Raw genomic sequence first — 115,343 nt, 5'->3', positions numbered from 1 at the left:
TAAAAATGTTTTTAATCATTCGATTTACTGAAAATTTAAAAATGGTAATAATTTCTTTTTTAGAGAATTGATTCTCTTTAATACTTTCAATAATCATCCTATTAAAATCTGTCCAAGGAATTTCTGCAGATCCTCTAATATTAAAACCGCCATCTTCCTTGTTGTAACGATTTCTTATAGCAAAATCCTTTTCCTCCCAGCCTTTTGACCACGTACCATCTCCCCATTCAATTGAATAATTAGGTAAGTCTTTAAAAAATTTAGAGTGTCTTACTTTCATCGGTATTAGTTTTTTATAGTGCTTATTTAGTTTTCTTTAAAGAAATCACGTCCTTGTTTTAAATAATAAGATTCATACTTTTCATCTTTTGTTTCCTCTTCCCAAAGCTCTCTCACTACAGCGTAGCCGTCATAATAAAACTTCATTCCTTTATTCCAGCTTTTCCATATTTCTTTTGAAATTCTTTCTTTTTCCTTCCAATAAAACTGCTCTGCACACAAATTAAAGTAATCTATTAATACATTATACATAGATTTATTTTCAATTAATGATTCGGTAGCTTTTAGTTCTTCAGTTGAACTTATATTTGACAATAATGTTAAGCTGTCATTCAATTCATCATATCTTTTATTAAATTCAGTGAATAAATCCTTTTCCATTTTTTCACGAGATAGATCAAGATTATTCTTTTGATATTTATTTGCAATATAGGCTGCTATAAGTCCTGCAAAAATAGTCGCTATTGTAGAAGTGAATTTTGAACTAATTTCTAATATTTCCATAGTTTAGTTTTTGTTTATAATCACACCAGCCTCACTCTCCCCGTCAGCAATTCCTGCATCATCCCTTGTTTTACCTTTCTTGCTTTGCCTAGTTGTGCTTCCAAAGCGTCCAGTTCCGCATCCATATCCGATAATATTGTGGCGATGCGGTTTTGCTCAAACAGACTTTTTGGACAAGGAAAATTAAATCCAACAAAATCCTTTTGATAAAGATGTATTATTGTAGAACCAGCAGTAATTCGATTCAAAAATTCATCAAAATGAAATGACATTAGTATATAGTAGAAAAAACGACTTGAAAGATTTGTGTACTTAGGTCTGGCTACAAATACACCACTATTCAATGTAGTTGGCTTCGACATTTTATCAACATACGCTACCTTTCCAATAGTTCCGTCTTTTGTTATTAAAACATCATCTATTTTGATTTGGATATTTCGATCTTGATCAAAACGAATTTTCTCTACAAATACACAGTTGTCCCAATCAATAAATCCATTTTTAAAATCTGTTCCTGTTATTAAATAATAATCTCCAGTAGTTTTATATTCAGATGTAGTTAAACCTTGCCATCCGATTCTTGCTTTTAAAACGAAATTTTCTCCAAGATTCTTAACTTCCCAATCTTCTTTTGGTGTCAACAATTCATGCATTGCGCCTTGTTTGATAAGGCGTTTTTTGTCAATGAGTTGCTCCAGGCTTGCTATCCACGCATCGGCATCACTCAAGGCTTCCGCTATCGCTTCTTGTTCGGGTAAGGGCGGAAGGGGAATTTGAAAACCTTTAATTTCATTAGAATTAATTCCAGGTTGTCCACTTCTCATTGAATTTGAAATAATCCAATTTTTATAATAAGTTGTTTGGGTGTTGTAAAAGATAAATTTTGAGTCAGCCTCTTTAGTATTCACTTTTAAACGTATTAAGAAACCTGCAAAAACTAATTTACCGTCGTTTTCTTTATACAAATAAGTTTTACCTACACTTGCTCCTGTTCTCGCAAATACGATTTCATCTTTACTTAAATAATACTTTTCTGAATTTACATCATTAACTGAAGACAAATTATCTTTTATAAAATTTCCTCCATCATCAATATCTGTAATTCTTAAATAAGTTGGTAATGTATCACTATATTTTACAGCAGATGCATTAATTCCATAATCAGGATTAGACAATAAGATACTGCCTAAATCAACAATTTCCCAATCCTCAGGTAACAATCCAATCTCCGTTTGCACCATTTTATTTTCCTTTACCATACAAATCCCATTTTTTGCAGGTGATACAATACTTTTTGTGATGCTTCCGCTGTTATGGTTTCCAAAGCCAGTAAAGCCTGTTGGTAACGGTCTGCCAGTTCCTTAATGCGTTGCGTCAAGTTTTGGCTCAACTTTTCCTGTTCGCTGTTCAGGGCATTTTGCAATACGGGTGTCCATTTGTGGTAAATCACCATATCTTTTATTTCGGCTTCGGTTAATAAAGGATATTGTGCCACCACTTTCATTTCCAAATTCTCTTCGGCTATTTTGATGAGTTTAGTAATACCACCCAAAGCTTCCTGCGTATCAATATAATTTTTGATGTATTTCAACTCTTCTTTAGAAGCATTTTCGGCTTTACGAATCTTATAAAAGTCTTTTACATTTTTAAGATTTATTTTTTCCAAATCACTGAAAATACCTTCTTCTGTACTGTTTTCTTCTTCTATTTCAGCCAATGCTTCCTGCGTTAAGTTCAATTGGTTTTCTAAATCCTGTAATTTTTCATTTTGTTCCTTGAAGAAATAATTGATGATCATTTCAGGCGTTATCATTCTGCCTTCAATACCCGCCAAACCTGTAATTTCTTTGTCAGCAGCAGTTTTACCATCTTTTCCTTTTTTACCTTTGATGACCAGTCGGGTGTATTCGTTTCCTGCTTTCCAGCCATCCAAAGCAATGCTGTAAAAATCATCCTGCATCACTTCACCCCAATATTGCATCAGATGTTGGTACATCGCATAATGGCTCACCAAAGCATTGTTCTCAAAATGCTGTAATAAGCTTTGTGCCGTCTGGTCAATACTTTCTTTCAAATGAAAACCTTTTTCCAAACCATCCCATTCGCCTTGTCGCTCCTGCAACCATTTGTCAAATGCTTGATGCATTTTGGCGTTAAAAGCTACAAACTCGGGATGATTAAAAATAGTAGATTTAATGTTTTCAGCGCCTACTTTCAATTCAAAATATCCATCCCTTAATTGATTGAACAAATCAGCTTTCAGCGAAGGGAACAAATCCCAATACGCCTGCAAACCATCCACATCTTTCTGCGGAATACCACCTTGCAAATGCCCGCCCAAATCCTGAATATCTTCTGCTTCCTGCGTATCGATATACCGTGGAATGTTGAGGTTGTAATCATTTTTAGGATCGGCAATTTCCGTCATACTCACCATTCGGCTAAACTTCGGCACTTCAGCAAAAGAATCAAAAACATCAGTAATCTTGCGGATGTCCTGTTCCCTCAATCTGTTTTTGTTACCATCTTTTACAAAACCCTTGCTTGCATCAATCATAAACAAACCTTTGCGGTGTTCAGCATTTTCTTTATCCAATACAATAATACAAGCTGGAATACCGGTGCCATAAAACAAATTGGCAGGCAAACCAATAATGGCTTTAATGTAACCTTTCTTTAATATATTCTTACGGATTTCACCCTCAGCATTCCCACGGAACAAAACACCATGAGGCAATACCACCGCTCCTTTTCCATTGGATTTTAAAGATTGTAAAATGTGCAGAAGAAACGCATAATCTCCGTTCTTTTCTGGAGGAACGCCCAAAGCAAAACGGTTGTACTCATCGTTGTCCACATTTATACCATTGCTCCAGCTCTTTAAAGAAAAAGGCGGATTGGCAACCACATAATCAAATTTTTTGAGCGTACCGTTTTCTTCTTTGTAAGATGGACGACTCAAAGTATTATCTGCAATAATGGTGGCAGTTTCAGCACCGTGCAGAATCATATTCATATGCGCTAAGTTGGCTGTAGTGGTTTCTTTTTCTTGTCCATAGAGATCAATATTTTTTCCCGCTTCATTCATTACTTTTAACAACAAAGAGCCCGAACCACAAGTAGGATCGTATGCCATTGTCTGGTGCGAAGAATTATTTTGATTAATCCCAATCACTTTCGCCAACACTCTTGAAACTTCGGCAGGCGTATAAAATTGTCCTTTAGATTTTCCGCTTTCCGTTGCAAAATGGCGCATCAAATACTCATACGCATCACCCAAAATATCGTCGCCTTCAGCAGAATTTCCAGAAAAATCCAAACTTGTATCATTAAAAATACGTATAAGGTTCGAAACCGTATCTACCAAATCTTTTCCTTTGCCTAATTTAGTTTCGTCATTGAAATCAGGAAATTCATTGAGTTTATTAGCTTCCTTGATTGGATTCAGAATCTGCTTATTGACCTTATCGCCAATCTCAGCGTTTCCAATCAAATCCACCATATCATCAAAAGATGCTCCCTCTGGAACAGTGATGGCACCATATGGGTCACCTTTGTATTTATCGGAAATATACTTTACAAATAACATTGTAAGTACATAATCTTTATATTGAGAGGCGTCCATACCTCCTCGTAATTCATCACAACTAGCCCATAATGAACTGTATAGCTCAGATTTCTTTATAGCCATTAATATCTTCTATAATTTAAAATGTTTAAAGATAGCCAAAATTTATAATCAAACGATTCAGCTTCCTAGATAAAGCATTATTCAGGAAAAAATCATGGAAAAATATATTTTTTTGTAATCTTACCAAAAAACCGAAACGAATACAATTAGTAAAAATTACGTTACACACTAAATTAACTTAATGTTAATATCAATATTAGTCCAAATTGCAATTCTAAAAGTATGAACATTAGTTTGGTATGATTGTAAAAAGTGGTTCAATAGAATAGTTAACTAAGAAAAAATTAAAGGAGATATAGGCTTGAGAGATCTGCTATATGTTCAAAATCCATTTTAAACTTCCCTATGAGATGATGGATTTTTTAAGAAAAAAGCTAAAAAATCTCTTGGCGATTTTTTGATCAATCTGAATCTACAAGAATACTACCAAACTTCATAAAACTCCTATAGACCACAAGCAAAATATTTACTAGCCAGTTTCTTCGAGAAGTATCAAGATTAGCATTGTGTGTTTTAACATATGCTAGTATGAGAGGTGAGGAGGATTGGAAAAGTGAGCAACCCAATTAATAGTAACCGCTTGCAGTATTTTATTAGTTAAGAAATAAAAAATTGTTTTTAGAGCAATTTTTCTGGCTTGCTAATCATCAAAGTCAAAGAATTCTTTTAAAGATATCCCCAACAGACCACAGAATTTTGCTATTGTATAAATTGTCAACCCTCTCTTATTGCTTTTACTTTCCCAACGATTTAATATTTGTCTATCAATTTCATATTTTTTAGCAAATTCAGATTGTGACAAACCAGTATTAGCTCTTAGAAACTTAATTCTATCAGCAATTTTATTTTTTAGCAATATATCTTCTTCGTTGAGTCCAGCCATAATGCAATTTTGTAAAAAATCACAACTTTCATGTAATCCATTTGGATTACATGAAAATTTTAGTATATTTGCAATAATATAAATGCAATTATTCCAATAAAATATTGAAGCAATTGCTTAGAATCTCGCATTAGAAAACTGGTAATTTTTATGTGTACGAGAAGATAAGTAAATTAGCTCACGACCGCGGCGTGGGCTCACTTATCGTACACGGGTATACCAGTGCCTCTAATGCAATAAGTTGAGTTCCACGCCTTTTTTTTGGTAAAAATGTAGTGAGTAAATATTTCAATGATGTAGTGAATTTATCTTATTGATCAAAGCAGTTCCTTTTAGTAATAATTCAGCTCAAATAAACTGCTTATGAAAAGAACAAGCTCATTGCCCCGAATGTTGAACGATCATCAGCTATATGAACTGCTGAAAAAAGGCAATCCCACCTCACTAGAACATATTCATTTACGGTATAAGAGACTTCTTTTCTGGATCGGAAAACAAATGCTTGAGGATGATTTTGTCGTGGAAACGCTTGTACAGGATACATTTCTTAAACTCTGGTTACATCGTGGCTCCATTGAAACACCAAATCATATCCTGGGCTTTTTGCGGTTCGTTCTGAAAAGAGATTGCATAACTTATTTCAATACTCCAAAAAATAAATTCGCACGCCTAACGGCTTCACTTGAAAGTTTTGAGAATTATCAGGATTACCTTATCGGTTATGACCCCAGGCAAGATGAAGAATATCTTCTCAGCCAGGAATCCGATCAAAAGAATTTTGATGAAGTTAAAACGGTTTTAAACGTACTTAGTCCCAAAAGAAGACACTTAATTAGACTTTGCCTTGAATATGGCTTTCATTACAAACCCATTGCAGAAGCGATGGGAAGCAATGTAAAAGACATTAGCAATGAAGTAAATAGAGCAATTGTTGATCTAAGAAAAATTCTTAATACAAGTTCTATTGAAGAGCCAAAAAGAAAAAAATCTGATAACATAGAAAAGTCAGAACTCAGCAGTCAACAAATGGAAATTATCACTAGAAGATTTGAACAGAAATCTTCATTTGCAGTCATTGCACGAGAACTCAAACTTTCTGAAAAAGAAGTCCATCAGGAGTTTCTTTGTGCTTATCAATATTTACAGAATCGGAAAAACTCTGAAATACCTATTTGATATGGAAAAATCCACGATGACACTTACCCGAAAAATTCAGTTGTTAATCGATGTTGCATCCGATCAAAAAAATGAAGTATGGGAAAAACTCTATCGGTACCAGAACCGATGTTTCCGAGCGGCAAACTTAATCGCCTCTCATTTGTATGTTCAGGAAATGATCAAAGATTTCTTTTACCTCACCGAAGAAATACAATACAAGTTAGCTGATGAAAAAAAAGATCATATGGGAATGTTTGACCGTTCGAGAACTGGTACTACAGCACGAATGGTCTTTGACCGTTTCAAAGGAGAAATCCCGACAGATATTCTAGGAAGCCTTAACAATACAATTCGATCAACTTTCTCTAAAAACAAAGCCGATTATTGGCAGGGAACAAAATCACTTAGAAATTATAAAAGAGACATTCCAATCCCACTTCCGGTTAAATGCATCAGTAAAATGAGATATGACAAGGAAACGAAAGCCTTTTGTTTCAATATGTTTGCGATACCTGTCAAAACATACTTAGGACAAGACTACACTGATAAGCGAGTGATTATGGAACGCCTGCTAAAAAAAGAGATCAAGCTTTGCAACTCACAGATCCAACTAAAAGACAGGAAGATATTCTGGCTTGCAGTTTTTGAATTTGAAAAGGAAGAACATTTTTTAAAACCCGAAATCATTGCGGAGGCATCCTTGTCTCTGGAACATCCAATAGTTGCAAAAGCTAACAATGTACGAATCAATATTGGCTCAAAAGAAGAGTTTTTGTATCGCAGGCTCGCAATTCAGGCAAGTCAAAAAAGGATTCAAGACGGTATAGTCTATGCCCGTTCGGGAAACGGGGCTAAACGGAAACAGAAGGCGTTGTATAAAACAGAGAATCTGGAAAGCAGATATGTAAGTCATCGGCTTCACCTATACAGCCGGAAACTTATCGATTTCTGTATCAAACAACAGGCTGGCACACTTGTTCTCAAAAATCAAGAGGACAAAATTGGAATTGCAAAGAAACAGGAATTCGTGCTTCGCAACTGGAGTTATTATGAATTGCAAACCAAAATAAAATACAAGGCTGAAAAAGCTGGAATTGAATTGATAATTGGATAGAAAAAAATACGAGGGTGCTTGTACACCCGTAGGGTGAGGTCTTAAAACACTCACTAAATACTTAACTGTATATACAACGGCGTGGGCTTTTTTTTAAGAAAATAAAAATTGAGCTCTTCTTGAAAGAAGCCACTTTAATTTTGAAAGTCTTAGTAATTAAAATTAAATTAAAAAAACTCTACTAAATTGCTTCAAAAAAGGTGATTGTATTTTATTTTACTGGAATTGGGAGTTGTACAATGGCTATCCATCTTTAGCTATAGTTATATTAATTATTTTTATAAAGAGTCATTAATAACCCATCATGTCTAATGTGAATAACATAGTAATCGCCCTTATAATAGTAACTCATACCTCCTTGTCTTTTAAAATCTTTTCCTGGATAATTTTCAAAATGTAAATTAATTTCTTCAATTAAGCTTTCAATAATATCTTTAATAACATCCTTTATGTCTTTCAAATGATATTGAAAAGACGTATTAGTTTTTGTATTAATATTAAATTGAAATTCTGAAACATGTCCTAAAATTATATGTAGATATCTTTCTAAATTCCACCAAATTGGAATTTTTGTAAATGTTAATCTTTCAGGTTTAAAATAAGTTGCTAATTTTGATAAAATAGTAAATAAATCAGTTCTACCATTAAGAAAACTTAGGTTTCCGCCAGATTCATCTTTAAGATTTTGCATTAAAATATCAACACTTTCTTTTATTTTAACTTCAAGTATTTTTCTAAACTCATTATCTTCATCCTCTGTTAATGATTCATATAAATATTTATATTCAAGTACATAGTATCGTACATCATCACAATACTCATTAAGTGCAATTTTAGTTGGTAGAATATAATTATTTGCAATAATCTCGTATGCGATTAATTGTTTTTTTTCAAAAATAGTCAGAAGAAAACCGTCTTTTATAATTGAATTATAAAAACCAATATACATTTTCGGAGCATCGAAATTGCTTGCATCAAATTTTATTTCAATAGGATTAGGTAAAGTCCTTAAATCTTTTTTTGCGTATTCATTTGTTAGATTATATGGTATAGAATAAATTCCTTCAATAGAATTTAGATCTACGCCTTCATAGAATAAGTCATATTTTAATTCAGTACTAATGTCTGAAACGTTGTCATCAATTTTTAGGTGTGTAAATGCTATCGACAAAGGAATATTTTCATCCAAAGATTTTTGAAGTAATTCTCTTTCGTCTTTTTTATATCGAATTACACCCACTAAAGATTTTCCATATTTTTGAAATTCTGGAGAGTTATATCTAAGATAAATTGTTACAACTTGATCATATTGACCAAATTTTTGATATATAAATTCCTGATTATAATCTGACATATATTTATTTTTACAATTACAGCTAACGTTCTGGCATTTGGCGAGGTTTCGAGCTATATAATTATTATTTTCTGCTAAAAATAAAATTTCCTACGAAATGGGAACATCAAATTACTACAAACTCCACAATCTTGCCAAACGCCTGTTAGCAGACGTATTTTAACCGACAATTCTTAATTGAGCATGAACTTTTTCATCAATTAATTGAGGATATTCTTCTTCGAATTTCTCTTTTACCGACTTGTCTTTAATTTCTAATTGCTGGTGTAGATAGCCAAGTTTACGTTTATTTAGTTCTATAATCTCAGCCCAACTCATAACATATACCTCAATATTTCTCTCTGTTTTTTTATCAAACAAATATGGGGTTTCCCTATAAAGTTCTCTTTGAGATTTAACTTTAGATTTGGCATAAGCATTAAGTCTAGAAGATACAAGTATTAGTTTGTACTTAACCTTATCGCTTGGTAGTGCTGAATGCTGTTCTAATGTAAACGCATATCTATCTATCTGATTTAATTCTTTTAGTCCAATAGCACATTTAGGTGATTTTAGTTCTACGATCATTATTTCTTTCTCATCAGAATCAGTTATTTTTTCATTATAAAAGAATAAGTCTGTAATGTCGTCAAGATTATTTTCTTCTATTAGATTTTCATCATCTTTAGTAGGTTCGTAATCTAAAAACTTTGAATGTAATTCATCAAGAATATTTCCAATTTTTTTATCTGACCATAAATGTGGAGTTCCATTATAATTTTCACCAAAAACCCATAACTCGTTTTCAATTATTTTATGTAATTGACTTCTTTCTTTGAGTACATTTGAAATTTCGCCGTAAATAATTTCATGTAAAAAATTTAAAAATTCTAATTTTTCACTTACTTGACTTGCAAAATGTATAACGTCTTCAAGTTCTGTTTTCTGCAAAAGAGAGTTGAATTTTTCAAGATTTTCATCAGATAATTTTAGTATCTTACTAAATATATATTCAATATTACCATTTGAAATTGTTTTATCTAAAAGTGGATATAAAAATGTCCTAATTTTATTGTCAGATTGAATTAAATGATGTTCGTCTTCGAGTAAATAAGCAATTTTTTTGAATACTATTTCTTGTAAATCTGATGCTGGTCTTTCTTCTCTATAAGGATAATATTTGTCAGACTCCAAACTCGTGATAAATTTTTCAAATTTCTTATTTCTGTTTTTGAAAAATTCATTAATCGTATTTTTTACTTCGCTTTTTAAATTTTTTATTTCTTCTTCTCCGAGTGACTCTATATCAAGATTCCTAAATAGGTCAATATCGAAGAAATTAGAATCAACATAAATAAACCATGTACCTAAATCAGGAGTATACCAATCTGATGAATAAGTGTATTCATGTGCAACAGATTTTACACCAGCATTGTCTGTTTGAAAAAAGACTTTAACTTTATTTAGTTGAGATTTTATATTATAAAAGTAAAAGTTGATTTCATGATTTTTACCTCTTTTATCGATGTAAATAACTTGTTTGAAACTAGGAGTTTCAGCAACAAAATCTTCTTTTTTTAAATAGTTGCCATTAATAGTAAAATTTACTTTGCTATTGAAAATTTCATAGGGATAATTTTCAAATAAACTTTGTCCAATATTTTCTAACAGAAAATTGTTTGTTATTCTATTCTTTTTTAATGGTTTATGCTGAATATTATGGTGTAAATTTTCAATCTCAACTTTGTAGTATGAATTTTCATTACTATTTTCAAAAAAATCATAGTCAATCTTCAAGTCAACATTTTCAAGAGCTATATCTTCTAAATCTGTTGTGTCAATTCCAAAAACTGTTTTACTAAATTTTGATTCTTTTTCGTCATAAGCTACGGTATCAATTTTCATAAGTTCACCGATTTGAAAAGAACTAAATCTTCCAATACCTTGACCGTTGTTTTTTACATTTGTGCCTATTTCAAGTATCGTTGTTTTAAAATTACTTTTTGAAACGCCATGACCATCGTCAGTAATGGAAATTTTTTCTATTCCTGATTTGCATGTTATAGTAGGATTGTACGTAATGTCAATTGAAATATTTTTCGCATCAGCTTGAATAGAATTATTTATTAATTCTTTAAATGCTTTAAATGTATCACCATACTTTGTAAAGTGACTTTTGATAACTCTAGTATTCGTCGTAATCCTTTCAGATGTTGTTTTCATGCTGTTATTTTAATAAGTCGGCTAACTTTCAAATTTACGCATTGCGTTAATCTTATTTATATAACTTTCGTAAAGCCATTTCTACTGCTAATATAAAATTAATTTTAATGACTTTATTATCAATTAATTTTAATTTAGATTGGCGGATGTTTTATTTAGAAAATCAATCTCAAATAAATTATGCGTGATTACTCCGAAAGAATTTGAAACTGTGAATTATAGTTCAAATTAAAAGCTTTTGTCAACAACAAAAAAAGATTAATACTGTAAAATCTCATTACTTACAAATAACCTACTTATATCTTCCTTCCTCTTTTTTTCTTTTCAATTGGAATATCTTCATTATTATAATTCAGATTTTGATTTCCAAATCGCAATAAAGATAAAAATCTAACACTATTTTCTGAATCTTTGAAGATTTCAGTAAAAGCTGAAAAAGGAATATTATTTTCTTCACTCAGTTTTTCCGCAATCTTACCCATTTCAGAAATTAAAGTATCTCTGTCATATCTATCGACTATAGGAAATCGATACCGTTTAAATTTGATCTCTCTTTCAAGAATATTACTAACAGAATCTAAATATTTTTTCTTTTCAGAAGCAAAAACAGTTGGGTCGGACAATAGAACAGCATTTTTGTTTTTGAATAGATGTACTTGCTTTTGTAAATAAATAACCTTTGTATTGAGCTCAGTAATTTGTTTTGACTTAGATTCCAATTCAGTTTTATTTTTTTGAATTGTGCTTCTGTAGCTTCGAAATGCTTTTTCATAATTCGCGATTGTTTTGTCAGTCTTAATTTTTTTAAAACCTAGAAAATCATTTTCCTTTACAACCAGTCCCTCCGATTTTGTCAAACTCATTTCAGATTTCATTGTATTGAATCTTTCTTCCAAAACTTTGAGATCTTCTTCTTTTTGTTGAATCTTAAACTCAATCGCTTCCAATCTTCCTCTAGATCCAGAAATCCCTCTCTCCATATTCAGGCACTCTGCTGTCAGATCCTGCATTTTTGAATAATGGAAGGATTGATGTTTGAGTGTTTTTCCAGTTTCCAGATCTTGCCAATCAGCCACCAAATGAGCGTGGTAATTTGGTTTCCATTCTTTCGTGACTTTATCGGTATGACCTTCGTCTTTATGAATAGCAATTTGAAAAACACGGATTTTCAGTTCATCTTCCAGTCTTTTTGCCAAGTTTTGAAGCTCCAACATCGTTGTATTTTCTTTGATAACAACAACTGCTTCCCGAATCGGCATTGCATTTTTCTGTAATTTTCTTCCGGACTTTTCTTTACAATACGCTTCGATCTTTTGGATCCTGTCAGCTATTTTCTGCTCCATCCAATATTCGTTCTTTGGTGTCAGATCTTTACGGATGTAATTAAAAGTTTTCTTTCTAAAATTATGGGTTTCAGAGTCCGATTTGACTGCTTTGAAATTAATTGAAGTCTTCATTAGTCTTCATTTTTTAAGTTTGTGCTATATGTTTCCAATCAAAACTGTTGTATAAAAATTATACAGCAATTAATTTTACCTGTGCATTTTTTACGCACCTTCGTTAATAGAACTGCGTATTTTTTATACAGGTTGTTTCCAGTCAACCTTATGTTATTTTACTCAGGCTAAAGCCTCGCAGAGCGTATTTGAAACTTTGTTGGGAGGAACGACCTTCAAAGTTGCGAATGCGCTCCTAACTTCTGCGGTTAGTTAGTAAAACATACAGCAAGCTTTATCAACGTTTCCTTTTAAAACCATTTAAATTTTTAAGTTCAGGTTCCTGATGTATTACTTGTAATTCGTCCGCTTCAGGAAATTTTTCAGATCGCTTTCCTGATTTATTAGCTAAATCATTTTTTATTCGATGTATCAAAAATTCGTTGAGATCTTTATGGTTGGAATAAATTCCGGAGTAATCTTTTGCTTGCGAAAAAGATTTTATGATCTGAGATTTACATTTAATTCCCGCATTATCGTTATCGAGAAACAGATTGATATCAGAGTAGTTTTTCAAACGTTCTATGGATTTGTTTAAAAGAGCAATGGAATTCATTACAAGAATATCTCCTGCGAAAGATCTCTGCATTTCGACAAAAGACAAGGCATCAATAAAGCCTTCAAAAACTGCTGCACTTTTGATATTTTTAACTTCGACACTTGATATGTCCTGTAAACCACAATTGAGATTAATTATTGAAATATCCTTTTTCAACAATGACCCTTTATAAAAAGAATTACGAAGCTCAAAGCCTCCGGATAAATTTTCAAAGCCAATTGCGTAGAGTTTCTTTTCTCCGACTGTAAACCGCACCTCTTTTATGTAATCATAGATTTTAGGACTCAATCCACGCTCCTGTAAATATTTTTTCAGGTTTGGATTTTCTAAGTTCAGTATTTCAGTAATTCTGTAATTTGGTTCCGACTTTTTAAAATGTCGTTCTTGCTGATGAAAAGAAGAAAAATTTTGTTTTTGCGCCCAGTCTAAAATTTCATTGACCGAGGTGTTCAAATACTTTTTCATAAAATCGGTGTTGTTACCACCTACACCCTCTGAGTGCAGATACCAGGCATTAATTCTTTTATCTAATTTGAAAGAGGCTTGGGATTCGCTGACAAATGGGTTGAGATACCAAGCTTCTTTTTCATTTTGTTTCGTGGGAAGGTGTCCGAGGGAAAGGAGGACTTCTTCCAACGATATGCTGTTGAATTGTTTGCAGTTCATAATGTTAAATTTTGAGTATTTTAGATGAGATATTTTTGTAGAATTGTTGAGTAAATCTTGTAACTTATCGATTAAATACAATTTGCATATTCAACAAAGTCTCAACAATTCAACAAACTAGAGTTCTTGCGCTCAACAAACATTCAACAAAAAGCGAAGTTTTAAAGTTTGTTGAGGATTTTGTTGACTGTTAAGTATTTGATTTTATTTTCATTATCAGTTAATTCAACAGTTCAACATATTTACCAAGGATAAAATCCTTTTTTATCGTGAAAAACCGACCAACTGAATTGTTCTGGTAAAAGATTCCAGCAAAATCAATATCGTATCTGATATAAGTCAAACCATTAGTTTGTGGAACTAATTTCCAAGTTTCTTTGAGTAGATTTCGAATATCATTTCTTGTCCAATACGTTGGTCTGAACATTCGATTCATCATATTTAGCAAATCCTGTGGAACAACATTGATCTGCTCATCATTATTGCTTTCAAAAAACTCATACAGCAACTCAATTATCTTAGATTCCAGTTTATTATTATTCTTAAAAACTAATTTTTGAAGTGCTTTAGTTCTTATTTCATCGGCAGAAAACCACATTCTGGTTTTCTTCTCCGTTGAAAATGATCGATCAATTAAAAACCGAAGAAAATAGGGGATCTCTGCAATGAGATTGCTTAGAAACTCGGTATTTTCAGTTTTAATAGGATTAATTTTTAGAATCCAGAATCGGATTTCATTTTCATCAATCTGAATGAAATTTTCTTCGTTATTGGAACACAAAATAAACTTGGCGAAAAAGTCGATTTCTTCTCTGTCTCTTCCTTTGGCTTCGAGTTTATCTTTATTGGTTGTCGATAGATATTTTAATCGTTCAGTAATTTCTTTTTTATCGAAGAAAACTTCATCAATAGCCACCACTAACATTGCTGCCCAATCGGAATTAAATTGACTTCCAAAAGAATCACCTTTAATGTAGGTCATGTTCAAACCGAAAATCTCTTTCAACCATTTGATGAATGTAGATTTTCCGGTTGATCTTTCTTTAGAAACCAAACATAAAATTGGTAGAATTTGCGTTGGAAATTGTAACAGAATTTTCAAGTAATCCAAACCCATTTCCAGCTGTTCGCCGAAAATATGGTCGACAAATTTTAACGAGAAAGGAATCGAGTTTTTTAAACCTTCCTTTTCACAAGAAGGCGCAAAAGGAATTTCATTATAAATATTATAAAAACCTTTAACGATTTGTTGATAATCTAAATGTTCCGGAATACAGCAAAACCCATCATATTTCGGAATATCCTCAACAAAACTTTTTCCGTGGTCGTTGATAATTGTTTCCCGATTCCAACGAACCAAAACCGAAGTTGTATCACCAGAGATTAAGGGCTTTTCTATGTTTTTATAGTAAGTGGTTCCAACTCTCAAATAAGGGGATTTCTTGCTCATCTTGACAGATTTTGATTAGAACCAATATTTGACTGTCGTGAATTTTTCTTAAAGCTGACTTCAGCTTCTGATTGAATTTCCTGTAGAGTTTTCTTTTTACCTTTAGAAATCCAGTCTAAAAGTTCATCTTCAAAAAAATAAAGTTTCTTCCCATTTTTATAACAGGGAATTTTTCGGGTTCTGACCAATGTGTAGACAGTTGGTTTTGCTTTGCCAATTAATTGGCAAGCTGCATCAATGTCAATCGGAACTCTCTTTTGAGAAATCACAGGAACTTCTTTTCTTTCTACAAGAAACTTAATCTCTGCGATTTCGCTAACTAAATGTGCGACTGCTCTTGGCAAGTTTTCAAATGAAATTTCGTTACTATCCATAACTAATTGTTTTTAATTGTTATGGTGCAAAGAAAAAAAGTGATTCCTCCGTGATAGCCGTAAACACGCAATTACAGAGAAATCACTCTACAAACACTTTGTTTTGTAATTTTTTATAAGTTTTTTAGTACGCCAAATTTTCTTGAATTTTGATTATGCCTTTTTTAGGCTCGTCCTTTAAATGTGATTTGATGGTATCAACATCAATATCATCAAGCGAAACGAACACAGTTTTTAATAATTTCGAAACTCGTTCTTGTTTTATAGGTTTAAAATGATTCCAAATATTCCAGCCAAAATGATAGAGATCAAGATTTGAAAGTTCTTTAGTAACGACTGAAGTGTGAGGTGGGATTTCTTCTTGTTTTGAATAGAGACTTATTGATTTGCAAATTTCAGCAAGACTTTCGTCAGTTACATATAAAGCAAATTGATTACGGGTATAATCAATAGCTATTTGTAATTTTTGATTTTCAATCTGTTGCTTTTCTTGAAGTTGAACTTTTCTTATAGACTCCAAATTTACCAATACAGAAGTTTGAGCTAAATTATTTTCCTGTGAATCTTCGTTGAAATGAATTGATGAATTATCGTTTATTATTGCTTCTTGCTCCTCAATTTTTTCATCTAAAATATTAGCTGGAACTGATTTTATTAAGGTGTTTTTTGAATTCTTACGTTTCTGTATGATTTTTTTTATACCTACTAAAATTACATCCAGAAATAAAATAATAATACCATAAATCAAAACACTAAAAGCGGTAATTGACCAAAAAACAATATTCGCAGTATACTCATCTCCGCCTTTATGAAGAAAAGAAAGTCTTGCCAATGTTCCTGCAACTACACATACGAGCAGAACCGAAAGATAAATAACTATATATTCGAAATATTTCAAATTCATTTTTGTAAGTTCTTTAGATGAATGGCTTGTGAGGCTTTATTTTTCTTTTCATCTACCACTTTTGCGTAAACTTGAGTAGTTTTTACATTTGTATGACCAAGCATTTTACTCACAGTGTAAATATCTGTTCCACTCGAAAGTTGTAGAGTAGCAAAAGTATGTCTAAAATTATGAAAAGTTATTTTTTTGGTAATTCCTGCACTTTCAATCCACTTTTTAAGTGGTCGAGAAATCCAAGCTGGATTAGTTAAATTCCTGAAGATCAAATCAGTCGGAAGCCCTACTTCACCACAAAGCTGTAATGCTTGTTTAGAAATCGGCATATATTCTACACCTTTTGTTTTTTTCTGCGTGAAATTGATTTTTGCTTGCTCATTTTCAATACTTATTTCGTCCCATGTTAGTTTTTGGATATCAGAATGCCGTAGACCGGTTAAAGCTGAAAATAGTGCTGCACGTTTAAGAACATCGAGTTCGCAAGGTGTTTCAACCAAGGTATTAAGTTCTTCCAGAGTTAAATATTCTCGTCTTGACTCTTCGTGTGGAATCGATTTTACTTTAGCAGAAATATCAGACGTAAAGTAACCATCAATAAAAGCTTCTTTTAATGCTGTTTTAAAAACAGAAAAGTATGTGGAAGCGGTATTCTGGGAAATAGTGTTCTCCTTATTACTTCCACTTTTTGCAGTCAAAAGATATGATTTAAATTTTTCACAGAATTTTGTATTTATCTCTGAAAAGGTAATTTTTTCACCTCCAAAATCTTTTAGAAATTTAATGGAGCGATACCAATTTATTTGTATAGATTCGGAACTGTTTTTATGCCTCTTAGTGACTAGCAAATCAAAATATTTGACAAAATCCTCCTGAGATTTTTCTTTTTCTTCCGCCTTTATTGCGTCGAGTTCACTGTAGAGTTCTATATTATCATATTCTCTTTGACGTAATTTGCGAAGAGAATCTGCGTAGATCATTGTTTCTCGGTCATTTTCACTTTTACAAACTATAATTCCGTTATCATCTCTTTTAGGTTTAAATGAAACTGAATCTTGCGTAGTTCTTGCAGGCCTTTTTTTGTCAAAATCTACAGTTGTGACACTTCGGTTCAAATATTCCCGAACTCGTTGTGCTTTCTCTTTACCAGGCAAAATCACAGGATAACTTTCCAAATAAATGAACCATTCTTTTCGGAACTCGGCCTTTCGCAATCTTACTGTAACTTTAGTTTTCAATAATTCTTTCATTTTCCGTCAAAAATTTTATCGATTAAATTTTTAGGCACATACACGAAACTTCCAACTTTTTTTGTAGGAATCTTGTTTCTTTTAATAACATTTGAAACCGTGCTAGGATTAGCATTGAACTTCTCGATGACTTCTGAAATCGTATAGCAATTACCGACTTCAAAATTGGGTTTCTCAATTGCTATTTCTTTTTTCTCAGGTACTTCAACAGCTGAAAACAAAGCTTCCAAATCTGACCGCTTCACACGGGTCAGTCTTGTTCCTAAGTTAGTTCCAGTAATTATTCCTCTTTTTATATACCTGTGAATAGTATCTTTAGAAATTCCAAACATAACTGTAGCTTCAGCAACAGAAATAAATTCCCTTGTTTGTACTTCAGCAATCTTGTTTTTATATTTTAGTAAAAGAATTTCTTTTTCAACTTTTTCTTTTTCAAGTTTCTTCTTTGCCTTTAACGATTTATTATTACAAGAAGTAGAACAAAAACGACTTGTAACTGTCTTTGCTTCAAAAGGCTTTGAGCAATGCTCACAGACCCTCGGTATTTTTAATTTACTAAATCCCATTCTGAAATAACATCCTGCACATTTTCTGTTTTTTGGCTTCTAAAATAAAATAAGACGCATAAGACGCACATATTATCCAAATAACGATCGGTACAAATAAGAGACAAAAATACAATAAAAAATGATTAAAATCAACTATTACCAAAAATTACAAAACAAAAAAAAATCGCTGTAAACATTACATTTACAGCGATTTGCTAATTTATTTCAATCGATATTAATCGATAATAATTGCTACCTATTTGACTTCTTCGAAGTCTGCATCCTGTACATCCTCAGCTCCAGCGTTTCCACCAGCATTCTGAGCTCCAGCACCTGCATCAGCACCTGGCTGTTGACCCGATGCATATAATTCTTCAGAAGCGGCCATCCATGCTGCATCTAATGCTTCAGTTTTAGCTTTAACATCATCAGCGTTTTTAGCTTCGAAAGCTATTTTTAATTCTCCATGAGCTGCTTCGATTGCTGCTTTTTTGTCAGCAGAAAGTTTCTCACCGAATTCTTTCAATTGCTTTTCAGTCTGGAAGATCAATCCGTCAGCTTTGTTGAAGATTTCAACTTCTTCTTTTCTCTTAGCATCTGCTGCAGAGTTTTCCTGAGCTTCTTTCTTCATTCTTTCGATTTCTTCGTCAGAAAGACCTGAAGAAGCCTGAATTTTGATAGACTGTTCTTTACCTGTTCCTTTATCTTTAGCAGATACGCTTAGGATACCGTTAGCATCAATATCGAAAGTTACTTCAATTTGAGGAACTCCTCTTGGTGCTGGCGGAATATCCTGAAGATCGAATCTACCGATTTCCTTGTTATCGTTGAACATTGATCTTTCACCTTGTCCTACTCTGATGCTTACTGCTGGCTGGTTGTCAGATGCAGTAGAGAATACTTCAGATTTCTTAGTTGGAATGGTAGTATTCGCTTCAATTAATTTAGTGAATACAGAACCCATTGTTTCAATACCTAAAGAAAGCGGAGTAACGTCAAGTAGTAATACGTCCTTTACATCACCTGTCAATACACCTCCCTGGATAGCGGCACCAATTGCTACAACCTCATCCGGGTTAACTCCTTTAGATGGTTTTTTACCGAAGAATTTTTCTACTTCTTCCTGGATGATTGGGATTCTTGTAGAACCACCTACCAAGATTACTTCGTCAATATCAGAAGTTGATAAACCAGCATCTTTTAATGCTTTAGCAACAGGCTCCATAGATCTTCTTACAAGATCAGCAGATAATTGCTCGAATTTAGCTTTTGTTAAAGACTTCACTAAGTGCTTAGGGCCAGTAGCAGTAGCTGTGATATAGGGTAAGTTGATTTCAGTCTGAGGAGAAGAAGATAATTCAATTTTAGCTTTTTCTGCAGCTTCTTTCAATCTTTGAAGAGCAATGGCATCAGATTTTAAATCTACACCTTCTTCAGCTTTGAACTCGTCAGCCATCCAGTTGATGATCACATCATCAAAGTCATCACCTCCTAAGTGGGTATCACCGTTTGTAGACAATACTTCGAATACACCGTCTCCTAAATCAAGGATTGAGATATCGAAAGTACCACCTCCAAGGTCATATACTGCGATTTTCTGATCTTTATGGTTTTTATCAAGACCGTAAGCTAATGCTGCAGCTGTAGGCTCGTTGATAATTCTTTCTACTTTAAGACCAGCAATTTCACCAGCTTCTTTAGTAGCTTGTCTCTGTGCATCATTGAAGTATGCAGGAACAGTAATTACCGCTCTTGTTACTTCCTGTCCAAGATAATCTTCAGCAGTTTTCTTCATTTTCTGAAGAGTCATTGCAGAAATTTCCTGTGGAGTATATTCTCTATCGTCGATTTTTACTTTTACTGTATCGTTTGGTCCGGCAACTACTTTATATGGTACTCTTGTGATTTCAGAAGCATCATCTTTAAAATGAGTTCCGATAAATCTTTTAATAGAGTAAACAGTCTTTGTTGGATTCGTTACAGCCTGTCTTTTTGCAGGATCACCTACTTTTCTTTCTCCATCTTCCGTAAAAGCTACGATAGAAGGAGTAGTTCTCTTACCTTCTGCGTTAGGAATAACAACAGGGTCTTTTCCCTCCATTACAGCAACACAAGAGTTGGTTGTTCCTAAGTCAATTCCAATTATTTTACTCATAATATTTTATATTTTTTCTATTTTTAATTTAATTTACACTCTCAATTTCTCAATATCTGTACCATTCGAAGAATTATGACAAAATGACACAATAAAAATAAAAACCCCGATAAATTGAGGTTTTTATATGGTTTAATATGGAAATTTTTTCCTACAAGATTTTATCAGAATGCCATAAATAAGCTTTCCAGGATTTCAATAACTATTTTGAGATTTTTTCTGGTACGTTATAGTACCACAATAAACTGTCATGACTGATCAGAGGTATTCTCTCATTTTTCTTCATAAAAATAAAATTTGATCCATATCAATCCCGTAAAAAAGTATTGATTATCAACATGATTATATCAGTCCAACAAATTAATTCACCAATCTTTAAAAATTAATCAAAGTTTAACCTAAGAAATAAGGTGATAGTCTTTGTGAATTATTATTTTTGATAAAATATACACATTTAGAATGTCAATACACTTTAATCCAAGAGATATTACATGGCTTGCCTTTAACGAAAGAGTTTTGCAGGAGGCTATGGATGAAAAAGTACCCTTACATTTAAGAATACGTTTCCTGGGAATTTTCTCCAACAATTTAGATGAATTTTTCAGAGTACGTGTTGCCGGATTAAAGCGTGCCATGGATTTTAAGGAAAAAGTGATTGCTGAATCTTTCTATCAGCCTCCTACCAAAATCCTTCAGAGAATTAACGAGGTCGTTATGAGACAGCAGCTGAATTTCGATAAAACCTGGAAAAAAATCCAGACTGAAATGGCTGATCATAAAGTTTCTATTAAAAACGCCAAAAACCTGACAGCAAAACAGAAAGAGTTTGTCCGACAATATTTTGACGAAGTGGTAGAATCCAATGTGATCCCGATTCTTCTTCATGAAAATACACCTATGCCCTACATGAGAGATAAAAGTCTTTATCTGGGCGTAGCCATGAGAAAAAAAGACTGGCAGTATTCCAGCAATTATGCAATTATTGAAATTCCTTCCCGTTTTGTGGGGCGATTCGTATTGCTGCCAACGGAAGATCCGGAAGAAAAAAATGTCATGTTACTGGAAGATGTGATTACTTTCAACCTTCCTCACATATTTTCTTATTTCGGATATGATGAGTTTGCTGCCAATGCCTTTAAAGTAACAAAAGATGCGGAACTGGATCTGGATAATGATATCAGAACCAACTTCGCAGAAAAGATAGAAAAAGGACTCAAAAACAGAAGAAAAGGAAAACCTACCCGTTTCGTTTTTGATAAAGATATGGATAAAGCTCTGCTGGAACTTCTTATCAGAAAACTGAATCTGACCAAGAAAGACAGTATCATTCCCGGAGGAAAAATTCATAATTTCAAGCATTTCATGGACTTTCCTGATGTTTTTGAAAAGTATGAAAGACCGGTGGAAAGAACCTCTTTTACCCATCAGGCATTTGAACATGGGGAAAGAGTAACGGATGTTATTTTAAAAGAAGATGTTCTCCTTACTTTCCCTTACCATAAGTATAATCCGGTGATTGACCTTCTTCGCGAAGCCGCCATGGATCCGGATGTGAAATCCATACAGATCACGGCTTACCGTCTGGCCAGCAGCTCAAAAATCATTAATGCATTAATCTATGCGGCACGAAATGGTAAGGAAGTGACAGTGATGCTGGAACTTCAGGCAAGATTTGATGAAGAATCCAATCTGGAATGGAAAGACATGCTGGAACCGGAAGGAATTACCGTTCTTGTTGGTATTCCCAATAAAAAAGTACATGCCAAGCTTTGTGTTATCAAAAAGAGAGCCCACAACAAAACAATTCAATATGGATTTGTAAGTACCGGAAACTTCAATGAAAAAACGGCAAGAATATATGGAGACCACCTGTTGTTAACTGCTGACCGTGGCATCATGGCAGATATCAATAAAGTCTTCAATGTATTGAAAAAACCGAAAGATGATTTTATTTCCATTTTGAAAACTTGTAAAAATTTATTAGTTTGCCCTCAGTTTATGCGTGAAAAAATTGTTCACCATATTGATAAAGAAATTGAAGAAGCTAAAGCAGGACGAAGAGCAGAGATCATTGTAAAAGTAAATTCTCTGAGCGACAGACTGCTGATAGAAAAATTATATGATGCCGCAAAAGCTGGCGTAGTAACCAGACTGATTGTAAGAGGAATCTATTGTGCCGTCAACCAAAAGGATTTTAAAGAAAAAATAAAAGCTATAAGTATTGTAGATGAATATCTGGAACATGCCAGAGTAATGTATTTCTACAATAAAGGATCAGAAGACATGTATATTTCTTCTGCCGACTGGATGACAAGGAATCTTGACTACAGAATTGAAGCAGCCGCTAAAATTACGGACAAGAACCTGAAGAAAGAATTAAAAGACATTCTTGACATTCAGCTTAGGGATAATGTAAAAGCCCGAATTCTGGATAAGAGACTGAGCAATGAATATGTAAGAAATGAAAAACAAGAATGCCGATCACAAATAGAAACCTATAAATATTTAAAAGCTAAAACAAGCAAAAAATGAAGATAGCAGCGATAGACATAGGGAGTAATGCAGCCCGCCTTCTTATCAATGAAGTAAAGATTAATAACAGAAAACCTGAATTCATCAAACTTAACCTTCTCAGAATTCCTCTGAGGCTGGGAATGGATGTTTTCACCATCGGAAAGATAGGCCCGGAAAGAGAAAAAATGGTCATTGACTCCATGAAAATCTTCAGTGACCTGATGAAAATATACAAAGTAGATCATTATAGAGCCTGTGCTACCAGTGCAATGCGTGATGCCACCAATGGTAATGAAATCATCAATCTGGTAAAAGAAACGTCAGGTATTAATATTGAGATCATTTCCGGTGATGAAGAAGCAACGCTCATCTATGAAAATCACGTAGCAGAAGGTCTTGACAAAGAATTTGCCTATCTATATATTGATGTAGGCGGAGGTTCTACAGAACTTACCTTTTACGAAAACGGTAAAATGGTTTACGAAAAATCCTTCAATATCGGAACAATCCGTCTTCTCAACAATCTTGTAACGATGGACAACTGGAAGGAAATGAAAGATGAAATCAAGAAAAATATCATCAGCAAAAAACCAATTGTAGCCATCGGGTCTGGAGGAAATATCAACAAAGTATTCTCCATGAGCAAAACCAAAGACGGAAAACCAATGTCTTTGTCTCATCTGAAAAAGGTTTATAGAGAGTTCAATGAATTGTCTGTAGAAGAAAGAATGAGCAATTACAACCTGAGAGAAGACCGTGCAGACGTATTGGTACATGCTCTGGGAATTTTCAACAACGTAATGTCCTGGTCTGAGATCAACAGGATTTTTGTCCCTAAAATCTCAGTAGCAGACGGATTGATCCATAATATTTACAGTCAGCTGCAACATAAAAAATAACAGCATACAAACAATATTGAAAGCCAGCCATTTTTGTGCTGGCTTTTTCTTTGAGAAGCTGTTTCGCGCATTGTCATTGCGAGGAGCAACGCGACGAAGCAATCTCTATGCTCTCTCATATTATTAAGTTTTGGCTAAAGCCAATAAGAAGATTTACCATTTTTAAAGACGAGCTAAAGTCCACCCCTATTGAATTTTAACACAAACATTTTTTATCTTTTATCTTTTATCTTCTAATAAAAATTTTTCAGAATTTAAAGTAAAACCTCATCTTCATCCGTCATACCTGTATCAATAGCAAAGCAATGAACCCAATCAAAATAATTCTTACAGGAGCTACAGGAATGGTAGGCGAAGGTGTTTTAATGGAATGTCTTGAAAATCCTAATGTTTCTGAAATCCTGAGCATAAGCCGAAAACCCTCCGGAAAAACACATCCCAAACTGAAAGAATATCTTATCCCTGACTTTCTATCCATAGATCTTCATGATGAAAACCTGAAAGGCTATGATGCCTGCTTTTTCTGCGCAGGAATAAGCAGTGTAGGGATGAATGAAGAAGACTACACCAAAATCACTTACGATACAACCCTCCATTTTGCAAAAGCTGTTTTAAACCAAAATCCGGACATGGTTTTCAGCTATGTCTCCGGAGCAAGCACAGACAGTACAGAGAGTGGTAAACTGATGTGGGCACGCGTAAAAGGGAAAACAGAGAATGATCTGAAAAGAATGAATTTCAAAGGAGCTTATAATTTCCGTCCCGGATTTATGAAACCCGTTGATGGTCAATTGAATGTAAAATGGTTTTTTAAACCTTTTATTTGGATTTTTCCTGTTTTTTTCCAATCAAAATCATTAACTTTACACGAAGTGGGTAGAGCAATGATCAAAGTGACACAAAATGGATACCCAACATCTACTTTAGAAATTAGAGATATTAAAAATTTAGCACTATGAGAGACATGTTAAAAAGAATTGTTCTGGTTATTTTTGTACTGTTGCTTGTGACTGCTGTTTCAGGATATTTTTATATGCAGAAACATCCGCTGGAAGGAAATAAATCAGGAACGATTTTAAATTTTTCCGGAAAATCAGGAAAATAATTTCATCTCAACTCTCTTATTCGAACAAAATTCTATCTTTTATCAGAAACAAACCTATTTTTTAAACATTTCTTAAGATTCCATTAAAATAGTTGCGAAACAGAAAGTTCATTTTTGCATATCTAATTGAAGTAAAAATGATCAACAACTACCTATTAAAAGGGTCTGTGATAGCTGCCTTCTTTTTTCAGAGCGGTCTTTTCGGACAGACACTGATTCATTACTGGAATTTCAACAATAACACTTCTGCTGCTGCAGTCACTACACCATCGTCAACCATAGTGAATGGCTCTCTTGCAGCGATAGCAGGAGGAACAAGTATAATTGATTTTGCCGGTGGTACAGGACAGAATTTTGATTTGCAAAATTTAAATGCCAGAAATGGTGATGCATCCGGAACTCATTTAAGATTCAATAATCCGATTGGTGGAGCTTTACAATTTAATCTTCCTACAACAGGATACAAGAATGTCATTGTTAAGTTCACGACCAGAAGGTCCGGACAGGGAGCCGGAACGCAGACATGGTCTTATTCCACAGACGGAACTGCCTTTGTACAACTTCAGACTGTGAATCCCCAGGATGCAGATCCACAATTGACTACATTGGATTTTTCTGCTATTCAGGGAGCTAATAATAATCCTGATTTTAAATTAAAAGTTGAATTCTCTGCAACAGGAGGCGGAACAGGAGGAAACAACCGTTTTGATAATTTTACAGTAGATGCAACCTCTGTTGGAAGTGCAGACACAACTCCACCAGCAGTCACTTATCTTCCTGCTAATACTACCAATAACGCTTCAATTACCGTAAATCCTACCCTTTCTTTTAATGAGAATGTAAGATTAACAGACAATTCAGCAATCAACGATTCTAATGCACAAAACCTTATAGATTTCCGTCTTGGAAATGCTTCAGGTACACAAGTTCCCTTTACTACCACTTTCAGTAATAATATCATCACCGTAATTCCGGCTTCCGGCTTGGTACCGGGACAAACGTATTATGTAGCTCTTAAGCCCAATACGGTAGAGGATTTCAGTGATAATGGCGTTACTGCCGTTACGTCCAGTACTTTTACGACTGCCGGAACTATTATTTCCTTAGAAAAGAATTTCATTAAAGTCAATGAAAATGCAGGAAACCTGGCGTTAAAAATTAATATAACGAATCCATCAACCTCTACAGTAAATCTTGTTGTTAAGCCCGCACCATTCAGTACTGCTGATACTAATGATTTTACTTTAGTCAACCAGACTATTTCTATTACTCCTTCTACAACAAGCTACACCGTGAATATTCCGATTATTGATGACACAGTGGCAGAACAGCAGGCTGAATACTTTGTAGTAAGTCTTGAAAATCCTGTGGGAGCAACAATATCAGGAGATAATTCGGCAACCATTTATATTGTAGATAATGATAAGCCGACACCGGTTCCTTCCCATCAGATTCAATTGAATTACCTCGGAAGTTTTGATCCTTCAGGAAATAATAGCAGTTCTACAGAAATTGTAGTTCATGATGCATCCACACAACGTTTGTTCACGATCAGTTCGATTACAGATGTTTTTGATATTATTGATTTCAGTACTCCGGCAGCTCCATCAGTTGTAAAAACAGTCAATATGGCTCCTTACGGCGGAATTACGAGTATTGCCGTAAAAAACGGAATCATCGCAGCTGCTTCTCCGAATACCGATCCTCAGCAAAACGGTTCTGTAGTATTCTTTGATATTAACGGAAACTTCCTGAAACAACTAACTGTAGGAGCGTTACCGGATATGATTACCTTTTCCCCTGACGGAACAAAAGTAGTGACCGCCAACGAAGGAGAACCTAATGACGCTTATACGGTAGATCCTGAAGGAACTATCAGCATCATTGATATTTCCGGAGGGATTGGAAATCTTACCCAAAGTAATGTAACAACACTCAATTTCAATAGTTTTGATTCTCAGGTAGCAGCTTTAACGGCTACCGGATTAAGAAAAGTAAGAACGAATAATACGCTTTCTCAGGATCTGGAACCAGAATATGTAACCATCAGTTCAGACAGTCAGAAAGCATGGGTAACCCTTCAGGAAAATAATGCCATCGCAGAGATTAACCTGGCAACCAAAACCATCACAGGAATTTGGGGATTAGGCAAAAAAGACATGAGTATTCCGGGGAACGGATTTGATGCTTCGGACAATAATGGAGAGGTTTTAATTGCCAACTGGCCGGTGAAAGCCTATTATACTCCGGATGCAGTACAGAATTATAAGGTAGGTAACACAAATTATATTGTAACCGCCAATGAAGGAGATGAAAAAGATCTTTCCGGATATAGTGAAAGAACAACTGTGGGAGCTAATACTTATACTTTAGATCCTGTACTTTTCCCTCATTCAAATATCTTAAAGGCTTCTTATAATCTTGGAAGATTCAGGGTTTCATCTGCTACCGGAAATACAGACGGAGATACAGAATTTGAAGAAATCGCAGCTTTAGGGGCTCGTTCATTTTCCATTTTCAATGCAGATAACAAGCAGATTGTTTATGATAGTGGTGATCAGTTTGAAAGATATATTTCCGTGAAGCATCCATTAATTTTCAATGCAGATAATGAATCAAATGCAGTCAAAAACAGAAGCCGTGCTAAAGGTCCTGAACCAGAAGGAGTGGCATTAGGAAATATCAACGGGCAGACTTATGCTTTCATTACCTTAGAAAGAACAGGTGGTGTTATGGTTTACAATATTACAGATCCTAATAATCCTACCTTCACAGATTATAAACATTCGCGATCAACTTCCGCATATGGAGGAGACAATGGTCCTGAAGGAATCATCTACATTGCTCCCCAAAATACAACAGCCAATGGTTATGTGATCGTTGCCAATGAAATCAGTGGAACGCTCTCCATCTTTGAAGTTGCTACACCGGCAACACTTGGAACTGGTGAAATTAAAACTGAACAGGCTACATTCAACATATTCCCTAATCCCGTAAACAAAGGAAACACTCTTTATTTCAACAGAAAGCAGGATTACGAATTGTATGATATGTCCGGGAAATTAATCGGAAAAGAGAAAAATGCTTTAACAATAAGCACGTTCAATCTTTCTACAGGAGTTTACCTTGTAAAAACCTCAGAAGGACAGATAAAAAGAATTATTATAAAGTAAAATATAATATTTAGTTGATTGAAAAAGCTTCGGATTTTCCGGAGCTTTTTTGTTGTTGATAAAATGATATCAACCCTATTTCTTAAATCATTGAAAAAACAGTGTCTTAAAAGCTTTATATTTAAGATGATTTAACTTTAAAAATACCTAAAAAAATCATTTTATTTCTATATTTACTCCAATCAAAATCCAATCACAATGAAAAATATTAAAACAGCAGGAATTCTGGCTATCCTTTTACTCGGGACAGGAACAGCTTTTTCACAATCCAGGAAAACAGAATCTGCAAAAGGTGTAGAAAAAACGGACAATAAGAAGATTGTACATGTAGAAGGTGTAGGCCACCAACTCAATTATTCTCTCAACGGAGGAGTTGCTGAAGTAGAAGGTGGTGACAATACGGTAACGATCAAAGGAAGTGCAAAAAAGATTGCAGTTTCGGGAACGGGTAACAAAGTATATATTGATAAAGTGGATAAAGTTTCCATAGAAGGAGGTAATAACACAGTATACTACCGAACTTCAGGAACAAAATCAGGAAAACCTGATGTTTCTATTACAGGAGTGGGGAATAGAGTGGTAAAACAATAAAACATAAAAAAATGACTTAGATTGCATCTAGGTCATTTTTTATTAAGCTTCAACAACGCTTTTTCCTTTAAAATATAAACTTCCTCCATAATTCTATAACACTGCGGCTGATATTCACTTTAATTTTATCCCGCGAAATGAAAAAAGTCTTTCACATACTGTTTCTCCTCCTATACATCGTGGTTTCCTCAGGGTTTACAACCAGCAGGCATGTATGTAAAGGAAATTCAAGTGAGATCCATGTAGGACTGAAAAAACTTTCTGATCTGGATTGCTCCAAATGTAAAGCCAATAAACAGAAAAACCATAGTGGATGCTGTAAACTGGAAGTCAAAAAGATCTGTAAGGAAGACAATCTTCCGCATTCTTACAAAAATTCTCCGGTTAAGTTTTTATCAGCTTCCATTCCGTATTATACTTTAGGAACTGTATTTAAGCAGGCATCAGTTCTTGATCCTGAAAACCATACCTTCTATTTTGATCCTTCAAAATACCATCTCAATTATCCTTCCCTTTTCATCCTTCATTGCGTTTATAGAATTTAGAATAGATTGAATTATACGATAATCCCGATCGGGACAATTATTTTTCAATTTTTAATTCTAAATATATCCTATGAATTTATCATTCAGAGCACTCATCTTATGGCTGGGCTGCCCTGCCCTATCCTTTGCCCAAATTACGGGTTTAGAGGAAGTATTACTAAGGGCCGAAAAAAATTACCAGTCTATCAAAAAAAAGGAAATCAATATACAGGCGTCACATGAAAGGCTTAAACTTCAAAAGACGTATTATCTTCCGGAAGTTACAGTGATGGCTCAGCAAAACTTTGGAACCATCAACGCCCAAAATGGTCCGATGTACAGTCAAGGTGGCCTTGGAGCAGCCTCTACCTCTATGCCATTGGCAGAACAAAACTGGAATGCAGCATTCGGAAGTTTATATCTGGCCAACATCAACTGGAATGTCTATACTTTCGGAAAACTTAAATCCAAAGAAAATGTAGAAACAGCTGACATAGAACTTCAGAAAGCAGATCTGAATCAAGAGATTTTTCAGCATCAGATCAAAACAGCTGCAGTTTATTTCAATCTTTTGGTAAGCCAGCGCCTTGAAAATGTACAGCATGAAAATCACAAACGCTCCGAAGTTATCTATACCATTGCCAAAGCAAGAGCCGAAAGCGGTCTCATTCCTGAAGTAGATGCTTCCCTGGCAAAAGCAGAAATGTCCAGTGCACAGACTGCAATCATCAATGCCAACGATCATGTACTGGAATACAATAAAAAACTATCAGATCTCCTGGCAGAGAACTTTACAGAATATCAACTGGATCATTATTTCAGCAAAAGTATTCCTTCCTTTGTTCAGGAAAACTCATCTCTTGAAACTCATCCTAATATCCTTCTTATTAACGGACACCTTAATAAAAGTAAAAAACAGGAGGCTTATTTAACGACAACCGGACTTCCTTCTCTTTCTCTTTTTGGCGTATTTCAGGGACGTGGTTCCGGTTTCGGATGGAATTATGTTCAGGATAATTCTGCTTTTTCACAATCTTATTTAAAGGGAATCGGAGTAGACAGAATGAACTATGTGGTGGGTTTTAACCTCAGCTGGAATCTTACAGATTTTTACAGAAACCAATCCCGAGTGAATGAGCAGAAACTGATGACAAAAGCATTGGATTTTGACTATCAGCAGCTGCAACAGGAACTTAATAATCAACAAAGTCTTTCTGAACTGCAGTATAAAAATGCATTGGTAAAAGTAGCAGAAGCCAAAATTCAGATGGAAGCGGCAACGGAAGCCTTTCATCAGCAGAAAGCATTGTATGAAAATGGGTTGACAACCATTGTAGACTTCACGCAGGCTTTGTATCTTCTGAATCGGGCTGAAATCAATTATGAGATTGCCCAAAACAATTCCTGGCAGGCCATTGTACTCATTGCTGCTTCCCATGGAGATATTTCACTGATTACAAAAGCAATTACCCACTCACCAAAAATTTAAACATGAATCTTATAAAGTTTGCATTACGCAGACCGATATCTGTAATGGTATTGGTATTGGGTCTGCTGTTTTTTGGAATCAAAGCAGCAAAAGATGTTAAAGTAGATATTCTTCCGGATATGAATCTTCCTGTAGTCTATGTTGCCCATTCTTTCAATGGGTATACACCACAGCAGATGGAAGGATATTTTACTAAAATGTATGTGAATATGCTTTTGTTTACCAACGGAATCAAAAGTATTGAATCTAAAAACACTCAGGGACTTACCCTGATGAAAGTGAATTTCTACGAAGGAACCAACATGGGAGAAGCCATTGCACAGATTAATGCTCTTTCCACCCGCTCACAGGTATTTTTACCTCCCGGAGCACCGCCTCCGTTTATTATCCGGTTTGATTCTTCTTCACAGCCTGTAGGACAATTGGTTTTCCGCAGCAATACAAAAACCAATAACGAGCTTCAGGATATTGCTAATTTCAATGCACGTCCTTTTCTGATCGCTATTCCGGGGCTGACGACTGCTCCACCATTCGGAGGAAGCCCACGTACCATAGAAATAAATGTAGATCCTGTAAAACTCCGGGCTCATCATATGTCTCCGGAACAGGTAGTGGAAGCCATAAGCCGTAATAATATTACTTCTCCATCCGGAAATGTGTATATCGGTGAAACCAATTACCTCACACCTACCAATAATACGGTAAAAAAAGTGGAGGAGCTTGGAGATATTCCGCTTTTCAAAGGCACAGCAGACAATGTATATATCCGGGATGTAGCAACGGTAAAAGACGGAGCAGATATTGCCACCGGATATGCATTAATAGACGGCAAGCGTTCGGTTTACATCAATATCGCTAAAGCCAGCAATGCGTCTACCCTGGAAGTAGTTAATAAACTAAAAAAAGCATTACCTAAAATTCAAAGAAATATGCCGGATGATGTCCAGATTTCCTATGAATTTGATCAGTCTGTTTATATTTCAAATGCTTTAAAAAGTCTGGCTGTTGAAGGAATTCTTGGAGCTTTACTTACTGGTCTTATGGTGATGTTGTTCCTCAATGACCGCAGAGCTGCTCTTATTGTTATCATGACTATTCCTATTTCTATTATTTCCGGGGTATTATTCCTGAAATTATTCGGACAATCCATTAATATCATGTCTTTATCAGGACTCGCACTGGCAATTGGAATTCTGGTAGATGAAAGCACGGTGACTATTGAAAATATACATCAGCATTTTGCCATGGGTAAAACGCGTGCACAAGCCATATGGGATGCCTGCCAGGAGATTGCCTTTCCTAAATTATTGATTATGCTTTGTATTCTGGCAGTATTCGCGCCAGCCTTTATGATGAATGGTATTCCGGGATCATTGTTTATGCCTCTGGCTATGGCAATCGGTTTTTCTATGATTGTTTCTTTTGTTCTGTCACAGACTTTTGTTCCGGTAATGGCCAACTGGATGATGAAACATGAGCCTAAAACCTGTGAAAATCATAAACCTAACTGGTTTACCCATTTCCGTGACCGCTTCACTGGATTTTTATCTTCATTGATGAAACGTAAGAAGATGATGGTGAGTCTAAGTCTGGCATTCGTGTTATGTCTTGGTGCAGGGCTGTATCAGATCACAGGAAAAGATGTATTGCCTGCTGTTAATTCACGACAGTTTCAGGTTCGTATAAAAGCTGCGGAAGGAACTCGTATTGAAGTTACAGAAATAAAAGTCAAAAAGTTTCTGGACCACCTGAAAGTAAAGGTAGGAAAAGACAATATTGCCATTTCTTCAGTCTTTATCGGACAACATCCTTCCACCTTTGCAGTGAGTCCTATCTATCTGTACAATGCAGGGCCGCATGAGGCTTTGATGCAGGTTGCATTAAAAAAATTCGATGGTAATTCGGATGAACTTAAAGATGAGCTCCGCAAATATTATAAAGAGAAAATGCCGGATCTCCAAATCTCTTTTGAGCCTATTGAACTGACAGAGAAAATTTTGAGTCAGGGCACCAATACTCCAATAGAAATTAGGGTTTCAGGTATGATGAAAAAAATGAATCGTATGTATGCAGAAAAGCTTTTAACTAAGCTGAAAGAAATTGAATATATGCGTGACCAGCAGATTCCTCAATCGATGAGCTATCCTGCCCTTCAGATCAATATAGACAGAACACGGGCTGCCCAATTGGGACTGGATGCTCAGGATATTGCAAAATCATTGGTAACAGCCACCGCTTCTACCCGATATACCAATAAAAATTTCTGGGTAGGAGGAATGATGGGAATCGCCTATGATGTACAGGTTCAGACTCCTCAAAATATTCTGAACAGCAAAGAGGAACTTTCCAGCCTTCCATTATCTAAAAATTCTGACAGACCTGTTCTAGGAGATGTAGCTACAATTACTCCTTCAAAAGAATTGGGTGAAAGCTATAACCTGGGAACGATGGGCTATACTACAGTTACAGCCAATATTCACAAAACCGATCTGGAGAAGGCTTCTAAAGACGTGAAAAAAGCAATTGAATCACTAGGAGAACTTCCCAAAGGAGTCAATATTGAAGTTTCAGGAATGTCACCGGTATTGGAAGAAACGATGAACAGTCTTTCTTCAGGATTGCTTATTGCTGCGGCAGTTATTTTCCTGATGCTTGCAGCAACTTTTCAGTCTTTCAGAGTGTCTCTGGTTATTCTTACTACCGTTCCGTTCGTTGTTGTAGGATCTTTAGCCTTATTAAAAATTACAGGCTCAACCTTAAACCTGCAATCGTATATGGGACTTATTATGTCTGTCGGAGTGTCTATTGCCAATGCTGTTTTATTGATCAGTAATGCAGAGACGATCAGAAAATCGACGGGTAATGCTTCCGAAGCAGGTATTGAAGCTGCCAGACTGCGTATTCGTCCTATTATTATGACCACACTGGCCATGGCGGCCGGAATGCTTCCTATGGCTATCGGTTTTGGCGAAGGCGGAGATCAGGTATCTCCACTCGGCCGGGCAGTTATCGGAGGACTTATTTTCTCTACATTTTCTGTACTGGTTATCCTTCCGCTAGTTTTTGGATGGATTCAAAACAACGCAAGCATTATTTCTCCTTCATTAGATCCTGAAGATGAGGAAAGCATTCACTATTCTAATACCCACCCATAATTTTTACATTCAATGAAAAATATTTTATATACAGCCGCAATCTTAAGTTTTCTCGTTATCCAGGTTTCCTGTAATCAGGAAAAAGAGACTCCCAAACCGGAAACTAAACCTATGATGATGAACAGTATGGAAACTGTAATTATTAAGAAAAGCAATCCTAAAGTTGACCTGAAACTTCCTGGTGAACTCGTTCCGGATCAGGAGACGGCATTATTTGCCAAGGTTCAAAGCTATGTTAAGAAAATCAATGTTGATATTGGCTCTTACGTAAATGCCGGACAGGTTCTGATGATTCTTGAAGCTCCGGAAATACAATCACAGGCTGCCAGTGCAAAAGCAAAATGGGAGGCACAGGAAGCCATATACACTTCAACAAAATCGAGCTATGAAAGAATGTACAGAGCAAATGAAACGAGAGGAGCTATTGCAAAAGACGCACTCGATCAGATTACTGCAAGAAAATTATCTGATCAGGCACAGCTTAACGCTGCAAAGTCGGCATACCACGAATTGCAGGATATCAACCGCTATCTGATTATCCGTGCTCCTTTCAGCGGGGTCATTACGGAAAGAAATGTAGATTTAGGAGCTTATGTAGGACCCATGGGTGGAACTCCACTTTTGGTAGTGCAGAATACTTCAAAGCTTCGGCTCAGTTTATCCGTTCCTGAAGCCAATGTTCCTTACCTCAGTGTAGGAGATACTGTTTCATTCAGGGTCAATGCTCTTCCTGAAAAGAGTTTTAAAGCAAGGATATCCAGAAAATCAGGTTCTTTAGACCTAAAACTGCGTTCGGAAAAAATAGAAGCCGATTTTATCAATCATTCTAAAGAATTAAAACCTTTCATGATTGCTGAATCCACGATCCCTTTACAGAATACTGAGGCTACATTTTTTATTCCCCGATCTGCTTTGGTGGAAAGCAATATGGGAATTTATATCATTAAAAAAGAAAATGGAAAAGCCAGATTTGTCCCTGTAAAAAAAGGAAGAATACTGAATGATACCATTGAAGTCTTCGGCGATCTGTCAGAAGGTGACGCTATTATTAAGAAGGGAAATGAAGAGATTTTAGAAGGAAGTTTAATCAAATAATATCAACAATGACAATAGTAATCAGAAACGCATTCATGATTATTTTCAGTGCTGTTGCGCTATCTGCATGCACTCAGGAAAAATCTAAGAAAGTTAATGCGGAGCAGCCAACAATGGCTCAACAAATGAAGCCGGAAACTTCCGGAAAGTTTGCAAAAGGGGACAGAGTTCCCAATGAAACGGTATGTATGGTTAATAATGCCTACATGGGTAAAAAACAAATAGAGGTTCCTCATGCCGGAAAAATGTATTACGGCTGCTGTGAAATGTGTGTAGAAAGGATTCCCAAGGATAAAACAGCCAGAGAAGCCATAGATCCGTTCAGTGGAAAAACAATAGACAAAGCGGATGCCTATATTGTTATGATCAGTGACGAAGGTGAAGTAGCTTATTTTGAAAATGAAGAGAACTATAAGAGATTTTTAGCACAGCATTCATAGTTATATTTTCCTGATTATTGTTTTTAATAATCAGAACCCTCGCAGGCTTACAATCTGCGGGGGTTTGTTATTATCATTTCTTTCAACAAAAAAAGACAGGCTTTAAAAAACCTGTCTTTTAAAAATATCTCAGATATAATTTTACTCTACGTTGATTACCTTTTCGATTTCCGGAGCATGTTGCTTGATGGTATTTTCAACGCCTAGCTTTAAGGTTGAAAAATTCAATGAGCACCCGGAACAGTTACCTAAAAGTTTCACAAACACCTGATTATCTTTCACATCAATAAGCTCAATATCACCACCGTCTTTATTCAAAAACGGTCTGATGCTTTCCAGAGCTTCCATTACTCTTGTTACTGTATCTTCGTGCGTTATGTTTGTTTCCATATTTTTCAGTTCAATTTGGTACTTTCAAGTATATTGAAAGCTATTATTATTTTGCTTTTGGTGAACATCCAGCCATTGTTGAAATCTTCACGGCTTCGGTAGGAGGAAGACTTTTATTCCTTTCCACTAAGCTTTCTACCATTTTTCTGGCAGTTTCTGTATAGATATCTGCAATTTTAGATCCATCCTGAAGCGCTGCCGGTCTCCCTACATCTCCTGCTTCTCTGATGCTTTGGATCAACGGAATCTCTCCCAATACAGGAATTCCAAGATCTTCAGCTAAATATTGTGCTCCCTGGTTCCCAAAGATATAATATTTATTGTCAGGAAGTTCTTCCGGTGTAAAATATGCCATATTTTCGATCAATCCCAGAACCGGAATATTGATGCTTTCCATCTGGAACATGGCAATTCCTTTTCTTACGTCTGCCAATGCAACATGCTGAGGTGTACTTACAATCACCGCACCAGTTACCGGTACTTCCTGAATAATTGACAAGTGAATATCACCTGTTCCCGGAGGAAGATCGATTAATAAGAAATCCAGTTCTCCCCATGCAGCATCTCTGATCATCTGGTTCAAAGCTTTTGAAGCCATAGGACCTCTCCATACTACAGCCTGGTTAGCTCCTGAGAAATATCCTATTGAAAGCATTTTCACGCCATAATTCTCAACAGGTTTCATCATACTCTTTCCATTTACTTCTACAGAAATAGGTTTTTCACCTTCTGTATCAAACATGGTAGGAACTGAAGGACCATAGATATCAGCATCTAATAATCCTACTTTAAAGCCCATTTTAGCTAGTGTTACTGCCATATTTGCAGAAACTGTAGATTTCCCAACCCCTCCTTTACCGGAAGCAATAGCGATAATATTTTGAATTCCCGGAATTTGTTTTCCTTTGATCTGACTTTGCTGAATTTCACTAGGCTCCGGAGAAACGATTTTAAGTTTTAAATGAACCTCTTCTCCAAACTCACTGGCAAAAGCCTGTTTCATTGCTGCCTCCAGTTTTTTCTTTTCGTGCATTGCAGGCGAATGAGCGGTCATGTCAATATAAACATCGTTACCCATAATCTGAAGATTATTCACCAAATCGTCTACTTCTATTTCTTTAAGGAAATCCTGAACCTTTTCTTTCGTCAACATATAAATATAAATTGTTTACAAATTTACGCATTTTTTCGGTAATTTAGAATCAATAAAATCTATAATATCAGGTGATAAATCAGATCGTTAAAAATTTCTTATTTCTGTTTTTTTATCCTGACAATACACCGAAGCCCAGAAAACAATTGATATGAAAACAACTTCTTATCCTTCTAAATATGCACAGCCAAAAGGAATTTTCACTGTCGGAAAAACAAAATTCAAATGGTATAATCTGGCAAATGACCCCACACAAGTTTCTTCAAAGGACATTGAGCATGCCCGGAAGTGTATAGAAAATGCTGAAGAAAACTTTAAAAATATTCATGATCTGGGATTCGTTATCATGCACCGCTGCGGAGATCAATATCTTCTGTTAGTGTGTACGTGGCGAAGTGAAAACGAATTATGGGAAAGTGTATACTATGACGGTTCCGGAAAATTTGAAATATGGGACAGGAACAAAACCCACCTTCCGACTTACTGTGTTTGGGAAATGGGTATTGTTTATCATGAATCTCAGTCCTGGAAAAAATTTCTTGGTTCCGGACGGGAAGAAAAAGACAAAGAGGAATATCTCAATGATTTCTTTGAGGGAGAAGTATAAGTGTTCTGTCTTGTCATTGACTATGTCGAATCTTCGATTTCTGACGAAGAAAGAATCTCATAAAAAGAAGAAATTCTTCATTCCACTTCGTTTCATTCAGAATGACATGCATCAAAAAATAATTAAAATCCAGAGTATTAGTTAGCTCTGTTTTTTTCATCAAATTTCACATTACGGTCAGTTCCTTTTACTTTTTTATTTCCAAAAGTATAAGTTGCAGATACAGTAAGTCTTCTGGAATCGTAATAATTATTGAAAGAATGAGTTCCTGTAGTATAATAAATCTGTCCTAAACTTTTTGACTCTTTAAAAATATCAGAAACCAACACATTAATCTGTAAATTTTTCTCCATGAAATTCATCTTCATTCCGGCAGTCAAGTTCCCCAGATACTCCCAATGTACCATTCCAAAATTGGAAGGGAGACGAAACCAGTAATTAAGAATAAACTGAATAGTTTTATTTTTATTGAGTGACAGATTGTTCTGAAGATTGAAGTCATAACCCAGCCCCTTTCTGGAAGCAGCATCTGTAGCAAAAACCTGTGTCTTCATATAAGAAAGATCCGCAGAATAATTGGCTTCCCATTTCTTGAAAAATGTATCAGAATAGTTCAGGGTAATTCCCATACTGTTTTGAGTATAAAAATTGGCAAAAGTACTGATCCTGTTTTCTCCATCAAGATTCACAATCTGTCCAAAACCGTCTAATGTTCTCTGAAAGTACGTTGAAGCAGATAATTTTCCTTTATACACATAAGAGACTTCAAAATTATGGTTAAAAGAAGGCTTCAGAAAAGGATTTCCGGTAAAATAAGAGTTGATGTTGATATACCACCGGTATGGATTGATCGCACGGAATCCGGGTCTTTCGATTCTTTTGGAATAACTCAGGTTGAAAGTATGATTTTCATTGCTTTTATAACTGATATAAGCCGTTGGAAAAAATTTTCCGTAAGAATTCTCAGTCTGCTGTCCGGAAGTTAAAGAATTTCCGTTAACTACAGAATATTCGTAGCGTAAACCTGCTTTTGCCGACCATTTTTCACTGAATGATTTTTCAAAACTGATATAAGCGGCATAATTTTTCTCATTATACTCAAACTCATTGCTTTTCAATGGATCTGTGATATATTGTCCATTCGTCAAGTTCTGATAAAATATACTGGAGTTATTATCAAAATTGGTGAATTTCACCCCAGCTTCTGTCTTTGCAAACTGATAAGGCAATGTAAGATCCGCCTGCCCGGAATAAATTGTATAATCCACCATAGAAGGTGATTTTACCACAAATTGATCGCCCGAACTCTCTGTAGTGGTAAAATCAATAGTTGTTTCCGGCGTATTGGAAAAATAATTTCCCGTGATACTCAGTTTATGATCCTGCTTCCCGAATTTCAGGTCATAATAAGTGCTAGCGGTATGTTGCCTTCCCGTGGCTCTGTGCTCTGCATCGGTAAGGAGTGTATTCGTATAATTACCATTCTGGAAATAGTTTGAAGTATTCCTGATATCCATATTGGAATGCCCGAATCCGAAATCATAAATAAATCCGATATTAGATTTTCCACCTAGCTGATAATCAAGACTTACGTTTACCCCAAGCCCATCTCCGAAATCTCTTCTGTTGTCATTGCTTTTAAGACCGTCTGCTCCTTCTATCCAATAATTTTCATAGGAATGTTTTTCATTTTTATTTTGTCTTAGTTTTATTGAAGTACGTAGTTTTTCATTCTGATAATTTATCGTTATGCTGTTTGAATTTCCGGTATAGGTCTGTTGCTGAAGGCTGGAGGTTAAACTTCCACTCCACCCGAGATTCTGGTTTTTCTTTAAAACAATATTGATTAAACCACTGTTTCCCTGTGCTTCATATTTGGCTGGAGGCGCTGTAATGACTTCAATTTTTTCAATATTTTCGGATCTGAGACTTTTCAGATAAACAACCAGTTCAGCATCTGACAAATTCAGAATTCTGTCGTTAATCATTACTGCTACTCTACTCTTCCCAACAATGGAAACTCCTGAGTTATCATCTACTTTTACCAGAGGAGTTGTCGCCAGTGCATCAGCTCCATCCATTCCCTGTGAAGCAACAGAATTGGAAACATTAAAAACAAGTCTGTCTGCTTTTCTCTCAATCAGTTTTTTTCTGGCAGTAAGCGTAACGCCTTCTAGTTGTTTTTCTTTTCTTCTTTCAACAAAAAAATCCTGTTTCACTGCTCCGTTTATAACAATATCTTTATTGGATATTTCTATACCATCCTGGATAAGTTTAATATTATAGTTCCCGTTTTCTGAAAGCTTCAGTGAGTAATTTCCTTTTTCGTCTGAAATAGCGGTCTGCTTCTTCTGATCCTTTATTGCAATAACTTCTACGTCAGGAACACCATTTCCGGGTTGGGTAATCTTCCCTGCTATACTTTGGGCGAATACAGCTATGGGCGACAGCATGATCACAGCAAATAATGTCTTCTTCATGAATTATATCGTTTTTAATAAGACAAACCGTAATTATCTTTTATTACATCACTTTTACTGTTTTTCAATATCTTCGCTTCATAAAATCAGAACATGAAAAAAGGGCTTATTGCATTTTCCATATGTATTACTCAGATCATTTCGGCACAGAATTATTCAAAATATGTCAATCCATTTATAGGAACCGGAGGCCATGGCCATACTTTTCCGGGGGCCATTGTTCCTTTTGGAATGGTACAGCTTTCTCCGGATACAAGAATTGACGGAAGCTGGGACGGATGCAGCGGATATCATTATTCGGATTCCGTGATCTATGGTTTTTCTCATACCCACCTGAACGGCACCGGAGTTTCGGATTATGGAGATATTATGCTCATGCCCACCATGGGAAATCCAAGTCTGAACAGCAAAGATTATTCTTCAAAATTTTCTCATAAAAATGAAAAGGCAACCGCAGGATTCTATGCTGTCAAATTAGACAAAAACAATATTGATGTTCGTCTTACCACTACCAAAAGAGTAGGCTACCATGAATATATTTTCAACAATGCAGGGAATGCGAATATTATTTTAGACCTCAACCATAGAGACAAACTTCTGGAAGGCGAAGTAAAAATCATTGATGACAAAACCATTGAAGTATTCAGAAGAAGTGAAGCCTGGGCAACCAACCAATATATTTATGCCAGAATTGAGTTTTCAAAACCGATGAAAATTTCAAAAAAAGAGGCCAACGGAAAACAGGAAAACAATCTTTTTACCGGAACAAAGCTTGCGCTGGCATTTTCCACCAGTGTTAAAAAAGGAGAAAAGATTAATGTAAAAGTATCCCTTTCTCCCACAGGTTATGAAGGTGCAGGAAAAAACATGTTGGCAGAAGGACAACCGAAGGATTTTGAACTCGTAAAAAAACAGGCAGAAGCTGATTGGAACAAAGAACTTTCAAAAATTGAAGTAAAGTCTGATGATAAAGACAAATTAGCCGTTTTCTATACCGCTTTATATCATGTTTTCACCCAACCCAACATCAATATGGATGTTGACGGAAAATACCGGGGCAGAGACAATAAGCTTTATAACGCCAGTGATTTTGATTATTATACCGTATTCTCACTTTGGGATACCTTCAGAGGAGCTCATCCGTTAATGACTTTAATTGACAGAAGAAGAACCGCAGATTTTATCAATACATTCATCAAACAATATGAACAGGGAGGAAAACTTCCGGTATGGGAACTGGCTTCCAATGAAACGGAATGTATGATTGGCTATCACTCTGTTTCTGTCATTGCAGATGCTATGGCTAAAGGAATTCAGGGGTTTGATTATGAAAAAGCTTTTCAGGCTGCCAAAGGTTCTGCCATGCAGGATATTTTTGGATTGAATGCTTACAAACAGAATAATTACATCAGTATAGACGATGAGCATGAAAGTGTTTCCAAAACCGTAGAATATGCCTATGACGACTGGTGTATTGCTCAAATGGCAAAGATTTTAGGCAAAAAAGAAGAATATCAGGAGTTCATGAAACGTTCTCAAAACTGGAAAAATCTTTACAATCCTAAAACAGGTTTCATGCAGCCAAGAAAGAATGGAAACTGGTATGAGCCTTTTGATCCAAGAGAAGTCAACAACAATTATACAGAAGGGAATTCGTGGCATTATTCTTATTCCGTACAGCAGGATATTCCGGGACTGATTGCCGCTCACGGCGGAAAAGAAAAATTCGAGCAGTTCATTGATGCCATCTTTACCGCTCCTGATAAAACAACAGGTAGAGAGCAGGTAGACATTACAGGATTAATGGGACAGTATGCTCAGGGAAATGAACCGAGCCACCATATTGCTTACCTGTATAATTTCGTAGACAAGCCTGAAAAAACAGATGCCAAAATAAAATACATTCTTGATCATTTTTATAAAAATACACCTGACGGATTGATTGGAAATGAAGACTGCGGCCAGATGAGTGCCTGGTATATCCTAAGTTCTATGGGAATTTATTCTGTAACTCCAGGATTACCGGAATGGGAAACTACCACTCCTTATTTTGATGAAATTAAAATTCATCTTGAAGATGGAACCTCAAGAACCATTACTAAAAATACAAGCAGAGCTGAACTTAAAAAATTAGGGTTTGAAAACGTAAAACCGACTAAAGATTTTAAATATACTGAACAAACAGCCTCTCCGGTAATTGCTGCGGACAGAATCTTTGATTTCTCTACCAAGGTGGAAATCACCCCACTGAATCAGAATGACAAAGTATATTACATGACGATGGATGAAAGTGACAGCAACAAAAGAAAGACTTTCAGTACTCACAAAGGTCCATTCTCCATCACCAAAACCACTCAGGTAATGGCTTATGCTGAAAGAAACGGTGAAAAAAGTTCTGTTACCACCGCCAGCTTCAACAGAAGACCTAATTATTGGGATATTAATATTCTGTCAAAAGTTACTCCGCAGTATAGTGCTACCGGAAACCTGGCTCTTATTGATGGAATCAGAGGGGATGTCAATTGGAGAAAAGGAGAATGGCATGGATATCAGGGGCAGAATTTTGAAACAATTATTGATTTCAAATCTCCTCAACATATTAAATCATTATCTTCCACCTATCTTCAGGACAGCAGAGCCTGGATTGTGATGCCTAAAAAAGTAGAATACTACGCCTCTATGAACGGAAAAGATTTTATCCTTCTTCAAACGGTGAAAAATGATATTGATCCTAAAGATGAAAAGGTACAGATCAAAGACTTTTCTGCCAGCATTCTTCCTACTGAAGCCCGATACCTCAAAGTAAAAGCTTACTATTTCGGAAAACTTCCGGAATGGCACCAGGGCGCTGGAGGTGATGCTTATATTTTTATTGATGAAATTGGTATAAAGTAATGAAGATGGGAGAAGGGAGATGGAAGTTCCTATTTGACGAACTACTTCTTGAAGTCGTTTGTTAGAGAATTTGATTTTCAAAAATTTAATAAATAGATTAATATTAGTACTTAGGCTTTCAGAAACTTCCTTCTTCCAGCATCCATCTTCCAGCAATAAAAACCGCCCTTCGAAAATATTCGAAGGGCGGTTTTTATCAATTCATTCTTTCCGACCATTGCAGGACTTTCGGAAGTTCCATATCAGAAAATTCAATGTGGATCACTCTCCTTTTCTTTCCGTTCGTTGTTCGGTTGGAACCATGAAGCGTTAAAGGTTTCATGATCATAATTCCTCCTTTTTCAACGTTGCAGATTTCTTCTGTTTCAATGGTCCAGTCGATGGTTTCCGGTCTGTAAATACCTTTTGCATGAGATTTTGGAACTACTTTCAGTGCTCCGTTATTTTCATCGGTATCATCCAGATGGATTCTGATGGTATAAATATTTTCCAGAATATTCAATGGAGGCTGTACCGCAAACTGATTTTGTTTGGTTGTCCATGGACCGAAGTTAGCTAACTCCAGTTTTTTATCTACAGAAATCGTCAGATCCTGATGATAGGCTACATACCAGTTGGAGGTTTCAGGTTTATCAAAATAAATACTTTTTACCACAAAATATTTTTCTCCGAAGATCTTCTTCACCACTTTCTGAATATTGTCATTCAAAACAAGGTCTTTGATTTCCGGAACTTCTTTTAAAAACTGTCTTATGGCAAAGAGGTCTTCAGACTTTCTGAAATTTTCTTTGGAAGTGTCTATATTTTTCAGAACAAGATTGATATCCTCTAACTCTTTCTGCGAAAACACATTATTGATAACAGCAAAGCCATATTCTTCAATATGGCTTTTATGATTTTCTAAGTTATTTAAACTCATTGATATTTAAATTTTGTCTAACGGCTCAGTCAATTGCCCTTCCCATTTAGAAACTGCTGTAGTTGCCAGTGTATTTCCTAATACGTTGGTCATACTTCTACCCATATCACAGAAATGGTCAATTGGGAGAATTAAAGCAATTCCTTCCGGCGGGATACCGAACATTGAACATGTTGCCACAATAATTACAAGAGACGCTCTCGGAACCCCAGCGATTCCTTTTGACGTAAGCATTAATACCAAAAGCATCGTGATCTGCTGTCCAAGAGTCATTTCAATTCCGTAGATCTGTGCAATAAAGATTGAAGCAAATGTCATATACATCATACTTCCATCCAGGTTGAATGAATATCCTAATGGCAAAATAAAAGACACTACTCTGCTGTTACACCCGAATTTTTCAAGTTCTTCAACCAATTTCGGGAATACAGCTTCTGAACTTGTAGTAGAGAAAGCAATCAGCAATGGCTCCTTAATTCTTTTTAAAAGATCAAAAAGACGGTTTCCTAAGATGAAATATCCCACTAACAAAAGTACCAGCCAAAGAACGGCTATGGCAAAAAAGAAGTCTCTTAAATAAATAGCATATACTTTAAAGATTTCAAAACCATTGGTGGCCACTACTGCAGCAATAGCTCCCAGTACTCCAAGCGGAGCAAACCACATGATATATCCCACCATTTTAAGAATAGCATGAGCAATGATATCAAAAAGCTTTACTACAGGTTTAGCATATTCTTCTCCTAAATTAGCAAGGGCAACTCCAAACATCACAGCAAATACAACGATCTGCAGTACTTCATTGGTAGCAAAGGCTTCAAATAAACTTTTAGGAATCATATGTTTTACAAAGTCTTCCATAGAAAAACTTTTGCTGCTTTTAAGAAGTTCATCCGCAGAAGCAACATCCTGAATTGGCAATTTTGTAACATGCCCAGGTTCAAGCCAGTTAACAAGGATCAACCCAATGAAAAGGGAAATCAGAGAAGCGGAAATAAACCAAAGCATTGCTTTTGTTCCTACTCTTCCGATCATTTTGATATCACTCATTTTGGCAATTCCCACTACTAATGTCGTAAAAACCAATGGAGCAATAATCATCTGTACCAATCTGATAAAAACCGTTCCCAACAGTTTTATATTCTTGGAAAAAGGTTCTGCACTATCCGGATAGCTTACGTGTACAATACCTCCAATTCCTACTCCCAGAAGAAGAGCAATGATAATTGCTATAAAAAGTTTATTCTGTCCTTTCATATATATAGTTCAATTTGCGCAAATATAATGGTTTTTCAATTGACAGTAGATTTTCTTCTATCAGGATGAATTTTAGATTAAGTTTTTAATCCCTGAAAATTAAATCCCTGGTTTAGAAAATATTGTAAAAAAATTAAGAAACATTTATTGAATTTTTATTCTTTTGGTACAAATTTTATTATTACATTTGAGTGTATAACAACATTAATAAATATACAATATGAAAAAAACTATTGCAATGGCTGCATTAGCTGTAGCTGTATCTTTCGGTGCTATTTCTTGTAAAAAGAAAGTTTCTGATGCCGACCTTCAGACTCAGGCTACAACTATAGTAACTTCTAATCCCAATGCTTCTGTTGAAGTAAAAGAAGGTGTAGCTCACTTAAGCGGTACTTTCGCAGATCAACAGTCTAAAGACGCAATGATTGCAAAATTAAAAGCGATCAGCGGAGTTAAAGATGTAATGGATATGTCTACTATAGCAGCGGCTCCTACCCCTGCAGCACCTGTTGAAACAGCATCTGCTGTAGATCCTGCTGTTCAGAAAAAAGTTCAGGATGCGGTGAAGGATTTCCCTTCTGTAAAAGTAGAAGTTGTAAACGGGCAGCTTACTCTTACAGGAAATGTTTCCGGCTTACAAGCTAGAAAAATCAAAGAATCTGTAGATGCTTTGAAAATCGGAAAGTATAACAACAACCTAATCGTAAAATAATTTAAAATGGGCGAATTACAAGATAAATATTCAAGCGTAGTTTCAGCGGCACAGTCTGCAGGGATCTCAAATCTTCAGGTTCAGGAGCAGGACGGAATTCTTTATGTTTCCGGAAATGCTTCCAATACTGCGGCTAAAGATGCTGTATGGAATGCTCTGGGAGCTATTGATTCTACTTATTCTGCTTCAGATATCAATATTGATGTACAGGTTGCAGGTCTTTCTTCAGGAGCTTCTTTAACGGTAGCAACGGAAGAATCTAATCTTAACATCAGACAGGAGCCTTCTACTGAAGCTGCCGTTGTAGGTAAAGCTGCAAAAGGTTCTTCTGTGACTCTTATTGAGCAGACTTCTGATGACTGGTGGAAAGTAAAAACTGCTGACGGTCAGGAAGGGTATGCTTATTCAAGATATTTAAGAGCATAATTTTTATTAAAAAGTAATAAATTTTTATAAAAAAAGCATAGAGACATCCCAACTTTGGGATGTTTTTATATTTTTACGGCTCTGAAAAGAACTAATGAAGAAAACTCTGTTGCTATTGACTTTGATGTTCACAGTCATTATCCTGCACGGTCAAAAACTACACATTGACGGAAAAATATTCGATTCTGAAAAGAAGCCGATAGAAAACTCCACCGTCTATCTTTTGAAAGAAAAAGATTCATCCATCATCAATTATACGGCAACCAATAAAGAAGGGAAATTCTCTCTGAAAATTGATGAAATAAAAGAACCTTCCATTCTTAAAATTGATGCCGATAAATTATCTTCTTACTCCAAAAAATTTGAGAAAATAGATCGGGCATTGTCTCTGGGAGAAATTCAGCTTGAAAAACAAGGCATCATTACTGACATTGATGAGGTGAAAATTACAGTATCTCCTGTAAAAATTAAGAAAGACACCATTGAATTCAATGCAGCCGCTATCAAAGTAAGGCCTGACAGTAAAATTGAAGAACTTCTGAAGCAGATTCCCGGTGTGGAGGTCAGCAATGAGGGAAAAATTACAGTCAATGGAAAAGAGGTGGATCAGATCATGATTAATGGAAAACCTTTCTTTGATAAAGATGGTAAAATTGCCCTCCAGAACTTACCTGCAGATATCATTAAGAATATTCAGTTTACCACCACCAAGACAAAAGAGGAAGAACTTAGCGGAAAAACAGCCAAATCACGGAATACCACAATCAACTTTAATATTGACGAAAAGAAAAATAAAGGATTACTGACGAGACTTACCGTAGGATATGGATCAGACAAGCGGTATGAAGCAAGCGGATTGGCCAGTTATTTCAAAGGAGATATGAAAGTGAGTATTCTTGGCTCTTCCAATAATATCAATTCACAGGGATTTTCCAAAGATGATGTCTTTGACAGTATGGGTGACGGGAGGAATTCCTGGACGGGAGGAGGGTCTGTTTCTTCATCAGGAAATAATCAGGGAGGTGGTGCAAAAGGAATTCAAAGGTCTACCACCATAGGCTTAAATTACAGTGATAAACTGGGAAAAGATGCTGATCTGGATTCTTTCAGCCTGATGCACACCGATTCTAATACAGAAACAAAATCCAAAGTTTCAAGATCTACTCTTCTGCCCACTTATACTCTTCAGACCAATTCTGAAAGTAATGGAGAAAATGAATCCAAACAATATAGTTTTGATACCTCAGCCAAAATTACACTGGATTCCCTGACAAGTATCTATCTTTCTCCGAGATTTTCCAGGAACAGCAGCTTTAGTTCTAATAATTCACGGTCATCTACTTTAAATAACGGTAGCCTTCTGAATGAAAGTAATGCTTATTCAAACAATAATTCAGAAAATAATTCATTTAATCCTTACCTTTATTTCTCAAGAAAGTTCAAGAAAAAAGGACGTGTGATTTCTGCCAATATAAACAGTTCCATCTCCGAATCTAAAAGAGATAACCTGAACCAGTCTCAGAATACCTTCTATCAACCCAATGGAACAACAGTGGACAACAGGGACCAGTTGGCTAACAACAAAAATCAGAACAGCAGTTTTAATTTCACTGCCGGATATACAGAACCCGTTTCTGATTCAGCAAGGGTAAGTTTTGAAGTAAAATATGAAAACAGATCTGTCAGAGATTTGAGAAATGTAAACGATTTTGATAATACTACAGGAGATTATACTAAATTCAATCAGCTTTTATCCAACAATATGAAACAGAGAATCAATCAGATCTCTCCTGAATTCACTTACCAGCTGAGTAAAAAGAAACTGAATTTCTGGGCTTCCATGAACCTTGACATCTCTGATATGAAAGTAAATTCTATCTACAACGGACAGCAATATGATCTGCAGAAAAATTTTGTTTTACCTGGATATAATGTCAATCTTTACTATCAGTTGAGTGAAGGGAAAACCTTGAACATTTACAACTATTCCAACTTCACCATCCCCACCGCAGAACAACTGACTCCGTATAAAGATGAATCAAACCCCTTGATTACCTATCAGGGAAACCCTAACTTAAAAAATACCTGGACCAACAATCTTTATCTGTATTTCAATAATTATAATAAAGTGAAAGAGTTAAGCTACTATTTCAATATTGGTTTTACATACAGAAATAATGATATCATCAATTTTTCCAAGTATGATAATGCAGGAAAACAGGTGATCACTTATGACAACATAAGCGGAAATAAAAGCATCAATGCCGGCGGAGGTTTCAGTAAAGTATTGAAATGGAAGAATAATAAACTTATTATCAATCCAAGATTTACCATGAATTATGCTTACAATAACGGTTTTATTGATGGACAATCTTTCACCAGCAATTCTTATAATCTAAACCCAGGCCTTAATCTTACCTATGAAATTAAAGATAAAATGACCATCAAACCTTCTTACAGACTTGGATACAGCTTCTCAAATTATACCAATTATGATATTAATACAGTAAATACAGCCAATCAGTCATTAAAACTGGAACTTACCAATTATATGCTTCAGGGCAGATTTGTATTTGGAAATGATTTTGAATACAATACCAATTCCAATATTGCTCCGGGCTTTAAAAAAGATTTCTATTTCTGGAATACCAGTCTTGGATATTCATTCTATAAGAAGCAGTTTACAGCGAAAGTGAAGATCTATGATGTTTTAAATCAGAATCAAAGTGTGAGAAGAACAATCACAGACTCTTACTTCGAAGACCGTGAAGACCTTATCCTGAAACGATACATCATGTTTTCCATCAGCATGAAACTGAATAAGTTTGCAGGTAAAAAAATGCAATAAAGCAACACCATACTTTTATATATATTTTCGATAATGGCCGGATCTTTCCGGCTATTTTGATGAATAACCTAACATTCAACCCCGAACACCATTACAAATGAAGACGTAATATTCCCATCCTCAGGAGGGGTGGCGAAAATTCAAAGAATTTTTTACGGGGTGGTTTATCATAATACTCATTCCAATAAATACCCATAACCTTTTAAACAAGATATACGGATAAACCTATTTTTATTTTTAAATTAGCAGCAAATTTTTTTTATGAAAATCCATATTTCAGTATTATGTATTCTTTTTTTCATTCTTGGAAAAGCTCAGAAAACGGAACAGAAAGATACTTTCGTTAAAGACAATTTCACCAAGAAAGAATTTTATATTCCAATGCGTGACGGAGTGAAACTTTTCACAGCAGTGTATATCCCGAAAGATATAACAAACAAAAATAAATATCCGTTTCTGATGCAGAGAACCTGCTACAGCATCGCCCCATACGGAGAGAGTGAATATAAAACAAAGGTGGGCCCTAACACTTACCTTATGAAAGACAAGTATATTTTCGTGTATCAGGATGTACGCGGAAGATATATGAGTGAAGGTACTTTTACCAATATGACTCCACAGGTAGAGCGTAAAACCAAAAAAGATGTTGACGAAAGTACAGATACATATGATACCATCGAATGGCTTTTGAAAAATGTTAAAGATAACAATGGTAAAGTAGGCCAGTTTGGAACATCATATCCTGGATTCTATACTGCTGTAGGAACCTTATCACAGCATCCTGCTTTAGTAGCTTCTTCACCACAGGCACCTATTTCAGATTTCTGGAATGATGATTTTCTTCACAACGGAAGATTTATGCTGGGGTATTTCAGAACATTCCCGGTTTTTGGGGTTCAGAAAACACAGCCGGAAAAACAGGCTTGGTATATGGATTCTTTCATCAAGCAGACTTCTGAAGACGGTCTGAAATTCTACAGAGATATGGGCACACTGAAAGATGCTTATGAAAAATATTACAAAAATAATTTCTTCATGACAGAAATTATGAACCATCCCAACTACGATGAATTCTGGCAGAAAAGAGGTCTTCTTCCTCATCTGAAGAATATCAGCCATGCTGTAATGACCGTTGGCGGATGGTTTGATGCAGAAGATCTTTCCGGTCCTCTGAATATTTATAAGACGATTGAAAAAACAAGTCCTAAAGCCAAAAATACAATTGTAATGGGACCTTTCTCACATGGCGGATGGTCTCAGGAACAGGGAAAACATTTCCACAGTGAAACGTATTTTGGTGACAGCATTGCTACTTATTACCAGAAAAATATTGAAACAAAATTCTTCAACCATTATCTGAAAGGCAACACCAAAGAAGATGCGGGACTTCCTGAAGCACTCATGTATGACACCGGTGCTAAAGAATGGAAAGAATTTGCTTCTTATCCCCCTAAAAATGCACAGAAAGTGAATTTCTATCTGGCAGATAAAACCTTGAAAAAAGCTTCAGGGCAAGGCTATTCTGAATATTACAGTGATCCAAACAATCCTGTTTTAAGCTCAGATCATTTAAAAGATTTCAACGGCTTCACTCCTAAAAATTATATGTCGGAAGATCAGAGGTTTGCAGTAGGAAGACCTGATGTATTAACATTCACAACAGATGTTCTTACTGACGACATTACATTTGCCGGAGAGATCATGGCTAAACTGAATATTGCTTCTACGTCCACAGATGCAGATTTTGCTGTAAAACTAATTGACGTTTACCCTGAAGATTTCAAACCTGCAGAGAAGAAAGAAGGTGTTATCTATGGGAACTATCACCAGATGGTAAGAAGTGAGATTATGCCTGCAAGATTCAGAAATACAAAAGAAAAGGGAGAAGCGTTGATTCCTAATCAGAAAACAGCTGTTAATTTCAGGCTTCAGGATGTGGTTCATACTTTCAAAAAAGGACATAAAATCCAGATTCAGATCAGCAGTACATGGTTCCCGCTTTTCGCTATCAATCCGCAGAAATTTATGGATAATCCGAATTTTGCCAACAAAGAAGATTATACAAAATCATTTATTAAAGTATATGACGACAGCTCCATTGAAGCTGAAGTTTTAAAATAAATTGAAAAAGCTGTTCGTTTGAACAGCTTTTTTTGTTTTTATGGCCAGTCGCAATCTGATTTAATTTTACGGATGATTAAGTTGTTCATCTCCCACTGATCACACAGATTTTCACAGATGACAGGAGTAAAGGCAGTATGAATGACTATTCCAGATTTTTTTATTCCTCAATCGTTCTGAAAGTCAGATTTACTCTTGGCGTTTTCACTTTTGTGGTTGGAGGAAGCCTGTGCAGCCAATTGTCCTGAGTAGTTCCTTTCATAATTAATAAACTTCCGTTTTCCAGGAATATTTCTGCCTTTTCTTGGGTTGTTTTATGTTTGAATAAAAATTTTCTTTCCGCTCCAAAGGTCAGAGAGGCAATTGCTCCATGTTTTTTCAGATCTGTTTCACCATCACTGTGATATGCCATACCTTCACTTCCGTCATGGTATAAATTGAGTAGACATGAATTGTAGGTTTCCCCTGAAACTTCTTCACACTTCTTTTTTAATTCTAATAATTCAGGAGTCCAGAATTTGGCATATTTTGTTCTTTTCGAATAGGTATATTCAAAAGCTTTTTCTCCAAACCAGGCTACTTTTCTTTTGGTTAAAATCAATTTTCCAAAGATTAATGCCTCATCATTTTCCCATGGAATCTGATTGAGCAGATAATCATAATAAAAGGCAGATTGTTCTGTTGAAAAAATTTTTCCATAATAATGAACAGTGCCACCATGTGGAAGTATATTGATTGGATAATCTGATATTTCTTCGAAGAGACTCATCATAGTTTTAGAATTAAATGCTTTATGTTGTAAAAAGTATAATGTAAAATGTATTGATGTCTTTTATATTTAAACACAAATGGCACCAATGTTTTTCACAAATGACACGAATTTTATATCAATAGGAACGGACTTTAGTCCATTTATTAAAATAATTCAACCATCCATTGGCTTTAGCCAAAACTTAAGGATCAATATTTTTCAACCGTAAAAGTCACAAAAGTTGTAATACAGTAAACCATTTAAGTAACAAGATTCATACATAAAAGTACACTAAAGTCTTCGAAAATCTTTGATTTTCTTTTTGAGAACTTTATAACAGATAATTTTTAATCTTATTACCCATCTCTCAAAATTCTTTTGTGCCTTTTGTCGTAAAAATATGTTACGAGTACATCTGTGAACCTTCCCAACCTACAATCAGCTGCTTCCTTTCACTTCCCCATCGGTAGCCGCCAAGATGCCCGGTAGACTGAATAACACGGTGGCATGGAATAAGAAATGCAACAGGGTTACTTCCAATAGCTGTTCCCACCGCTCTGGAAGCTTTAGGGTTTCCAATTTTTTCAGCCAGGCTGCCATAAGTAGACAGCTTTCCCATTGGAATTGTCAACAGGCTTTCCCATACTTTAAGCTGAAAATCGGTGCCTTTTAAGTGTAATTTTATCGTATTGAGTTTTGTCCAGTCTTTATCGAATATGGACAGTGCGTTCATTTGAAAAGCATCCTGTTTTTCAATAAAAGAAGCATTGGGGAACTTCTGTTTCAGCTCCCCTAATGCTGTTTCTTTATCGTTTTCAAAAGCCATGTAGCAGATTCCTTTTTCTGTAGAAGCTACCAGTATATTTCCGAAAGGACTTTCAGAAAAACTGTAATGAATACTGAGGCTTTTTCCGCCGTTTTTATATTCTGCCGGAGACATTCCTTCTATTTTTACAAACAGGTCATGAAGCCTGCTGGTACTGGAGAATCCCGTCTCGTAAGCGGTATCAAATAAGCTTGCTTTTTCTTCCTTCAATAAGTTTTTAGCATGTTCAAGACTGATGAACTGTAAAAACTTTTTCGGACTTGTTCCTGCCCAATCAGTAAATATCTTCTGAAAATGGGCCGGACTCAGGTGAATATTCTCTGCCACTTCCTCCAAACTTGGCTGAAGCCTGAAATTGCTCTGGATATATTCTATCGCCTTGGCAATTCTGTTATAATCTATCTGACTTTGTGTGGACATTGTATTATTATTTTACCTCACAAATTTCCAAAGAATATACGGCAGAAAAAATCCGATTCTTGCGGAATATTAGTTGTTGTTATAAATATCGTAGTAAGCAAGCATTTTGTAATATAACTTCGCAGATAAGAAAGCCGTTGGCTTAGCCATTGGAGAATCCATTAATTCTACAATATCAAATGCTACTACATTACATTTTTCAAATACTTTTCTCAATAATTCCAGCGTTGGATACCATTGTAAACCTCCTGGTTCCGGAGTTCCTGTAGAAGGAGCAATGGAAGGATCAAAAGCATCTAAATCAATCGTGATATAAACATTTCCTGATACTTTTTCCAATACATCGTTGATCCAGTTTTCGTTGTTCGCAATTTCGTGAGCAAAGAATACTCTTCCTTCCGGTAAATATTCAACTTCTTCAACATCCATAGAACGGATTCCCACCTGTACTAAGTTATGCTTCTGATTCGCTTCAAAAACAGCACAAGCATGGTTTGATGTAGAACCATGGAAATCAGGACGTAAATCTGTGTGAGCATCAAGTTGAAGAACGGTAAGGTTTTCAAACTTCTCTCCTACCGCACGGATAGAACCAATAGAAACAGAGTGTTCGCCCCCAAAAAGAGTGAATAATTTACCCTCATTGTTCAAAAGTTCTTTTGTTTTCTGATAAACCGCTTCTGTCATTGCTTCCGGACTGGATTTCTCAGAAACTTCTCCTGCCAAATAAACTCCCTGTAGGTAAGGTTCTGTTTGAGTTTCAATATCATAAAGCTCCATGTTTTCAGAAGCGTTTAAGAATAATTCCGGACCTTTATCAGCTCCTTTACCCCATGTTGAAGTTCCATCATAAGGAACAGTTACCAACATTACTTTCGAATTCTCTAACGTTGCGTTTTCTTCGGGAATTCCTGCGTATGTTTTCATATATAATTATTAATTAAAAAATTAAATGATTGAAAGATTAAATGATTTCACAAAGATACAAAATAGTCCTTGAGTTATAAGTGATGAACGGTGTGTTATGAATTTTTAACCTTCATGCTATTTTTTAAATTTTTAAATATTTTAATGTTTAAATTTTAAAAGTTATTTTTGTACAAAACTCATAATATGCCTTTAAAAGCTGTTCTTTTCGATATGGATGGTGTGATTGTAGATACAGAGCCATTGCATAGAAAAGCTTATTTCAAAACGTTTGATGAACTGGAAATTGCGGTTTCCGAAGATTTATACACCTCTTTTACCGGAGCTTCCACCAAAAGGGTTTCTGAAACACTGATTAAGGAATTCAATTTAAATCAGACTTATGAATCCATTGCAGGGATTAAAAGATCTCATTTCAAAGATTATTTTTATAATGATGATGAATTTGATTTGATTCCCGGAGTAAGGAAACTGATTGAACATTATCACGAAAATGGCCTCAAGCTTATTCTGGCTTCTTCTGCTACCATGGTAACCATCAATATGGTTTTTGAAAAATTCGGGTTAGAGCAATATTTCAGCGGAAAGATCAGCGGTGCTGATTTAAAAGAATCAAAACCTCATCCTGAAGTTTTCTTACTGGCAGCAGAAATGGCAGGAGAATCTGTTGAAAACTGTATGGTGATTGAAGATTCTACCAACGGAATCCTGGCAGCCCACAGAGCGCAAATTTTCTGTGCCGCATACAGAAGTCCACATTCGAAAAATCAGGATTACACCTTAGCGGATACTGTAGTCTCGGATTATGAAGATCTCGAACTTGATAAAATTTCAAAATATTTTTAAATAAAAAAGCTCTCAGAAAAATCTGAGAGCTTTTGTTTTGTATGTACTTTGCCATCTGAACGAAGTGAAGATCCTTAACTTTCCTTAATTCTTAATAAAAAACTTAATGGTTAAATTTTAAAACATTAAGATGAGATTGCTTCGTCACTTTCGTTCTTCACAATGACAGATTAAAGTCTTATTTATAACCAAGCAGTTTCAATATATCTTCCGGTTCCTGTTTTTCACGGAAAATTTCGTATTGCAGTTCGCCGTTTTCATCTTTCTGAATCAGGACGTGTCTAGGCTGAGGCATCAGACAGTGGTGTACTCCGCCATATCCACCGATGGTTTCCTGATAAGCTCCCGTGTGGAAGAATCCGATATACAAAGGTTTTGTATCACTGAAAACAGGTAAATAAATTGCGTTGGTATGCTGTTCTGAGTTATAATAATCATCCGAATCACAAGTCAGTCCTCCCAGGAATACTCTTTCATAAGTATCTTCCCAACGGTTAAGCGGAAGCATGATAAAGTGTCTTGAAATGGCCCATGTATCAGGAAGAGTGGTCATGAAAGAAGAGTCAATCATATTCCATTTTTCTCTGTCATTCTGACGTTTCTGAGAGATAATTTTGTAAAGGTTCGCTCCACTTTCCCCTACGGTAAAGCTTCCGAATTCCGTGTAGATGTTAGGTTCTTCCACTCCTTCTTCTTCACAGAATTTTTTGATCTGAGAAACAATCTCTTCTACCATATACTGGTAGTCATAATCAAAGTTCAAAGAAGTTTTGATTGGGAAACCACCTCCGATGTTCAGTGAATCTACTTCAGGAGCAATTTTCTTCAAACGGGCATATACACGAAGACATTTGTACAATTCATTCCAGTAGTAAGAAGTATCTTTAATCCCGGTATTGATGAAGAAGTGAAGCATTTTCAATCTTGCATTCGGGTGTTCTGCGATCTTCTGGCTGTAGTAAGGGATGATATCTTTATATCCGATTCCTAATCTTGAGGTATAGAATTCGAACTTCGGTTCTTCCTCTGATGCAATTCTGATTCCGATATTAAAGGTAGAATCAATGCTTTCCGTAAGTTTATCCAATTCTCTGTAATTATCAAGAATCGGAGTAATATTTTCAAAACCGCTGTTGATCATATCTGAAATCTTTGCCAGATAATCATCAGTTTTGAAACCATTACAGATGACTTCAATATTTTTATCTACTTTCTCTTTTTCATAAAGAGACTTTACAATATCCATGTCATAAGCAGAAGAAGTTTCTATTGAAATATCATTTTTCAATGCTTCTTCCAATACAAAATTAAAATGACTGGATTTTGTGCAGTAGCAGTAGGTATAATTCTTTCTATATTCGGTTTTTTCAAAAGCTTCTTTAAACCAGCTTTTTGCTTTCTGAATATTTTGAGAAATTCTCGGCAGATAGCTAATCTTTAGCGGAGTGCCAAATTGTTCAACTACGTCCATCAGTGGAACGTCGTGAAACAACAAATTGTTCTCAGAAACATTAAATTCCTCTGTAGGAAAATATAATGTCTGATCAATAAGTTCCGAGTACTTTATTTTCATTTCTAAACAAGTGAATTAAGAAATGCAAAATTGCTAAAAAAGTTTCATTTTTAGGTGTTAAAATTATTATAATTTTAAATAAACACCCAATATTAAATCTTATAGAAATTTATCTCTGATAATCAATACGTAAACTTTTGAATATATTCCCTCCTTTTAGCATCTGAAATCCCTAATGCCTGCTGAATATAAGCATCCGTGGAACCATACTTTTTATTGACCTCCCCAAAAGCAGCATCAAGATATCTTTTTTCAACCCAGCTCAGTTTTTCCAGTACCTGTAAATCCATTTTCGGATAGAGAAAATGTAAAGTATTGGCAAGACGAAGCCTCTTCTGAACAAGATCTTTCCTATAATTATTAGAGAGAAGATATTCGTTGTAAATAGTCTCTTTATCAAATTTCAGAATCGTTAGAAGTAATGCTGTGATAATTCCCGTTCTGTCTTTTCCCGCTGTACAGTGATAAAGAATCGGATCTTTAGATTCCAGAATTTCTGTAATAATCCTTTTTATAGTTTCGGGGTTTTCCGTCACATACTCACGGTAAAAATCAATCATTCTTTTATCGGCATCGGAAGCATTCACTTTACCTTTTAGAACCAGTTTTTTCGCCTGAGCCAACTGATCTCCTTCATCTTCGAACGCTGAATATTTTTTGTATGCAGTTTCTGCCGGCAGCTGATCCGGCTTCTGAGTAATTTCTTTTGAATTCCTAAGGTCAATAATTTCTTTGATCCCCAGTTTTTCAACATCATCAAAAGATTTCTTTTTAAGCTGATGAAGATGGGCACTTCGGTATAACTTTCCTTCTCTTAAAGTTCTTCCTTCTGTGTTTTTAATATTTCCTACCGTACGGAAATTCGTTACTTTCTTAATATGAATTACTTTTTCAGTTTCATTTTTTCCATATTCGGGTGTTTCAAAATGCTGGGTCTTACATGAGACTATGCAGCATAATGAAATGGTGAACACTGATATTTTGATTAGTTTATTCAATATTTTTAATAAGTTTTGGCTAAAGCCAATGGATGTATTTATTTTTATTAAACGGGCTAAAGCCCGTTTCTATTGATGTAAAAATTCGTGCCATTTGTGAAAAACATTGGTGTAATTGGTGTTTAATGACAGTCTTTTTTTAAATGGGTTAAACCCGTTTCTATTGATAATTGATTCTTTAGTAGATTGTTGGATATTCTATTTCGCTGACTCCTACGAATAACAAAACATCACCTGATTCATATTCTACAGAAATCTCATCTTCAACAGCAAAATTTCGGGTTCCTATTCTTGATGTGATGCTTAGATTTTCGTTGGTTAAAGGCCAATTAAGCCCTTTTGTTGTTATATTATTCACCGATGGAAAAGGGTAAAGAGAGATCATTCTTTTTTTCGCTCCTTTCAATGTAAAATGATTGGGAATAAAATAATACTCTGAAAATTCATCATAAAATTTAATGTTCATCTGATCTTTGAATGCATAGGCAACGGTAAGGTTTCCCAAAAAATGATCCTGCTCGCCTCCACTTCCTCCAAAAACATCAGTTTCTGAAAACCCTTTTTCCTGAATAATTTCCAGTGCTTTATGAAAATCTGTTTTTTCCTGATCTAAGGTAAGGATAAATTTTCCTTCATACATATCTTCATCTGATCCGGAGTGTGAATCAAAGTCACCGGATATAAAATTCAGTTTATCCAGAGGAAAACCCATTCTTTTTAAATAATGAAAAGCACCGTCTGTGCAGGCAACTAAACCATAATTATCAGGATTGGGTAATGATTTTGGAGCCTCTCCGTTGATGAAAAGTAATGCTTTATCTCTCATTCGGGTTCCAGTATTCTTCCGGTTCGTTGTTCAGTTTTGAAATGTATCTTGCCAACACAAAAAGATAATCTGAAAGTCTGTTTAAATATTTAATCAATTCAGGGCGTACTTCTTCTGATTCATTCAGAAATACCAATGAGCGCTCTGCTCTTCTGCAGATGGTTCTTGCTGCATGTAAAAAAGTTGCAGATTTTCCACCACCTGGCAAGATAAAGTACTGAAGAGGTTCCAGCTTTTCATCGAAGGCATCCATCCATTGTTCCAGCTCTTCAATTTCAGTTTCTGAAATAATAATCGGAAGGCGTGATTTTCCGTTGGCAAGCATCAGCTTATCTACAGGTGTTGCAGCTTCTGAACCTACCGTGAATAAATCAAACTGGATTTTCTTCAGCTGTCTCAACACTTCTTCATCTTCAATATGACTTTTTGAAATCCCAATGAATGAATTCAATTCGTCTATATTTCCGTAGCTGTCCACTCTTGCGCTGGCTTTGGAAACCCTTGTTCCGCCATACAATGCAGTCTGGCCTTTATCTCCTGTCTTTGTATAAATTTTCATAGTACTAAAATACTTTTTTTTGTACAATGTAAAAAGTAAAATGTAGGAATTAGTTCCTATCCTATCTGAAAAAAAAATTGCCTGACATTAATTAATACCAGGCAATTTTACATAGATGTTTGTATATCTTTTGAAATTGCTTTCTCATTGTTAAGCATGACAAGCAAATTTCAATTCCTTATTGATGAGTTAAAAAGTATAATTGACATTGAGCTGAAAAATAGTTCCGTTAAATCCAAACTGATTCACCTCCCAAGGGTATTTGAACCTTCCTCCAAGATCTGTTACTACATCTCCTTTGCTGTCTATTATATCCGGATAAATATTAAATAAGTTATTGACAACTCCGGAAACTTTAAGATCATTCGTGATTTTATAGGTTAAAACGATGTCTGTAATTACCTTACCGGAAAATGTCTGATCTTTGGCAGGATCAGTAGCGTGCTGCCATGTAACCGAACCAAAATACGTATTATTAAGGTTAAAATTAAACTTTGAAATATCATACGAAAGGCTAAGAATAGTTTTTGTTTTTGGTCTTGCAGAGATAATTCTGGATTGTTCCTTTCTATCAAAAAAGTTTTCTGAATAGCCGTTTTCAGCCAAAATAGGCGGAACAGCAATATTATCTACTATCTTAGTTTCGTTATAATTGAAAGCAGCAATAATTCCCAATTTTCCTTTGCCAATAGCAGAAGTATAATAATTCGCTACAAAATCAACCCCTTCAGTCACTGTATTTACCGCATTGGTAAAAAACTTCAGGGAGGTTATTTTGTTATTGTTTAATATGACTTCCACAGGGTTTGTCAGATCCGGACTTCCCGGAGCACCGGTTTTGTACCCAATATCTCCTGAGAAAAGTACCCTGTCTTTAATTTTTATTCTGTAATAATCCGCTGTAATAGTAAGGTTTTTAAAAGGCTTTACGGCAAATCCTCCCGTAATATTAAAGGCTTTTTCAGCATTTAATTTGGGCACCCCAAGATCAGATCTTATAATTTGAGAGTCATTATTAAAAGTACCCTGATTAGCTACTGTATTCCCTGTAATTTTGGTTTGAACATTAGAGTAATAAATCTGGTGTAATGAAGGCGCACGGAATCCTGTAGAAACCGACCCACGGAAAACCAATTTATCATCCAGTAATTTATATCTTGCATTTCCTTTCCATGAAACATTATTTCCGAAATCACTGAAATTTTCATACCTCACAGTTCCTCCAATTAACAGGTTTTTCGTAACATCCCATTCAGCATTCATGTAAGCTCCGATATTCTGACGATTTTTGTTAACTTCATTTTGAGGCTGCAGTCCCGGAAATGATTCTGCTCCACTTCCTTTATAAGATGCTTCTTCTCCTGCCCTTGCCTGATAATTTTCATTACGTACTTCAGCTCCGGCTCCTAAAACAAGGGCACCAAAATCCCTGCTGATATCTACGTTTCCAATAATATTACTGAACTGGTGGCCACCTGCTTTAAAATAGGTTGGTGAATTTGCCCCCAAAGATGTATTAATAGTATTTCCTACAGCATAATCTACGGCATTAGAGCCAAAGGTTGCACTGCCATCAAAACTCCATTTTCCAAACATTCCTTTCCATCCGGAGGTTAAATTATAATCGTAAACATCTGTTTTAAATTGTGGTTGAAATCCATTGTAAGGTTGTCCTTGTGGAGTTAATAAACCAAAATCTGAAGTTACCCAATAGGGCGTTCTGTACAAAGCAAAGCTAGTCCCACTTCTGTAAGTGGTACCCCCAAAAGCATAAAATTTACCTGTTTCACCTGTTGGCAATTCAAAATTGACAAACATATTGCCCACTTTTGTTTCCGGCTGCCCTATAATCATTCCCAGACCAGGATTAGCTTGTGTCCAGGCATTATCGACACCAAAAAGTTCGTCTTTTGTAACAGAGCCTGCGCGGTTCGTTTTATTTTGAGAGGAAAATCCGAATGTAAGATTCAGGCTTCCTGTTTTTGCTACTCTGATTCCCGTATTAAAATCTGCTCCGATATTAAAACCGTCTCCTTTTGATGTAATACCTGAAAAAAGATTGACCGTGCTTTTTCCCACACTGTTTTTAAGAATTATATTAATTACTCCTGCAATAGCATCCGAGCCATATTGTGCAGATGCTCCATCTCTCAATACTTCTACATTTTGTAAGGCTGCTGAAGGAATACTTTTCAAATCTGTACCTACTTCACCTTTTCCCGGTGTATCATTTACATAAATTAAAGCACTTTGATTTTTTCTTTTACCGTTCACTAAAACCAATGTTCTGGAAGGCCCTAATCCTCTTAAATCTGCAGGATCAAAGTGAGCCGTTGCATCAGAAACAGTTTGCTGTGATGAATTAAAAGAGGGTACAGCATACGTCAAAGCTTTATCAAAAGTAACCTGCCCCGTGGATTTTAGCTGTACTGCCGAAATATTGTCAATAGGAATGGCAGAGGTAATGATGGTTCTGGGCTTGGTTCTACCTGTGGTAACCACCACTTCATCTATTTTATTTTGTTTTATGCTGTCCTGAGCATATCCCATAGCACCTGCTCCGCTTAATACTAATGCATAGATTTTTCCATTAAATAAATTATTTTTCATGTCAATTGTTAATTATTCAATAAATCTAATAAAAAAATTAACATTAAACACAAAAACAAAACATATAATAATAATTCAATTACATATTAACGAAAACTATACCATTTCACAAAAATCACAATTAGTTCACAAAACATAAAGTAATTTATTAATAACAAGAAAAAAAATAAATCAATAACATCATATTTGTATAAAAAAATTAATTACTCAACATCGGAAATAAACATGATTTCATTCGTTCTGATGAGTAGTTTTCAACGGGTTGATATTGCTTCGCCTATGGCTCGCAATGAGTGGGAATAAAAAATGGCCGGGAGAAACCGGCCATATCCAAATTATTTATTTACCTCTACGTATTGTATGATGGTCTGATTTTTTGGGTTGTAGATGATTGTACTACTGTTGGGAAATCTTTTCAGCTTATAATACTGAATGTTTTTATCGGATTTAATATCTTCAAGAATACTTGCATCAAATGTATTGTCAGGAAGAAATTTCGATAGGAAACTTATTTTATCAATAATATTCTGTCCATTAATCTTTCGGGCAGTTTTATCAGATTTACTTTCGTCAGAAGCAGGCTGTCCTTCCAGAAACGGAAGCAGTACTGCAATATCTGCTTTGTATTTGAAAATATACCCTTCAGATCTTCCCGGAATTTTAATTTTCTTACCCCTTTCTTCAGAAACTATAGAAGCTCCTGTACCAGGAAAAACAGTATTAAACTTAACGTCTTCGGAATTGGTTAAAGAATTTATAGATTCATTGACTGTTTTCTTTACCGTCTCTTCCACCACTTCCTGTGTTTTTTGCTGCACGGTTTCGGTAGTTTTTTGAACAGTCTGGTCAATTTTTTCCTCTATCTTATTGCATGATACTACTAAAAAAGCAGTGACAACAGGCAAAATATACTTCTTCATAATTCTATTAATTGCGATTTTTTTTAGTAATACACTACTCTTCTAACGCAAAATTAGAGCCAATATTTGAAGATTAAAAAAATATTTTTTCAATATCAAAAATCCTACTGACAAACTGTTGTCATAGCCCTCTCTTACCTTTGTATCAACAACAAACAAAACAAATACATTATGACAACTACAGCCACAGCCACAAAACAATTCATGACTTCTGAACAATTATTAAACGATTGGCAGGGACACAGAAATCTGACGAGAAGAGTCATTGAATCTTTTCCTGAGAAAGAACTATTTGAATTTTCAGTAGGCGGAATGAGACCATTTGCAAAGCTTGCAGTAGAACTGATCGGAATTGCCGGACCTGCTTTAAAAGGAATTGTGGAAGGGACTACAGAAGCTTACAACGAAGAAGCTTTCAATCCGAAAACAAAAGAAGAAATCTTAAAGAAGTGGGATGAAGAAACAGAAGTGATTAATCATTATTTCAATCTGATTTCTGAGGATCGTTTCCAGGAAACTTTCAATTTATTTGGAGAGTATGAGTTTCCGGTATATCAAAACATTCTTTATTTTGTAGATAATGAGGTTCACCACCGTGGACAAGGATATGTGTATCTGAGAGCTTTGGGAATTGAACCTCCTTTCTTCTGGGAAAGATTCTAATAAAAACGGAAGGATAAAATCGCAAAAAGGTGGAAATCCTGAAAAAAATCACCTCTGCAATGTCATTTTTTCAACAGTGATTTTTCTTCAATTCACCAACAACTTATATCATTTTTTTGCGACTCAACACCACTGCTTTTTTGTGATTTTGCTCTTCGCTTATTAACCATTTCATTTATTTGCCTCAATTAAGTCTTTAAACCTCAACAGATGTTCTGTTGGGGTTTTATTGATGTCTTTCTGTCATTTTCAGAAGCAGTTCTTTCAATCGTGTGCGAAGACTTTCGGGTTCCAGAACTGTGGCATAGTCTGCAAAAGTGATGAGCCAGCGGGGAAACCCGTCATTGATCCATTCTGTTTCAAAAGTCAGTTCTACTCCATTTTCGGTTTCTACTTCTTCTATAAGTCCATAATATTTTTTAGAATTTACCAGGTGATTCATGATCTTTTTGTCAACCAGAAGTTTAGCTTTAACCTTATTTCCATTTGATTTTTTGCGATAATCATTCACCTGTCCGTATTCCTGCACAAAAGGATTCGGTGTTTTTGAAATTTCCAGAATCCTGTCAATACGAAATTGTCTGAAATCTTTTCTCAACATACAGAATGCCATAATGTACCAAAAATTAAACTCAAAAAACATCCCCACTGTTTCAATTGTTCTATTATTCACTCTCCCGTCTACCGTCTGATATTTTATATTCAACTGGCTTTTCTCTGCAATACTTTCGAGAATAATAGGAATCACATTTTTCAGCGAGTCCCCGGAATCTGTATGAAAGCTGAAAACATCAATCTGTTTTTCAATATTTTTAATCAGATTTTTATCCGAATATTTCAGCACTGAACGCACTTTTTCCATGGCAGCCTGATAATGGTTCCCTAAGCTTTGATGGGAAAATTTCTGCATCAGTTTTTCCGCGGTAATGAAACTTAACACCTCTTCTTTGGTAAACATGATCGGAGGAAGTTTATAGCCGTCCATTAATGAATATCCGTTACCCGCTTCTCCCACAATGGGAATCCCGGCATTTTCCAGCGTTTTCACATCACGATAAATGGTTCTGATACTGACATCGAATTTTTCAGCCAGATCCTGAGCCCTCACAATAGGTTTAGACTGCAGCTGGGTAAGGATGGCCGTTACCCGGTCTAGTTTTTTAAGATAGTGGTCGTTCATTATATAACAAAGCTAAAAATTCTTTTTCGAAGTATGGCTTATAAATAGGACCGCTTTTTTTATTAATTTTATTTTCACAAAACAGTTTCCTATTTATGCTTCACACTCATTTCGTTCAATCTATTGAAAAAATCTTAAAACCGGAACAGGCAGTGATAGACGGACTTGTTTCCAATCTGGAATCCAAAACTTACAGAAAAGGAGATTTTCTGTTAAAAGCCGATGAAACCTGCAGGTATTTTTATTTCATTGAAAAAGGGCTTGTAAAACTATTTTTTGACAATGGAGATAAAGATTTTATCATGACATTTTTTGCTGAGAATGCTTTTTTCGCAGAGTTGAGCGGTTTTCTTACCGGAAATCCATCAAAATATATGATTGTTGCTCTGGAACCTACAGAAGTTCTTCGGGTACACAGAGATGTTGTTGAAGGATTATGCAAAAAATATCATACGGCAGAAACACTTTTCAGTAAGTTGTATTCAAAAGCTCCGGTGAATATGATGGGAAGGATCAGTGAAATGCTGGAAGATGATGGAAAAAAACGGTATCACAATTTTCTGAAACAAAGACCTGATCTTATTCAACGCATCAGTCTTGGGGATCTTGCTGATTATATTGGCATCACTCAGGTTTCCCTGAGCAGAATCAGAGCACAGAAATTATGAGAAGAAGGGGTGATGGAAGCTGGAAGAGGGAAGTTATTGCAGACTGAGTATATATCCTCTACCTAATAGTAACTTCTAGCTTCTAGCTTCTAAAATCTTTCCTTTTAAAATTTATCATTTGTAAAAAAATTCAGGGAAATTCCACTCTACATTTGTCACATAATTAATCACAAAAACAAATATTATGTCACAAAGAATCAACGCATTTGCGATCGGAAATAAGGCTATAAATGCACTTCACAACATGGGATTTCAGATACAGCATTCTTCACTGGACAATTCATTTCTGGAACTGATGTATTTCAGAGTTTCACAAATGAATGGCTGTGCTTTTTGTCTGGATATGCATTCCAAAGAATTAAGAGCGAAAGGGGAATCTGAGCAGAGAATATTTCTGGTAAGCGCCTGGAGAGAATGCTCATTTTATACAGATAAAGAAAAGGCAGGGTTTTTATGGGCGGAGACTTTAACTGCTTTAAACGGTAAAGAAGTGAATGATGAGATTTATTCAAAGGTAAGTCATCATTTTTCTGAAACTGAAATGGTAGATTTAACCATGGCTGTTATTGCCATCAACAGTTATAACAGAATTAATATTGCTTTCGGAGCTGATGTAGGTACTTATCAGGTTCCTGAAAAAGCACTTTAAGCAATACTGTAGAAATGTAAAAACTCAGCCTGACCGCTGAGTTTTTTGTTTAATTTTCTTTAAAAGTATTCACCAGTTTATCGAGGTTCAGACTCCTTGCTGATGCATCGAAAATTTCACGATAAGTTCCTTCTTTATTGTAAAGTTCATCATGAGTTCCGTTCTCTACCACTTGTCCTTTCTTCATCACATAAATGGTATCTGAATCCAGAATCTGTGACAGGGAATGAGAAATGATAATTACCGTTCTTCCTTCTTTTATAGCATCCAGAGAATTTTTGATCTGTTCAGTAGCGATAGCATCCAGGCTGGCTGTGGGTTCATCCAAAAAGATAATCGGAGGGTTTTTAAGAAATAATCTTGCAATGGCAATTCTCTGCTGCTGTCCTCCGGAAAGCTGAGTGGCATCATGCAGGTATTTGTCGGGAAGATCCATAATCTGCTCGTGCAGATAAGCTTTTTTTGCGGCTTCCTGAATTTCTTCAAAACTTGCATTCATATCTCCGTAACGGATATTATCTTCTATGCTTCCCTGAAAGATATGATTTTTCTGAAGTACCAGCCCAAGGTCACTTCTCAGAAAGGTATTGTCGTATTCATTAAGGTTAACTCCATCCAAAAGAATTTTTCCTGAATCCGGAAGATAAAATTTGCATAAAAGATTAATAACTGTAGACTTTCCTGCACCACTTAATCCTACCAAAGCCGTAGTTTTCCCATTTTCAATTTTCATAGAAACACCATGTAAAGCTTTTGTTCCGTTGGGATACGTAAAATCTACATTTTTCAGTTCAAAAGTTCCTTTGATTTGTTTTTCTACAAAGTTTCCGTTCGATTCCATCTCGTTATCTGCATTCAGAATATCGAAATAACCTTCGGCATAAATCATGGCATCGTTCATATCATCATAAATTCTATGAAGCTGACGAATAGGTGCTGAAACATTGTTAAAAAGCATAATATGAAGCATGATAGCACCAATAGTCATTTGCTGATCGAGAACCAGATAAACGGTTAAAAGAATAATCAGAACCACTCCGAATTGTTCTATAAAAGTTTTTAATCCATCATAGATAAAATTGGTTCTTCTCGTGATCATCTGGCTTTCCATCAACTCCATCTGAAGATCATATTGTTTTTTTCCTTCAAATTTTTCACGGACAAAACTTTTAATGACCATAATAGAATTAATCAGATTTAAAAGTCCGGATGTCTTTCTTTCCCTTTGATTTCTGAGCTGGCGGCGGACTCCTCCCAATTTTTTGGCCTGCAAAGAACTTATGTAAAAATAAATCGGAACAATAATCGTTGAAACAAGCCCCACATAAACATTCTGCATGTACATAATGATCAGCGCAATAATTGCATTGGAAAAAAGAGGAAGGATATCAATGAAAAAATTCTGAACCAGCCTTGTCAGACTTTCTATTCCACGATCGATCCTGATCTGGAGTTTTCCGGACTCATGGTTTTCATCATTAAAATAAGCAACCCTGTAGGTTAAAATCTTATCAATCGCCGATTGTGCCAATACCGAGCTTACGTTAATTCTAATCTTCTCCCCATAAAATTTCTGTCCGAAATTGATAAAGATATTCAGCAATTCCTTTCCCAGTAAAATAATGGAAATGATGATAAGAATATGAATTCCCTCTGACATGGGATGTGGAAGATGGGTAAGCTTAGTCACCTCATCTACTGTATATTTCAAAACAATTGGGTTCACCTGCGCTGCCAAAGCTCCGAGAAAAGTAAGAAACAGGGTTCCGTAAATCATTAATCGGTAAGGTCTGATGAATGGGACAAGCTGTTTATAAATTCCGAATAAAGTAACGGTTCTGTTAAAAGGTTTAGCCATAGAAATCATTTTAAATGAAAAACGTACCGCTTTCAAAAGAAAAAGGTACGTTTTATTATCATATTCAGCAAATAAATGCTTTATATTTTATCCCTCATACATATAAGTCGTAAGGTAGTGCAGCTCTTTTCTGCTTGCTTCTTTAGACTCTGCTTCCGCCTGTTCCAGAGAATATTGAGAATTAATTTCCTTTTTCTGAAAAACAAATGAGTTGTTGGCATTCTTATCCACAATATCATTAAAGATATGCTCAATTTCAGAGTTGGCTAATGAGGCAAAACTGATATCTTCAAAACCATACATCAGTCTCAGGTCATCAAACTGTTTGAAATTATCATTGACAAATCCCTGAAACTGTGCTTTTGAATCAAAATTACCTGCCCAGATATTGTAAGCGTATTTCTTCTTTTTAGGCTTATCCAAAATACTCTGATAAACAAAGTTTTCACCCAGATACGCTTCTCTTACCTGCGGATCATTTGCCAGGTCTTCCGGAAGTCCTTCTTTAAGGATCTTTCCTTCAAACATGATATAGGTTTTGTTGGTAATGGCTAAAGTCTGCTGTACGTTGTGGTCGGTAATTAAAATTCCGATGTTTTTATCCACAAGGCTTCTTACAATTTTCTGGATATCTTCTACGGCAATCGGGTCTACCCCTGCGAAAGGTTCATCCAGAAGGATAAAGTTCGGGCTTGTAGCAAGACAACGAGCAATTTCGGTTCTACGTCTTTCTCCTCCGGAAAGAAGATCTCCTCTGTTTTTACGGACATGCTGTAAAGAAAATTCTTCAATCAGTTCATCACATTTGATCTGCTGCTCACGCTTTGAAAGCTTAGTCAGCTGCAAAACTCCCATAATGTTTTCCTCTACGGAAAGTTTTCTGAAAACAGAAGCCTCCTGAGCCAGATACCCGATTCCTTTTTGAGCTCTTCGGTACATAGCATCAGTAGTAATCTCCTGTTTATCCAGGAAAATTTTTCCTGAAGTGGGCTTAACCAACCCTACGATCATATAAAACGATGTGGTTTTTCCGGCTCCATTCGGACCCAGCAAACCAACAATTTCTCCCTGTTGAACCTGTACAGAAACGCCTTTTACAACTTTTTTAGGACCGTATTCCTTGATTAAGTTTTCTCCTCGTAAAATCATAGGGCAAATATATCAAAAATATAAACTTCACTTATAGGTTAAATGCAAACTTGTTTAGGTTAAATGCAAACTTGTTCATTTACAAACCATTGTAACTTTTTATCATTTTAATCTACTCATCATAAAACATATCAATCAATTACAAATAATAAGAAATGGAAAATTACGGGTACACAAAAACAGAGAATGTACAAAACCAGCAAAGCAATGTTCCTTACCGTTCGGAAAAGAAAATCCCAGCTGCCATATTGGGAATTCTTGTGGGATGGCTGGCTTTAAATAAGTTTTATTTGGGTTATACCAAAGAGGGAATCATTCAGTTGGTTCTGAATGTCGTTACTTTTGGTGCAGCTTCAATTATTCCTTTTATTGAGGGTATTTTATATCTCTTTATGAGTGACAAACACTTTGATGACACTTATGTTTATGGAAAAAAAGGGTGGTTATAAGAAATTATCATCAACCTATTATAAATAAAAAAGAGACTGCCTGTTTGGGTAATCTCTTTTTTTATTGGGATGAATTTAATTATTATTTATTTAATAAGATAGCCGCTTCTTTTGCAAAGTAGGTAAAGATCATATCTGCTCCTGCTCTTTTGAAACACGTCAAACTTTCAATGATTGTTTTGTCATTATCCAGCCAGCCGTTTTGGGCAGCAGCTTTTACCATGGCATATTCTCCACTTACATTGTATACTGCAATCGGAAGATCGATAGCTTCACGTACTTTGGAAACGATATCCAGATAAGGAAGTCCCGGTTTGATCATGATCACATCTGCTCCTTCGTGGATATCTTTAAATACCTCGTTCAATGCTTCACGGGTATTGTGAAAATCCATCTGATAAGTTTTTTTATCTTTCGGAATTTCCATATCATCTTTCGGTGCACTGTCTAAGGCACTTCTGAAAGGTCCATAGAAAGAGCTTGCATATTTGGCTGCATAACTTACAATTCCTACATCTGTAAATCCGCTTTCTTCCAATGCTTCACGAATGATCTGTACTCTTCCGTCCATCATATCACTTGGTGCCACAAGATCAGCTCCTGCTTCTGCATGAGAAACTGACATTCTTGCCAGTGCATCATTGGTAGCATCATTTAAAACTTTGCCGTTTTCAATGATTCCGTCGTGTCCATAGATTGAATAAGGATCCAGGGCTACATCAGGCATCACAACCATTCCCGGAACGGCGTCTTTAATAGCTTTGATGGTGTTCTGCATTAATCCGTCTTTGTTCCAGGCTTCTTTTCCTGTATTGTCTTTCAGGTGTTCTGACACTTTCATGTACAAATTGACAGCTTTTACCCCCAAAGAAAATAATTCCTTACATTCCTTCACTGTTAAATCTATACTCCGCCTAAAAATTCCCGGCATAGACGGGATTGCCTCCTGCTTGTTTTCGCCCTCCATTACGAAGATCGGCATTACAAAATCATCAGTTGTAAGCACATTTTCTCTTACCAAACTTCTGATAGATTCATTAACTCTAAGTCTTCTATTTCTTGAATGTATCATTTTGGAATACTTTTTGAATAAGTTTCTACAAATTTAATATAAGTTCTGCAAAAAACTATTGTACGAAATTGTAGAATTTATTACATTTGTTATATATATTCGAGAAATTATAAATTTGATGAAAAAACTTTTACTTTTATTTCTATTTGTAGGCACTTTTGTTGGATTTTCCAACAATTTAAAAGCTCAGCTTAGAGAGCCGGGTTCCATCACTCAAAAGGCGGATGATGGTGTATTGCTTGCCTATCCAAATCCTGCAAAGGATTTCCTTATTATTAAGGCAAAAGATTCTTCGTTAAGAATCAAAAGTGTGACTTTTTATTCAATTTTGGGTATGCAGGTTGCTAGTTATACGGTGAATATGAATTCCGGAGAGATTAATATTGAAAAATTAAAGCCCGGAAAATATATGATCCGATATATTTTAAGTGACAACACGCAGAAAGTTACTCAAATCGTGAAACAATAAATTAAAATCCTGATAATCATCAGGATTTTTTCTTTTACATTAATTCTGTTTTAATATTTCCGTAACTTTCGGGACTTTTTCATACTAATAGTAAAAAGAACAATTTAATGCTAAAAGCTGAACATATTAAAAAGACCTATAATGCCGGAAAAAAGGTCGCCCTGGATGATTTTAGCATCCATGTTCCAAAAGGCAGTATTTATGGCCTTTTAGGCCCCAACGGAGCCGGAAAAACTTCTTTTATCCGTATCATTAACCAAATTACACAGGCCGACTCTGGAGAAATCCTTATTAATGGACAAAAACTGAACCCTGCCCATATCAAAGACATTGGCTATATGCCTGAAGAAAGAGGACTGTACAAAAACATGACTGTTGGTGATCAAATTCTATATTTCGGGGAACTGAAAGGAATGACCAAAAGTGATGCTTTGAATGAAGCCAAAAAATGGTTTGAAAAACTGAACATTGATCAGTGGTGGAAGAAAAAGCTTTCTGAACTTTCTAAAGGGATGGCACAAAAAATTCAGTTTGTAGTTACCGTTCTTCACAGGCCGCATCTTTTGATTCTTGATGAACCTTTTTCGGGTTTTGATCCTGTGAATGCCAACTTAATCAAAGATCAGATCATTGATCTTAAAAATAACGGAACAACCATTATTCTTTCTACCCACAGAATGGAAAGTGTAGAGGAAATGTGTGATTATGTTGCTTTGATTAATAATTCCAAGAAAATTATTGACGGAAGGGTTTTTGACGTAAGAGAAAAATTCAAGAAAAATATTTTTGGGATTACGCTTTCTGAAGTAAGCAGTGATCATTTTGAAAATTTCAAAAATAAATATGAGATCTTCAATTTATCTAATGAAAACAATCTTGTTTCTTTTGATCTGAAAAATGAGGAGAGCCAAAATAATGTGCTTCTTGATCTGGTACAGGTAGGTAAAGTAAGATCTTTCGACGAAAGAATTCCTAGTATGAATGAAGTGTTTATTAACGCTGTCAGTAACCATTCTTAATTTATGAATAATATTTTTTTAATTACCAAGAGAGAATTTCTTACCCAGGTTAAGAAAAAATCTTTCATTATATTGACTTTGCTTGCTCCTGTAATGATTATTGCTTTCGGAGCAGTGGTGGGTTTAATGTTTAAAGCAAATGAGTCACATAGCATTATTGAGGTGGTGGATAAGAGCGGTCTGTTTACCAACCATCTTAAATCTAATGATAAATTAAACTACGTTTTTGTTTCCGCGGCTGATGAAAAGTCTAAGATTAACAATTTAAAAGGAAATGAATCTCTGGACGGCATTCTGATCCTTCCTGAATTGAAAAATCAGAATTTCGATGCGCTTGAAAAAGAGGCAAGACTGGTCATCAACAGCAAAATAGGATTTGACACCAAGCAGCAAATTGTATCTGACATCAGCAATGTGGTCAGAAAAGAAAAAATCAAGCAATTGGGTATTCAGGAAACTCAATTGAATGATCTTGACAAAAACTTTACTTTAAAAACCATTAATGTAACGGATAATAATAAAGAGGATTCTGATCTTGCTTTTGGCGTTAAATCCGGATTGAGCATGGTTCTGATGTACGTTACCTTTATGTTCATCATTATTTATGGGGTAAGGGTGATGAGAAGTGTTCTTGAAGAGAAAAATAACCGTGTTGTAGAGATTATTATTTCCTCTGTAAAACCGTTTGAACTGATGATGGGTAAGATTCTGGGAGTAACAATGGTTGCACTGACCCAGTTTTTGATCTGGATTACCATGTCTGTCATCGGAGCATTGGTATTAAATACAGGCTTTTCTCCGCTTCAGAAAAATATTCCGGGGGCCAATGAAGAGATTGCAAGTAAGCTGGACATTGGGCAGCTTGCTACCCAGATTTCTCACAGCTTACTGGAACTGAACTTCCCGCTAATCATTTTTGTATTCATCGTTTTCTTCCTATTAGGCTATGTCTTCTATAGCTCTATTTATGCAGCCATTGGTTCTGCTGTAGATAACGAAACAGAAACACAGCAATTTACTTTATTTGCAATTTTACCCTTAACATTAGGCATGTATGGCAGCTTCACACTGATGAATAATCCGGAAGGACCTTTAGGCTTCTGGCTGTCTATCATTCCGTTTACTTCACCAGTTGCTATGATTGCCAGAATTCCATTTGGAGTTCCTGCTTGGCAGATTGTATTGTCTATAACATTACTGCTGGTAACAACTATTTTCATGATCTTCCTTGCCGGAAAAATCTATCGTGTAGGTATTCTGATGTACGGAAATAAAGCTACTTTAAAAGAGCTTTGGAAGTGGATTAAGGGCTAATTAATCGAAATAGCAAAACGCTAATTTTATCTTTTGATTTTCCAAAAGACATATCAATAAAAAATCCCGGAAACTGAGTTTCCGGGATTTTTTATTTTGAAATATTCTATTTGAATATGTAGCTTAAAGTAAGTGCGATTACCTGTTCTGATTTTTTCTTATCAGTACCCTTGGTTTCTTTAGCGAGACCTGGATAAGTATCTCCTAGACCTAGGTCGTATTTTAAAGCTACTTCAAGTTGTCTTTTGTAGCTATATCCTACTCCCAGTCCAAGTCCCCAGTTAAAGCTCTTTGCCTTTCCATTTACGCCTGACGGCTGGTTAGGATCGGTAACATCCGGGTCATAATAAGGTCTGCTTACAGGAACGTCTTTTACGTTCTGGCTCAGTAAGAAGTTAAATCTAGGTCCTATTAATCCAAAGAATTCTGATTCTGCTTCAGAGAAATATCCTTTGAAATAAAGAGGAACACTCAGGTAGTTATTAGCATATACTGCATCATAACCGCTTACCCCTTTAGCATCTTTATCTTTACCTGTTTCTCCTGCACCATAGTACAGAACTTCAGGCTGAATAAAGAATTGGTTTGCCTTTCCTACGGGAATCAATGCCAATGCTCCAGCTTGGAAAGTGTATCTTGGGCCTGAAGGATTGTGGGCGTTAGATACTCTGGAGTAGTTTAAACCTCCTGTAACTCCAAATCTTGTACTTTTCCATTGCACCTGTGCAAAAGATAAGGCAGAAAGAGTTAAAGCTGAGGCTAATAAAAGTTTTTTCATATGGTGTGGTTTTATATTATCCAAGAATTTTTGCTACAGTAGCACCGATATCAGCTGGAGAATCTACAACGTTGATACCGTTTTCTCTCATGATTTCCATTTTTGCCTGAGCTGTATCTTCAGCACCACCTACGATAGCACCTGCGTGTCCCATTGTTCTTCCTTTTGGAGCTGTTTGTCCAGCGATGAAACCTACAACCGGCTTATTAGATCCGCTTGCTTTGTACCATCTTGCAGCTTCAGCTTCAAGACCTCCACCGATTTCACCAATCATTACAACTGCTTCAGTTTCAGGATCGTTGATGAATAGCTCTAATGCTTCTCTTGTTGTTGTTCCGATGATTGGGTCACCACCGATACCAATTGCTGTAGAGATACCGTAACCAGCTCTTACTACCTGGTCAGCAGCTTCGTAAGTAAGGGTTCCTGATTTTGAAACGATCCCTACTTTTCCTTTTTTGAAAACGAAACCTGGCATAATACCAATTTTAGCTTCTTCAGAAGTAATGATTCCAGGGCAGTTTGGTCCGATTAATCTGCAGTCTCTGTCAGCGATGTAAGATTTTACTTTTACCATATCAGCTACAGGAATTCCTTCAGTAATACATACAATCACTTTAATTCCTGCTTCAGCAGCTTCCATGATAGCGTCTGCTGCGAATGCCGGCGGTACGAAAATGATACTTACGTTTGCTCCTGCTTTTTCAACAGCGTCAGCTACAGTATTAAATACCGGTTTTCCTAAGTGCTCGCTACCTCCTTTTCCTGGAGTAACACCACCTACTACGTTTGTTCCGTATTCAATCATCTGACCAGCGTGGAAAGTTCCTTCATTTCCTGTAAATCCTTGTACAATTACTTTAGAATCTTTGTTTACTAAAATTGACATTTTATTGTTGTTTTAATTTATTTATTTTCAGTTTATACGTCTTATACGTTCAGACAAAAATAATGATTATTTGTCGTTAAAAAAATTTTTAAATCTGATTTTATTCATCATATCTTTTCAACAGATCGATTAAATCTTGTTCCTTAAGTCTGTTGTAATTAATATTTTCAATCAGTGGTTCCAGCTCGGGTTTATCAGCCGTTAATTCCTTCAATTTCTTCCTGTTATTGACAAAAAGACTTAACGGTTGTCTTATATCTCCTTTGTATAAAACATCTGATGTAAGAGTGGATCCGTCATAACCATGACGTCTGTATGCTTTCAGCCATTTTATTTTTCTACCATCATATACCAGTTCTACCAAAGTTTTGGTTGATTCTAAAGGAAAATAAATAAAAACTCTTGGCTTTCCTTTAAGATCTACGAACTCAATTTTTTGAATTTCAGATGGTTGATATTTAATAGTTTGTCCATTTTCCAGAATCTTAACTTTTCTGTCGCTAATCGTTATCTCATCAATTTGATTACTATCAAAAAGATTAGTTATAAAAGGTATTTTAGCATCTACAGTTCTGTTATCACTAAATGTAACCTTTGATTCAATCTGTGATTTCTGAGCGAAACTTATTGAATATACAAAAAGAAATAGAGCTAATAAATTCTTCATCATAGTTTTCTCAGTTTTACTTCTTTTTTCAGATAGGTTTTGAAATCTTCTGCAAACATCCCGATATAGGTTCCTTTTTCCAGATCTCTGTTCACTCCTGTTTTTCCCAAAAGTACGGATCCAGCCTCAATTTTATTTCCTGAAGCAATCCCCACCTGTCCCCAAAGCGTCACCTCATCTCCAATGACACAACATCCTGCTATTCCTACCTGAGAAGCAATCAGACATTTTTTTCCGATAACGGTATCATGCCCGATTTGAATCTGGTTATCCAAAACAGAACCTTCACCAATGATGGTAGAGTCTGTAACTCCTCTGTCAATGGTACAGCCATTACCGATCTCTACGTTGTTTTCAATGATAACATTTCCTACAGAAATCAGACGGTCAAAGTTTCCATTCAGTTTTCTGTAATAAAATGCGTCACCTCCTAAAACGGTGTTAGACTGAATAACAACATTATCTCCGATTTCGGTACGGTCTCCAATCACAACATTTGGAAAGATAAGGGTGTTTTTTCCAATTTTCACATTGTTTCCGATCACTGCAGAATGGTGAACTTTTGTACCCTCTCCTATTTCAACATCATGAAGCTCTTCTGTGAAATTATATATTCGGGTAAAATGAGTATTGATTTTATTAAAGTCTCTGAAAGGATCATCAGAAACCAAAAGTGCTTTGCCTTCCGGGCAATCTACTTCTTTATCAATTAAAATAATAGTGGCTGCAGAGTTTAATGCTTTGTCATAGTATTTAGGATGGTTTACAAAGACAATATCACCAGGTTTTACCATGTGAATTTCATTGGTTCCCAATACTTCAAAATCTTCCGGCCCTACAAATGCTGAGCCTATTAAATCTGCAATCGTTTTAAGCTTTTGCGGAGAATGGAATCTCATAACAATAGATTTTCTTATAAAACAAAATTCGGACTGCTGATGCAAACCGAATTTATGTAATTTTTATTTATTATTTTACTCTTTCTAAGTAGCTACCGTCTTCAGTGCTTACTTTAATTCTGTCTCCCGGTTCAATGAACAAAGGAACCATTACTCTTGCTCCTGTTTCAACGATTGCGTTTTTAAGAGCATTGGTTGCAGTGTTTCCTTTAACCCCTGGATCAGCTTCGATAACATCAAGATATACCGACTGTGGAAGTTCAGCAGAAAGTGGTGTTTCATCAGCTTCTTTCAAAATGATTGTTACTTCTTCACCAGCTTTCATAAACTGAGAGTTTTCAATCATTTCTTTATTGATGTATAACTGAGAGAAGTCATCATTGTTCATGAAGTGGAATCCGTTCTCATCATCATACAAATACTGGAACTTTCTGGTGATTACTTTTACTTCATCAATTTTGTGTCCCGCAGAGAAAGTGTTATCAATTACTTTACCGTTGGTTACAGACTTTAGTTTTGTTCTTACGAAAGCAGGTCCTTTTCCTGGTTTTACGTGAAGAAACTCAATTACTTTATAAATATCATTGCTATACTCGATACATAGCCCTTTTTTGATATCGTTACTTGTTGCCATTAATATATTTTATATTCTTTTTATTTATTATTCTCTTTATTCACCAAATCAATTATATCTTCCAGGTAATACTGATTGGCTTTTAGTTTTGAAATCACCTCCGGATCATTATCTGTAAGTTTAACAATGAGTTTTGTATCCACTACCAATCCAAAGCTGACATCTCTTTTATCAGAGGTATTATTTGATTTTTCAATATCAACCAAAAGAACCTTGTAAGAATTTCCTTTTTTATCCTTCCACGCAAACTTAGGTGTTAAACCTGCATTCAAAGCGCCTCCTAACAAGCCTCCTCCGTAAGGATTATTGTATGAAATTGCTTTTTTATCTTTTACTTCATCCAGATAGATCAAAAAATATTTCTTCCCGATTACATTCACTCTTGCAAATGTATCAAAAGAATAGATATACGCTGCATAGGTCATACTAAAATACAGGTTATCCTGATATTTCATCAGCCATGCTCTATTCTCCATCTTTGCCTTTTTATCAGTATCTGCAAATCTGAATGGCGACATTTTGATGTAATCTTCATTCTGACTTTTTACTTCTGCATAAACATTGGGTTTAGCAAGGCTGTCTTTTTTATAATCTGAGAAGCCGTAATAGAACTCCATCCCTGTTATCCTTTGGTTTTGGGAAAGGCAAAAATGTGAAATTACCAATGCAAAAAGAAAAGATAATTTTTTCATTAGTTACTCTCTTTACCGGTTCCGTAACCTTTTACGATACCTCTTGGTGAATTTTGAATAAACTGTAAGATTTCATCTCTTTCAGCCGTTGGAAGCATTTCTTTTTCAATATGGGAAATAGCCTGAGAAACGTTCATCTTCATCTGAAAGATCGCTCTGTAAATTTTCTGGATTTCAAAGATCTTTTCATTCGTAAAACCTCTTCTTCTTAAACCAACAGAATTGATCCCTGCATAAGACATAGGCTCTCTTGCTACTTTTACATAAGGCGGAATATCTTTTCTTACCAGAGTACCCCCGGAAATCATGACGTGTTTTCCGATTTTACCAAACTGGTGAACTGCAGATAAACCTCCCATTACCGTATAATCTCCAATCTCCACGTGCCCTGCAATACCACAACCGTTGACAATGATAACGTGATCTCCGATAACACAGTCATGTGCAATATGCGAAGTTGCCATAATAAGACAGTGAGCTCCAATTTTGGTAAACCCTAAGGCTTTTGTCCCTCTGTTTACGGTAACACATTCTCTAATTGTCGTTTCGTCACCGATAATCACCTGGGTATCTTCACCATCAAATTTCAGATCCTGAGGAATCGCAGAGATTACCGTTCCCGGGAAAATCCTACAGTTTTTTCCTATTCTTGCACCATCCATAATGGTTACATTAGGACCAATCCATGTTCCTTCTCCAATTTCTACGTCCCCTGCAATGGTAGTGAAAGGTTCTACGATTACATTTTTGCTGATTTTCGCACGTTTATCTACGGCTGCTAATTGATGAATCATTTAATCAACTTTATTTTTTGCAACTTGAGCCATAAGCTCTGCTTCTACTGCTACAGTGTCTCCTACATATCCATATCCCTGCATATGAACAATTCCTCTTCTGATAGGCTCTATCAATTCAATTTTGAATATAAGCGTATCTCCCGGAATTACTTTTCTCTTGAATTTCACCTTATCAATTTTGATGAAATAAGTAGAATAGTTTTCAGGATCCGGAACGCTGGCCAGTACAAGAATTCCTCCTGTCTGTGCCAATGCCTCTACCTGAAGTACTCCAGGCATTACAGGTTCTTTAGGGAAGTGTCCAACGAAGAATGGCTCATTCATCGTAACATTTTTCAGACCTACAACGTGAGAATCTGAAAGTTCAAGAACCTTATCAATCAATAAGAATGGAGGTCTGTGAGGCATAAGCTTCATAATTCCGTTGATATCGAATACGGGTTCTTTTGTCAGGTCAAAATCCGGAACGTTTTTCTTTTTCTGCAATTTCCACTGGCGGTTTAGTTTTTTCGCAAACTGAGTATTCACAAAGTGTCCCGGTTTGTTAGCGATAACTTTACCTTTTATTTTTACACCTGCCAAAGCAAGGTCACCGATTACATCCAGTAATTTGTGTCTCGCAGCTTCGTTAGGATAATTTAAATTAAGATTGTCCAGAATACCGTTGGGTCTGATCGATACATTGTCTTTTCCAAAGGCTTTCTTTAATTTTTCTGTAGTTTCAGGAGTAAGATCTTTATCTACATATACAATAGCGTTGGAAATATCTCCACCTTTGATCAAACCATGATCTAAAAGCATTTCCAACTCATGCAGGAAGCTGAATGTTCTTGCTGATGAGATTTCGTCTTTAAATTCTGAAATATTTTTAAGGGTAGCATTCTGAGTCCCTAATACTTTAGTCCCAAAATCTACCATGGTAGTTACTTCGTAAGTATCTGAAGGAATAATTGTGATTTCCGAACCTGTAGCCGGATCACTGTAAGTAAGAACTTCTTTTACTACAAGATATTCTCTTGCTACCGTTTGTTCTGCTACTCCAACACTTTCGATTGCTTCTACAAAGTATTTTGAAGATCCATCCAAAATAGGAGGTTCAGAGGCATCCATTTCTAAAACTGCGTTGTCTATATCACAACCAACCAGGGCTGCTAAAAGGTGTTCACATGTGGTAATTTTTACCCCTAATTTTTCTAATGTAGTTCCTCTTTCTGTTGCTACAACATAATTTACATCTGCTTCTACCTGAGGATGTCCCTCCAAGTCTGTTCTTACAAATACAAAACCTGTATTTTCTTTTGCAGGTTTAATGGTAAGTTTTACTTCTTTACCCGTATGAAGGCCAATTCCAGAAAGAGTTACCTCTTGCTGAAGTGTTTTTTGCATATCACTCATTAGTATTATCTTTTGAGTTATTCTCAAGATTATTTATTCTATTTACTATTCCAGGTAAGTTCCTGAAATGAACATAACTCCTCAAATAGTCATTGTAACTGATAGCCGGTGAGCCGTACAATGTTTCTCTGTCATTAACGCTGGAATTCACGCCACTCTGAGCCTGGATTTTCACCTGATTTCCTATTTTGATATGTCCTACAATTCCTACCTGACCACCGATCTGGTTCCAGTCACCGATTGTAGTAGAACCGGCAATTCCCGCTTGTGCAGCAATCACATTATTCTGACCAATTTTCACGTTATGAGCAATCTGAATCAGATTATCAATTTTGGTACCTTTACCAATAGTAGTAGAGCCTATTGTAGCTCTGTCAATACTACAGTTTGAACCGATTTCAACATCGTCTTCAATAATTACATTTCCAAGCTGTGGTATTTTTTTGAAGCCTTCAGCGGTTGGCTGGAAACCAAAACCGTCACCTCCAATTACCGTATTGGAATGAATGACACAGTTATCCCCAATAATACAGTAGTCGTAAATTCTGGCTCCACTGTCTATTTTACAGTTTTTACCAATTTTCACTCCTTTTCCTATATATACATGTGGATAGATCTGTGAACCTTCCCCAATTTTAGCTTTCTCAGAAACATAAGTAAATGCCCCGATATAGGCTTTATCTCCTATAATGGCAGTATCATGAATGGAAGATCCATTCTCAATACCTTCTTTTCTCCCCTGCATTTCCTGATATAAATTCATCAGAATCTGAAAAGAAAGATAGGCATCCTTTACAACAATTAAGGTAGGGTTATAATGATTTTTCTCCAGAAGTTGTTCCGAAACGATAATAACAGAGCATTTTGAGCTATCCAAAAAATGAGAAAATCTATCTTGTGCTATAAAAGAAAGATGTCCTGATTCCCCATTCTCAATTGGTGAAACTCCCGTAATAAGTGCATTCTCGTCACCTATTATTTTTCCGTCAATAAAACTTGCAATTTGCGAAGCTGTAAATTCCATATTCTGCAAAGATAAGAAATTCTATAATTTGCAAACATGTTTTAGTTTCAGATCGTAAATTTTAATATTCTTTAAGAGTCCAATTTGGAGATATCTCTTGGAAACATAAGGATATAACGAGTGGTTTTATTCACGATCAACCCGGATAAAAGCTGATCTTCCGACTCGTGCAGCCTCGTTCTCCTGCCATTTTTATGCAGTAAATAAATCGGCTGTTTCTCTGCATGATAGGGTAATAATTTTCTTTTAATTTCATGAACCAATTCATTACCATTATCGATTCCAAAAAATTCATTACTCTTTTTTATTTTTTCATCAATTATTTTCTCGTCAAATGGATGAGATGAAATGATTGTTTTAGGTAAATTTCTCTGAATTACACATTTACACCAGTATGACAAGACAAAATCATCCGAATTCTGCCATTCTTTCATTGCCTGAATTACGTCATTATCATCAAGATTGGTAAATCGTTCTATATCTTCATCCGTTGCAGCACTTTTTTCACGGTATAAAAAATATTTCAGATTATCCGTTGCAGGAAGCTCTGTACCCTGAGAAATCAGATATTTTGCTCTTTCAAGAATTTTAACCAAAAGAAATTCTGCTAAAGCTGAAGTTTTATGATAGTACACCTGCCAGTACATAAACATTCTGGCGGTCAGGAAATTTTCAATGGAATAAATTCCTTTTGCATCAATCACCAGCTCCCCTTCTTCACACACATTCATCATGGAAATAATTCTTTGGGTATTAATATTTCCTTCTGATACTCCGGTAAAAAAACTGTCTCTTTTCAGGTAATCCAAACGGTCCACATCCAGTTGGGAAGAGATCAGCTGATTAAAAAATTTTCTGTGATATTTCCCCTGAAACATTTCAATCGCCATTGAGAGTTCCCCTTTGAATTCCTCGTTCAGCTTGTTCATCAACAGTAAAGAAAGATTTTCATGGTGCCAGTCATCCATCAGCATACTTTCAAGCGCATGAGAAAACGGACCATGACCAATATCATGCATCAGAATAGCCAGCATCGCTCCTTTTTCTTCTTCCTCAGAAATTTTTACTCCTTTCTGTTTCAATGTTTCCAAAGCTGTAAACATCAGATGCATGGCTCCCAGTGCATGGTGAAATCTTGTATGGGTAGCACCGGGAAATATCAGGTTCAAAAGTCCGGTCTGCCCGATTCTTCTTAATCTCTGAAAGTAAGGATGCTCAATGATATCAAATAAAATTTCGTGTGGAATTTTGATAAATCCGTGAACAGGATCGTTGATGATTTTTAGCTTATTCTGCATTGAAACGTCAATATTAGTAAACAAAGTTAGGCATTTTAAATTTGAGTTATGATTAATTTCATGTTAAAAGAAGATCTATTCCCCTTCAGGATTAATTCCTTAGAAACGTTTGTCATTATTGTATTTTAAGCCTATCTTTGATTGAGAAAACACGATAACTTTTAATGAGAAAATACTCTCTTTTCCTTTTATTATTTTTAAGCTTACATTTTTCCGCACAAGTTATCACTGAGACCCAAAAACTGGAGTCCCTCTGCAGAATTTGGGGATTTTTAAAATATTATCATCCTCATGTTGCCAAAGGAAATATAAACTGGGACAAACAGCTTTTTCAGAAGATTAATGAACTGGAACATATTCATAACAAGCAGTCTCTTAATACCCTTTATTCTGATTGGATCACCAACCTTGGAGAAGTTCCTTTGTGCAAAGAATGTTCAGTAAAGGATCATAAAGTTTATTTCCTTAAAAATTTTGATTTGCGCTGGATTGATAATTCGCAGATTTTCTCTGATGATGTATCTCAAAAACTTCGTTATATTGAAAAAAACAGGAATCTTGGAGACAATCACTATGTTGGAAAAGGCGGGAGAAAAATATATTTCAGAAATGAAAAATCGTATGGCTCTGAATTTACTTCCAAAACAATTAGCCTGCTGGAATTATTCAGGTACTGGAATTATGTAGAATATTTTTTTCCTTATAAATATGAAACCGATCAAAACTGGAATGATGTTCTTTCCGAAATGATCCCAAAATTTCTCATGATTGATAATGACGAAAATTTTCACCTTACATTAGCAGAACTGGTCACTAAAACGGATGACTCACATGCCTTTATTTCTTCAAAAGAGATTCAGCTCCATCAGTATGGTAAACGAAAAGTTCCTGTAGAATATTCTTATGCTGAAGGAAAACTGGTTGTTATAAAAATCAACAACACCCGATCAAGAAACAGCAGTCCTTTGCATACCGGTGACATTATCTATGATATTGATGGTAAAACAATTCCTCAAATGATCAATAACCTGGGAAAATATGTTCCTGCTTCGAACTCATGGGGCAAAGTCAGCAAAATAAAGGACAAACTTCTTTTCAGTAACAATGATTCTATTTCTGTAAAGATTGAAAGAGAAGGGCAAAATCTGGAAATAAAAGCCAAAACCTATCTTGTCAAAGATATCTTTCATGAAAAAATTGTGGCTCCCCAAAAGTGGAAATTCATTGATGATGAAAAGAAAACCGGGTATGTTAATATGGGAATGATAGAAAAAGAAGATCTGGATGAAATGTACAGAGAATTGAAATCTACAAAATCCATTATCTTTGATATAAGGAACTACCCTAAACAAACCATTATTCCTTTAAGCTATCTTCTGCTTCCAGAGCCAACCGTGTATTATCAGTTTACTTTTCCTGATACCAGCTATCCCGGAAAATTCTACAGCAGAAAAAATGTGACCGGCAGAAAGAATCCTGAATACTATAAAGGAAATGTAATCGTTTTAGTAGATGAGAATACACAGAGCCAGGCAGAGACCACAACAATGATGTTCAAACAGCATCCGAAAGCTAAAATTATCGGCAGTAATACTTCCGGAGCTAACGGAGATGTTGTTATGTTTAAAATTGCTGACCTGGACACACGGTTCACTGGCCTTGGGGCTTATTATCCTGACGGCAGGGAAACTCAAAGGATAGGAATAATCCCGGACATTCTTGTAAAACCCAGTGTAGAAGGACTTAAAAACGGTAAAGATGAAGTCCTGGAAAAGGCTTTAGAATATATAGAAACCATTCCTTAAATGAAGCAAAAATGTGAAATATTTTACGGTATTTTCATTTAACTAATATTTAACTTTTAATCTTTCGATTTTGTGAGATTTTAAAAGGAATTGGTCAACATTTTGATACAATAACCATGTAAAAAATAAATTATGTCAGAAAAGATATTATGGATCGATGATGAAATAGATTTACTTAAACCTCATATCGTATTTTTAGAAAAGAAGGGTTACCAGGTAACTCCTGTTAATAATGTGAATGAGGCTTTGGAACTTATGGATTCAGAGAAATTTGCTTTAACGCTAATTGATGAAAATATGCCCGGCATTTCCGGATTGGAAGCCATTCCTATGATTAAGGAAAAAGATAATGCCTTAAAAATCGTCATGGTGACCAAAAGTGAAGAGGAACACATTATGGAAGAGGCTATCGGTTCCCAGATTGCCGATTATATATTAAAACCTGTAAATCCTAACCAGATATTACTTTCCTTAAAGAAAAATCTTCAGGAGGATAATCTTGTTGAACAAAAAACTATTTTGCAGTATCAGCAGGAATTCAGGAATCTTTCTATGGAACTTTCTTATTTGAGAACCTATCAGGAATGGGCTGAATATTATAAAAAGATCCTCAGCTGGGAAATCAAGTTTGATAAAGTAGCAGATAATGAATTTGCCGACCTTCTGCAATCTCAGAAAGAAGAAGCAAATATTCAGTTTGCTAAGTTTATTGAGAAAAACTATGCAGATTGGCTTATTGATTCAGACAAGCCTCTGATGAGCCATACCCTGTTCAAGGAAAAGGTAAAGCCTGAAGTGGAAAAAGAAAAAGTTCTTTTACTGATGGTTGATAACCTTCGTTATGACCAATGGAAAGTAATTGAGCCTTTATTTACAAAATATTACAATAAAATATCAGAAGATTACTACTACAGTATTCTTCCTACCGCAACACAATATGCGAGAAACTCTTTCTTTGCCGGATTAATGCCATCCGAGATTGAGAAACGTTTCCCGGATAAATGGTTTAATGATAATGAGGAAGGAAACAAAAATGAATTTGAGCGCGATTTCCTTGAAGATCAAATGAAGAGAATTGGTCTCGGATCAAAGTCTATGAAGTATCTTAAAGTACTGAACGCTGATTTTGAAAGAAAGATCTATGATGATTTCAATCAGCATAAAAATAATGATCTGTTGGTCATTGTATACAACTTCATTGATATCCTTTCCCACGCAAAAACAGACAACCATATTGTAGATCAGCTGATCCGTGATGATAAAACGTTCCGTTCTCTTACTTTCAACTGGTTTGAAAACTCTTCTTTACTGAAGATCATTAAAACCGCTGCAGAAAATGGATATAAACTGGTTATCACCACAGACCACGGAACGGTATACGTGAAAAAACCAAGTAAAGTTGTAGGAGACAGAGAAACGTCTACGAATATCAGATACAAAACAGGTAAAAGCTTAACGTATGATGACAGTGATGTATGGGCAATTACCAATCCTGAAAAGCTTTTCCTTCCCAAAGGAAATTTAAGTTCGAAATATATTTTTGCTAAAAACAATATATTCCTGGCGTATCCTAAAAATTACAATCATTTTGTAAATTACTATAAAGAAACTTACCAGCATGGGGGGATTTCACTGGAAGAGTGTATCATTCCCATCAGCGTTCTAGAACCCAAGTAGTTTTTTTCATAGTTTATTTAATTTTGGGTTTAAGGCGGAAAAAATCATTCGATTTTTTCCGCCTCTTTTTTATAGTTCATATCTTCGTAAAAAATAAATCATGTTTATTATTTCGCTCACTTATAAGAGTTCTCTTGAAGATATAGAAAGACATATTCCCCAACATAATATTTTCCTCGACAAACATTATGAATCCGGAGTGTTTATCGCATCAGGAAGAAAAGAACCCAGAACAGGAGGGATCATTATTGCCAAAACGGAATCTAAAAAAGATATTGAGCAGATTATTACTGAAGATCCTTTTTATATTCATGAAATAGCAGATTATACCATCACCGAATTCATTCCGTCCAAATACAATGACAATTTTAAAATATTTATAGAAGAATAATGAGATTAATCACCTACAATGTCAATGGAATCAGAGCAGCTTTCACGAAGGATTTTCTAGGCTGGCTGAAGACTGCCGATCCGGATATCATCTGTATTCAGGAGAGCAAGGCAGGAAACGATCAGATAGATATCGAAAGTCTTGAAAAATTAGGATATCACAGTTATTGGCACTCAGCGGTAAAAAAAGGCTACAGCGGGGTCGGAATTGCCTCAAAAATAAAACCCAATCATGTAGAGTATGGTTGTGGTATTGAAAGCTACGATAATGAAGGAAGAATCATCCGTGCAGATTTCGATGGATTTTCTGCCATTTCCGTCTATGTGCCTTCCGCTTCTAATATTGAGAGACTGGATTTTAAAATGCAGTTTTGCCATGACTTCCTGGAGTATATCAAAAACTTAAAGAAAGAAATTCCTAACCTGGTTATATCCGGTGACTTTAATATCTGCCATGAGGCTATCGACATTCACAATCCTGTAGGTCTAAAGAATGTTTCAGGATTTCTTCCTATGGAAAGGGAATGGATGACCAATTTCATCAATGAATGTGAATTGATTGACAGTTTCAGGTTTTTCAATAATGAACCTGATCATTATACATGGTGGAGTTACAGGCAAAATTCAAGGGAAAGAAATAAAGGATGGAGGCTGGATTATAACTTCACCTCTTATAGTTTAAAAGATAAGCTCAGCAGGGCTGTTATTTTAAAGGAAGCAGTACATTCTGACCATTGTCCTGCTTTATTAGAATTGGATGTTTAATCAACGGGATATTACCGCATACAAAAAGCCAGCTGAATCAGCTGGCTTTTTTTTAATTTAAATCATAAAATTAATCGACAATTTCATATTCGACCGGAATTGTACCATGACTGATATCTCCGATCTCATCGAACGCAGCTTTAGACATATCTAAAGATCTTGATGAATGGAAAGGCCCTCTGTCATTAATTCTCACTATTACCTCTTTACCATTCTTAAGGTTTGTTACCTTAACGTTTGTTCCAAATGGAAGCGTTCTGTTTGCTGCAGTAAACTTTGAGTTATCAAAGATTTCTCCGCTAGCAGTTTTTCTACCGTTAAATTTATCGTGGTAGTACGATGCATAACTTGTTTTTTTCGCATCTAAGGCATTACTCGTAAAAGAATAAACACCTAAGGTTGAAATCATCATTATGATTACGAGAATGAATCTTTTCATCATTTTGAACTTTTATTGGTTTTGACGGGACAAAAGTATCAGGAATCTTTATAAAACCCTATCCAATATGTTAAAAAGAGTTAATGAAACAGTAAAGAAATGTTAACAAACCCTGCAATACCCTATTAACAGGGCTTTTAGACCACACTGTTAAAAAATGTTAAAAAAATACCCAAAAAGTTAATATAATTAACTAAATCACATAAAATTTGAAAAAGCAAAAATAAAAACAAATTGAAAATCAATTAGTTATAAAATTAACAACGTTAAAAAATTGAATCAAAAAAATTATTATTAAAATCAGAAATCATAAAATCTGATTCTGGAGAAAAGTCCTGATAGAAGATATCTGGCTTTATAAAATCAGGTTTCTGAATCAGATTTTAACAGCATTATATTTTGTTAAAACTTCCTGATTGATTCTTTATTTCCATAATCTCATGATTCTACACTAAAAAATTACATCAATATGATTACTTACTGTCAAAAAAATAAATGAACGCTACGCCTCTTAAAAGTAAAAAACCAATGATATTCTCATTGGTTTTTATTATGTAACTAAATAAATTTCTTTATTTTAAGTATTCTAAAACGTAGTCATACGTTCCGTTAGGATATACTACAGACATACTTGGAGACCCTGTAACAGCAGCTCCTGTACCTGTATCATATGAATACAATCCTCTAGAATATACTGTATTAGTACCCGCTTTATAAATAGTAATTCCGTACATAGCAGTAATTCCAGCAGGAGCAGGAATTGTTACTGCAGTAGTAGTACCGTTTGCAGCGAAAGTTCCTTTTATACCATAAATTTGTGCGTTGTTTACCTGTCTGTTTGTAACAGTTTCAGTAGTAAGAATATTTTCTTTACCTCCTCCACCTAATGGCAACCATTGTCCTGAAGCAGAAGAAAATGCCGGCGTTGGAGTAGGATTGCTAAAATAGTAAAAACCTACACCTACAGTTTGACCTCCGATACCTGATCCTGTAGCAGGAGTAGTACCGGCAACCGAGTTATATACGATCATACCATCATATGCTGTAGGAAACTTCAATGCATTAGTTACTGGTGTAACAAATGTAAAAGTAGTTAAGTTTGTTCTTGGAACAGATAAACCTTTTCCTAAGTTATTTGATGAAGGGAAACTTGAAGCATCTAAGTAAACTGATTCTCCACCTATGGTTGCATTAATTGTATTATTTGTTTTGATCTGTGCATTAGAAAAGATACCCACAGCTAATAATACAAGAGCAGAAATTTTTTTATTTGTGTTCATTTCACTATTATTTTAAATTATAAACTTGTGCAATACCATGCACCACTGATGAAAGTATACTCTAATGCCGAACCTGATACTGCTGGCGAAGTAGTTGTACTAGAGTGAACACCAGTAACACTAAATCCAGCACCACCTGTAGCATCAACAATTCTGAATTTATCTCCGGCAACTGAAGTTGCTATTGCAGGAGCTGCAATAGTTACATTCGTAGTTACCAACATTGATTCATTCTTGTTAATAGCAGTCGATTGTGAAACGTTAGTATATCCGATAGCTGTAGCTGAGCCACCTATAGGCTTCCATTCAGGAACTGAATTATCGAAATAATAGAATCCAGGGCCTGTAATTTTAACTTTTCTTGCACCTGTACCTGTTCCGGAAGTAATGTAAACAATTGCTCCATTCTGAGGTGCACCGTATGTACCACTGGTGTCATCCTTAGAAGATAATTCTGCTGCCGTCATACGAGGGACTAGTAAGGCATCAGGTCTTGCATTGTCTGTAGTATTTGCTACTACGTCTAATGTTGCGGCAGGTGTGGTTGTGTTAATCCCCACTCGCCCCTGTTGAGCCTTAGAAACGGCCGAAAGGCCAACAAGCATAATTGCTGTTAATAAAAATTTTTTCATAAGTTTTTAAAGATTTTTAATTACATTTTTTCATCAATATTTCCAAAAAGCTTAATAAATCTCAACTTGTGAACACTGAACTAAAAATAAAATATTCAAATAAGTATTTCAATTGATTTTAACTTCATTTCAATGATTAACTTGCTGAAATCATACGCTTTAAAAATATTGCTTCTTGCGCAAATTTAAGACATAATTTTCGATTTTAAATACATTATAAAAGAAAATTAAAAATTCTTAATTACACAAAATATTAACAAATTGATTATCAATACAATAAAAATAAATTACCGAGAAAATTCTATGTTAATTTTCGTTAATAATTTAATTTTAAAAATGATATTTTTACTTGATTAATAAGCGTTTAGCTAGACTAACTCTCCATATAAGTCAAATTCTTCGGCAGAGGTAATTTTCACGTCTGCAAATTCACCTATTGAAATATAAGTATCTTCGGCAGAAACCAAAACTGTATTGTCCACATCTGGTGAGTCATACTCTGTTCTTCCGATAAAATAATTCCCTTCTTTACGGTCAAAAATACATCTGAATACTTTACCGATTTTTTCCTGGTTTTTCTCCCACGAAATCTGAGACTGAAGCTCCATGATTTCTTCTACTCTTGCCTCTTTTACTTCCTGTGGGATATCATCTTCCAAAACATGAGCAGTGGTATTCTCTTCATGAGAATAAGTAAAGCAACCTAATCTGTCAAACTTTTGCTCTCTTACCCAATCTTTAAGCTCCTGAAATCTTTCTTGTGTTTCTCCTGGATATCCAACAATAAGCGTTGTTCTGATTGCCATATCAGGAACTTTCTCTCTGAATTTTCCTAAAAGGGCATCCGTTTTTTCATGGGTAGTTCCTCTTTTCATAGATTTCAGCAAATCTGAATTGATATGCTGAAGAGGAATATCTATATAGTTACATACTTTAGGTTCTTCACGGATAATATCAAGAACATCTTCCGGGAAGCCGCTTGGAAAGGCATAGTGAAGACGAATCCATTCTACTCCTTCTACTTTTACCAGTTCTTTTAGAAGATCACCCAATGCTCTTTTTTTATAAAGATCCAACCCATAGTAAGTAAGATCCTGAGCGATAAGAATTAATTCTTTTGTTCCTTTTTTGGCCAGTTTCTGAGCTTCAGAAACCAGCTTTTCGATAGGCGTTGAAATATGTCCTCCTCTCATCAATGGGATGGCACAGAAAGAGCATGGTCTGTCGCAGCCTTCAGAAATTTTAAGGTATGCGTAATGTTTAGGAGTTGTTGTTAATCTTTCTCCTACCAGCTCATGTTTATAATCTGCTCCAAGGTGCTTTAAAAGTATTGGAAGGTCTCTGGTTCCGAAATACTGATCTACATCCGGAATTTCTTTAATCAAATCCGGTTTATATCTTTCAGATAAACATCCTGTAACGAATACTTTTTCAACCTCGCCTCTGTTTTTAGCGTCCACATAATCAAGGATGGTATTGATAGACTCTTCTTTAGCATTATCAATAAATCCGCAGGTATTGATGACCACAATGTCCCCACGGTCTTCGTGAACCACTTCTTTGCCATTGGCTTTCAGCTGGCTCATTAATACTTCAGAATCATATACATTCTTGGAACATCCAAGAGTGACTACATTGATTTTCTTCTTCCCTACAGATTTTGTACGCATCGTTTTGATTTTGAGTCTGCAAAGATACAAAATATTGGAGAGTTAAGATTAAAAAAGTAAAACCACTTTATAAAAGTGGTTTTCAGGGATATGCTTTAAAAGTTTTTTTCTTTAAATCCAGGAGCGTTCTCGTCTTTTTCAGAAAGGATGGCGTCTTTTTCATCTACCTTCCAGTCGATATCAAGATCGGGATCATTGAATTTTACACTGCCTTCTGATTCTTTGTTGTAAAAATTATCACATTTATAAGAAAATACAGCGTGGGTACTCAGCACAGAAAACCCGTGCCCGAAACCTCGCGGTACATAAAGCTGTAATTTATTTTCAGCAGTAAGTTCTATTCCGAACCATTTTCCAAATGTAGGCGAGTCTTCTCTAAGGTCTACAGCCACGTCCCAAACGCTTCCTTCAAGACAAGAAACTAATTTTGCCTGAGCATGTTCTCCTTTCTGAAGATGTAATCCTCTTAATACTCCATAGGAAGATTTGGAAATATTATCCTGTACAAAGTGCCCGTTCATTCCGGTAAGTTCCTCGAATTTTTTTTCGTTGAACTTTTCAAAGAAGTATCCTCTTTCATCCTCAAATATGGTAGGCTTTATGATGTAGCAGTCTTTAAGCGGGGTTTCTTTAATTTTCATAATAGTTAAAAAACTCTATTTCAATGTGGTTATTAATGTTTTAAACAAAATTTTTGCATCGTTTTTAAAAGACATATTTTCAAAATAGTCCAGATTCATTTTTACTTTGTTCGGAAATAATACTTCATCATTATATGCTAAAGGATCTTTCTGGTTTTTCAGAAGATTTTCTTCATCTCTGTATTTGATGCTTGCTTCACAGGTAAGCCCGGGTTTGAGTTCCAAGACTTTTCTATCTGCTCCGGCAAGTTTATCATAATACCCTTCGATATCCGGTCTGGGACCCACAAAACTCATTTCGCCTTTTAAAATATTAAACAATTGCGGAAATTCATCCAGCTTAAATTTTCTGAGCGTCTGCCCGATTTTTGAGCATGTTCTCGTCTCTTCATGAATTGTTTTAAATTTAAAAATGGTAAAAGGTTTTCCATACTGCCCTATCCGGGTCTGAAAAAAAATTCCATTGGAAGAGGTATCCCAACTTGCAATCACAAATAAAATGATCAGTACCGGCATAAGAAAGAGGATCAATATTGCCGCTAAGGTAAAATCAAAAACCGCTTTCCAATATGTATACTGATTCATTAAATTCGATGATATTAAATTCCAAAGTAAGTATGCACTACTTTTGTGATTCTTTCTCTGTCATCATCTGACAGATTAGAGCCTGAAGGAAGACATAATCCGTTATCAAAAAGCTTTTCTGAAATATTCCCTCCATAATAAGGTGAGGTTTCAAAAACCGGTTGTAAATGCATTGGTTTCCACAGTGGTCTTGATTCAATATTATCTTCTAAAAAGGCAAATCTCAAACCTTCTCTGTTTTTCCCTGTAGTTTCAGGATCAACAATGATTGCAGACAGCCAATGGTTTGAATAAAAATCATCTCCTGACTCTGAAAATACTGTTACTCCTTCAATATTCTTGAAAAGGTCAACATAGAAATTGTGCATTCCTCTACGGGCCTCAACTCTGTCCTTAAGCACTTCCATCTGCCCTCTTCCTATTCCTGCAACAATATTGCTCATTCTATAATTGAAACCAATCTGCGAATGCTGATAGTGAGGTGCATTGTCTCTTGCCTGTGTAGAAAGGAAAACGGTTTTATCTTTATCTTCCTGAGTGTGACAAACCAAAGCTCCACCTCCTGAAGTGGTAATAATTTTATTTCCGTTAAAACTTAAAATACCAAAACGTCCGAATGTTCCGCATGCCTGTCCTTTATACGTTGAGCCAAGAGCTTCAGCCGCATCTTCTATCACAGGAATCTGGAATTCCTGAGCGATGGCTGTAATTTCGTCCATTTTTGCCGGCATACCGTAAAGGTGAACGACAATGATTGCTTTAGGTTTTGTTCCTTTTTGGATTCTGTCTTCAATGGCTTCTCTTAGTGCTTTTGGACACATATTCCATGTAACAGGCTCACTATCGATAAAAACAGGAATTGCCCCACAATACGCAATTGGATTGGCTGAAGCAGAAAAAGTCATTGATTGGCAGATTACCTCATCACCATGTACAACTCCACATTCGATAAGAGCAAGGTGTAATGCTGCAGTACCTGCAGAAAGTGCTGCTACTTTTGCGCTTCCACCTAAAAACTGCTCCAGATCACTTTCAAATCCATTAACATTAGGTCCCAACGGAGCTACCCAGTTTTCTTCAAATGCTTCGTTGATGTATTTTTGTTCATTCCCTCCCATATGTGGCGAGGACAGCCAGATTTTAGTATTCATATTTTTGATTCGTAACTTTTTTATATAATATTTTTCTTGATAATTCTCCCAGGATTTCCCACTACCACTGAATAATCAGGAATATCGTTTATAATAACTGCTCCGGCACCTATTACACACCATTTTCCTATTTTGATTCCCTGAATGACCGAAGCGCCGATCCCAATCTGAGAGCCTTCACCGACTTCTACTCCTCCGGCAAGTGCCGAATTGGGTGAGATATGGACAAAGTCTTCAATCACACAATCATGATCTACGGATGCATTGGTATTGATGATACAGTGCTTTCCAATGGTAGTATCTGCATTGATGACAACGCCACCCATGATTACAGTTCCCTCTTCTATTTTCACAGAGCCTGAAATAATTGATTTTGGATGTATTAAGACATCAATCTTATTCTTAATTTGTTCTGCGATTTTCTTACGGGTAAGGTTATTTCCAATTGAAATAATAAGCTTTTCCTTATCATCCGGTACATGATTCAATACAGGAAATCCATAGCATTCCTTTTTAGAGGCATCCTGATCTATGAATGCCTTAATTTTTATGTCATTAGCAGCAGCAATATCTGCAATTACCTTTCCATGTCCACTTGCTCCAAATAAATACATTATTTTTTCTTTCCTTTAAAAGGTTCTATGGTAACGTGGCCATCTGCTGAAATACCTTCTCTTATAAAAACTTTCTTTATAGTAAGAAATATTATTTTCAGATCCAGCATAAGCGATACATGGTCCACATACCAGACATCTAAATTAAACTTTTCTTCCCAAGAAATAGCATTTCTTCCGTTAATCTGTGCCCAGCCGGTAATTCCCGGTCTTACTTCATGTCTTCTTGCCTGATAATCATCATATAATGGCAGATACTGTACCAACAATGGTCTTGGACCAATTAATGCCATATCTCCTATCAAAACATTAATCAGTTGGGGAATTTCATCTATAGAGGTTTTACGGACAAACGACCCAACTGCTGTAAGTCTCTCTGCATCTGACAACAGATTACCTTCAGAGTCTGTTTTGTCATTCATTGTTTTGAATTTTATAATGGTAAAAATTTTACCGTTTTTCCCTGGTCTTCTCTGCAAGAAAAAGGGTTTCCCTTCATTTGCGATAGCCAAAGCAATAAAAAAAACAATAAAGACAGGGCTTATTATAAGCAAACCGGTTAAGGCTAATATAAAATCAAAAACTCTTTTTACAAAAACACGATACATCTTTTTCTTTTCTCTTTTTTTTAAGCGTTAATAATTTTATCATACGATTGTTGTACCTGAAATTCTCTTTCCAGGAATTTCCTGCTGTTCTCCCTCATTTCTTCAAAATCGTTCGTATTCATTTCTACAAATTTATCTATTGCATTTATCATATCCTGAAGATTTGCTGAATCCACAGCTATGCCACAATTATTCTTAACCACATCTGTTCCGATGTCTGTACAAGGGTCTGTAGCAGTAAGAACCGGTAATTTAAACTCAAGATACGAGAGTAAACGGGATGGATAATTTGGGATGGTAAAATCTTTATGCAGGAAGATCAGCCCAACATCACAGGACTGTACCAGCAGGTCATAATCAGTTTTTGGAATGGCAGATAAAAGTAATGCGTTTTTAGGGCGGAAAGTATCAAACCATTTCCTCATTCTGCCAAATTCTGTTCCTGACCCCACTATCACAAAAAATAATCTGTCATCTTCAGCTTTCGTTTTTAAGGTTTCTATCACAAAATCAATACCCTGAGGTTTTCCCAAATTTCCGCCATAGATAAAGATTTTCCTATTTTCCGGAATTCCATATCTGGCATGAATTTCTTTATATTGGCAAATGATTTCTCTGTTTAAAGGTAAGAGTTCAATAGCATTTGGATTTACCTCCAGTTTTTCTTTAGGAATAAAAGAATTGTGCTCCATCACAAATTTTAGATTCGCATCAGACATACACCCAATTTTATCGGAAATCAGATATAATTCCTTTTCTTTATTTCTAAAGTAGTTATACAATAATCCTTTCTTAGACATCAGCTGCATATCTACAGCATTTTGAGGGAAGATATCCTTTAGAAGAAGATATGTTTTAGCCTGATCTCTTTTTTTTATATATTTAATAAGGTTCGTAAAAGTAATAGGAGGTGTTGCATAAATAACCAGATCAAATTTCACTCCTGACAAGTGTTTTTTGATGGCTCTCAGAAAGAGTTTATCTATTGTTAGGGTAGAAATTCCCTTTTCAATAAAGTTCGTTTTCTGGATATTAAGTGTTTTTACATTCAGGAAAACAGTATTCCCTTCTTTTTTCACTTTTGTTTCTTGATTTTCGCATCTTTCAACAGGAGAAACTATGTATAGATGATGCCCATGCTGGGAAAATTCCCGCATTAAATCTTGATAAATACCACGTTCTTTTAAGGTATTTATCTTCACTAAGGTAAGAAACATTATATTCATAATTTACTCCAGACTACTCTGTTAACGTAATCGGTATAGCTTAAAATAATTCTAACCATTTTTTCTGACACATTGGGCATAGAATAATCAGCCACAAGCCTGTAGTTTCTATTTTCTGCTGTTTGCTGCTGCCTAAGCTGTACTAATCCCTGTAAAATTCTCTCAGGAGATAATCCTACCATCATTACAGAAGCTTCTTCCATAGCTTCAGGTCTTTCGTGCGCTTCTCTGATGTTAAGCGCTCTGAAATTAAGGATTGAAGATTCTTCTGAAATGGTACCGGAATCTGACAGTACTGCATAACTTCTCATTTGAAGAGCATTATAATCATGGAAACCAAGTGGTTTCAGAAACTGAATTTCAGATCTCACCTGAACCTGCATTTTATCAATCATATTTCTTGTTCTCGGATGGGTAGAAAAAATGATCGGATATTGATATTCTTCTGCAATTGCATTAAGGCTGTTGATGAGTCCTTTGAAATTTTTATCTGAATTAATATTTTCCTCTCTATGTGATGATACAACAAAGTATTTTCCTTCTTCAAGATTTAATCTTGTAAGAACATCGGAATTTTTAATGCTGGGAAGATAATGATTCAGAACCTCATACATTGGGGATCCGGTTTTAATAATTCTGTCAGCCGGAAGGCCTTCTCTTAAAAGGTATTCTCTGGCAATATCAGAGTATGTCAAATTAATATCAGAAATGTGGTCTACAATTTTCCGGTTGGTTTCTTCGGGAACTCTTTGATCAAAACACCTGTTTCCCGCTTCCATGTGGAAAATCGGAATTTGTCTTTTTTTGGCAGGAATAGCACATAAACATGAGTTTGTATCTCCGAGTACTAAAAACGCATCCGGTTTCACTTCTTCGAGAAGCGGATCTATTTTAACCAAAATGTTTCCAATTGTTTCCGCAGCTGTTTTTCCTGCTGCTTCCAGAAAATGGTCAGGTTTTCTTAAGCCTAAATCGTCGAAAAAGATCTGGTTAAGTTCATAATCGTAATTTTGTCCTGTATGGACTACAATGTGTTCTACAGCGTCAGAAGTATCTAAAGCTGATAACACTCTTGATAATCTAATGATTTCCGGCCGTGTGCCCACGACTGTCATTACTTTTAATTTCATCATATGGTTATAAAAAAGTTATTCTTATAAAGTGGAGAACTACAAAGGTAAAAAACGCGAGTAAAGTTTGCGAAAACAACCTGTATTTGTTTTTCAATTTTTCATCCTTATTAAGGAAAAAAGGATAAAAAATGATTAATGAAGCTAAAAACCAGGATAAATAGGCAAACCTATGAGCGTGATTTACTCTTACCAAAAATAAAAATATAGTATTTGTAAAAATAAAGACGTTCACTATCCGATGATAAGTGACATCTTTTATCTTTTCAATGAATATAAAATAATAAGAGATTACCATGATAACCAAACTGTAGGCAATCAAATCCCAACGGAATACCTGCTCATCAATATTTTCTATAAAATATTGGGCTCTTTCATCGGGAATTATGTTGGAAACGGTATGTTCAATTTCAGTTCCAAAAAAATAGGAAACAGGAATTGCCAATCCCCAAATCCAATAGAATTTTCTATCAACTTTCCTTATCAGTCCTGAGAAGATATATACCAATACCGGAAGCCCCAAAGAAAAATGAGATCCAAATGCCAGTAACATGAGTAAAGATTTCCACCATTTGTTTTTAATAAAAACTGCATATAAAAACATTGCAGATGCCATCCCCTGTCTGATACCGTAAACATTATAATTCCAGTAATAAAGGGAAGCTGTATGACAGATAAAAAATAATATCCAATGCTTTTTAGAAATATGTTTTGATACCAACACCAACAGTGCTACTGATACTAAACCACATAGAATAAAAAAACCTCTCTCATTGGTAATATATGAGGTAAATAAAATAAAATACCCAAAAAACAAATCCTTATTCGGCATTGGTGAAATTCCTTCTACACGTGCTATATCAAAGAATTCCCTATACATTTCTGAATCTGTGAAACCAGTTATCCCTACTGGTCTGAAACCAATAAGGATAACCAACAATAAAGGAATAAGATAGAAATAGCCTGTATTTCCATCTATATTGAGTAACCGTTTTTTTGAATAACTATCTATCACAACTCCTGTAACCAGCAATGATGTAAACAGATAGAATACAATTGAAAAAGCAGCCGGTGTATACATTTATTTATACTTTTACGAAATATGTATCAGGGTCTTCCGGGTTGAATGCTTCGTTAATCCAAAAAATGGTATAAAGATCTTCATTTCCTATATTCTTAATATTATGGGTATACCAGATAGGCATATCTACGTAAGCGGGCTCATCACCTTTCAAATAAAAATCGAAGATTTCATCAGTATCAATTTTTCTCAACTGGATAAGTGCATCTCCTTTTATTACTGCAAATCGTTCAATTTTTCTGGTATGGAAATGATCTCCCCTCGTAATCCCCGGAACTGTTGTAGAGAATGAACACTGGCCACCTATTCCAAGTCTGATCACCTCTACAAAAGCGCCTCTTGGATCTGTATGTTGTGTGAATTTTACAGGATAATGGTTTTTAATATCGAAATAACAACGGAAAGTATTGAACAAGTTCAGATCAAAAACTGATACAAGCTGTGGAATCTCACCATTATCAAAATATAATTGTTTATAGTTTTCAAGTTTTGCCAATACTTCAGAAACTTTATTTACTGAAGTATGCTCTGCTTCGTACAGCTCTTTGGTATCTGCCGCCTCTATCTGTCCGATAATTTCCTGTACAAGTTCTCCTACGTAGATTAGTTGCACTTCACTGTCATTATCAATAACAGGAGTTTCGCCATGTGTAAGTTTGTAGCAGAAGGTAGCAACGAAAGAGTTGTAGTTTGGCTTTCCAAAAGGTCCAAAAACATTAGGAATAATCATTCCTGTAAATTTTCCGCCAGCTCTTTTTGCCCAGTCTGCCAAAAGTACTCTTCCTTCTTTTTTCGATTTCCCATACAGGTTATCTCTTTCTTCCTGAGAAGATGATGAAAATATAACATGAGCCTTTGATCCTGTTCGTTCCAAAGAATCTATTAATTTCTTTACGAGTTCAATATTGTTATTGAAAATCACTTCAGGATCGGGATGGCGGTTCATTGCCGCAAGATGTACAATAACATCACACTGTTTTACAAATGCATCCAGCTGATCCGGTTGATCAAAAAAAGATCTGTCAAACTCAATTCTCTGATACTGCTCAGGTTTTAATCCGAGTGTATTGTACAAATGTGATCCTACAAAACCGTTTTGTCCGGTTATTCCTATTTTTTTCATCACTAAATATTTTCAAAATAATCCATAGGGAAACGATGGTCATCATCAATTTCACCTAAAGAATAGTTTACCATTCCTAAAAGTTTCGATCCATTTTCTTTTGCCTGAATTGCGGATGCATACCCTGCCGGCATATAAAGTACATCCAATTTTCCGGCATTCAATTCAAAAGTAAGAATCTGAAGATCTTTTGAGGGTTCTCCCCAGTGATCAATTTTAACCAATTTAATAATAAAAGCTCCCTGGATGGCTGTAAACCAGCGTTGTTCTGTTTTATGTCCAGTCCATCCTCTTATATAGTCAATGCTGTTATTCTCAATGCAATATATTCTTTTTATTGCAGAAGCATCATAATTATTATTGACAAACAAATTTCCTCTTTCATCAGCATATTTTCCGCCTTCAATAATTTTTGGACTATTCATCTTCTAGTCCGGATATTGCATGATATCCTCTCCCAATACTTCTTTTCTGATCAAAGGAAGCTTCAAAAGAAGTTTTTTCATTCCTTCTACATCTTGCTGCTTCGTATTATGAGAATGATAATCTTCTATTTTTGAAATGTCTTTCATGCCTTCTGAGAAATATTTATCGTAATTAAGATCTCTGTTATCTGCAGGAATTCTGTAGAAATCTCCCATATCTTCCGCTTTCAGCATCTCCTCCCGTGTACAAAGCGTTTCATAAAGTTTTTCCCCATGTCTTGTTCCAATTACTTTTACCGGAATCTCTGCTTTAAACAATTCTTTCAGAGCCTGGGCCAGATCACCGATAGTTCCAGCCGGTGCTTTATTGACAAACAGATCTCCTGTATTTCCATTTTCAAAAGCAAATAAAACAAGTTCCACAGCTTCCTCCAATGACATTAAAAATCTTGTCATCTTTGGATCTGTAATCGTAATAGGTTCACCATTTTTGATTTGTTTAACAAATAATGGAATCACAGAACCTCTGGATGCCATAACATTTCCGTACCTCGTAAGACAAACTGTTGTATTTTTCAGATTTCTGGAGGCTGCTACTACTACTTTTTCCATCATTGCTTTGGAAATACCCATGGCATTGATAGGATAGGCTGCTTTATCTGTACTCAAACAAATTACTTTCTGAACATGATTTGCTTCAGCGGCATCAATTACATTCTGTGTTCCTTCTACATTGGTTTTTAATGCCTGCATAGGGAAAAATTCACAAGAAGGAACCTGCTTCAAGGCTGCAGCATGAAAAACATAGTCTACTCCTCTCATCGCCTGTTCAATACTTCTGTAATCTCTTACATCTCCAATATAAAACTTCAATTTATCATTTTTAAAATGATTTCTCATATCATCCTGTTTCTTCTCATCACGGGAAAAAATACGAATCTCTTTAAAATGCTCGGTATTGATAAATTTAGTAAGAACCGCTGTTCCGAAAGACCCTGTTCCTCCAGTAATTAGTAATACTTTATTTTGAATATTCATGGAAAATTTTTAATATATTATTATAATGACTGATAAAAGAATAGCTGTTTTTAAAGTGTTTCTGAGCATTCAGGCTCATTCTTTTAAAGTCTTGTTCATTCACGTTACTGATCGTTTCTGCAATAGCTTCGGGATCGTTATAATTTACAAAAAAACCTGTTTCTTTATCCAGATTCATATACTGAATGTCTCTGTATTGGGTTGTAATCAACACACAGCCATTCTTTAACCCTTCAATCAGGGATATAGGCTGGCCTTCTGCATTGTAATTGGTAGGTAAAATCAAAAAGTCTGCGCTCTTTAAAAGCTGATCTTTGACTTCTCCCTGAACCAACCCTTTATAGACCACATTGCCTTCCATGTTATTTTCTTTCACAAAAGTATGAAAGTAATCTTTTGCTTTTTCAACGCTGTCAAAAGTCACATCATCCGAGTTACTTAAAAAGTTTCCACAGAAATAAACCTGTGGAGAAATATTATATTTTTCTTTAAGGATTATGGATGAATGTAAAACATCCAGATAGCCTTTACTTTCAATAAGATTAGAAAGATACAAGATCACGGGTTTGTTGTGATTGTATTTTTTCTCTATCGGTTCGTCATTATCAAATTCAGGAATTCCATTAGGAACTACTTTAACTTTTCCTTTATAATTATCTACAAAATCAAAAAGGTCAATATACACTCTGGACAAAACAATAATACAGTCACATTGGCCATATGTCTTTTTGATAATCTTTTGAAGGAAAGGAGATTGTTCCAGATAGAACGTTTTAAAATTGCCTCCATGCAGATGGGCTACGATTTTCTTTCCAAATAATGCAGAAATCCAGACGAACACGAAATCCCTGTAAAAGCCCAGTTTGGATTGTGCAACTGCAATGTAGATCATCTTCGACTTACCTATTGTCATCATATAAAAGTAAATCAGCTTGATGCATGCTGTAATATATTCCAATATCTTCTGAAAATTACTGTCAGTATCTACACTTACGGTGATATATTTGAACGGAATCATTTGCTTTTTCAGTTCGTCCAAAAGCATATCAAAACATATAGACTGACCACTTATATTTTTAGGAGAGGATTTTACTCCCATTAAAACAAATTTCATCTTTGTAATTTTATATTACCCGGGCTAAAAATTCTGATAATAACAAATACAATTACCAGGGTAATAGAGTTAATAATAATATTAAGGAAACCAATATTCGAAAAGGCAACAGATCCAGAAATAAAGAGCGTATAGAAATAAATATACTTAAATCGTCCTTTCTTGCATCCCTGATAGAGTGTATTGGCAATTCCTCCAAGTAAAAAGTAAGCAATCAGTAAACCTATTGCTCCAAAGTTCATATAGGCTGCATAATTACCTACAGGAAAGGAAGTCATATAATCATCATCTACACGATAAGGTTTATCAATAAATCGTTTTTCGTTCGACATTACTGCGAGGTAAAGGCCATCATCTCCTTTTGGAAGCTTACTTACATCACTTCTTATAATAGGATGCAGTAAAATTTTTACGACATCTACATATCCTTCTCCATACCAGAAGCCATGTCTGTCAAACATATCTATGATAAATAAATACCTATCCAGTCCACTCATGTCAGAAAGCAGCTGATAAGACTGATAAGAGTTTTCGTCTTTAGTTGTCATCACAGATACCAATCCTTCATTATTCCAGGCGGCTGTTCCTCTGAATTTTGGGATGATGTACATTACTCCGAAGAAAAGTGCTATCAGTAAAATATATTTCGGCTTAAAGAATTGTTTAATGGATGCTGGTCTTTTTATTTGTATAACAATAAAACAGAATATAAGCATGTATAATATCTGAGTACGTCCTCCAGTAAGCAGAGAAGATAGCAGGAATGTAATAAAAAACGCTCCCAAGTTGATCTTTTGTACCAAGTTTAACCGGTCTCTTAAAAGATAGAGATATAATACATAATACCCGATAACCTGCTGGGTAAAATAGATATATCCCAGTTTACTTATATTTTCATTTCTATTGATAAAAATTTGAAAAAGATTATCAAGCTGTAAGGATTTAAAGTTATAAACAGAAAGTAAGTAAAATATAATACTTAATAAAAATAACAAATTCTTACTTTGCCCCACTGTAATTATATCCAGCTTTCCGATCAAAGAACTTAACATTTTTTTCATAAAAGATACAGTACCTATAATAAAAAAAATAATACAGCCTATGTGCAAAAGAATATACTTGAACAGTAAGTTATCTAAATTATCAGTATCAACAGGAGTATAGATAACATCAGGATGTTTCACTATATAAAACATATAGGGAGTAGCTAATACTGAAAAAAACAATATAATATTTATGGGTAAAAGAAAATCATACTTTTCATACCCAAAAAGTCTGTGATTCTTCTTAAAAAAGAAAAATACCAGAGTAAGAAATATTATATATAATATTATAAAAAAAGTCATCTAAGCTGTTTTAGAATTTTCTCATTGATAGAAAGAAACGCTGGCCATGAATATTTTTCTTCTGCCAGTTTTCTACATCTTGCAGGCATTCCATCCTTTTCGGAATTATTTAATATTTCCAACACTTTTAAAGCTATATTTTTAGGATCTGTGGTAGATATTCCGCCTACATTTTCATTACAATAAGTATCCAGGATCATAAATCTTTCTTCGTCATTATCTGCAAGCATAATAACCGGAACTCCCGAACTGAAAGCCTCAAGTGTTACCAATCCTAAATTAGGACCGTCTACAGTCTGTAGGTAAAGATCAAACATAGGAATAACCTCATTAACATTATCTATAAATGGTCTCAAAAAGACTTTATCTGATAATTTATAATCTTTTATCATACCAAGCAGTTTTTCTTTTTCAGGACCTTCTCCATAGATGACACCTATTGTATCTTCGTCCTCGATATGTCTGAAGGCTTCTACAAAAAGATCAACTCTTTTTATGGGGTAAAGTCTGCAACATATTCCAACAATTTTCTTATTGAGAGGTAAATTAAACTGTCCTCTGTTTTTTTTATCAGAAACATTAAATTTATCGATATCTACAGGAAGCCTGTTAATTATTACTTTGGAAGAATCGACTTTATTTTTTTGCTTTAGCTGTAAAGATAAGTATTCACTCAGTCCGATAAAAATATCTGTATTTCTATTAGGGAGCTTAGTTTTCCATATAAGTTTTTCTTTGGCATCTGCATTTTCATATACATGCATGGTAATATATATGATTTTAATTCTTTTATAAAAAATTTTCAATAACCAAAAAACCAGTGCGGAATCAGGCTGGCAACAGTATATTGTATCAATATTATGTTCTTTAAGGTATTTTTTTACTTTAAAGATCTTTGAAAGCATTTTAAAAGTACTGGTCTTATCAGAATCATCAAACTGAAATATTCTTTTTCTATCAATAGCCGGGAAACGGTCCAGTAAATCCATATTGCCGGAAAAAACAGCATAATGAAGATTATCATACTGCTGATCCAAATTTTCGAATAACTGTGCAGAAAAACTTTCTGCCCCTCCAAAACAAAGTGTATTAGAAACAATCAATATGTTATTCATTTCCTTTTGAAATTTGTTTATTAATAATATACATAGAAATACCAAATAAGCTACCACACCAAAGTATATTATATCCTAAAAAAGCAATTACAGACCCCGTAAGACCAAAATAAAATGTAAACGGATAATATAATAATGCCGCAACAATGATCATAAAGACTGAAAAGTATAGGGCCACTTTATTTTTATCCATCACTGTAAATAGATAGTTGTAAGGGATCTGAATGAAATAAACCAAAATTGAAATTAAAGATAGTTTCAATAACCACAAGTGGTTCATATCAAAATTCTTGAAGAGATAATTGATGTAGTCTGAGACAAAATAAGAAACCAATAAAATAACAAGTCCTGCCGCAAATAACGGAACCGCAAGTTTTATTGAATTTATTTTTAGCCTTTGAAGTGACACTTTATACCATTCTACCTGTTTATTAATCAGAAAGCTACTGATTGCACTTGTAAAAATAGAAAATATCCCCAGAATAGTAATAATTATACTAAACAGACCAAAATCTTCTGGACTGCATATCTTTTTTACAATAAATAAATTCAGTCTTGCAGATAATAAATATATCGTACTGCTCATTAACAGTGGTAATGTTCTTTTAAAAAGATCAGTCTGATAAGTATCAAGAAAAATGATTTTTTTGGCAATTCCTTTTTCAAAAAAAAGAAGAATAAAATTGACCAAACACCAGATTATACTGTTAAATAAAAATATATAGCTGATCTGATGCAGATCAAATCCTTTATAAATTCCAAGAACTACAAAAGATATAAGACTGATATAGTGTAAGCTTTTTAATATTGAAAATTTTAAAATTTCCTCCTTAGAAAGCAACGTATAATAATAGGTTTCAGACAAAGAATCGATTCCTCGGGAAACTATCATTAGCAATACAATTTCACTGAAAATATCTAGTTTCAATAGTACAAACGAAATAAGAAATATAGAGAATGAAATCAGGATTCTAATGATATATAAAGATATGGCATACTTATCCCTAAGTCTTGTTTTCAGTACAAAATCACGCCGCATTGTTGTTAACAACGCAACAGCTAAAACACTGGAAACCAACTGCCCCACAGTATTAGCAAATGTAAGTTCTCCAATTTCTGCGAGAGATGCCTTCTTGGAAAAAGAAATAAGGATAACAAAAACTGAAAATCCGGCAATATATTCCGGAGCAGACATCAATAGCATATTTTTGAAAGCTTTAATTTTATGTTTCATAAATCTTCTATTTAGTCTGATTTCTCGAAATATTCTTTTGCAGGATTACCTATTACAGTTTTATTATCTCCAATATTACCAACCACATTGCTTCCTATACCTATAAGACTTCCATTGCCTACTTTTACGCCATTTTTGAAATTTGAAGAAGCTCCTAAATAGCAGTTCTCTCCGATGATGACATCTCCACAAATAGTATTATTCGCTGCAACCAGGGTATAATCCCCAATTTTAGAATCATGGTGAACAACAGTATTGGGCAGAATACAAATATGATTTCCTATCTCTGCATTGGCAGTAGCTACTACTCCAGCCATAATAAGGACGTTCTTTCCTACCTTTACATTCCGTCCGATAACAGCTTTAGGATGTATAAGAGTTGTAAATCTGTTACTCTCTATTTCAAGTCCATCAATTATCTGTTTTCTTTTTTTATAAGAATCAGGACTGCCATTGACAGCCAAGATTTTGGCTTCAGGAAATTCCTGAAACGCCTCTCTGCTATAGATTTTAATGCCATACTGTTCCATTCCGATCATCGAAGGATTATCAGAAATAAAACCTATACAGCACTGTCCTTCAGACAGACAGTCTAGTGCCTCAATGCCAGTCCCGCTATAAGGAAATATTAATATTTCTTCTTTAATTTTCAATAGTTTTAAAGTATTCAGCTGTTCTTAGGATACCTTCTTCCAGATCTACTTTTGCTTCAAAACCTAAAATTTCTTTTGATTTTGCTACACTTGGGATTCTCATTTCAATGTCTGCACTAAGGGCATCTTTGAAGATGATTTTACTGTTGCTCTTCAGTACTCTGCATACAGATTCAGCAAGTCCTAATGTTGTAATAACTGTTCTCTGATTACCCAGGTTGAAGCTTTCTCCAATAGCTTTCGGATCTTCAATACATCTGATCAGACAGTCTACGAAATCATCAACAAAGCACCAGGCTCTGATTGCCGTACCGTCTCCGTAGATATAGATATCTTCATCTTTAAGGGCTTTCTTAATGAAAATCTGTAGAGCACCTTCCCCGGTTTGTCCAGGACCATATACGTTGAAAGGTCTTACAGTAACCACTGGAAGTTTATGCTGCTTGTAATAGGCATGAGCCAAATGTTCTCCGGCTAGCTTACTTACTGCATATACCCATCTTGCTTCTCCTACGCTTCCTGCAACCGCAGTGTCTTCTTCTCTACTTTTGAAAGCGTGGCTACCAAAAATTTCAGAAGTACTGAAGTCTACAAATCTGTCTTTTATTCCGTTTATTTTTGCTGCTTCCAACGCATTCGCAGTTCCTATCATGTTTACGCTCATTGTTCTTACCGGATCTTTGATTACAGTATCAATACCTGCAATACCTGCTGCGTGAACAACAACATCAGCACCTTTCATGCTTTCTGTTAAAAATGGTAAGTCTAAAACATCTCCTTTGATGACCGTCAAATTCTGGTGATTTGCTAACCCACTTGAGCTTAATGTATCTCTGTGAAAGTTATCATACACCACAATTTTATTATTTTCTATGTAATGTTTAATCAGAGTATTGGCAATAAATCCTGCTCCTCCGGTAATAAAAATCGTTTTGTTAGTTATCATTTTAAATAATTTTTTTTGATTCGTTATATAGTTATATTCTGTTGACTATTTGTGAGATTTTGAAGACTGTATCTTCTGTAAGTTTTTCATACAATGGTAAAGCAATTCCCTTAGAGTATGCTCTGTAAGCATTCGGGAATTTTTCTTTATAATCCAGATCGTATTTGTCTACATAATATTTCATGGCAGGAATACATTGAGCACCATAGTTTGCCCCAATTTTGTTGCTTCTTAAAAACTCCAGTACCTGACTTTGCTGTAAACTATCGCCAATTAAGACATGAAAAGTCTGCCATGTATGATTTCTTCCTTCAGGTACTACGGGTAAGGTGATCTTTGGGTTTATAATTTCCGATAAATACACATCTGCCAGAGTTTGTTTCATCGTAAGGATATTATCCAGCCTCTGGATCTGGCTGTGAGCCAGTGCTGCCTGAAAGTCTGTCATTCTATAGTTGTATCCTGCTTCTACAAATTCCATTCTGCCATCCTGCATTTCAATACCATGATTTCTAAGTATTCTTACCTTCGCAGAATACCCGGCATTATTCGTTGTCAGAATTCCTCCCTCACCGCTGGTAATACTTTTACGGGGATGTAACGAGAATGAACCGAAATCACCAAATGTCCCTACTTTCTTATTATTCTGAGTTGCTCCCAAAGCACATGCAGCATCTTCAATGACATACAGATTATGCTCCCTGGCAATATTCATTACATTTTCTATATCGCAGGCTAAACCAAACTCATGAACCGGGATAATAGCTTTTGTATTCGGAGTAATAGCTTCCTTTATTTTATTGACATCCATATTAAATGTATTTTCATCAATATCTACAAAAATACATTTTGCACCCACAAGTTCCACTACATTGGCTGTAGCCACGTAACTGAATGCAGGTATAATGACTTCATCACCAGCACCAATTCCTAATGTAATTAATGCAAGATGTAAAGTAGAAGTTCCGTTACTCAGAGCTGAAGCATATTCTGCTCCCAAATAATCAGAGAAAAAGTTTTCTAATAAGCCTACATTCTCTCCCTGCACCAGCATTCCAGATTTTAAAACATCCACAACACGGTTAATATCTGTTTCATTAATATCCGGACTTGCCAGTGGAACAAAGTTTGACAACATAATTAGTTTTTTAATTGATAAATCCTTTCAATGATATCTACTACTTTTAACCCTTCCAAAGCATTGGTTGTAATAGTATTTCTTCCTTTTAATACATCTACTACATTTTCAATAATATAGTGATGATTGGCAGCAGAACCTTTATAGGCACCATAATCATTCCCAGGGTTTGTAGGTGGCAATTCTGGCATTATATAATCTTTCACATTGCACACCTCAACTTTATCCATATATTGGCCTCCAATTTTTATAGCACCGTTCTCTGCGATAATTGTCATTGAACTTTCAAGGTTCTGATTCCATACTGAAGTAGAATAGTTTAATGCTCCCATCCCACCGTTTACAAAATCGAAACTAATAAATCCTGAGTCTTCAAAATCGGTAAGAGTCTGGTGGTTAAAATCAGCAAATTTTGCCTGTATATTTGTTATATCACCGAACAACCAGTACATAATATCTATAAAATGAGAAAACTGAGTAAATAATGTACCACCATCCAGATCTTTCTTTCCATGCCATGATTCCGGCTTATAATATCTGTCATCACGATTCCAGTAGCAGTTAAGCTGAACCATGTATATTTCACCTAATTTTCCGTTTTCTACCATCTCTTTTACCCAGGCAGATGGTGGAGAATAACGGTTTTGCATTACAGCAAAAACCTGTTTGTGTTTGTGCAGGGCCTGAAAAATAAGTTTTTCCGCATCCTGCTTATTCAAAGTCATTGGTTTTTCCACAACAATATGCTTTCCGGCATCAATTGCTTTATAAGATTGTTCAAAGTGGAATCCGTTGGGAGTAGCGATATTGATAACATCTACTTCTATTCCTGATTTCAAAAATTCATCTAATGACTCAAAGAAAGGAATATCATAGCTTTCAATTCCTAAAGCAGATTTATCCTTTATGTCTATAAGAGCTACAAGCTCACATTCTGAATTTCTTGTGATCATTTCGGCATGTCTCTTTCCGATATGCCCGCAGCCCACTACTGCAAATTTTATTTTTTCACCCATTTGCATATTTAAATTTTTGAAACTTTATTATTTTCTAATTTGTATTTTTCTCCACTTTCTTCACAAATGGCCATATTTTCTGAGTCAAATTGAAGCCTATGTCCGAATTCGCTCATCCATCCCATTTGTCTGGCAGGATTTCCTACTACCAATGCATAATCCAGAACTTCTTTTGTAACCACAGCACCTGCACCGATAAAAGCATACTGACCTATATTATGGCCACAAACAATCGTTGCATTAGCTCCTATGGAAGCTCCTTTTCCTACATGTGTTTTAAGATATTCATTCTTTCTGTTTACAGCACTTCTTGGATTTATTACATTGGTAAAAACCATTGAAGGTCCTAAAAAGACATCATCATCACATGTTACTCCTTCATAGATAGAAACATTATTCTGGACTTTTACATTTTTTCCCAAAACTACCTGGGGAGAAATAACAACATTCTGTCCAATATTGCATTTTTCACCCAAAATGCAACCTGTCATAAGATGTGAAAAGTGCCAAATTCTGGTTCCGTTTCCTATTTGACATCCTTCGTCAATAACGGCTGTTTCGTGTGCAAAAAAATCCGACATATCTGTTTTATATTAATTAAAATAATTTTTAATTTCTGTTATAATATGATCCAGCACTTCCTGGTCAAATTCTGTATGTACAGGAAGAGAAATAACTTCTTTGCATAGTTGCTCCGTAACCGGAAGACTAAAGCCAACCTCTACATATTGATAAAAAGCTTCCTGTTTATACAGGGGCAAAGGATAATATATCATACTTGGGATATTCTTATCTGCCAAATATTTTTGTAATCCATCTCTTTTTCCATTCTTCACTCTAAGGGTATACTGATGAAATACATGGGTAGAATTTCCAGCTCTCTCAGGAGTCCGAATTTCAGCTATACCCGTAAGATTTTTATCATAATAGTCTGCCATTCTGTTTCTTGCAGCTGAATACTCATCCAAATGTTTAAGCTTAACTTTCAATACAGCGGCCTGAATGGTATCCAATCTTGAGTTACAACCTAAAACTTTGTGATAGTACTTCTTTTCCTGACCATGGTTGGCAATCATTCTGATTTTGAAAGCTAATTCATCATCATTGGTCATCAAAGCTCCTCCATCACCATAGCATCCCAGATTTTTTGACGGAAAAAATGAAGTGCATCCGATATGTCCGATAGTTCCAGTTTTTTTAACGGTTCCATCTGAAAACGTATAATCAGAGCCGATTGCCTGAGCATTATCTTCTATAACAAAAAGGTTGTGTTTTTCTGCAAATGTAAGAATTTGTTCCATATCAGCACTTTGTCCATATAAATGAACAGGAACAATCGCTTTGGTATTGGGTGTAAGATATTTTTCAAGATCTTCCGGCTGTATATCAAAAGTATCTTCGTTTACGTCTGCCATTACAGGTTTTAATCCTAAAAGACCAATAACTTCCGCAGTCGCTACATAAGTGAAAGCAGGGCAGATTATCTCGTCGCCGGGCTGCAGATTAAGCGCCATCATGGCAATTTGAAGAGCATCTGTTCCATTGGCACATGGAATAACATGTTTTACTCCGAGATATTTTTCGAAATCATGCTGAAATTCTTTTACAGCAGGGCCATTGATAAATGCACTATTGTCTATGCATTCCTGAATACCAGCATCTATGTCTTCTTTTATTTTCAGGTATTGACCTTTAAGATCAACCATTTGAATTTTCATATTTTAGTTTTTTGAGTGCGTATAGAGGTGCGTTTTTAACTTATGACAAGTTCACTGATTTTATTTCCTATGGAAAGGCAAGATGTAGCCGCCGGAGAGGGAGCATTTCTAACGTGGATAATATTTCCGTTTTTCACGATGTCAAAATCATCAATTAATCCTCCATTTCTGTCGCAAGCCTGGGCTCTTACCCCTGAACCTCCCGGCACAAGGTCATTTTCCTGTATTTCCGGTAAAAGTTTTTGAAGTGCTTTTGTAAACGCAGATTTGGAAAGTGAACGATGCATTTCTCCCATTCCTGTTTTTCCGTATTTCGCTACAATTTTTCTAAATCCCGGCCACAGCATCGTCTGCATAGCTTCATTGAAATTGAAATCGAAAAAATGGTATCCTTCTTTTTTAAAAGCCAGCACTGCATTAGGACCAGCTTCAATATTACCATCAATCATTCTGGTAAAGTGAACTCCAAGAAACGGAAAACTAGGGTCAGGTACAGGGTAAATAAGGTGTTTTACCAAATACTTTTTTTCATCCTTAATTTTATAATATTCTCCTCTGAAAGGAATAATGACCACATCATTTTTTTCATTGGTCATTTTGGTTATCTTATCAGAATATAATCCTGCACAGGAAATAAGTTTTTTAGTCTTAAATTCGGAAATATTAGTGCTGACAATAATTTCAGATCCTTTATCAGTAATGTTTTTTACTTCATGTTTGAATCTTACTTCACCACCTGCTTCTTCAAAAAGTTCTTTTATTTTTTTCGCTATTCCCGGGTAGTCGATAATTCCGGTTTGTGGAACTTTAATTGCTTTTACGCCTTCACAGTGGGGTTCAATTTCACGGAATTCTTCTCTGGAAAGATATTTTAAATCCTGAAGTCCGTTTTCAACTCCTCTTTTATAGATATTATCTAGAAGAGGTAATTCTTCCTGTGAAGTAGCTACAATGATCTTCCCGCAAAGGTCATATCGTATGCCATGTTTCTCAGCAAAGTTGATGACTGAGTTATACCCTTCAATACAGTTTTTAGCTTTAAGGCTTCCCGGTTTATAATAAATCCCGCTATGGATTACTCCACTGTTATGTCCCGATTGGTGCAATGCCACATCGTTTTCTTTTTCCAAAATCAGAATCTTAGAATCAGGATTTTTCAATTTAGTCTGATAGGCTGTAGCCAATCCTACCAGACCCGCACCAATGATTATGATATCATAGTTCATTATCTATTATAATCTTGCATCAACCAGATTTCTGTCCAAACATGCTTTGGTATCGAAAACCACAGCATTTTCTTTTTTAAGCTGATCCAGATCCATTTCCAGAAACTCGTTGTGAGATACCGCAATGATTAAAGAATCATATTTTTTGCCTTCCTGAAGAGTTTCGAGAATATCAATTCCATATTCATGCTTTACTTCTTCTTTGCTTGCCCATGGATCATATATTTCTACATTTATACCATAATCAGCAAGCTCCCGGTAGATATCCACTACTTTGGTATTTCTGACATCCGGACAGTTTTCTTTGAATGTAACTCCTAAAATCAGGGCATTTGAATTTTTAATCACTCCTCCTTTTGCAATAAGAAGTTTCACTACTTTAGCCGCAACAAACTTTGCAATGGAATCGTTTACACGTCTTCCAGATAAGATAACATCTGGATGATATCCCAGCTGTTCAGCTTTGTGTGCCAGGTAATAAGGATCTACGGAGATACAATGTCCACCTACCAATCCTGGTTTATATTTAAGGAAGTTATATTTTGTTCCAGCAGCTTCTAATACATCATTGGTATCGATACCTACTCTGTCAAAAATTAATGCTAATTCGTTAACAAAAGAAATGTTTACATCTCTTTGTGCATTTTCAATAGCTTTTGAAGCTTCTGCAACTTTAATGCTGGGTGCTTTGTGAGTTCCAGCTGTGATGATTTTTTTATATAAATTATCTACTTCTTCAGCAATCTTTTCGGTAGAACCTGAGGTTACTTTTTTAACACTGGTAAGAGTATTCACTTTATCTCCAGGATTAATTCTTTCCGGAGAATATCCTACAAAAAAGTCTTCGTTAAAAGTAAGTCCTGAATATTTTTCAAGAACCGGTACGCATTCTTCTTCTGTACATCCTGGAAAAACCGTAGATTCATAAATAACAATATCTCCTTTTTTAATGATTTCTCCTAACATCTTTGAGGCTGAAATCAGTGGATTAAGATCAGGAGCATTATATTTATCAATAGGGGTAGGAACTGTTACAATGAAAACATTAGCTTCCGCAATATCAGATAACAGGCTTGTTGCTTTATAGCCTAAAGAACCATTTGATTCGTTATATTTTTTCAGTCCGTTATTTAATTTATCAACATCAGCTTCAAGCGTTATATCCTTTCCGTTATTAAGCTGTTCAACACGCTGTGTATTGATATCAAATCCAAAAACAGGATAGTGATCTGCAAATTCAAGAGAAAGAGGAAGACCCACATAGCCCTGGCCTATAACCGCTATTTTATATGTTGTTGTCATTAACTAAGTTTATTTTTTATTTTTTGAAACCAAGATTGTTCTGTATGCTGGTTATAACCATAACCATATTTGTTACTATATCCTAAATTTTCCCTGCTCACATCGTTAAGCACAAATCCTACATTTGTAATTTTTTTCTGATCAATATTACGGTTGGCAAATTCCAACAATGCTTTTTCTGTGTATTTAGATCTGGAAACGTAAATAGTTACATCAGAAAGTTCAGCAATAAGGAAAGTGTCGGTTACAAGAAGCAATGGTGCTGTATCCAGAATAATATATTCATATTTTTCTTTCAATTCTGCAAGAAGGATCTCATAACGCCCGTTAGATAGCAATTCTGTTGGGTTTGGAGGAATCATTCCTGAATAGATAACATCCAGGTAAGGATTAAAAGATGATACATGAATAATATCTTCAAGCTTAGTCTCATCATTGTAAAGATACTCCGTAAGCCCGGCAAGTCCTTTTCTGGCAGGATTATATCGCTGAAGCTGAGGGTTTCTGATATCAGACCCGATGATAATTGCTTTTTTCTTTGGATTCGCTAATGTCAAAGCTAAGTTGACAGATGTAAATGTTTTTCCTTCTCCTTTTACCGTTGAAGTAACAAATACTACTTTTCCTTTTTTCTCTTTTGAAAGCATGAAATTCATATTGGTAATAAGAATTCTGAATGCTTCCGCCATAGGAGTAATATCATTCATTTTAACAATCTCAGAATCTCCTTTTTCAAGACTTGGAAGTTCACCAATAATAGGTGCATGTACTAGCTTTTCAAGGTCATGTTTTGTAACAATCTTATTGTTGAAAATAGTAGATAGGTAGATAATCAAAAATGGAATTAAAAGTCCCAAAAACAATGTTGAAATAAGGACAATCTTTTTATTAGGTGCAATAGGATTTGATAATGCATATGCTTTATCTATTATTCTCGCTTTAGGAGCTGTAATAGATTCGGCAATTGCTGTTTCTTCTCTTTTTTGAAGTAACAACAAGTATAAATTTTCCTTGATCTGCTGCTGTCTTTCAATACTTCTGAACATTTTCTCAATAGAAGGAAGTTTAGATATTTTATCTGAAACTTTATTCTGCTCACCAAGATATTCATTTCGTGCCAGCTCAAGACCTACTCTGTTTCTTTGCAAACTCTGCTCAATAGACTGACGCATTGTATTGATCTGTTTGGTAATATCTACCACTGTCGGGTTTTCTACAGTTGCAGACTCTAAAAATCTGTTTCTCTGAAGAACAAGCTGATTATAAGTAGAAATTCCTGCAATGGCTTCAGGATTTTTTAGTCCTACATTGGATGGTAAAGCCTGATACTGACCCTGTCTACTTACAAAACTGATCAAAGCATTAGTAAGTTCCAGCTGTGCATCTACATCAAGCTGTTTTGCCCTTGCAGCGGCAGAACTTTCCAGACTAATTTTTGCCTCTGTTTCAAGATCTGTAAGGTTATTTTTAGATTTAAATATTTCTTTTTGACTTTCTACATCTCCAAGTTCTCCTGTAAGCCTTTTAATTCTGTCTTCGATAAAGTCAAGTGTCTTCTTAGATTCCGAATTCTTATCTAAAATAGCGTCATTGTTATATGCTACAACCAAAGCATTAAGTACATCTTGCGCTTTTGTAATCTGAGGATAGTTCATATCCAGTTTTAATACAGTAGCATCTTTATTAATTAAGCTTACTGCCAGCGTGTTTTGCAGCATGTCTACTTTACCATCTACTGTTGCAATGTAAAGTTCAAGATCATTCAGATTTACTTCTTTTAAAGCAGTCGGATTATACTTAACATTTTTAGTGATGATAATATTAGCAAAAGGAAGTCCTATTGTCTTACCATAACCGGTAACAATTTCTTTTTGAGGCTTGTCTGTACTTACAATAAGTTTCTCCCCTTCTATTTTAAGCAGAACAGGAGTGAAAATCCCACCCGGCTTCTCATTAATTACCCTTACTTCAATGGGTGAAGTATCCTTATAAAGTTCAATTTTTCTGAGTTTAGACTTTGCAAAAATATCGGTCTGAAGGTTTTTATTAATGACTACTTCTT

101 protein-coding genes and 1 pseudogene (2 of these 102 running past the window's edge) are annotated in these 115,343 nt (G+C 35.3%); 31 read left to right on the top strand and 71 right to left on the bottom strand.

Going from position 1 to position 115,343, the window contains the following annotated elements; all coding sequences use genetic code 11:
* The 5 genes from JOE44_RS22795 to JOE44_RS22775 form a co-directional block, all read right to left on the bottom strand.
* On the bottom strand, window positions 1-280 hold the 5' portion of the coding sequence (locus JOE44_RS22795) for a hypothetical protein (RefSeq protein ID WP_209787913.1). Its footprint begins 8 nt before the window's first position; only the first 280 of its 288 coding nucleotides appear in the window; it begins with the start codon at window positions 278-280; its stop codon lies off the left edge, out of view.
* 26 nt (window positions 281-306) lie between these two features.
* Window positions 307-783, bottom strand: coding sequence for a hypothetical protein (locus JOE44_RS22790; RefSeq protein ID WP_209787911.1), 477 nt, complete (start codon window positions 781-783; stop codon window positions 307-309).
* 20 nt (window positions 784-803) lie between these two features.
* A complete protein-coding gene (locus tag JOE44_RS22785) occupies window positions 804-2,042 on the bottom strand; it encodes a restriction endonuclease subunit S (RefSeq protein ID WP_209787908.1) in 1,239 nt (412 codons plus the stop codon).
* Window positions 2,036-4,474, bottom strand: a complete 2,439-nt coding sequence (locus tag JOE44_RS22780) for a type I restriction-modification system subunit M (protein ID WP_209787905.1) — start codon at window positions 4,472-4,474, stop codon at window positions 2,036-2,038. The genes JOE44_RS22785 and JOE44_RS22780 overlap by 7 nt, the downstream gene beginning before the upstream one ends.
* A gap of 640 nt (window positions 4,475-5,114) precedes the next feature.
* Window positions 5,115-5,357, bottom strand: coding sequence for a helix-turn-helix transcriptional regulator (locus JOE44_RS22775; RefSeq protein WP_209787903.1), 243 nt, complete (start codon window positions 5,355-5,357; stop codon window positions 5,115-5,117).
* A gap of 363 nt (window positions 5,358-5,720) precedes the next feature.
* Here JOE44_RS22775 and JOE44_RS22770 point away from each other — a divergent pair, with 363 nt between their 5' ends.
* Both JOE44_RS22770 and JOE44_RS22765 read left to right on the top strand, forming a co-directional pair.
* Window positions 5,721-6,533, top strand: coding sequence for a sigma-70 family RNA polymerase sigma factor (locus JOE44_RS22770; protein WP_209787900.1), 813 nt, complete (start codon window positions 5,721-5,723; stop codon window positions 6,531-6,533).
* A 1-nt stretch (window position 6,534) separates the two neighbouring features.
* Window positions 6,535-7,629 (top strand): hypothetical protein, encoded by a 1,095-nt coding sequence (locus JOE44_RS22765; protein ID WP_209787897.1) that lies wholly within the window; start codon window positions 6,535-6,537, stop codon window positions 7,627-7,629.
* A gap of 268 nt (window positions 7,630-7,897) precedes the next feature.
* Here the strand turns inward: JOE44_RS22765 and JOE44_RS22760 are convergent, their stop codons facing one another.
* The 10 genes from JOE44_RS22760 to dnaK form a co-directional block, all read right to left on the bottom strand.
* Window positions 7,898-8,983, bottom strand: a complete 1,086-nt coding sequence (locus JOE44_RS22760; RefSeq protein WP_209787894.1) for a hypothetical protein — start codon at window positions 8,981-8,983, stop codon at window positions 7,898-7,900.
* A 159-nt stretch (window positions 8,984-9,142) separates the two neighbouring features.
* Entirely contained in the window at window positions 9,143-11,185 is a 2,043-nt protein-coding gene (locus JOE44_RS22755) for an ATP-binding protein (protein WP_209787892.1), read from the bottom strand.
* Window positions 11,186-11,481: 296 nt separating this feature from the next.
* Window positions 11,482-12,381: a hypothetical protein gene (locus JOE44_RS22750; RefSeq protein WP_209787889.1), complete on the bottom strand. Its 900-nt coding sequence runs from the start codon at window positions 12,379-12,381 to the stop codon at window positions 11,482-11,484.
* A 538-nt stretch (window positions 12,382-12,919) separates the two neighbouring features.
* Entirely contained in the window at window positions 12,920-13,906 is a 987-nt protein-coding gene (locus JOE44_RS22745) for a toprim domain-containing protein (RefSeq protein WP_209787887.1), read from the bottom strand.
* 220 nt (window positions 13,907-14,126) lie between these two features.
* On the bottom strand, window positions 14,127-15,356 hold the full coding sequence (locus tag JOE44_RS22740; protein ID WP_209787884.1) for a primase-helicase family protein: 1,230 nt from the start codon (window positions 15,354-15,356) through the stop codon (window positions 14,127-14,129).
* On the bottom strand, window positions 15,353-15,730 hold the full coding sequence (locus JOE44_RS22735) for a helix-turn-helix domain-containing protein (protein ID WP_209787881.1): 378 nt from the start codon (window positions 15,728-15,730) through the stop codon (window positions 15,353-15,355). The genes JOE44_RS22740 and JOE44_RS22735 overlap by 4 nt, the downstream gene beginning before the upstream one ends.
* Before the next feature lie 124 nt (window positions 15,731-15,854).
* Window positions 15,855-16,634 (bottom strand): hypothetical protein, encoded by a 780-nt coding sequence (locus JOE44_RS22730; protein ID WP_209787878.1) that lies wholly within the window; start codon window positions 16,632-16,634, stop codon window positions 15,855-15,857.
* Window positions 16,631-17,878: a site-specific integrase gene (locus tag JOE44_RS22725; protein ID WP_209787875.1), complete on the bottom strand. Its 1,248-nt coding sequence runs from the start codon at window positions 17,876-17,878 to the stop codon at window positions 16,631-16,633. The genes JOE44_RS22730 and JOE44_RS22725 overlap by 4 nt, the downstream gene beginning before the upstream one ends.
* Window positions 17,875-18,444, bottom strand: coding sequence for a helix-turn-helix domain-containing protein (locus JOE44_RS22720; protein WP_209787873.1), 570 nt, complete (start codon window positions 18,442-18,444; stop codon window positions 17,875-17,877). Before JOE44_RS22720 ends, JOE44_RS22725 begins: the two co-directional genes overlap by 4 nt.
* 238 nt (window positions 18,445-18,682) lie before the next feature.
* Window positions 18,683-20,581 (bottom strand): molecular chaperone DnaK, encoded by a 1,899-nt coding sequence (gene dnaK, locus JOE44_RS22715; protein WP_209787870.1) that lies wholly within the window; start codon window positions 20,579-20,581, stop codon window positions 18,683-18,685.
* Between the two features lie 459 nt (window positions 20,582-21,040).
* Here dnaK and ppk1 point away from each other — a divergent pair, with 459 nt between their 5' ends.
* The 11 genes from ppk1 (at window position 21,041) to JOE44_RS22660 (ending at window position 35,566) form a co-directional block, all read left to right on the top strand.
* Window positions 21,041-23,113 (top strand): polyphosphate kinase 1, encoded by a 2,073-nt coding sequence (gene ppk1 / locus JOE44_RS22710; RefSeq protein ID WP_209787867.1) that lies wholly within the window; start codon window positions 21,041-21,043, stop codon window positions 23,111-23,113.
* Window positions 23,110-23,994, top strand: coding sequence for an exopolyphosphatase (locus JOE44_RS22705; protein WP_209787865.1), 885 nt, complete (start codon window positions 23,110-23,112; stop codon window positions 23,992-23,994). The genes ppk1 and JOE44_RS22705 overlap by 4 nt, the downstream gene beginning before the upstream one ends.
* Window positions 23,995-24,299: 305 nt before the next feature.
* On the top strand, window positions 24,300-24,953 hold the full coding sequence (locus JOE44_RS22700; RefSeq protein WP_209787862.1) for an NAD-dependent epimerase/dehydratase family protein: 654 nt from the start codon (window positions 24,300-24,302) through the stop codon (window positions 24,951-24,953).
* A complete protein-coding gene (locus JOE44_RS22695; RefSeq protein WP_156106575.1) occupies window positions 24,950-25,099 on the top strand; it encodes a hypothetical protein in 150 nt (49 codons plus the stop codon). The genes JOE44_RS22700 and JOE44_RS22695 overlap by 4 nt, the downstream gene beginning before the upstream one ends.
* 137 nt (window positions 25,100-25,236) lie before the next feature.
* Window positions 25,237-28,272 (top strand): choice-of-anchor I family protein, encoded by a 3,036-nt coding sequence (locus tag JOE44_RS22690; protein ID WP_209787859.1) that lies wholly within the window; start codon window positions 25,237-25,239, stop codon window positions 28,270-28,272.
* A gap of 198 nt (window positions 28,273-28,470) precedes the next feature.
* Entirely contained in the window at window positions 28,471-28,863 is a 393-nt protein-coding gene (locus tag JOE44_RS22685; protein ID WP_209787857.1) for a DUF3060 domain-containing protein, read from the top strand.
* A gap of 137 nt (window positions 28,864-29,000) precedes the next feature.
* Window positions 29,001-29,408: a hypothetical protein gene (locus JOE44_RS22680; RefSeq protein WP_209787855.1), complete on the top strand. Its 408-nt coding sequence runs from the start codon at window positions 29,001-29,003 to the stop codon at window positions 29,406-29,408.
* Between the two features lie 70 nt (window positions 29,409-29,478).
* Complete coding sequence (locus tag JOE44_RS22675) at window positions 29,479-30,876, top strand: TolC family protein (protein WP_209787854.1); 1,398 nt, start codon at window positions 29,479-29,481, stop codon at window positions 30,874-30,876.
* Between the two features lie 2 nt (window positions 30,877-30,878).
* Window positions 30,879-34,031, top strand: coding sequence for an efflux RND transporter permease subunit (locus JOE44_RS22670; RefSeq protein ID WP_209787853.1), 3,153 nt, complete (start codon window positions 30,879-30,881; stop codon window positions 34,029-34,031).
* 12 nt (window positions 34,032-34,043) lie between these two features.
* On the top strand, window positions 34,044-35,126 hold the full coding sequence (locus JOE44_RS22665) for an efflux RND transporter periplasmic adaptor subunit (RefSeq protein WP_209787851.1): 1,083 nt from the start codon (window positions 34,044-34,046) through the stop codon (window positions 35,124-35,126).
* An 8-nt stretch (window positions 35,127-35,134) separates the two neighbouring features.
* Entirely contained in the window at window positions 35,135-35,566 is a 432-nt protein-coding gene (locus JOE44_RS22660; RefSeq protein ID WP_209787849.1) for a hypothetical protein, read from the top strand.
* A gap of 141 nt (window positions 35,567-35,707) precedes the next feature.
* Here the strand turns inward: JOE44_RS22660 and JOE44_RS22655 are convergent, their stop codons facing one another.
* Window positions 35,708-35,956: a NifU family protein gene (locus JOE44_RS22655; RefSeq protein WP_002977212.1), complete on the bottom strand. Its 249-nt coding sequence runs from the start codon at window positions 35,954-35,956 to the stop codon at window positions 35,708-35,710.
* A 46-nt stretch (window positions 35,957-36,002) separates the two neighbouring features.
* Window positions 36,003-37,109: an Mrp/NBP35 family ATP-binding protein gene (locus JOE44_RS22650; RefSeq protein WP_209787847.1), complete on the bottom strand. Its 1,107-nt coding sequence runs from the start codon at window positions 37,107-37,109 to the stop codon at window positions 36,003-36,005.
* 151 nt (window positions 37,110-37,260) lie between these two features.
* Between JOE44_RS22650 and JOE44_RS22645 the strand changes: the two genes are divergently transcribed.
* Window positions 37,261-37,716: a hypothetical protein gene (locus JOE44_RS22645; protein ID WP_209787845.1), complete on the top strand. Its 456-nt coding sequence runs from the start codon at window positions 37,261-37,263 to the stop codon at window positions 37,714-37,716.
* Window positions 37,717-37,853: 137 nt separating this feature from the next.
* Here the strand turns inward: JOE44_RS22645 and JOE44_RS22640 are convergent, their stop codons facing one another.
* Window positions 37,854-40,196, bottom strand: coding sequence for a TonB-dependent receptor (locus JOE44_RS22640; protein ID WP_209787843.1), 2,343 nt, complete (start codon window positions 40,194-40,196; stop codon window positions 37,854-37,856).
* A gap of 93 nt (window positions 40,197-40,289) precedes the next feature.
* On the opposite strand from JOE44_RS22640, the gene JOE44_RS22635 reads away from it, so the two are divergent.
* Complete coding sequence (locus tag JOE44_RS22635) at window positions 40,290-43,091, top strand: GH92 family glycosyl hydrolase (RefSeq protein ID WP_209787840.1); 2,802 nt, start codon at window positions 40,290-40,292, stop codon at window positions 43,089-43,091.
* 196 nt (window positions 43,092-43,287) lie between these two features.
* Here JOE44_RS22635 and JOE44_RS22630 read toward each other — a convergent pair whose 3' ends face one another.
* Both JOE44_RS22630 and JOE44_RS22625 read right to left on the bottom strand, forming a co-directional pair.
* Window positions 43,288-44,010: a phytanoyl-CoA dioxygenase family protein gene (locus JOE44_RS22630; protein ID WP_209787837.1), complete on the bottom strand. Its 723-nt coding sequence runs from the start codon at window positions 44,008-44,010 to the stop codon at window positions 43,288-43,290.
* Window positions 44,011-44,016: 6 nt separating this feature from the next.
* Entirely contained in the window at window positions 44,017-45,267 is a 1,251-nt protein-coding gene (locus tag JOE44_RS22625; protein WP_110367164.1) for a cation:dicarboxylase symporter family transporter, read from the bottom strand.
* Window positions 45,268-45,487: 220 nt separating this feature from the next.
* On the opposite strand from JOE44_RS22625, the gene JOE44_RS22620 reads away from it, so the two are divergent.
* The 4 genes from JOE44_RS22620 (at window position 45,488) to JOE44_RS22605 (ending at window position 51,374) form a co-directional block, all read left to right on the top strand.
* Window positions 45,488-45,979 carry a BON domain-containing protein gene (locus tag JOE44_RS22620; RefSeq protein ID WP_079242881.1) on the top strand — a complete coding sequence of 164 codons (492 nt, stop codon included), beginning with the start codon at window positions 45,488-45,490 and terminating at the stop codon, window positions 45,977-45,979.
* Window positions 45,980-45,985: 6 nt separating this feature from the next.
* Window positions 45,986-46,405: an SH3 domain-containing protein gene (locus tag JOE44_RS22615; protein ID WP_209787834.1), complete on the top strand. Its 420-nt coding sequence runs from the start codon at window positions 45,986-45,988 to the stop codon at window positions 46,403-46,405.
* Between the two features lie 94 nt (window positions 46,406-46,499).
* Complete coding sequence (locus JOE44_RS22610; protein ID WP_209787832.1) at window positions 46,500-49,253, top strand: TonB-dependent receptor; 2,754 nt, start codon at window positions 46,500-46,502, stop codon at window positions 49,251-49,253.
* 261 nt (window positions 49,254-49,514) lie between these two features.
* Entirely contained in the window at window positions 49,515-51,374 is a 1,860-nt protein-coding gene (locus tag JOE44_RS22605) for a CocE/NonD family hydrolase (protein WP_209787830.1), read from the top strand.
* Window positions 51,375-51,534: 160 nt separating this feature from the next.
* Here the strand turns inward: JOE44_RS22605 and JOE44_RS22600 are convergent, their stop codons facing one another.
* From JOE44_RS22600 to speB, 3 genes are all read right to left on the bottom strand, one after another.
* Window positions 51,535-52,143: an alpha-ketoglutarate-dependent dioxygenase AlkB gene (locus JOE44_RS22600; RefSeq protein ID WP_209789291.1), complete on the bottom strand. Its 609-nt coding sequence runs from the start codon at window positions 52,141-52,143 to the stop codon at window positions 51,535-51,537.
* A gap of 385 nt (window positions 52,144-52,528) precedes the next feature.
* Window positions 52,529-53,371, bottom strand: a complete 843-nt coding sequence (locus JOE44_RS22595) for a methylated-DNA--[protein]-cysteine S-methyltransferase (protein WP_209787827.1) — start codon at window positions 53,369-53,371, stop codon at window positions 52,529-52,531.
* 69 nt (window positions 53,372-53,440) lie between these two features.
* Entirely contained in the window at window positions 53,441-54,298 is an 858-nt protein-coding gene (speB, locus tag JOE44_RS22590) for an agmatinase (RefSeq protein WP_209787824.1), read from the bottom strand.
* 186 nt (window positions 54,299-54,484) lie between these two features.
* Between speB and JOE44_RS22585 the strand changes: the two genes are divergently transcribed.
* Window positions 54,485-55,144 (top strand): HAD family phosphatase, encoded by a 660-nt coding sequence (locus JOE44_RS22585; protein ID WP_209787822.1) that lies wholly within the window; start codon window positions 54,485-54,487, stop codon window positions 55,142-55,144.
* A gap of 178 nt (window positions 55,145-55,322) precedes the next feature.
* On the opposite strand, the gene JOE44_RS22580 is transcribed toward JOE44_RS22585, so the two are convergent.
* The 6 genes from JOE44_RS22580 to JOE44_RS22555 all read right to left on the bottom strand — a co-directional run bounded on the left by JOE44_RS22580 (window position 55,323) and on the right by JOE44_RS22555 (window position 62,630).
* Window positions 55,323-56,717 (bottom strand): arginine decarboxylase, encoded by a 1,395-nt coding sequence (locus tag JOE44_RS22580; protein ID WP_209787819.1) that lies wholly within the window; start codon window positions 56,715-56,717, stop codon window positions 55,323-55,325.
* Between the two features lie 122 nt (window positions 56,718-56,839).
* Window positions 56,840-57,715, bottom strand: a complete 876-nt coding sequence (locus JOE44_RS22575; protein WP_209787816.1) for a tyrosine-protein phosphatase — start codon at window positions 57,713-57,715, stop codon at window positions 56,840-56,842.
* A 178-nt stretch (window positions 57,716-57,893) separates the two neighbouring features.
* Entirely contained in the window at window positions 57,894-58,541 is a 648-nt protein-coding gene (locus JOE44_RS22570; protein WP_209787813.1) for a thiamine diphosphokinase, read from the bottom strand.
* Window positions 58,531-59,100: a cob(I)yrinic acid a,c-diamide adenosyltransferase gene (locus tag JOE44_RS22565; RefSeq protein ID WP_079242890.1), complete on the bottom strand. Its 570-nt coding sequence runs from the start codon at window positions 59,098-59,100 to the stop codon at window positions 58,531-58,533. The genes JOE44_RS22570 and JOE44_RS22565 overlap by 11 nt, the downstream gene beginning before the upstream one ends.
* Window positions 59,101-59,289: 189 nt before the next feature.
* Window positions 59,290-61,710 (bottom strand): TonB-dependent receptor, encoded by a 2,421-nt coding sequence (locus JOE44_RS22560; protein WP_209787810.1) that lies wholly within the window; start codon window positions 61,708-61,710, stop codon window positions 59,290-59,292.
* Window positions 61,711-62,045: 335 nt separating this feature from the next.
* Window positions 62,046-62,630: a hypothetical protein gene (locus JOE44_RS22555; protein ID WP_209787807.1), complete on the bottom strand. Its 585-nt coding sequence runs from the start codon at window positions 62,628-62,630 to the stop codon at window positions 62,046-62,048.
* A gap of 171 nt (window positions 62,631-62,801) precedes the next feature.
* On the opposite strand from JOE44_RS22555, the gene JOE44_RS22550 reads away from it, so the two are divergent.
* Window positions 62,802-63,293, top strand: coding sequence for a DinB family protein (locus JOE44_RS22550; protein WP_209787804.1), 492 nt, complete (start codon window positions 62,802-62,804; stop codon window positions 63,291-63,293).
* 226 nt (window positions 63,294-63,519) lie between these two features.
* Here JOE44_RS22550 and JOE44_RS22545 read toward each other — a convergent pair whose 3' ends face one another.
* Window positions 63,520-64,473, bottom strand: coding sequence for a YafY family protein (locus JOE44_RS22545; protein ID WP_105681205.1), 954 nt, complete (start codon window positions 64,471-64,473; stop codon window positions 63,520-63,522).
* A gap of 95 nt (window positions 64,474-64,568) precedes the next feature.
* Between JOE44_RS22545 and JOE44_RS22540 the strand changes: the two genes are divergently transcribed.
* Window positions 64,569-65,141 (top strand): Crp/Fnr family transcriptional regulator, encoded by a 573-nt coding sequence (locus tag JOE44_RS22540; RefSeq protein ID WP_209787801.1) that lies wholly within the window; start codon window positions 64,569-64,571, stop codon window positions 65,139-65,141.
* A 184-nt stretch (window positions 65,142-65,325) separates the two neighbouring features.
* Window positions 65,326-65,790: a carboxymuconolactone decarboxylase family protein gene (locus JOE44_RS22535; RefSeq protein ID WP_209787798.1), complete on the top strand. Its 465-nt coding sequence runs from the start codon at window positions 65,326-65,328 to the stop codon at window positions 65,788-65,790.
* A 49-nt stretch (window positions 65,791-65,839) separates the two neighbouring features.
* On the opposite strand, the gene JOE44_RS22530 is transcribed toward JOE44_RS22535, so the two are convergent.
* Window positions 65,840-67,648, bottom strand: coding sequence for an ABC transporter ATP-binding protein (locus JOE44_RS22530; protein ID WP_348635061.1), 1,809 nt, complete (start codon window positions 67,646-67,648; stop codon window positions 65,840-65,842).
* Between the two features lie 423 nt (window positions 67,649-68,071).
* A pseudogene (gene lptB, locus JOE44_RS22525) lies at window positions 68,072-68,797 on the bottom strand (LPS export ABC transporter ATP-binding protein); the annotation flags it as partial.
* 155 nt (window positions 68,798-68,952) lie between these two features.
* On the opposite strand from lptB, the gene JOE44_RS22520 reads away from it, so the two are divergent.
* The gene (locus JOE44_RS22520; protein ID WP_209787792.1) at window positions 68,953-69,246 is read left to right on the top strand and encodes a TM2 domain-containing protein; all 294 of its coding nucleotides are present in this window, start codon (window positions 68,953-68,955) and stop codon (window positions 69,244-69,246) included.
* An 82-nt stretch (window positions 69,247-69,328) separates the two neighbouring features.
* On the opposite strand, the gene hemB is transcribed toward JOE44_RS22520, so the two are convergent.
* A complete protein-coding gene (hemB, locus tag JOE44_RS22515; protein ID WP_079242899.1) occupies window positions 69,329-70,318 on the bottom strand; it encodes a porphobilinogen synthase in 990 nt (329 codons plus the stop codon).
* Window positions 70,319-70,436: 118 nt separating this feature from the next.
* On the opposite strand from hemB, the gene JOE44_RS22510 reads away from it, so the two are divergent.
* From JOE44_RS22510 to JOE44_RS22500, 3 genes are all read left to right on the top strand, one after another.
* Window positions 70,437-70,787, top strand: coding sequence for a T9SS type A sorting domain-containing protein (locus JOE44_RS22510; protein WP_089690001.1), 351 nt, complete (start codon window positions 70,437-70,439; stop codon window positions 70,785-70,787).
* Between the two features lie 107 nt (window positions 70,788-70,894).
* The gene (locus JOE44_RS22505) at window positions 70,895-71,806 is read left to right on the top strand and encodes an ATP-binding cassette domain-containing protein (protein WP_209787789.1); all 912 of its coding nucleotides are present in this window, start codon (window positions 70,895-70,897) and stop codon (window positions 71,804-71,806) included.
* 3 nt (window positions 71,807-71,809) lie between these two features.
* Entirely contained in the window at window positions 71,810-73,120 is a 1,311-nt protein-coding gene (locus JOE44_RS22500; protein WP_209787786.1) for an ABC transporter permease, read from the top strand.
* A 106-nt stretch (window positions 73,121-73,226) separates the two neighbouring features.
* Here JOE44_RS22500 and JOE44_RS22495 read toward each other — a convergent pair whose 3' ends face one another.
* The 10 genes from JOE44_RS22495 to JOE44_RS22450 all read right to left on the bottom strand — a co-directional run bounded on the left by JOE44_RS22495 (window position 73,227) and on the right by JOE44_RS22450 (window position 82,193).
* On the bottom strand, window positions 73,227-73,898 hold the full coding sequence (locus tag JOE44_RS22495) for a porin family protein (protein ID WP_105681212.1): 672 nt from the start codon (window positions 73,896-73,898) through the stop codon (window positions 73,227-73,229).
* A 16-nt stretch (window positions 73,899-73,914) separates the two neighbouring features.
* A complete protein-coding gene (gene sucD, locus JOE44_RS22490; protein WP_047378735.1) occupies window positions 73,915-74,787 on the bottom strand; it encodes a succinate--CoA ligase subunit alpha in 873 nt (290 codons plus the stop codon).
* Between the two features lie 100 nt (window positions 74,788-74,887).
* Window positions 74,888-75,457 (bottom strand): hypothetical protein, encoded by a 570-nt coding sequence (locus JOE44_RS22485; protein WP_209787784.1) that lies wholly within the window; start codon window positions 75,455-75,457, stop codon window positions 74,888-74,890.
* Window positions 75,454-76,353, bottom strand: coding sequence for an LpxD N-terminal domain-containing protein (locus tag JOE44_RS22480; RefSeq protein ID WP_209787781.1), 900 nt, complete (start codon window positions 76,351-76,353; stop codon window positions 75,454-75,456). Before JOE44_RS22480 ends, JOE44_RS22485 begins: the two co-directional genes overlap by 4 nt.
* 70 nt (window positions 76,354-76,423) lie before the next feature.
* Window positions 76,424-76,987, bottom strand: coding sequence for an elongation factor P (gene efp / locus JOE44_RS22475; RefSeq protein ID WP_209787779.1), 564 nt, complete (start codon window positions 76,985-76,987; stop codon window positions 76,424-76,426).
* 20 nt (window positions 76,988-77,007) lie between these two features.
* Entirely contained in the window at window positions 77,008-77,679 is a 672-nt protein-coding gene (locus JOE44_RS22470) for a hypothetical protein (RefSeq protein WP_209787776.1), read from the bottom strand.
* Window positions 77,679-78,473: an acyl-ACP--UDP-N-acetylglucosamine O-acyltransferase gene (lpxA, locus tag JOE44_RS22465; protein ID WP_209787773.1), complete on the bottom strand. Its 795-nt coding sequence runs from the start codon at window positions 78,471-78,473 to the stop codon at window positions 77,679-77,681. The genes JOE44_RS22470 and lpxA overlap by 1 nt, the downstream gene beginning before the upstream one ends.
* The gene (locus JOE44_RS22460) at window positions 78,474-79,871 is read right to left on the bottom strand and encodes a bifunctional UDP-3-O-[3-hydroxymyristoyl] N-acetylglucosamine deacetylase/3-hydroxyacyl-ACP dehydratase (protein ID WP_105681218.1); all 1,398 of its coding nucleotides are present in this window, start codon (window positions 79,869-79,871) and stop codon (window positions 78,474-78,476) included. It lies immediately after the preceding gene.
* Complete coding sequence (lpxD, locus tag JOE44_RS22455; protein ID WP_209787771.1) at window positions 79,864-80,895, bottom strand: UDP-3-O-(3-hydroxymyristoyl)glucosamine N-acyltransferase; 1,032 nt, start codon at window positions 80,893-80,895, stop codon at window positions 79,864-79,866. The genes JOE44_RS22460 and lpxD overlap by 8 nt, the downstream gene beginning before the upstream one ends.
* 71 nt (window positions 80,896-80,966) lie before the next feature.
* Window positions 80,967-82,193, bottom strand: coding sequence for an HD domain-containing protein (locus JOE44_RS22450; RefSeq protein WP_209787768.1), 1,227 nt, complete (start codon window positions 82,191-82,193; stop codon window positions 80,967-80,969).
* A 164-nt stretch (window positions 82,194-82,357) separates the two neighbouring features.
* Between JOE44_RS22450 and JOE44_RS22445 the strand changes: the two genes are divergently transcribed.
* From JOE44_RS22445 to JOE44_RS22430, 4 genes are all read left to right on the top strand, one after another.
* Window positions 82,358-83,998, top strand: coding sequence for a S41 family peptidase (locus JOE44_RS22445; RefSeq protein ID WP_209787765.1), 1,641 nt, complete (start codon window positions 82,358-82,360; stop codon window positions 83,996-83,998).
* Window positions 83,999-84,130: 132 nt separating this feature from the next.
* Window positions 84,131-85,675, top strand: a complete 1,545-nt coding sequence (locus JOE44_RS22440) for a bifunctional response regulator/alkaline phosphatase family protein (RefSeq protein ID WP_105681222.1) — start codon at window positions 84,131-84,133, stop codon at window positions 85,673-85,675.
* 100 nt (window positions 85,676-85,775) lie between these two features.
* Entirely contained in the window at window positions 85,776-86,066 is a 291-nt protein-coding gene (locus JOE44_RS22435; RefSeq protein ID WP_209787762.1) for a YciI family protein, read from the top strand.
* Window positions 86,066-86,830, top strand: coding sequence for an exodeoxyribonuclease III (locus JOE44_RS22430; RefSeq protein ID WP_209787759.1), 765 nt, complete (start codon window positions 86,066-86,068; stop codon window positions 86,828-86,830). Before JOE44_RS22435 ends, JOE44_RS22430 begins: the two co-directional genes overlap by 1 nt.
* Window positions 86,831-86,900: 70 nt before the next feature.
* On the opposite strand, the gene JOE44_RS22425 is transcribed toward JOE44_RS22430, so the two are convergent.
* From JOE44_RS22425 to JOE44_RS22290, 28 genes are all read right to left on the bottom strand, one after another.
* The gene (locus tag JOE44_RS22425; protein WP_105681225.1) at window positions 86,901-87,272 is read right to left on the bottom strand and encodes a septal ring lytic transglycosylase RlpA family protein; all 372 of its coding nucleotides are present in this window, start codon (window positions 87,270-87,272) and stop codon (window positions 86,901-86,903) included.
* Window positions 87,273-87,841: 569 nt separating this feature from the next.
* Window positions 87,842-88,549, bottom strand: coding sequence for a hypothetical protein (locus tag JOE44_RS22420; RefSeq protein WP_209787756.1), 708 nt, complete (start codon window positions 88,547-88,549; stop codon window positions 87,842-87,844).
* Between the two features lie 17 nt (window positions 88,550-88,566).
* Complete coding sequence (locus tag JOE44_RS22415; protein WP_209787754.1) at window positions 88,567-89,154, bottom strand: hypothetical protein; 588 nt, start codon at window positions 89,152-89,154, stop codon at window positions 88,567-88,569.
* A 395-nt stretch (window positions 89,155-89,549) separates the two neighbouring features.
* The gene (rimO, locus tag JOE44_RS22410) at window positions 89,550-90,851 is read right to left on the bottom strand and encodes a 30S ribosomal protein S12 methylthiotransferase RimO (RefSeq protein WP_209787751.1); all 1,302 of its coding nucleotides are present in this window, start codon (window positions 90,849-90,851) and stop codon (window positions 89,550-89,552) included.
* Window positions 90,852-90,946: 95 nt separating this feature from the next.
* Window positions 90,947-91,492 carry a dTDP-4-dehydrorhamnose 3,5-epimerase gene (gene rfbC, locus JOE44_RS22405; protein WP_209787748.1) on the bottom strand — a complete coding sequence of 182 codons (546 nt, stop codon included), beginning with the start codon at window positions 91,490-91,492 and terminating at the stop codon, window positions 90,947-90,949.
* A gap of 15 nt (window positions 91,493-91,507) precedes the next feature.
* The gene (locus tag JOE44_RS22400) at window positions 91,508-92,077 is read right to left on the bottom strand and encodes a sugar transferase (protein ID WP_209787745.1); all 570 of its coding nucleotides are present in this window, start codon (window positions 92,075-92,077) and stop codon (window positions 91,508-91,510) included.
* A gap of 14 nt (window positions 92,078-92,091) precedes the next feature.
* The gene (locus JOE44_RS22395; protein ID WP_209787742.1) at window positions 92,092-93,228 is read right to left on the bottom strand and encodes a DegT/DnrJ/EryC1/StrS family aminotransferase; all 1,137 of its coding nucleotides are present in this window, start codon (window positions 93,226-93,228) and stop codon (window positions 92,092-92,094) included.
* Between the two features lie 20 nt (window positions 93,229-93,248).
* Window positions 93,249-93,842 carry an acetyltransferase gene (locus JOE44_RS22390; protein ID WP_209787738.1) on the bottom strand — a complete coding sequence of 198 codons (594 nt, stop codon included), beginning with the start codon at window positions 93,840-93,842 and terminating at the stop codon, window positions 93,249-93,251.
* Window positions 93,842-94,450 carry a sugar transferase gene (locus JOE44_RS22385; protein WP_209787735.1) on the bottom strand — a complete coding sequence of 203 codons (609 nt, stop codon included), beginning with the start codon at window positions 94,448-94,450 and terminating at the stop codon, window positions 93,842-93,844. The genes JOE44_RS22390 and JOE44_RS22385 overlap by 1 nt, the downstream gene beginning before the upstream one ends.
* 20 nt (window positions 94,451-94,470) lie before the next feature.
* The gene (locus JOE44_RS22380; RefSeq protein ID WP_209787733.1) at window positions 94,471-95,676 is read right to left on the bottom strand and encodes a glycosyltransferase family 4 protein; all 1,206 of its coding nucleotides are present in this window, start codon (window positions 95,674-95,676) and stop codon (window positions 94,471-94,473) included.
* Window positions 95,673-96,809 (bottom strand): UDP-N-acetylglucosamine 2-epimerase (non-hydrolyzing), encoded by a 1,137-nt coding sequence (gene wecB, locus JOE44_RS22375; protein WP_209787730.1) that lies wholly within the window; start codon window positions 96,807-96,809, stop codon window positions 95,673-95,675. The genes JOE44_RS22380 and wecB overlap by 4 nt, the downstream gene beginning before the upstream one ends.
* A gap of 4 nt (window positions 96,810-96,813) precedes the next feature.
* Window positions 96,814-97,887 carry an EpsG family protein gene (locus JOE44_RS22370; protein WP_209787727.1) on the bottom strand — a complete coding sequence of 358 codons (1,074 nt, stop codon included), beginning with the start codon at window positions 97,885-97,887 and terminating at the stop codon, window positions 96,814-96,816.
* Window positions 97,888-97,891: 4 nt separating this feature from the next.
* Window positions 97,892-99,010, bottom strand: coding sequence for an NAD-dependent epimerase/dehydratase family protein (locus JOE44_RS22365; protein WP_209787724.1), 1,119 nt, complete (start codon window positions 99,008-99,010; stop codon window positions 97,892-97,894).
* A 2-nt stretch (window positions 99,011-99,012) separates the two neighbouring features.
* Window positions 99,013-99,435: a WxcM-like domain-containing protein gene (locus tag JOE44_RS22360; protein WP_209787721.1), complete on the bottom strand. Its 423-nt coding sequence runs from the start codon at window positions 99,433-99,435 to the stop codon at window positions 99,013-99,015.
* Window positions 99,436-99,438: 3 nt separating this feature from the next.
* Entirely contained in the window at window positions 99,439-100,473 is a 1,035-nt protein-coding gene (locus JOE44_RS22355; protein ID WP_209787718.1) for a polysaccharide biosynthesis protein, read from the bottom strand.
* Window positions 100,457-101,587, bottom strand: a complete 1,131-nt coding sequence (locus JOE44_RS22350; protein WP_209787715.1) for a glycosyltransferase — start codon at window positions 101,585-101,587, stop codon at window positions 100,457-100,459. The genes JOE44_RS22355 and JOE44_RS22350 overlap by 17 nt, the downstream gene beginning before the upstream one ends.
* Complete coding sequence (locus JOE44_RS22345) at window positions 101,584-102,648, bottom strand: O-antigen polymerase (RefSeq protein WP_209787712.1); 1,065 nt, start codon at window positions 102,646-102,648, stop codon at window positions 101,584-101,586. The genes JOE44_RS22350 and JOE44_RS22345 overlap by 4 nt, the downstream gene beginning before the upstream one ends.
* 281 nt (window positions 102,649-102,929) lie before the next feature.
* Window positions 102,930-104,048: a glycosyltransferase family 4 protein gene (locus tag JOE44_RS22340; protein ID WP_209787709.1), complete on the bottom strand. Its 1,119-nt coding sequence runs from the start codon at window positions 104,046-104,048 to the stop codon at window positions 102,930-102,932.
* Entirely contained in the window at window positions 104,041-105,282 is a 1,242-nt protein-coding gene (locus JOE44_RS22335) for a hypothetical protein (protein WP_209787706.1), read from the bottom strand. The genes JOE44_RS22340 and JOE44_RS22335 overlap by 8 nt, the downstream gene beginning before the upstream one ends.
* An 11-nt stretch (window positions 105,283-105,293) precedes the next feature.
* On the bottom strand, window positions 105,294-105,935 hold the full coding sequence (locus JOE44_RS22330; RefSeq protein ID WP_245169845.1) for an acetyltransferase: 642 nt from the start codon (window positions 105,933-105,935) through the stop codon (window positions 105,294-105,296).
* A complete protein-coding gene (locus JOE44_RS22325) occupies window positions 105,925-106,881 on the bottom strand; it encodes an NAD-dependent epimerase/dehydratase family protein (RefSeq protein WP_209787703.1) in 957 nt (318 codons plus the stop codon). Before JOE44_RS22325 ends, JOE44_RS22330 begins: the two co-directional genes overlap by 11 nt.
* Window positions 106,882-106,912: 31 nt before the next feature.
* A complete protein-coding gene (locus JOE44_RS22320) occupies window positions 106,913-108,019 on the bottom strand; it encodes a DegT/DnrJ/EryC1/StrS family aminotransferase (protein ID WP_209787699.1) in 1,107 nt (368 codons plus the stop codon).
* A 2-nt stretch (window positions 108,020-108,021) separates the two neighbouring features.
* Window positions 108,022-109,035, bottom strand: a complete 1,014-nt coding sequence (locus JOE44_RS22315; protein ID WP_209787696.1) for a Gfo/Idh/MocA family oxidoreductase — start codon at window positions 109,033-109,035, stop codon at window positions 108,022-108,024.
* An 8-nt stretch (window positions 109,036-109,043) separates the two neighbouring features.
* Window positions 109,044-109,616, bottom strand: a complete 573-nt coding sequence (locus tag JOE44_RS22310) for an acyltransferase (protein ID WP_209787693.1) — start codon at window positions 109,614-109,616, stop codon at window positions 109,044-109,046.
* Between the two features lie 12 nt (window positions 109,617-109,628).
* Entirely contained in the window at window positions 109,629-110,753 is a 1,125-nt protein-coding gene (locus JOE44_RS22305; RefSeq protein WP_209787692.1) for a DegT/DnrJ/EryC1/StrS family aminotransferase, read from the bottom strand.
* 35 nt (window positions 110,754-110,788) lie between these two features.
* The gene (lhgO, locus tag JOE44_RS22300; protein ID WP_209787689.1) at window positions 110,789-111,979 is read right to left on the bottom strand and encodes an L-2-hydroxyglutarate oxidase; all 1,191 of its coding nucleotides are present in this window, start codon (window positions 111,977-111,979) and stop codon (window positions 110,789-110,791) included.
* Between the two features lie 6 nt (window positions 111,980-111,985).
* Window positions 111,986-113,281 carry a nucleotide sugar dehydrogenase gene (locus tag JOE44_RS22295; protein WP_209787686.1) on the bottom strand — a complete coding sequence of 432 codons (1,296 nt, stop codon included), beginning with the start codon at window positions 113,279-113,281 and terminating at the stop codon, window positions 111,986-111,988.
* On the bottom strand, window positions 113,281-115,343 hold the 3' portion of the coding sequence (locus JOE44_RS22290; protein WP_209787683.1) for a tyrosine-protein kinase. 328 nt of this gene lie beyond the right edge of the window; only the last 2,063 of its 2,391 coding nucleotides appear in the window; the start codon falls outside the window, past its right edge; the stop codon is at window positions 113,281-113,283. The genes JOE44_RS22295 and JOE44_RS22290 overlap by 1 nt, the downstream gene beginning before the upstream one ends.

Source organism: Chryseobacterium sp. PvR013, assembly GCF_017833095.1.
In the GTDB taxonomy this organism is placed as follows: domain Bacteria; phylum Bacteroidota; class Bacteroidia; order Flavobacteriales; family Weeksellaceae; genus Chryseobacterium; species Chryseobacterium culicis_A.
The sequence above is the reverse complement of the archived record's forward strand: the minus strand, read 5'-3'. Positions and strand labels throughout refer to the sequence as shown.

Excerpts from the sequence above, each read along its gene's own strand:
- JOE44_RS22790 (WP_209787911.1), bottom strand. The coding sequence starts at position 783 with ATGGAAATATTAGAAATTAGTTCAAAATTCACTTCTACAATAGCGACT.
- JOE44_RS22785 (WP_209787908.1), bottom strand. The coding sequence starts at position 2,042 with ATGGTAAAGGAAAATAAAATGGTGCAAACGGAGATTGGATTGTTACCT.
- JOE44_RS22780 (WP_209787905.1), bottom strand. The coding sequence starts at position 4,474 with ATGGCTATAAAGAAATCTGAGCTATACAGTTCATTATGGGCTAGTTGT.
- JOE44_RS22775 (WP_209787903.1), bottom strand. The coding sequence starts at position 5,357 with ATGGCTGGACTCAACGAAGAAGATATATTGCTAAAAAATAAAATTGCT.
- JOE44_RS22770 (WP_209787900.1), top strand. The coding sequence starts at position 5,721 with ATGAAAAGAACAAGCTCATTGCCCCGAATGTTGAACGATCATCAGCTA.
- JOE44_RS22765 (WP_209787897.1), top strand. The coding sequence starts at position 6,535 with ATGGAAAAATCCACGATGACACTTACCCGAAAAATTCAGTTGTTAATC.
- JOE44_RS22760 (WP_209787894.1), bottom strand. The coding sequence starts at position 8,983 with ATGTCAGATTATAATCAGGAATTTATATATCAAAAATTTGGTCAATAT.
- JOE44_RS22755 (WP_209787892.1), bottom strand. The coding sequence starts at position 11,185 with ATGAAAACAACATCTGAAAGGATTACGACGAATACTAGAGTTATCAAA.
- JOE44_RS22745 (WP_209787887.1), bottom strand. The coding sequence starts at position 13,906 with ATGAACTGCAAACAATTCAACAGCATATCGTTGGAAGAAGTCCTCCTT.
- JOE44_RS22740 (WP_209787884.1), bottom strand. The coding sequence starts at position 15,356 with ATGAGCAAGAAATCCCCTTATTTGAGAGTTGGAACCACTTACTATAAA.
- JOE44_RS22735 (WP_209787881.1), bottom strand. The coding sequence starts at position 15,730 with ATGGATAGTAACGAAATTTCATTTGAAAACTTGCCAAGAGCAGTCGCA.
- JOE44_RS22730 (WP_209787878.1), bottom strand. The coding sequence starts at position 16,634 with ATGAATTTGAAATATTTCGAATATATAGTTATTTATCTTTCGGTTCTG.
- JOE44_RS22725 (WP_209787875.1), bottom strand. The coding sequence starts at position 17,878 with ATGAAAGAATTATTGAAAACTAAAGTTACAGTAAGATTGCGAAAGGCC.
- JOE44_RS22720 (WP_209787873.1), bottom strand. The coding sequence starts at position 18,444 with ATGGGATTTAGTAAATTAAAAATACCGAGGGTCTGTGAGCATTGCTCA.
- dnaK (WP_209787870.1), bottom strand. The coding sequence starts at position 20,581 with ATGAGTAAAATAATTGGAATTGACTTAGGAACAACCAACTCTTGTGTT.
- ppk1 (WP_209787867.1), top strand. The coding sequence starts at position 21,041 with ATGTCAATACACTTTAATCCAAGAGATATTACATGGCTTGCCTTTAAC.
- JOE44_RS22705 (WP_209787865.1), top strand. The coding sequence starts at position 23,110 with ATGAAGATAGCAGCGATAGACATAGGGAGTAATGCAGCCCGCCTTCTT.
- JOE44_RS22700 (WP_209787862.1), top strand. The coding sequence starts at position 24,300 with ATGAACCCAATCAAAATAATTCTTACAGGAGCTACAGGAATGGTAGGC.
- JOE44_RS22695 (WP_156106575.1), top strand. The coding sequence starts at position 24,950 with ATGAGAGACATGTTAAAAAGAATTGTTCTGGTTATTTTTGTACTGTTG.
- JOE44_RS22690 (WP_209787859.1), top strand. The coding sequence starts at position 25,237 with ATGATCAACAACTACCTATTAAAAGGGTCTGTGATAGCTGCCTTCTTT.
- JOE44_RS22685 (WP_209787857.1), top strand. The coding sequence starts at position 28,471 with ATGAAAAATATTAAAACAGCAGGAATTCTGGCTATCCTTTTACTCGGG.
- JOE44_RS22680 (WP_209787855.1), top strand. The coding sequence starts at position 29,001 with ATGAAAAAAGTCTTTCACATACTGTTTCTCCTCCTATACATCGTGGTT.
- JOE44_RS22675 (WP_209787854.1), top strand. The coding sequence starts at position 29,479 with ATGAATTTATCATTCAGAGCACTCATCTTATGGCTGGGCTGCCCTGCC.
- JOE44_RS22670 (WP_209787853.1), top strand. The coding sequence starts at position 30,879 with ATGAATCTTATAAAGTTTGCATTACGCAGACCGATATCTGTAATGGTA.
- JOE44_RS22665 (WP_209787851.1), top strand. The coding sequence starts at position 34,044 with ATGAAAAATATTTTATATACAGCCGCAATCTTAAGTTTTCTCGTTATC.
- JOE44_RS22660 (WP_209787849.1), top strand. The coding sequence starts at position 35,135 with ATGACAATAGTAATCAGAAACGCATTCATGATTATTTTCAGTGCTGTT.
- JOE44_RS22655 (WP_002977212.1), bottom strand. The coding sequence starts at position 35,956 with ATGGAAACAAACATAACGCACGAAGATACAGTAACAAGAGTAATGGAA.
- JOE44_RS22650 (WP_209787847.1), bottom strand. The coding sequence starts at position 37,109 with ATGTTGACGAAAGAAAAGGTTCAGGATTTCCTTAAAGAAATAGAAGTA.
- JOE44_RS22645 (WP_209787845.1), top strand. The coding sequence starts at position 37,261 with ATGAAAACAACTTCTTATCCTTCTAAATATGCACAGCCAAAAGGAATT.
- JOE44_RS22640 (WP_209787843.1), bottom strand. The coding sequence starts at position 40,196 with ATGAAGAAGACATTATTTGCTGTGATCATGCTGTCGCCCATAGCTGTA.
- JOE44_RS22635 (WP_209787840.1), top strand. The coding sequence starts at position 40,290 with ATGAAAAAAGGGCTTATTGCATTTTCCATATGTATTACTCAGATCATT.
- JOE44_RS22630 (WP_209787837.1), bottom strand. The coding sequence starts at position 44,010 with ATGAGTTTAAATAACTTAGAAAATCATAAAAGCCATATTGAAGAATAT.
- JOE44_RS22625 (WP_110367164.1), bottom strand. The coding sequence starts at position 45,267 with ATGAAAGGACAGAATAAACTTTTTATAGCAATTATCATTGCTCTTCTT.
- JOE44_RS22620 (WP_079242881.1), top strand. The coding sequence starts at position 45,488 with ATGAAAAAAACTATTGCAATGGCTGCATTAGCTGTAGCTGTATCTTTC.
- JOE44_RS22615 (WP_209787834.1), top strand. The coding sequence starts at position 45,986 with ATGGGCGAATTACAAGATAAATATTCAAGCGTAGTTTCAGCGGCACAG.
- JOE44_RS22610 (WP_209787832.1), top strand. The coding sequence starts at position 46,500 with ATGAAGAAAACTCTGTTGCTATTGACTTTGATGTTCACAGTCATTATC.
- JOE44_RS22605 (WP_209787830.1), top strand. The coding sequence starts at position 49,515 with ATGAAAATCCATATTTCAGTATTATGTATTCTTTTTTTCATTCTTGGA.
- JOE44_RS22600 (WP_209789291.1), bottom strand. The coding sequence starts at position 52,143 with ATGAGTCTCTTCGAAGAAATATCAGATTATCCAATCAATATACTTCCA.
- JOE44_RS22595 (WP_209787827.1), bottom strand. The coding sequence starts at position 53,371 with ATGTCCACACAAAGTCAGATAGATTATAACAGAATTGCCAAGGCGATA.
- speB (WP_209787824.1), bottom strand. The coding sequence starts at position 54,298 with ATGAAAACATACGCAGGAATTCCCGAAGAAAACGCAACGTTAGAGAAT.
- JOE44_RS22585 (WP_209787822.1), top strand. The coding sequence starts at position 54,485 with ATGCCTTTAAAAGCTGTTCTTTTCGATATGGATGGTGTGATTGTAGAT.
- JOE44_RS22580 (WP_209787819.1), bottom strand. The coding sequence starts at position 56,717 with ATGAAAATAAAGTACTCGGAACTTATTGATCAGACATTATATTTTCCT.
- JOE44_RS22570 (WP_209787813.1), bottom strand. The coding sequence starts at position 58,541 with ATGAGAGATAAAGCATTACTTTTCATCAACGGAGAGGCTCCAAAATCA.
- JOE44_RS22565 (WP_079242890.1), bottom strand. The coding sequence starts at position 59,100 with ATGAAAATTTATACAAAGACAGGAGATAAAGGCCAGACTGCATTGTAT.
- JOE44_RS22560 (WP_209787810.1), bottom strand. The coding sequence starts at position 61,710 with ATGAAAAATAATTTATTTAATGGAAAAATCTATGCATTAGTATTAAGC.
- JOE44_RS22555 (WP_209787807.1), bottom strand. The coding sequence starts at position 62,630 with ATGAAGAAGTATATTTTGCCTGTTGTCACTGCTTTTTTAGTAGTATCA.
- JOE44_RS22550 (WP_209787804.1), top strand. The coding sequence starts at position 62,802 with ATGACAACTACAGCCACAGCCACAAAACAATTCATGACTTCTGAACAA.
- JOE44_RS22545 (WP_105681205.1), bottom strand. The coding sequence starts at position 64,473 with ATGAACGACCACTATCTTAAAAAACTAGACCGGGTAACGGCCATCCTT.
- JOE44_RS22540 (WP_209787801.1), top strand. The coding sequence starts at position 64,569 with ATGCTTCACACTCATTTCGTTCAATCTATTGAAAAAATCTTAAAACCG.
- JOE44_RS22535 (WP_209787798.1), top strand. The coding sequence starts at position 65,326 with ATGTCACAAAGAATCAACGCATTTGCGATCGGAAATAAGGCTATAAAT.
- JOE44_RS22530 (WP_348635061.1), bottom strand. The coding sequence starts at position 67,648 with ATGGCTAAACCTTTTAACAGAACCGTTACTTTATTCGGAATTTATAAA.
- JOE44_RS22520 (WP_209787792.1), top strand. The coding sequence starts at position 68,953 with ATGGAAAATTACGGGTACACAAAAACAGAGAATGTACAAAACCAGCAA.
- hemB (WP_079242899.1), bottom strand. The coding sequence starts at position 70,318 with ATGATACATTCAAGAAATAGAAGACTTAGAGTTAATGAATCTATCAGA.
- JOE44_RS22510 (WP_089690001.1), top strand. The coding sequence starts at position 70,437 with ATGAAAAAACTTTTACTTTTATTTCTATTTGTAGGCACTTTTGTTGGA.
- JOE44_RS22505 (WP_209787789.1), top strand. The coding sequence starts at position 70,895 with ATGCTAAAAGCTGAACATATTAAAAAGACCTATAATGCCGGAAAAAAG.
- JOE44_RS22500 (WP_209787786.1), top strand. The coding sequence starts at position 71,810 with ATGAATAATATTTTTTTAATTACCAAGAGAGAATTTCTTACCCAGGTT.
- JOE44_RS22495 (WP_105681212.1), bottom strand. The coding sequence starts at position 73,898 with ATGAAAAAACTTTTATTAGCCTCAGCTTTAACTCTTTCTGCCTTATCT.
- sucD (WP_047378735.1), bottom strand. The coding sequence starts at position 74,787 with ATGTCAATTTTAGTAAACAAAGATTCTAAAGTAATTGTACAAGGATTT.
- JOE44_RS22485 (WP_209787784.1), bottom strand. The coding sequence starts at position 75,457 with ATGATGAAGAATTTATTAGCTCTATTTCTTTTTGTATATTCAATAAGT.
- JOE44_RS22480 (WP_209787781.1), bottom strand. The coding sequence starts at position 76,353 with ATGAGATTCCATTCTCCGCAAAAGCTTAAAACGATTGCAGATTTAATA.
- efp (WP_209787779.1), bottom strand. The coding sequence starts at position 76,987 with ATGGCAACAAGTAACGATATCAAAAAAGGGCTATGTATCGAGTATAGC.
- JOE44_RS22470 (WP_209787776.1), bottom strand. The coding sequence starts at position 77,679 with ATGAAAAAATTATCTTTTCTTTTTGCATTGGTAATTTCACATTTTTGC.
- lpxA (WP_209787773.1), bottom strand. The coding sequence starts at position 78,473 with ATGATTCATCAATTAGCAGCCGTAGATAAACGTGCGAAAATCAGCAAA.
- JOE44_RS22460 (WP_105681218.1), bottom strand. The coding sequence starts at position 79,871 with ATGAGTGATATGCAAAAAACACTTCAGCAAGAGGTAACTCTTTCTGGA.
- lpxD (WP_209787771.1), bottom strand. The coding sequence starts at position 80,895 with ATGGAATTTACAGCTTCGCAAATTGCAAGTTTTATTGACGGAAAAATA.
- JOE44_RS22450 (WP_209787768.1), bottom strand. The coding sequence starts at position 82,193 with ATGCAGAATAAGCTAAAAATCATCAACGATCCTGTTCACGGATTTATC.
- JOE44_RS22445 (WP_209787765.1), top strand. The coding sequence starts at position 82,358 with ATGAGAAAATACTCTCTTTTCCTTTTATTATTTTTAAGCTTACATTTT.
- JOE44_RS22440 (WP_105681222.1), top strand. The coding sequence starts at position 84,131 with ATGTCAGAAAAGATATTATGGATCGATGATGAAATAGATTTACTTAAA.
- JOE44_RS22435 (WP_209787762.1), top strand. The coding sequence starts at position 85,776 with ATGTTTATTATTTCGCTCACTTATAAGAGTTCTCTTGAAGATATAGAA.
- JOE44_RS22430 (WP_209787759.1), top strand. The coding sequence starts at position 86,066 with ATGAGATTAATCACCTACAATGTCAATGGAATCAGAGCAGCTTTCACG.
- JOE44_RS22425 (WP_105681225.1), bottom strand. The coding sequence starts at position 87,272 with ATGATGAAAAGATTCATTCTCGTAATCATAATGATGATTTCAACCTTA.
- JOE44_RS22420 (WP_209787756.1), bottom strand. The coding sequence starts at position 88,549 with ATGAACACAAATAAAAAAATTTCTGCTCTTGTATTATTAGCTGTGGGT.
- JOE44_RS22415 (WP_209787754.1), bottom strand. The coding sequence starts at position 89,154 with ATGCTTGTTGGCCTTTCGGCCGTTTCTAAGGCTCAACAGGGGCGAGTG.
- rimO (WP_209787751.1), bottom strand. The coding sequence starts at position 90,851 with ATGCGTACAAAATCTGTAGGGAAGAAGAAAATCAATGTAGTCACTCTT.
- rfbC (WP_209787748.1), bottom strand. The coding sequence starts at position 91,492 with ATGAAAATTAAAGAAACCCCGCTTAAAGACTGCTACATCATAAAGCCT.
- JOE44_RS22400 (WP_209787745.1), bottom strand. The coding sequence starts at position 92,077 with ATGAATCAGTATACATATTGGAAAGCGGTTTTTGATTTTACCTTAGCG.
- JOE44_RS22395 (WP_209787742.1), bottom strand. The coding sequence starts at position 93,228 with ATGAATACTAAAATCTGGCTGTCCTCGCCACATATGGGAGGGAATGAA.
- JOE44_RS22390 (WP_209787738.1), bottom strand. The coding sequence starts at position 93,842 with ATGTATTTATTTGGAGCAAGTGGACATGGAAAGGTAATTGCAGATATT.
- JOE44_RS22385 (WP_209787735.1), bottom strand. The coding sequence starts at position 94,450 with ATGTATCGTGTTTTTGTAAAAAGAGTTTTTGATTTTATATTAGCCTTA.
- JOE44_RS22380 (WP_209787733.1), bottom strand. The coding sequence starts at position 95,676 with ATGAATATAATGTTTCTTACCTTAGTGAAGATAAATACCTTAAAAGAA.
- wecB (WP_209787730.1), bottom strand. The coding sequence starts at position 96,809 with ATGATGAAATTAAAAGTAATGACAGTCGTGGGCACACGGCCGGAAATC.
- JOE44_RS22370 (WP_209787727.1), bottom strand. The coding sequence starts at position 97,887 with ATGTATACACCGGCTGCTTTTTCAATTGTATTCTATCTGTTTACATCA.
- JOE44_RS22365 (WP_209787724.1), bottom strand. The coding sequence starts at position 99,010 with ATGAAAAAAATAGGAATAACCGGACAAAACGGTTTTGTAGGATCACAT.
- JOE44_RS22360 (WP_209787721.1), bottom strand. The coding sequence starts at position 99,435 with ATGAATAGTCCAAAAATTATTGAAGGCGGAAAATATGCTGATGAAAGA.
- JOE44_RS22355 (WP_209787718.1), bottom strand. The coding sequence starts at position 100,473 with ATGAATATTCAAAATAAAGTATTACTAATTACTGGAGGAACAGGGTCT.
- JOE44_RS22350 (WP_209787715.1), bottom strand. The coding sequence starts at position 101,587 with ATGAAATTTGTTTTAATGGGAGTAAAATCCTCTCCTAAAAATATAAGT.
- JOE44_RS22345 (WP_209787712.1), bottom strand. The coding sequence starts at position 102,648 with ATGAAAAAAATGTTAAGTTCTTTGATCGGAAAGCTGGATATAATTACA.
- JOE44_RS22340 (WP_209787709.1), bottom strand. The coding sequence starts at position 104,048 with ATGAATAACATATTGATTGTTTCTAATACACTTTGTTTTGGAGGGGCA.
- JOE44_RS22335 (WP_209787706.1), bottom strand. The coding sequence starts at position 105,282 with ATGAAACATAAAATTAAAGCTTTCAAAAATATGCTATTGATGTCTGCT.
- JOE44_RS22325 (WP_209787703.1), bottom strand. The coding sequence starts at position 106,881 with ATGATAACTAACAAAACGATTTTTATTACCGGAGGAGCAGGATTTATT.
- JOE44_RS22320 (WP_209787699.1), bottom strand. The coding sequence starts at position 108,019 with ATGTTGTCAAACTTTGTTCCACTGGCAAGTCCGGATATTAATGAAACA.
- JOE44_RS22315 (WP_209787696.1), bottom strand. The coding sequence starts at position 109,035 with ATGGGTGAAAAAATAAAATTTGCAGTAGTGGGCTGCGGGCATATCGGA.
- JOE44_RS22310 (WP_209787693.1), bottom strand. The coding sequence starts at position 109,616 with ATGTCGGATTTTTTTGCACACGAAACAGCCGTTATTGACGAAGGATGT.
- JOE44_RS22305 (WP_209787692.1), bottom strand. The coding sequence starts at position 110,753 with ATGAAAATTCAAATGGTTGATCTTAAAGGTCAATACCTGAAAATAAAA.
- lhgO (WP_209787689.1), bottom strand. The coding sequence starts at position 111,979 with ATGAACTATGATATCATAATCATTGGTGCGGGTCTGGTAGGATTGGCT.
- JOE44_RS22295 (WP_209787686.1), bottom strand. The coding sequence starts at position 113,281 with ATGACAACAACATATAAAATAGCGGTTATAGGCCAGGGCTATGTGGGT.